The sequence below is a fragment of the Chryseobacterium electrogenes genome, assembly GCF_053553015.1.
The window spans coordinates 230,686-346,028 of record NZ_JBNPPB010000002.1 but is presented as its reverse complement, the minus strand read 5'-3'; the positions used below and the strand labels follow the sequence as shown (position 1 = coordinate 346,028).

Sequence of the window (115,343 nt, the reverse complement as noted above, 5' to 3'; positions counted from 1 at the left end):
AATGAAGTACAAACCACCAAAGACGGTGTTGTATATGCTGTAGACACTATGAATAGTAAAGTAGAATGGAAAGGTTACAAAGTTGTAAAAACAGAAAACACAAGCCATTTTGGAGGTATCAAATTTGAAAGTGGTGAAGTTACCGTTAAAGATAACAAATTAGAAAGCGGAAAATTTGTTGTTAACATGACAACACTTGCTAACGAAGATATTAAAAACGATGCAGAAAATGCAGCAAAATTAGATGGACACCTTAAGAGTGCTGATTTTTTTGACACAGAAAAATTCCCAACAGCATCTTTTGAAATCACAAAAGTATCAGAAGCTCCTGCAGGAAGTGATTACAATACACTTCTTGATGGAAATTTAACACTAAAAGGTATTACAAAACCAGCTACTTTTAAAGCAAATGTTAAAATTGAAAATGGAGAATTACAAATTGCATCTGAGCCAACTGATATTGACAGAACACTTTACGGTGTAGAATTTCAGGTTCCTGCTGCTAATGGACTTATTAAAAATGAAATCACTCTTCAGATTAAAGTGAAGGCTATTGAGAAAAAATAATTACATCTCAATAAATTATTACCAACTGCCTTTATCTAAAGGCAGTTTTTTTATGCCTTTTCGGGATAAAATTGTATTTTTGCAACTTACAATATTTTAAAAATGATAGAAAGAATTGATGAATTGCTGGTAGAAGTGGGACAATTCAATTCCTCAGTAAAAGACGAAATCGAGCAATTCCGTATAAAGTATAGCGGAAAAAAAGGTGTATTGAATGATTTCTTTGAAAAATTTAAAGAAGTTCCTAACGATCAAAAGAAAGATTTTGGTCAGAAAATCAATACCCTAAAGCAAGCGGTTGCGGCAAAACTAGATGAGTTAAAAAATGCCACAGAAAGCCAAAGTAGCATCATCAAAGATGATCTAACAAAACCTGCTTTTCCATTAGACTTAGGAACAAGACATCCTATTAATCTTGTGAAAAACAGAATTATAGAAATCTTTAAATCTATTGGATTTGCCATTGCTGATGGACCAGAGATAGAAGACGATTGGCATAACTTTACGGCACTTAACCTTCCAGAATATCATCCAGCGAGAGACATGCAGGATACTTTCTTTATAGAAACTAATCCTGATGTATTATTACGTACGCATACCTCATCTGTACAGGTAAGATACATGGAAGAAAATCAGCCTCCAATCCGTATTTTATCACCAGGAAGAGTGTTCAGAAACGAAGCAATATCTTCTCGTTCTCACTGTATTTTCCATCAGATTGAAGGATTATATATTGATGAAAATGTAAGTTTTGCTGACCTTAAGCAGACAATTCAGTTTTTTACAACTGAACTTTTTGGAAAATCTAAAATCAGAATGCGTCCTTCTTACTTCCCTTTTACAGAGCCAAGTGCAGAAGTAGACGTCTATTGGGGACTTAACTCTGAGACCGATTACAGAATCACAAAAGGAACTGGCTGGTTAGAGATTATGGGTTGTGGTATGGTAGATCCTGCGGTTCTTAAAAACGTAAACATTGATGCTGACAAATACAGTGGTTATGCTTTCGGGATGGGAATTGAAAGAATCGTCATGTTACTTTATCAAATGAGCGACATCCGTATGTTCTTCGAAAATGATGTAAGAATGCTTAATCAGTTTAAATCTTTATAAACTGAATTAAATAAAATATTAAAAGCTTCCGTTTTATGATAAAACGGAAGCTTTTTTGTTTGAAACTAATAGTGCTTTAGCGCAAAGTCAGCCAAAATTAAAAATAATCTATTATATAAGTAGCATCAACAAATCATCATATCAACACATCAACATTCGCAATAGGGATGGAAGCGACATCCTTTTTCTTTTGGAGTGAGGCGGTGGAGCGTAGCGGAACCGTCCGAGCTACAAAAGAAAAAGATACAGCGGACAGCCCGACCCCGAGCCCAGGAATTGCGGCTGCGAGGGAATTGCCCTAATTGAAAGAAAATTATTTTATAAAATTAACTGGATATTTGGTTCCAGAAATCTTGTCTATACTTGCCTTAAGAGAGCCAACTGCCAACTCTGCCTTTATCGCAATAGGTACGCGATTGGCATCATTAGAAACCCATAATGTAACACCTTCTTTTTCTTTGAAAACACGACCACTCATCACTGACGGAATAATTTTAAGACAATTAATTTTTCCAAATTTTGTAGAAACATTCTCTGTACCCGCCACTTTTAATTGAAAAGGAAATAACTCGTCGTCTATCCAGATATTCATTTTTATAATGCTTCCGACTTTGAGCTGATTGGCATCCAAATTTCTTAAATAGTAGAAACTGGATAACATATCTTGCACATCTTTTACGGTATTAATGGTCTTAGGTGCTCTATCGGTATTTTTTTTATCAACTAAATAAACCGTATGATTAACATGATTAAATGTACTTTCTAAGTGCTGTCTGTAGCTACCTTCGGCGACATTTCTAACATAGAAGTACGGTTGGCCATAGAGATTAATATAGCTTTCATAAACATCATCTACCTTAAAGAAAGCCCTAACTGCACCACTTGTACGCCCAACACCTTTGACATAGAAATAAGGTTTGCCATTAAATTCTACATTGGATGTAGTAAGCGTTGCAGAGCCAGCCGTTAATAAGCCATAATGAATGCGGTACGTTAAAGATTCTCCAGCATTAATATTACTGTATTGCGAAAAAGATAAAGTCGCAATCAATATAGTACATACTAATAATAATTTCTTCATTTCTATAATTTGAAAATAACATTGGCAAATATATTGCCAAAATCTTAAAATAATGCCTTTAAATATAATATCTAAAGGCTTTTTATTAAGAAATATTAGTTCCGTCTTTTATAATTGCATTTTTCTTGATGACGACAATGCCATCTTTTACCGAATGATTCTCATAATCACCATCCGGAAGATGCCTTCCTCCAATAATCCGAACATTATTACCTATCTGACAGTTTTTGTCTAAAATTGCTTTGTCTATGTAACAATATTTACCTACACCAATATTAGGGATATCTCGCTTTTCGTTGTCCAGAATAGCATCCGTACTTTGGTAATAATCAGCGCCCATAATATAAGAATTAACGATTGTACTCCCTGTATCTATGCGTGTTCTATTACCAATAATAGAGTTCTCTACCTTATCTGCCAAGATAATGCAGCCATCTCCAAAAACTGCTTTGCTTACATAAGATCCATTAATCTTAGATGGCGGTAACATCCTAGCTCTTGTATAAATAGGTGACTTACTGAACAAATTGAACTGTGGTAAATCTTTTGCCAAATCTAAATTAGCTTCATAAAAAGACTCAATAGTACCAATATCCGTCCAATATCCATTGTATTGAAAGCTTAATGTTTTATAACTTTCTATAGCACTAGGGATAAGATCTTTACCAAAATCATCTCCATTGTTTTCCTCAAATAATTTTCTCAATACATTTTTAGAAAACACATAGATCCCCATTGACGCTAGATATTCTTTGCCTTCATTTTTATTGTTATCGCAGACTTCTGATTTCCAATCTTGAAGAACGTCTAATGATGGTTTCTCCGTGAAAGCAGTAATATTATCACCTTCATCTGATTTTAAAATACCAAAACCTGTAGCATCCTTCGCATTAACTGGTATGGTAGCAATCGTAATATCGCCTTTATTTTTTTGGTGAAATTCTATCATCTCCCGAAAATCCATCTGATATAGTTGATCTCCAGACAAAATCAAAATATAATCATAATCATACTTTGCAAGATGTTTCATAGATTGTCTCACCGCATCTGCCGTACCTTGATACCATTGATCATTTTCGACATTTTGTTCTGCTGCAAGAATATCCACAAAACCTCTACTAAAGATATCAAAGTGATAAGAATTCTTGATATGAGAGTTAAGAGATGCCGAATTAAACTGTGTTAAAACTAAAATCCTATTATAGCCTGAGTTAAGACAATTAGAAATAGGAATATCTACCAATCGGTATTTTCCTGCAATAGGCACAGCAGGTTTTGATCTAGAATCCGTTAGCGGAAACAATCTTGACCCTCGCCCACCGCCTAGAACTATGGAGATTACATTTGCTTTCATATAATATGTGTATTGTGTGGTGTTATTTTATAAATGTACTAAGGCATATATTTTTTTAGTATTTATATAAATTTAGGTAATTTTCTGCAGATTGCTCCCAAGAAAAATTAAATTTCATGTTATTATTTATCAATGCCTTCAAAGTATCTTTCTGATGAAAAATAGACAAAGCTCTTCTGATAGCATTAACAGCATCATCCGCCGTTGCGTCAGCAAAATTAAGCCCACTACCTCCTGTTGATATATCGCTTACAGTATCTTTTAACCCGCCTGTATAACGCACTATAGGAATGGTCCCATAACGCATCGCATACATCTGATTAAGACCACAAGGCTCTACCCGAGAAGGCATCAATAAAAAATCTGATGATGCATAAATTTGATGTGAAAGATGCTCTTTATACCCTAAATCTAGCGCAAAATTTTGGTTAAAAATTTGTTGAAGACTTTTCAGTTTTTGTTCTAGATAAGTATTTCCTGATCCTAGCACTATTATATTAATAGCACCTTGCGTTTCTTCAATAGCTCTTTCTATAATTTCCGGTAATAGATCTGCTCCTTTTTCTCTGGCAAATCTCCCGATAAACCCGAATAATGGTAAATCTGGATTAAGACCATAATTGTTACAAATTTCTTCTTTGTTGTTCCTTTTTCCTAATTCTGCATTTTTTATCGAATAATTAAAATGCAGCATCATATCAGTTTCTGGATCCCAAACTTCTGTATCAATCCCATTAATAATTCCAAATGCTTTTTTGTATTCTTGAGCAACTAAGCTTTCTAAACCTTGTAGGCTATAAAACAGCTCTTCTAAATAACCATTAGAAACAGCATTAAAAGCATTGCAACATTTAATTAAAGAAGCCAAAGGATTAATACTTTCGTTCCAATCTAGGAGTCCAAACTTGCTCTCATCAAAATAAGGAAAGTACCTTGACATTTCCCATGACATACTACCTTGATATTCTCCATTGTGAATGGTACCAATTGTTTTAACACCTTTTAAAAATTTAAAATCTGGACAATTATCAATCATAAAAGGGATTAATCCCGCATGATAATCATGACAATGTAATACATCTGGTCTAATCTCCAATACGCTCAACCAATGTAAAACACCATGCTGAAATGCCAAAAACTGCTCCGACTCATCACGATAACCGTACACATTTTCTCTATCTAACAATCCTGGGATCTTTACCATATATAAAGGAAATCCTAAGGAATCTCCCAATTCTTTGTATACCAAAATCTGGTACATATCTGGCCCTTGATGAATTAATCCATCAAATACAACTTCAAAATCATGTTCATAAAAATAGACTTTGTCATACCAAGGCATAATTACGCTGGCATCTAACCCCATTTTATTCTGATATTTTGGCAAAGCGCCTACAACATCTGCCAATCCACCAACTTTGGCAACCGGATAACATTCCATTGCGAGATGAAAAATTTTCATATATCAATTTTTTGTATTTATAGTTTATAAGGCTTTTAACATAATTCCTGATAATGGCGGTAACTTTATAGTAATGTTGTTTTTCCGATTCATAAGTGGCTTTTTTTCGGAATTAGAGATTATTGCCTCTACACCACTTCCACCATATTGTAAGTCATCAGAATTAAAAATAACATTCCATTTCACATCATCTACCCCAACTTTATAATCTAACACCTGAGGCGTTAAGTTAAGAATAGTCATTATAATATCCTTTTTCCTTTTTCCTTTTCTTAAATAAATAAACACCGAATAATCTCTGTCATCACCATTAATCCACTCAAATCCTTCAGCAGAATAATTGATTTCATACAAAGCTTTTTCTGTTTTATATAAGTAATTAAGCTGTTTAACTGTTTCTTGTAATGATTGATGAATCGGATACTGCAATAGATGCCAATCTAAAGCTTTGCTAAAATCCCATTCTGAAGTCTGCGCAAACTCATCACCCATAAATAACAATTTGGCACCCGGATTACTAAACATATAGACATACAACGCTCTTAGGTTAGCAAATTTTTGCCATTCGTCACCGTGCATTTTATAAATTAAACTACTCTTCCCATGCACGACTTCGTCGTGTGACAAAGGCATCATATAGTTTTCGTTAAACATATAAACGCTCGTGAAGGTTATTTTGTCTTGATGAAATTTTCTATATAAAGGATCTTTTTTAAAATAATCCAAAGTATCATGCATCCAACCCATCATCCATTTCATGCTAAATCCAATACCACCATCTGCAACGGGATGTGTCAACTTAGGAAAATCAGAACTTTCTTCAGCAATGGTTAATACATCGGGATATTTTTCGTTGATAACAATATTTAATTCTTGCAAAAACTGTTTAGCTTCAAGGTTAACATTATCACCATGGATATTGGGTTCCCACTCGCCTTCATTTCTAGAATAATCGAGATGTAACATAGATGTCACCGCATCCACACGCAAAGCATCAGCATGATAGCGATCTAACCAAAAAACGGCATTACTAAGCAAAAAGGATTTGACCTCTGGTCTTCCATAATTGAAAATATAAGATTTCCAATCTGGATGAAATCCTTTTCTTGGATCTTCATGTTCATATAAAAAAGAACCATCAAAACGATGCAAGCCATTAGCATCACCCGGAAAATGAGATGGCACCCAATCCAAAATCACACCAATATTATTCTGGTGAAGTTGATCTATGAGAAACATAAGATCTTGAGGACTTCCAAATCGAGAAGTCGCCGCAAAAAACCCCGTTATCTGATAACCCCAGCTAGGATCATACGGATACTCCATCACGGGCATTAACTCAACATGGGTAAAATTCATTTCCTTAATATAAGGCACTAATTTTTCTGCAATATCTCTATAATTAAGGACCTTATCTCCGTCATTTTCATCCCGCATCCAAGATGCAAGATGCATCTCATAAACCGATATTGGAGCGGAAAGGCTGTTGTTGATTGTTCTATTTTTAATCCAATTTTGATCTTCCCAAGTATACCAAGTAGATGTAATTATCGACCCTGCCAAAATAGCTTGTTCGCACTTTAAAGCGAAAGGATCTCCTTTTTGTAAAACTATATTTTGTTGAGTTTTGATAGCATATTTATAAATCTCTCCAATTCCCAGATCAGCAATAAACCCTTCCCAGATACCAGATTGATCCCAGCGCCCTACCAATTGATGAAGAGAAGAATCCCAATCATTAAAATCCCCAATCACAGAAACTGCTAAAGCATTAGGAGCCCACACAGCAAAATAAGTCCCTGTCTGCCCATCAATAACTACTGGATGAGAACCAAATTTCTCGTAAAGTCGATAATGTTTCCCTGCTCTAAACAAGAAAATATCATAATCTGTAAATAACGAAAAGCTTTGGGATTTCTTCATAAATTAATCAAAAAAAATAGCCTTAACTCTATAATTATGATGATACTAATATAATCAAAAATTGTAGAAATAATAACAACTTCAATAGAGATCACAAAAATTAACAAGATTAACAATTTTACAATAAATAAAAACACAACACTAATTATCAACAAAATTTAAGTTAATTAATATTTAATTTAAAAACAAAAACAAAACAAATGAATATTTTTCATAAATTAGATTGAAATTAATTTTTCGAAACAAAACATTCAGATGAAATTCAGCTTAAAAACAAATGACGAAGACGAAAGACCGGTATACATAACTGGCAATTTCAATGCTTGGAACCCTCGGGATCCACACTATAAACTTAGCTCAAAAAATGATGAACATTATATTATAATAGATGACGAAGATTTACCTCAAAATATAGAATACAAATACACCAAAGGCGGATGGGAAAACGTAGAACTTGACCAGAAAAACAATATTACAGCCAATAGAAAAGTAAATAAAAATCAAAAAAATGCCAACGATTTTGCGGAAAAATGGAGGAAAAACTGGGGACCTTTCAAAGATGAATATTTCCCAATTGTAGAATTAATTGATGATGACTTTTATATCCCACAACTAGATAAGACAAGAAGAATCTGGGCATTATTACCTTATAATTACGCTAATTCTACAGAGAGTTATCCGGTTTTGTATCTCCAAGATGCACAAAATCTTTTTAATGAAGAATCAACTTTTGGAAACTGGGAAATTGATAAAAAGCTGGCATTATTGGCAGAATATGGCCGTGGAAATCTCATCGTAATCGCCGTAGAACATGGAGATGGCGATCGTATTAAAGAATACATTTTCGATAACGAACTTGTTACGGAAGATGCAGAAGGCAAGAAATATTTAAGATTTATCTCCGATACTCTAAAACCTTTTGTCGATAAAAAATACAGGACTAAAAAAGACCGAGATAATACAGGAATTGGCGGTAGTTCTTTAGGTGGATTAATCAGTATTTACGCTGGATTTCTCTATCCTGAAGTTTATTCTAAATTAATGATTTTTTCGCCTTCGTTGTGGGTAGAACCTAATAATAATTTCCCGTTAATGCGTTTTGGCAAAGCTTTTTACACTAAAGTTTATCTATATGGCGGTGAGAAAGAAGGCTCAGAAATGATTGACAGAATCCAGAAATTCGAGAGTGCTTTACAACATTGGGAGATGCAGGATTATTTTGATTTTGAAGTTAAAACAAGCATCAATATAGAAGGGACACATCAAGAATTCTATTGGTCACAAGAATTCCCAAGAGCTATAGAATGGCTGTATTATGACAGCTTAGAAGATCCATTAAAAATTAAACAATTACAAGAAGAACAGATTAATCATGATTAAAATTTCTAACCAAAATAAACATACAACTCAGAATTTCTGCCTTTTTACAGAAGCCGATTGGGAATTAGAAAAATCGAATTATTCTAATAAAATATCGTTGTTTTTCTCTGCTAAAAAAAGTCAATTCTTTGTTGATATTCAAGATCATGAGATTAACTATCTAATTGGTTTTGGAGCTCAACCTCAAGATTTTGAAGTGAGAGAAATTGCTCAAAAATTGGCATTTAATTATAAAGAAGAACTACAAAATATTGCGACTTCGGTTAAATCTAATTTTTCACCGACACAACTTTCAGCATTTGTAGAAGGTTTATTTTTAGGAACTTATCAATATCCATTTCAAGCATCACATACAATTTGGCAAGAAGGCTTCAACTTGATTATTCCTCAATTTGACGAAAATCAAATGAATCAAACAAGCTTAAAAGCAAAAGCACTTTGCGAAGGTCAATTTGCCGCAATGGATTGGATTAATAAACCTGCTAACCAAAAGAAAGTGTCTCAAATATCCAATTTCTTAGAAAAAACTGCAGAAAAATATAATCTATCATACAAAGCCTTTAATAGAGAAGAATCTCGCCAAAAAGGCTTGGGCGCTTTTGTTGCTGTTAATCAAGGGAGTTCTCAAGATGCAGCCTTTACTATTTTAGAATATCAATCGTCTGTAAAAGATGTCAAAACTGTTGGATTGGTGGGCAAATGCGTACTGTTTGACACTGGCGGAATTTCTATAAAATCCTCAGCTAATCTTCATTATATGAAAAGCGATCTTGGAGGTGCAACGGCTGTTATTGGCGCTTTAATCACGGCAGCAGAGTTACAATTACCTGTTAATATTGTTGCGATATTGCCAATTACCGACAATGCTGTTTCTAACGAAGCTTATCTTCCGAGCGATGTTATCACGGCTTATAACGGAAAAACTATTGAAGTCTTAGATACGGATGCAGAGGGCAGAATGACGCTTGCAGACGGCTTATCTTATCTCACAAAAAATTATAAAACCGATGCTATCATAGACCTTGCAACTTTGACAGGAAGCGCTGTGAGGATGTTTGGGACAACTTGTGGCGCAATGTTTAGCAATAATTCAGGTTTAAAAAATCAAATTGAAAAATCTGCCGATACTACCAATCAACGACTTTGGAATCTTCCTCTTTGGGATATCTGGAAAGATGATTTTTCCTCAGATGTTGCTGATTACAAAAATATTTCGCTTAAGCCTTATGGCGATTGTATTGTTGCAGCAAAATTTCTAGAACAATTTATTAATGAACATCCCAGTTGGGCACATCTTGATATCGCAGGTATGGTATTCGGGAATGTCAATTACGCTAAAGAAAAAGCTGCAACAGGCTATGGTGTACAGCTTCTTATTAATTTTTTGGAGCAATTTAATTTAAAACAAAACGCAGTATGATGGAAAAAACTATTGTTTGTATCTCTTGTTATCATAAAGGTTATGATTTTATAGACGAATCTAAGAAACTTGGTAACAAAGTAATTTTGATAACCTCCGAGAATCTTAAAGATAAAGATTGGCCATGGCACGCCATTGACGAAGTTTATTACATGTCAGAAATTGCGCCTTCTACCTGGAATCTAGATCATCTTGTACAGGGATTTTCTTTTTTGATGAAAGACCATCAGATAGATGCTGTTGTAGCATTAGACGATTATGATGTAGAAAAAGCAGCAATGATCCGCGAAACTTACAGAATCCCAGGCATGGGACAGACAACACATCGTTATTTTCGGGATAAGCTAGCAATGCGACAACAAGCTTTAGATCATGGCATAAATGTCCCCGAATTTTCCGCCATTTTTAATGATGAAAAACTTTCTCAATTTATTGCAGAAAACCCTGGCCCTTGGGTTCTAAAACCTCGATCTGAAGCTTCTGCAAGTGGCATAAAAAAAATAATCTCCGAAGAGCAACTTTGGGAAGCAATAGATCAATTAAAAGGTGAACGGTATAAATTCTTGTTAGAATCCTTTAAACCAGGAAGCGTTTATCATGTTGATTGCTTAGTCTACAACCACAAAATTGTTTTTACAAGCTGTTCAAAATACCTATCCCCACCCATGAAAGTGTCTCATGACGGAGGTGTTTTCAGAACAAAAACCTTGAACGAAAAATCTTCTAAATACAAAAAATTAGAACAGATTAATCAAAAAGTTTTAGAGAAATTTAATATTAAATATGGTGCTACTCACAGCGAATATATCTTAGGTGATGATGGACAATATTACTTTTTAGAAACCTCATCGCGCGTTGGTGGCGCACATATTCCTGATATGATAGAGGCAGCAACTGGTGTTAATATTTGGCGAGAATGGGCAAAGTTAGAAAATGCACTTCTTCACAAAAAAAATTATACAGTAACAGCAAGTCAACATCTTTTTGCAGGATTGGTCATTGCACTCGCCAAAGAGAAAAATCCAGATACCAAACATTATGAAAACGCTGAAGTTCTAAAATTTATCGACAAAGATTATCACATAGGAATTGTCTATCAATCTAATAGCGCAGAAAAAATAAAACAAAGATTGGATGAAGCAGCTGATAAAATAACAGAAAACCTACTCGAAATTTTACCACCAACTGATAAACCTCAATCTTAAAACCAAACAAATACCGATGTTAATATGCCAAAAATAGAACATACAGATTACTACTCTCACATCTTAGGAAGAACCATAAAGATAGAAGTAACAGGAGAATTAGGCTATCCTATGATTATGTTTCCCACGTCACAAGGTTCTTATACACAGAATACAGATTTCCATCTTAATGGCAGCATCTCTCATATTACAGAAAGCGGAAAGCTGAAACTCTATAATGTAGAAACCTTAGATGCAGAAAATTTTTATGCTAATCATCTTTCTCCAAAAGACCGAATAGAAAACTACGAAAGATACGTGAGATTCTTAGCACAAGAATTAATTCCGTTTATACAAAAAATGCACCATACACATCGTATTGCAATTGCAGGCTGCAGTTTTGGAGGCTACCATGCAGCTAACTTTGCATTTAGATTTCCGGATTTAGTATCTCATTTATTTTGTTTGTCTGGCGCATTCTCTATCAGAAATTTCATGGAAAATTATCAAGACCATCTTATATATTATAACTGCCCAGAAGAATTTGTCATTAACGACGAAGCTTGGAAATACAATCATATGCACATCGTTCTCAGCACTTCAGATGAGGATATTTGTTTAGAAAAAACAAAAAAAATGGCGCATATATTATCCAAAAAAGAAATTAACCATTGGTACGATGAAGCCAAATGGATTAACCACGATTGGCCGTTATGGCGCATGGTTTTGCCAAAATTCATCAATCATTTTTTCAATTAATTAAATTCACAAATACACACTATTATTATGGCAAAAAAAGTTGGAATATTATTCGGGATGGAAGATACATTTCCTTGGGCTTTTATCGATAAAGTTAATGAATTAGGTAAAGGCGAAATTATCGCAGAACCCGTTACCATAGACAAGTTAGAGCAAGGCGCAGATTACGGTTACGCTGTAATTATTGATAGAATTTCGCAAGACGTTCCGTTTTACAGAGCTTATCTAAAAAATGCTGCAGTTAATGGGACTTATGTCATTAATAATCCTTTTTGGTGGAGCGCAGACGAAAAATTTTTGAACAATGCATTAATGTCAAAAATAGGAATTCCGTTACCCAAAACCGTGTTATTGCCTTCTCACGAAAGACCGACCAATACCAGTGAAACATCTTTTAGAAACTTGAAATTCCCTCACGACTGGGAATATATTTTCGATTATGTTGGATTTCCCGCCTATATGAAACCTCATGATGGCGGCGGTTGGCGTAATGTCTATCGTGTAGAAAGCCCAGAAGATCTATGGAATAAACTATCAGAAACTGAGCAATTGGTCATGATGGTACAAGAAGAAATAATCTTTGATGATTATTATCGTGTCTATTGTTTAGGTCAAAAATACGTCCATATCATGCCGTATGAGCCAAGGAATGAGCCACATCTTCGTTACGTAACAGAATCTAAATATTCTGGTAAAGAATTAAAAAAAATCCTAAAAACCATCCACGACTACACCATAAAAATGAATGAAGAATTAGGCTATGATTTCAACACGGTAGAATTTGCGGTGAAAGATGGCATTCCATACGCTATTGATTTCTGTAATCCTGCACCAGATGCTGACAGAAATTCTGTAGGCGAAGAAAACTTTGCTTGGATTGTAGAACATTCGGCCAAATTAGCTGTAGAAAAAGCTAAAGAATATGTACCCGGAAAACCTAATATCTCTTGGGGGAAATTCGTAAAAAAGACGGCTAAATAAATAGCTTATAATGATGACTAACAATTAAATACACCACACAAATGCACAAATTCACCATAGGAATTGAAGAAGAATATCAAATTATAGATGCAGAAACTAGAGATCTTGTTTCTCATGTTTCTAAAATCTTAGAAGGCGGTAAAACCCTTCTCAGCGAAAACCTAAAACACGAAATGCACGAATCTGTCGTAGAGATGGAAACAGGCATCTGTCAAAATATTCAACAAGCCAAAGAAGAACTCACCACATTAAGGCGTCATCTTGTAAAAGTTGCTCACGAGCAAGGACTTAGAGTTTCTGGCGGTGGCACACATCCTTTTTCTCATTGGAAGGATAATATCATCACCCGAGATGCCCGTTACGACAAGATTGTTAACGATATGGGCGACGTTGCCAGATCTAATTTAATTTTCGGGTTGCACGTCCATATAGGGATTCCGGATCGCGAAGAAGGCATCAGAATACAAAATGTAATGCGTTATTTTTTGCCTCACGTTTACGCATTATCTACCAATTCTCCATTTTGGGTAGGTAGATTAACAGGTTTCAAATCTTATCGTCAAGAAGTTTTTGCCAAATTCCCAAGAACTGGGATACCAAGCTACTTCAGTAGTGTAGCAGAGTTTGATGCTTACGTTAATCTTATGATAAAAACAGGCACCATAGATAATGCTAAAAAAATATGGTGGGACTTACGGGTTCATCCATTTTATCCAACGATAGAATTCAGGATTTGCGATATGCCTTTTACCATTGCAGAGACCACTTGCCTTGCAGCAATCATGCAATCTTTAGTTGCCAAAATTTACAAAATGCATCAACAAAACATAAGCTTCCGTTCTTACAGAAGATTATTATTAAATGAAAATAAATGGCGCGCATCCAAAGACGGAATTAATGCCAGTTTGATAGATTTCGGGAAAGAAACCAGCGTTCCTTACGCTGATCTTTTAGAAGAGTTATTACTCTTTATCGACGATGTTGTGGACGATCTTAATTGTAGAAAAGAAGTAGAATATGCACGTGAAATTATAAAAATGGGAACGGGAGCAGATCGTCAACTTCAGATTTTTAACGAAAGTGGTGGCGACATTAGAAAAGTAGTCGATTATATGATTTACGAAACAGAAAAAAGTGTATTATAAAATACAGGAATAAAAATAACATATAAGATTTGTTTAAATTTCAATTGTGTAATTTTAAATAAATTTTCTAATTATGAATCATGACATAAAAATCGCTCTTCTAGACATGAATAACAACTATCCTAACCAAGGAATGGGCAATATCATAGAGCTTGCAGAGGCTTTCAGGCATAGCAAAGGCGATCACGTCACAGTAGATATTTTTGATGTTCGGTATAAAAATGAAATTCCAAATGTTGAAGAATATGATATTTTCATTTCTTCTGGAGGTCCAGGAAATCCACATAAAGATGGCGCCGAATGGGAACCTATCTATGCTAATTTTTTAAATCAAATTTGGAATTTTAATCAAAAAAACGAACAAAAAAAATATCTATTTTTAATTTGCCATTCCTTTCAGTTGGCGATTATCCACTGGGAGTTAGCCAATGTAACGTTAAGAAAATCATATTCTTTTGGTGTGATGCCGATTCATAAAGCTAGAGAAGGTAAGCGTGATTTTTTATTAGAAAATCTCCCTGATCCTTTCTACGCCGTAGATTCTAGAGCTTACCAATGTATAGAACCCAATGTTGATCGTCTTAAAAATCTTAAGATGGCTGTTGTCGCGATAGAAAAAATGCGTCCACACATCCATCTAGAAAGAGCGATTATGGCAATTAGATTTTCTTCAGAAATTTTTGGAACTCAGTTTCATCCAGAAGCTAATCCCAAAAGTATGATGGAAAACCTGAAAGACGATCATAATAAAAATGCTATGATTGAGAATTTTGGGACAGAAAAATACCTCGAAACTATCGATAGAATAGATGATCCTGACAAAATAATATTAACCCAACAACAGATTTTACCAAGGTTTTTGCAACAAGCTTACGAGAATATTGCCAAAAATCTGGAGAAAAGCTTTTTACAATAAACACAATGATAACAAGCCACCGAAAACAATTTAACAGTCATTTTTCTGACGAAACTTATCATAAAGTTAAACAATTAATCAATGAAAAGTATGGCGATGGTCCAGGTTTCAGGATGTCAGAAAGTCCCGTATTTTTGACCAAAGATTTTCGAAAAAAGCTAATGGATGCTTCGGAGGCGATTGTTAATCAAATTAAAAAATTACCACAAAACGTTTTAGAAAAAGCAATTCCTGAGCAAAGTTATGTCCCAAATGATACAGAAAAACCGCACTTTCTCGCAATAGATTTTGGCATTTGTAAAAATGAAAAAGATGAGATTGTTCCGCAATTAATAGAGTTGCAAGCCTTCCCGAGTCTGTATGGTTTTCAGCAAGTTTATAAAGAAACTAACCTTGAAGTTTATCCATTTTTAAAAGATCTTGAAACTGATATTCCGAGAAAAGAATACATTGAAAGTTTCAAAAAAATTATTTTAAATGGAGAAAATCCGGAAAATGTCATCTTGTTAGAGCTCTATCCTGAGCAACAAAAAACACATATTGATTTTGTTGTTACCAAAGATTTTACCGGCATAGAAACGGTGTGTCTTAGTAAAATTAAAAAGCAAGGACGACAATTATTTTATGAGAAAAATGGCGAATTAATTTTGATTAAAAGAATCTATAATCGTGTAATTTTTGATGAATTAGAGCGTTTAGAAAATTTCAAATCCGAATTTGATTTCCGTGATGATGTCGATGTAGAATGGGTGACGCATCCTAACTGGTTTTTTAAAATTTCAAAGTATATCTTGCCAAAACTTCAGCATGACTATATCCCGAAAAGTTATTTTGCTAATGAATTTCCTGATGATGAACAACTTGAGAATTTTGTTTTAAAACCATTATTCTCGTTTGCAGGAAGTGGCGTAGATCTCTATCCAACGCAAGAAACATTACAAAGAATAGATCATCCAGAACATTTTATCCTGCAAAGAAAAGTGAGCTATGCACCTATTTTCGAAGATATAAATGGTGATTTTTCTAAAGCAGAAATTAGACTTCTCTTCCTTTGGAATCCAGAAGATGAAAATCCAACTTATGTTGCCAACATCGTGAGAATGACCAAAGCAGAAATGGTTAATGTAGATTTTAATAAAAAAGATGCTATCTGGATCGGAAGTTCTTATGCTATTTTCCCCGACAAATAAAAATATTTAATCTAAAAAAACCGCTCCAAATTATGATCTGAAGCGGTTTTGTTTATCATCCAATTTGATTAATTATCTTCTAACAATTCTTTATTTTGATAATCCTGGACAAGCTCTATCGCATTAGAAATAACATCACTCAACGCCGTGATAAAAGTCCCTTCTTCTGCCATATTAATCGCATGCTTCAAAGCATCAATCTCTTTCGGGATAATCTCGTAACTCACTGTACCACCAGCTTCTTGGATGCCATCAATGATTAATCCATTAATTTCTTCTTCGGTTCTTCCGCGGAGATGTTTTTCGTTTCTAATGATAATATGATCGAACATTCTTCCCGCAATTTTTCCACATTCTTTGATATCTTCGTCTCGTCTGTCCCCAACTCCAGATATAATTCCGATTTTCTTATTGGCTTCAACATTTTTCAGAAAGTCTTCAATCGCCTCATAACCAGCAGGATTATGTGCGAAGTCTATCATGACTTTATAATTTTTGAATTTGAAAATATTTAATCTTCCTGGCGTAAGATGTGCACTTGGGATAAAAGTGGTAAGCGCCAACGCAATATTAGGAATCTCAAAACCATAAAGATAGGCTGCCAAAGATGCTGCCAAAACATTAGAAATCATGAATCTCGCTTTGCCTTCCATCGTAATCGGAATGTTCTTTACACGCTCTATCCTGATTTTCCACTCTCCTTTTTTAATGGTGATAAATCCATCCTCATAGACACAAGTGACTTTGCCTTCTTTAGCATATTTTTTAATGTGTGGATTATTTTCGTCCAAACTAAATAAGGCTACTTTACAATGCAAATCGGTGGATAACCTCATAGAATAATCATCATCTGCATTGATAACCGCCCAACCATCTTTCTTTACAGCGTCCAGAACAACACGTTTTACTCGAGTAAGATCTTTAAGGTTATGAATATCATTCATCCCAAGATGATCTTCTTTAATATTAGTCAATACACCAATATCACACTTAGAAAATCCAAGCCCAGAGCGCAAAATGCCACCTCTCGCCGTTTCTAAAACCGCAAATTCTACTGTTGGATCTTTCAAAATAAATTCTGCAGACAAAGGTCCCGTTGTGTCACCTTTGGACAACATTGTATTCTGAATATAAATTCCGTCCGACGTCGTAAATCCTACGCGATGTCCATTATTTTTAACAATGTGAGAAATAATACGTGTTGTGGTGGTTTTACCGTTAGTTCCTGTCACCGCAATAATAGGAATTCTGTATTCTTTACCTTGAGGATACAACATATCAACGACTGGCGCAGCGACATTTCTCGGCAAACCTTCACTTGGCGCCAAATGCATCCTAAATCCTGGAGCAGCATTAACTTCTAAAATTGCACCACCACTTTCTTTAAGCGGTTGTGTAAGATTTTCTGCCATAATATCTATACCGCATACGTCTAGCCCAATAATCCTAGAAACTCGTTCTGCCATTGTAACATTTTCTGGATGAATCATATCAGTAACATCTATAGAAGTTCCTCCAGTAGATAGATTAGCCGTAGATTTAAGATAAACTATTTCTCCTTTTTGAGGAATTGTCTCGAGGGTATAATTTAGTTTCTGGAGTAGTTCATTGGTATCTTTATCGACAGTAATTTCTGTTAAAACATTTTCGTGACCGTAGCCTCTTCTTGGATCTTGATTTTCTTTATCTATCAACTCCTGAATCGTTAATTCTCCATCGCCAATAACATGAGCTGGTACACGTCTGGCAGCAGCTACCATCTTATGATTAATGACTAAAATTCTAAAATCAAACCCTGTGATAAATTTCTCTACAATAACTCTTCTAGAATACTTCTGAGCATGCTCTAGACCTACCAATGCAGTTTCAAAATCATTAACATTAATAGTACTTCCTTTACCATGATTTCCGTCCAAAGGTTTTAGTACCAAAGGATAGCCAATTCTTTTGACAACACGCTCAAGACCATCTTTGTCTACAACCAAATCCCCTGAAGGCACAGGAATAGCTGCGTCTCCTAACATTTTTTTAGTTAATTCTTTATTACAAGCAATATCTACTGCAATACTACTGGTATTACCTGTAATTGTTGCCTGAAAACGCTGTTGATTAATCCCATAACCCAGTTGCACCAATGAGTTTTTCCCCAATCTAATCCAAGGTATATCTCTAGAGACAGCCTCTTCTACAATACTTCCTGTGGAAGGCCCTAGTCGTTCTCTCTCTCTAATTTCTCTAAGAGTCTGCACACAGTTTTCTATGCTATATTCTGTGTTGATAATTAGAGCTTCTGCAATTTTCACAGCTTCTTCTGCCGCATAAATACCAGCTTGCTCTTCAACATAATTAAAAACAACGTTGTATATACCTGGCGTTTTAGTCTCTCTTGTCCTACCAAATCCAACTTCCATCCCTGCCATTGTCTGGATTTCTAAGGCAATATGTTCTATAACATGTCCCATCCACGTCCCCATCTCTACTCTTTTGAAAAAACCACCAGGTTCTCCCTCTGAGCATCTATGAAAGAACATACTCGGGAGCAATTGCTCTATTCTTTCTCTAAAGCCTTCTATTTTATTAGTCGGGTAATCCTCTAACTCTTCTAAGTTGAGGCGCATCTGTATTAGTTTTTTACGTCTTATACTCCAAATATTAGGACCGCGAAGCGCTTGTATTTTTTCAATTTTCATAGTTCTCTAAGGGATAAATATTAATCAAAAGGCTTTGATTTTATCAAAGATAATAGATTTGTTTAAAAATATTAAACTTTCGAAATAAATTATTAAATAATAAAACAAATTAATCACCAAATCAAACGATTATATAAATTTATTTAAAATAAAATCAGAAAATTACGTTAAAGCCATTAATTATATATTTTTTATCATTCTAGAAAAAAACCATAAGATTCTTAGCCAATTAAGGCGCTCCAATTGAGAAATTTCATATTTTTGTTCGCATGAAATCTGTTGGAAAATTAGTCATCATTGGCGGAGCAGTTAATGTCGGAAGTTTTTCCGAAGTTACATACGACCAAGATGTTGAAAAAAACCTCAATTTTTTTGAAAGAGGTATATTAAAAAAAATAATTTCAGAATCCAAACATCAGGAAGATTCTGTCATAGAAATTATCACTACCGCATCTCAAATACCAGATGTTGTCGGTCCAGAATACATCAAAGCGTTTACGCATCTTGGTGCAAAACATTGTAATATTTTAAATATATTTAATCGTGAGCAAGCCAACAGTGACGCCATTGTTGCAAGGATTAATGCTGCAGACGTCGTTATGTTTACAGGTGGCGACCAGTTGCGATTAACATCAATATTGGGTGGGACGAGATTTCACGATGCTTTATTAACAAAATATATGCACGAAGATTTTATATATGCTGGTACTTCTGCTGGTGCTGCTGCGGCATCAGAAATCATGATCTACCAAGGTAGTAGTACAGAAGCGCTTTTAAAAGGAGAAATAAAAACCACACAAGGGCTAGGATTGATAGAAAACGTAACAATAGACACTCATTTTGTACAACGTGGCAGGATGGGAAGATTATTTCAAGCGGTGGTTAATAACCCTAGAACTTTAGGTATTGGTCTTGGCGAAGACACAGGTCTTTTTATAAAAGATGACGTGATGACTGCTATTGGATCTGGACTTGTTATAATTGTAGACGGCAGATATATCAAGGACACTAACCTTACCAATATAGAATTAGGGCAACCAATCTCTATAGAAAATCTGGTAGTTAATGTAATGTCAATGAATGATACCTTCAATCTTAACTCTAAAGAAATGACGATTGAAAACTCTCAATATAACCCAATAAAAACATCCAACATTTCCTCAAATTAATGCTATGAAAATAATCATCCACGGCGGTTTTTTCTCAGAAAGCGATCAAAGTCACGAGGTAAAAATAGCTAAACAAGAATCTCTAAAAGCTATTGCTAATCAATCTTTTGATTTTCTGAAAGACAATTCTGCTTATGATACCGTAGCTTTTGCTGTATCTTTATTAGAGAACGATCCTTTGTACAACGCCGGAATTGGATCTCAAATCCAAAGCGATGGCATCATCAGGATGAGCGCAGCTATTATGGATGGTTCTTCACAAAAATTGAGCGGTGTTATTAATATCGAAAATGTTAAAAATCCGATTTTTGTCGCTAAAGAATTAATGCAAGAAGACGATCGTGTCTTGGGCGGAAACGGTGCTAAAAATTATGCTACAGAACATGGTTTTTTAGATTTTTCCACAGAATTACCACAACGCAGACAAGAATATGAAGCCAAGTTAAAATCGGGCGGAAAAGGAACTGTTGGCGCTGTTGCCATAGACAAAGACGGACAGCTTGCCGTAGCCACCTCTACTGGGGGAAAAGGCTTTGAAATCCCCGGGAGAATATCAGACTCGGCAACCGTTGCAGGCAATTATGCCAACTCTATTTGTGCAGTAAGTTGCACAGGTGTCGGCGAAGATATTGTCAGCAATGCCACTTCGGCGAAGATTGTAACGCGCGTTACAGACGGCATGACTTTGCAGGAAGCCTTTAACAAAACCTTTACAGAACTTAAAGAAATTGATGGTTTTGCTGGTGCAATTGCCATCGATCATAACGGCAATATCTATCATCAAGACTCTTATCCAACTATGGTTTTTGCAAGCTATGATGGCGATAATTTTGAAGTTTTTAAATAAAATATTCCTTAAAAATCCTTATTTAAAATATCTAAATAAGGATTTTTTTATAGTTTTCATTAAAGAGCGATTAATGGCAGTTTTTGTTTAAATTAAAAAATCTCTACACAATTAATAAGCCAAAATCTCGTAATTTTTCGCCCTGTTTAGAAAACATAAAAGGCTCAAGATCTTGCTGAGTTTCATCTTCAAAACTGGTCTTAACTTGCTGATAAGTCAACATTCTTTTTTCTTCAGATTGAATATTTTTCACAAAATTATGTAGCCAATCTCCAATCGGTTGATCTAATTCTAACTCCAAAAAATCATTTTTAGAATGGAATGTCAATTGTGCTTTTTCGAAAACTCTGCCTTTTTTTGATTTGGTAAAATATTCGATTCTTGGCAAACTTCCTAACCACACAACTTTCTGAGTTGGTTTATAAGTTGGGAAAGATTCGTTTTCTAAAACAGAAATGATATAATCCGGATCTATTGTCGTCCTCGGAATTTTAAAATCGAACCATTCTTGCAATTCAAAATCAAGGCACAATCCATGCATAAAATTGAACAAAGATTTCTTTAACCCAAACGAAAACTGATCGTGTGTAAGCCCTGATTTTTCTTCGTGAACCATGTCGTTATTGGCAAAACTGCCTAAAGTCACAGAATGATTAATCACATCAAAAGCTTCTGGATCTAAGCCAATTGGGCTATGCGCCGTCATTGCAAACTGATGCCAAAAACCTGATTGCAAAACACCAACTTCGAACATCTGACGCACCATCTCCAGAGAATCCACAGTTTCTTGCGCGGTCTGCGTTGGGAATCCATACATGAGATAGGCATGAACCATGATACCTGCTTCGGTAAAGTTACGGTTAACACGTGCCACTTGCTCCACGGTAACGCCTTTATCAATGAGCTTTAATAATCGGTCAGATGCAACTTCTAATCCGCCAGAAACAGCAATGCAACCAGAGGCTTTCAATAATCTGCAAAGATCTAAAGTAAAACTTTTTTCAAACCGAATATTAGTCCACCAAGACACAGATAATTTCCTACGAATAATTTCTAAAGCCACCTCACGCATTAACGCTGGTGGTGCCGCTTCATCCACAAAATGAAAACCTGTTGTCCCAGTAGCTTCTATCAAAACCTCCATTCGGTTGACAATTTCTTTAGCTGCAATCGGTTCATAGATTTTGATATAATCTAAAGAAATATCACAAAAAGTACACTTGCCCCAATAACAGCCATGTGCCATGGTAAGCTTGTTCCAGCGTCCGTCACTCCACAGACGATGCATAGGATTAACAACTTCTATGACAGAAATATATTGATCCAGATTAATATCTGTGTAATCGGGACAACCCACTTGGTTCTGTTTATAATCTTTAATTGCTGGATTATTGATGTAAACCACCGCTCCATCTTGCAACAAAAAAGTTCTCTTAAGCTCAGAAAACGGAATTTCTTGGTTGACATATTTTATCATCTGCTCAGTTGGCGCTTCGCCGTCGTCGAGATTGATGAAATCAAAAAACTCAAAAACTCTAACATCCGACACAGATCGTAATTCGGTATTAGGGAAACCACCGCCCATCACCGTTTTGATGTTGGGATAATTGGTTTTAATATATTTAGCACAACGAAAAGCACTGTACAAATTACCCGGAAAAGGTACAGAAAATCCAATAATTTTAGGATTAGTTTTCTTAATCGTTTCTTCTAACAAACGCAAAGTGATACCATCAATATAAGTAGGCTCGTTATCCAAAGATGCGTACAACTCATCAAAAGAATTGGCAGATCTACCAAGACGTTCTGCGTAACGGCTAAATCCAAAATTGCTATCTACAGCATCAATAATCAGATCCGATAAATCTTCTAAATATAAAGTGGCAAAATGTTTGGCTTTATCCTGAAAACCCATTGATCCAAATGCCCAATCCAACTCTTCTAATTGAGAAAATCGGCTAGCTTCTGGCAAATAATTATCTTGAACAATAGAATTAGCTAATGTTGGATTTTTCCCTTGTAGAAAAGCAATCACCGCATCTATTGTATGGATATAATCCTCTTTGAGCGCGACAATACGTGCCGAATTATCACCCAACTCTTGCTCAGAATGTTCTACATACTGGAATAAATCTATCAATCCTTGTTTTGAAAACAATTGCAAAATAACTTCTATCCCAAGATCTGATTGATAGGAAGAAATATTGATGGTGTTCAAAAAACCCTTTAAATAAACGGTTCCAGGGTAAGGCGTGTTAAGTTGTGTAAAAGGTGGTGTGATAAATAAAATCTGTGTCTCCAAAAAGCTAATTTGGTGCAAAAATACAAGTTATAATTGGATTTCGTTTTGTGATATATGTTTTGCATTAAAGAGAAAAAATGCAACTACTTGAAAACCAGTTATTTTATCTTGAAACAAAATAGCCAACTATCGTTTATAATGTAACCCTAAATGCATAGTAAGTTTGTGATATGTGTCTTTATCTTTTATATGGGAGAAATATAGTTTTCTTAACGATTAATTTATAAGCAGGGAACGCGTGAGGGCGAAGGGCATTGTTGGAGCTCGTTATTTTTCTGCGGATTACTGCTAGGCAAAAATAACAGCGACTGCCCGTAGACCGACGCCAACAAAAAAGACCGTGTTGAAAAACCGGTCTTTTTTGTTGGAGGCACGCCCCAATTATGATTAATGGATTATAACCAACCCATCTCTTTCATCCACTCGTCGTTGTAAATTTTGCCAACATAACGGCTACCGTGATCGTGTAACAACACGACAATAACATCGTCTTTGGTGAACTGATCCTTCATCTGTACCAAGGCAGACATGGCACTTCCCGCAGAATATCCACAGAAAATACCTTCTTCTTTGGCTAGTCTTCTCGCATAAATTGCGCCATCTTTATCCGTCACTTTCTCAAAATGATCGATTACTGACATATCGAAATTATCAGGAATTATATCTTCGCCAATACCTTCCGTTATATAAGTGTAAGCATGGTCATAATGCAACTCTCCAGTCTCATGAAACTCCTTAAGAATTGAGCCATAAGTGTCTACGCCAATCACTTTGATATTTTTATTTTTCTTTTTGAAGAACATTCCGCAACCTGTAACCGTACCGCCAGTACCAGCTCCTGCCACAAAGTGTGTTAACTTACCGTCTGTCTGATCCCAGATTTCTGGTGCTGTCTGCTCATAATGCGCTGTTCTGTTAGATAAATTGTCGTATTGATTAACGTACCAACCATTTTCAGTTTCTTTTGCTAATCTTTTAGAAACCGAATAATAAGAACGAGGATCTGTAGGCTTAACATCTGTAGGACAAACGATTACTTCTGCGCCAACCGCTCTTAATATGTCGCACTTTTCTTTGGATTGTTTAGCATTAGTCACAAAAATACATTTGTATCCCTTGATAATTGCTGCCAATGCCAATCCCATACCTGTATTACCAGAAGTTCCTTCTATAATAGTACCTCCTGGCTTTAGTCGACCGTCTTTTTCTGCATCTTCGATCATCTTAAGCGCCATCCTATCTTTAACAGAGTTACCTGGATTAGTCGTTTCTACTTTTGCTAAAACTAAAGCTGGGAAATCTTCTCCCAAAACTTTGTTAAGCTTTACCAATGGTGTATTACCAATGGTCTCTAAAATGTTATTATAATATTTCATAATATAATTATTCTGAATAAATTAATCGTACTTGATAGATTTAACAGGAGAAATCTTGCTAATTATATAACTCGGAATAATCATTGCTACACCCGAAATAATTAATATCCCCAAAGATATTGCCGCAATATAAAGCGGGTTAAGATCTACCGGAACCGTACTGATGAAGTAGTTTTGAGGATCTAACTTTATGACTCCAAAATATTTCTGAATCAATAATAATCCTAATCCTATAATATTACCAAGTAACAAACCAGGTACCATAATCATCAATGTATAATTAATGAAAATAGCTCTAATCTGCCCATTGGTAGTTCCTAAAGTTTTTAATAATCCTATAGAGTTGGTTCTTTCTATAATCAAAATCAATAAAACTGTAATGATATTAATAACCACAACTAACAGCATTATAGTTATAATCAAAGCGATATTTTGATTGAAAATATTAATCCAATCTAATATCTGAGGATACTTATCTATCACGCGTTCTGCATAATTTTTGTAGCCTACAAACTGTTCTATATTAGTAAAATCTTCCTCGCTGTGGCTAGAGTTATTTAGAAAAATATCTAATCCTCCAATATCATCCGCTGACATATTTTGGATTTTCCTAACGTGATTGATATCCCCAATCATAAACAAATCATCCACCAACTTGATATCTGTCTTATAAAGACCACTAACGACAAATTTTCTATAAATAGGTTTTTGATCTTCCTTAGAAAATATAGCAACAATACTGTCTTTAGGCTTAAGAGAAAGATCTTTTGCTATTTTTTCTGATAAAATCACTTCATTACTATAGCCATCTTCTTTATAATCCGGCACTCTTCCTTCGACAATAAAATCTTGAAATCTATTTTTATCAAAATCTTTTCCTACGCCCTTTAAGATTACTCCAGAGAAATTCTTGTCCGTCCTAAGAATTCCGCTTACCGTCGCATAAGATTGCGTCCCAGCAACAAAAGGCAAAGCTTTAATTTTCGCTAAATCAAGACCTTTTTTATCCAGAACAGAAGAATTATAAGAAGAATTAGATCTAGTAGATTTAACAGAAATATCACCACTAAAGTTAGAAATCCTATTTTCTATTGCTTTCTTAGAGCCTAACCCTGTGGATACAGTAATTAATGACACAATAATCCCTAAAGCCACAGATAAGCGCCCAATATAGACAATAATCTTAGAAAGGTTATTTTTGTTATCTTTGGAAAACGCTATTTTTTTAGAGAAATATAAAGGAAAATTCAAATCAATGATTTTAGACCCCAAAATTAAAAAATTACTTTTGATATGCCTAATTTATTTTGGTTTTAGCCAAATAATAACCGCACAAAACCAAGATAGTAAGGATTATAAAGCTGCTGCTGATAGACCAGAGCTTTATCTCAATCAATTAAAAGACAAAAAAGTCATTGTTGTCGCCAATCAGACTTCACTTTTGCAAAACAAAACGCATCTCGTAGATTTTTTAGTTGAAAATAAAATCGATATTAAAAGCATCTTTGCTCCAGAACATGGTTTTCGCGGTGATGCAGACGCAGGCGAACATGTCAAAAATGGTATAGATTCTAAAACAGGATTGCCCATCATTTCGCTGTACGGCAGCAATAAAAAACCGAAGCCTGAACAACTGAGAGGTGCAGATTTAATATTATTTGACATTCAGGATGTTGGCGTAAGATTTTATACTTACATCTCAACTCTAACTTATGTCATGGAAGCTGCCGCAGAAAGTAATATTCCCGTAATGGTATTGGATAGACCTAATCCGCATGACGGTTATATTGATGGACCAATGCTTAAAAATCAATGGAAAAGCTTTGTAGGTTTACATCAAGTTCCTGTTGTCTATGGTTTAACAATTGGCGAATATGGTAAAATGGTAAACGGCGAAAAATGGATGAATAAAGGTATCCAAGCACAATATCAAGTGATTCCTATGCAAGATTACCATAAACAAAAACGCTATACAATCTCTGAAAGACCTTCTCCCAACTTGCCCAACGACCAATCGATTAATCTGTATCCAAGTCTATGTTTTTTTGAAGGCACTCAGATTTCTCTAGGACGAGGTACGGATCTTCCATTTCAGATTTATGGATCTCCGTGGACAGAAAATATGCCGTATCAGTTTACACCAAAACCTAATTATGGCAGTAAAGATCCTTTCCTTAATGGTAAACTTTGCTTTGGCGAAAATCTAAGCGATTACCAAAAAAACTTGAAAGAGATTAATCTAGAATGGTTGCTAAAAGCTTACACTAACTATAAAAATCCTAGTCAAAACTTTTTCTTAAGCAATCTATTTTTTGATAAGCTAGCGGGTTCTGATGAGTTAAGAAAACAAATTATCGCCGGAAAGTCAGAAAAAGAAATAAAAGCCTCTTGGAAAAAAGACTTAGAAAATTTCCAAAAGATAAGATCTAAATATATCATCTATCCAGATTAACACAAGAAAGCCTACTCATTATGAATAGGCTTTTATTTTTATAAAATTAACGCTTATGTTTAATCAAAATTCTGTGGTCTGTCATCGTCTTTATTACGGTACATAAACCACATCCCTATGGTAAGTCCTATAACTCCAGCAACCGCAGTTAACAAAGCTCTTTCTAATTTGTCCTCATAATCACTACCTATATAATTCATTAAAAACAAAATAATAAAGGTAATCGCAGCAACCACTGCATATCTAAAACTATTTACTTTCATACTTACAGTTTATAAGAAATCATAACACCACCTCTGTAAGGTAGCCATTCTCCACTTTTATCCCAAACTTTTCCTGGTCTATCAACCTCGGTATCATAACGATCACCACTTAATTTATCATATCCTTTATAGTAACTTTGCATTGTTCCTATGCCAAGATAAAGATCAATATTCCAACGGTCTTTAATGTTAAACTGATATCCTCCAACAGCACCAAAGATAAAGGTAAACCCTTTCTGATAAAGATTAGATTGTAGATAAGGTGTTACTTCGCCATCTTTATGGACATAAAAATTATCATTCCAATAATTCCATTTTTGGATATTATAAACACCTCCAGTTATATTAGCTCCAACATAAAATTTCTCAAAAGCTTTGCTAAAGTAATATCTCCCATCAAAACCTACAAGGTAGGCCTGCGCATGTTTTCCGGCAAAAGATTTCCAAGGTGATACAAAAATATCTCCTTGCACTGTAAAATGCTCACTAAGCTGTCTCTCAACACCAACATTAACAATCCCAACTGGTAAAAACAATGCATTAGCTTTAATATAAGTTTCTTTCTCTTGAGCTTGTAAGAAATTAGAAATTATCAAGCTTAATATGATTATTTTTTTCATTAATTAAATTTACTTTTTATTCAAAATATCCTTAGCCTTGCTTGCATCCTGACCTTCTGATTCTGCAAATTGAACCGCAGATTTCGCCATCATTTTTGCTTCGTCTTTCCTACCTAATTTATCGTAAAGTTGTGCCAATATATTACTGGTAACAAAGTTATCTTGCTGTAACATCGCCTTTTCTGCCCACATTGCGGCTTTCTTTAGAGACGCAACATTTTTAACATGTTCATTAAAAACATAAGCAGCCTTTAATAATTCGTTAGCAGATTTGCCATCAGCAACTTCGTAAGCAGCAAGCGCAACTTTTTCGTACTCGTCATACATCCCAACAGATGGATAATAATTAAGTTTTATGAGCTCCAAAGAAATTTTAACATCTTCTTGTGGCATAAATTGAGATGTTTCTGTAATAAAATACTGATCGTTAATCATCTTTGTTTTCTCATCAATAGAATGCTTGAAAACATCCATCAACTTTAGATGATTGTTGAATTGATTATAATTCTGCTCACTAAAAAGTTTAATAATCTCTGGTTTTAGTTTAACAAAATATTGATAATTAGGATCTTGTAAAGACTGTGTAAAATTAAGTAGAAGATTAACTTCTTCTGGAGAAACAGTATTGTCCTTTTTATTTTTGAAATACTCCTCAGATGCTTTCTTAGCTAGCTCGGGCTCGGTATTGGCATAAAGATTAACAAAATTAATTAAGAATTTCGGGTCTCTTTCGCCTTTTGCAAATTGTTCTTTGAGGTTAGAATTAATATTGTTAGGCTTATTAGAATCTTTTGCAAAGCTTAAAAACTGATCACTATCTAAGTAACCTAATTCTTTAGAAACAACCTCACCTTCTCCATTAAGAAATATTAAAGTTGGGTAACTTCTGATACCATATTTCTGTGCAATGCTACGACCTTCGCCTTTTTCCATATCAATTCTGGCGTTAATAAAGCTAGAATTGTAATATTTTGCAACGGCCTGATTAGTAAAAACATTGCGCTCCATCATCTTACAAGGCCCGCACCAAGAGGCATAAGCATCCAAGAAAACTAATTTTTTCTCTTGCTTTGCTTTGTTGAGAATTTCCTGAAAACTTGTTGTTTCAAAATTAATTCCTCCTTGAGAAAATAAGCTAATAGAAGCAATTAAGGATAAAAATAAGAAACTCTTCTTCATTGTTGTATTTTATATTCCGATTTGTTTATCGGATTTTGCTTTGCGAATATAAAGATAAATTTGCAAAACTGCAGTATGGATTACGGCTTAAAGAATTGTCTAATTGTTTTTTATAAGAGCAACATTATTATAAAGACTAAAATAATATTAAGCTCATTTTTGTTTCGTCATTGATATCAATTTACGACTTTGACCTCTTAGCAATCAACAGATAAGTTTTAATTTCATAAATTTGCACTTTACTATAAATAAGAATGCAAAAATTATCTCTTCTTTTTACCAAGGATGGCTTACAATGGCAAATTTCGAAATCTAAGAAAATTTTGGAAGATCAATTGTATTTTCTAACCGAAGAAACCTCAGCCAACTTAATAGAAGAAGAATTGGATAGCATCCTCGCAAGAACCGATTATCAGGAGATTAATGTAATATCCGCGCTTAATCATTTTACCTTAATGCCAGAAGGTTTTGACCAGCATAAGTTAGGATTTGACTTGATTGCTTACAATTCTCCGGTGGATAAAAATAGCGAAGAACTTATGTTATCCATCAACAAAAAGTTCGGGATACAATTTTATTATAGCTTTCCGAAAGATTTTTATAATAAGATTAAAAAGAAAAATATCCCAACTGGATTTAATTTTTCTGGTGAGAAATTCCTTAATAATCTTACTAACAAACAGAAAAAAGAAATCCACATTAATCTGTACCATAATCAGGTAGAATTTTTTGCCATAGAGAACAAAAAAATAATTTTATATAATAATCTTGATGCTTCGTCTGAGGTAGATTTCTTATATTTCATCATGTTTTCTCTTAGCAAAATTGGTTTCGGGATTAATGATACTTACTTTTATCTTTATGGTGAAACTTCAGAAAACGAGACTTTTATTTCAGAACTTCAAAAATTTGTCAAACATTTAAAAATAGTGTTCGACAATCTTCATAAAAAAGCATTCATCTTGAGTGTATAATTTAAAATTAGAGTAAACCCAACATATCAATGTACAGAATTATCTCCGGAAGATGGAAAGGCAAAAGAATTGCTGCTCCCAAAAATTTCGATGTAAGACCAACCACAGACTTTGCCAAAGAGGCGTTGTTTAGCATTATAGAACATCGTTTTGATTTAGAATACATTCCTGTTTTAGATCTATTTGGAGGCATTGGATCTATCACTTTAGAGCTTGCTTCTAGAGATTGTAAAGATATTACAACGGTAGAGATGAATCCTAAACATGCAGGTTTTATCAATACTACGGCGCAAGAATTGGGATTTGGGTTACAAGTTAATATACAACGTTCTGATGTTTTTGAATGGTTAAAACGTAAAAGAAATCAAGGAAAAACCTATCCTTTAATCTTTGCAGATCCACCTTTTGAGCTTGAAGAAAGCAAATATAATGAGCTGATTAATCTTGTTTTCCAAGATGACATTATGCAAGAAGGCGGCACTTTTATCCTAGAACATCAAAGCCGAATGAAAATGGATCATCCTTATTTTGTAGAGTCTAAAAAATACGGAAACATCAAGTTTTCTTTCTTCCAAAAAAAAGCTGAAAGTTTATAAAACTTTCAGCTCTAATGCTATTCTATTCCCGAAGAACTTTCGGGATATTTTTTCAAAATTCTTAGTAATATCAGATAGATAAAATCGGTAAGATGGCTCTGGATTTTTATCATTAAGAAGTTGATATTTATCCAAAATACTCATCACCTGGCTCGCCACAATATTGGGAGAATCTATGACTCTAACGCGGTTACCGTAATATTGTTTGATTTCATTTTGTAACAAAGGATAATGCGTACAACCTAATATTAGAGTTTCTATATTTTTCAGTTTATTATTAGAAAGGTAATTGTAGATAATCGCGTGCGTTATCGGATGATTGGCAAAACCTTCTTCTATCGCAGGCACCAACATGGGCGTTGCCAGCTCATCAACTTTAATAAATTTATTAAGTTTCTTGATACTTTTTTTATAAAGTCCCGAAGCAACAGTTGCTTTGGTGGCAATAACACCAACATTGGTATGGATCTCGAAAGCCACTTTTTCTGCCACAGGATTAATAACATCAAAAACGGGCACTTGATTATTAACCAATGCCAAAACTTCTTTCAATGCATTAGCAGTCGCGGTATTACACGCAATAACAATCGCTTTACAATTCATCTCCAACAAAAATTGCACAATCTTAAGACAATAGCCTACAATCGCTTCTTTGGACTTATCACCGTACGGCAAATGCTTGGTATCACCAAAATAGATTAAATCTTCGTGAGGCATTAACCTTTTAATTTCTTTAGCAACAGTTAATCCGCCAACACCAGAATCAAAAATCCCGATGGGTTGTTTTGGCGAAAGTGTGGTATAGTTAGGTTTCAAAGATTTTTTTCGCAAAATTAAATATTAAATTAGGATTGACAGAACAGAAAACAATATTCTTTCTAATATAAATGTAGTGATTATTATGTTAATCGGTGATAAATAAATCCGACGCGATGCCATCTGCTAAAAACCAATGTTTTTCTGGGATTATTAACTTTTGATTTTCAATTTTCAAGATGCCTTTTTCAATTTTTGGCTGAATTAATTTCCTGAACGTCGATAACATTTCTTCCGAGAATTTAGAATTTAAAATATCCAAATCAACACCCCAAATTGTCCTCAATCCAATCATTAACATTTCATTATATTGATCTTTATCTGATAAAATTTCGGTTTCTAACGCCAATTGATTCTCAGAAAGTCGTTGGATATATTTGGGATTATTGGCGATATTCCAACTTCTCGCGTTGCCGCCGTTATAAGAATGTGCAGACGGCCCTAAGCCTAAATAAGGTTGATATTGCCAATATGCCGAATTATGTTTGGAATGAAAACCCGCTTTCCCAAAATTAGAAATTTCGTAATGCTGAAATCCATTTTGTTTCAAGAAGTCCGTCATATAATAGAATTCGTCATTTTGTTCTGCTTCATCAGGCGCTTTAATTTTCTGTGTCAAAATCCATTGATGCAACGCCGTTTTGGGCTCTACCGTCAAGGCATAAGACGACACATGCGGAACGTCGAGATCTATTATTTTCTGTAGATTCTGTTTCCAAATATTAAAATCAGAAGTCGGCGAACCATAAATTAAATCAATACTAAGATTTTCGAAACCTAAATCTTGTGCACGTTTTATAGAGCTTTCTGCCTCAGAAGCATTGTGCGCGCGATTCATCAATTTAAGATCTTCTTCAAAGAAAGATTGCGTGCCGATACTTAATCGGTTAATTTCTGTTGTGGATAAAGCTTTTAAGAATTTTTGATCCAGATCATCAGGATTAGCTTCTAGAGTAATTTCTATGTTATTATCAAACTGAAAATATTTTTGAATATCATCCAATAAGGCTTTAATATCATCTATTTCTAAAATCGAAGGCGTCCCACCACCAAAATAAAGCGAGGTTAAGGTTTTATCTTGAAGCTCATGATGACGCAGAGCCAACTCTTTTCTAATCGCCGACAACATATCATCTTTCAACTTAAGAGACGTCGAAAAATGAAAATTACAATAACTGCATTTCTGCTTACAAAAAGGAATATGAAGGTATATCATTTCAACAAAAAAAGCCAAAATACTTTGGCTTTCTATTTTATATTATTTATTTAAAAAAATTATCTGTATCTAAAACCTTGTCCGTTGATAAAATTCTCTATCTTAAATCCAAGGCTTAACATAAAACTATTCCCTGTATACTGCTGAATATCGGATACTCCAAAGTTGTAAATGGCTCCAAAAGTGATCTTCCCGATCTGACCTTTTATAACCGGTGCAACTCCCAAGTTCTGGCTACCAGATTTATTTTTTGCACTACGGAAACTCACACCAGCAGAAAAATTACTTTCATCTCCATAAATTGTACCCATCAAATTATAATCCATAACTCTGGTAGAATTGGTATTGAGGTTCATTAAAAATGATGGTGTAATATAAAACCCATCTGTAAAATGCCAGTCATAGCCTAGATTAGAAATAATCTTTATCGGTGAAGGCTCTATACCATTAACAATAGGAACATCATTACTCAAAGCAATATCTAAAACGGAAACTCCAGCAAAAAACTTTTTATACTTTACAGCCATACCAAGATTAGCATACGCCATAAAAATACTATTAGCACCATCCATTAATACCCCATCATTAGGATTCTGTGGCGTAAGCATACCTAGATCAACATTCATATTATAAAAGTTAACTCCTGTACCAAACGAAAATTGATCCTGACGCTCATCATCATCACTTAGCGGGATAAAATATGATGCACCTAGCGTAATACCATTAGCAGAAATAGGCCCGTTTTGGTCTCTGAAAAATGACACACCTGCTCCTACTCTATCAAAAATATTAGCATGCATCCCTACTGATTGAACATTGGGAGATTCGCTAAAATTAGAAAATTGTTTTTGATAGTTCAGGTTGAGCACGACATCGTCTGTAGCACCATATAATGCTGGGTTAAACAAGAACTCCCCATCCAATAAATATTGTTGGTATATGGGTAAAGTTTCCTGCGCTTTCATCGTATTAGACAACAAAGAGAATATAGCTATAGAACTCGTACTAATAAATAAATAGATCTTTTTCACTTAACAAATATAATAAAATTAGTGTCTCTTAATTATTATCCAAATAATTTCTCCAACGATCTACAGCGTTTTTCATATCATCTGGCATTGGACTTTCAAAATACATTTCTTTTTTTGTCGTAGGATGTATAAAACCTAGTGTATGAGCATGCAGAGCATGTCTTGGCAATACATCAAAGACATTTTGTATAAATTGTTTATATTTAGGCAAATTAATTCCTCTTAAAGCCTGATGACCTTCATAACGTTCGTCATTAAACAATGTATGACCAACATGACGAAAATGCGCTCTAATCTGGTGTGTACGACCTGTTTCTAGTTTACACTCCACCCAAGTCATATATCTAAAACGTTCTAACACTTTATAATGCGTTACAGCATGTTTACCATGGCTACCATCTTCATAGACAGACATTTGCATTCTATTTTTTGGATGGCGACCAATGTGACCTCTTATCGTTCCTTCGTCATCAGATAGATTACCCCAGACAAAAGCCCAATACAAACGCTTGGTAGTACGATCAAAAAATTGTTTTGCTAAAAAACTTAACGCATATTCATTTTTTGCGATAACTAATAGTCCCGAAGTGTCTTTATCTATCCTATGTACTAATCCTACTCTATCCAGATCTGATCTATAATTAGGATCTTTTTGAAAATGAAAAGCCAATGCATTAACCAAAGTCCCATCCCAATTTCCGAATCCAGGATGGACAACCATACCAGGTTCTTTGTCTACAATAACCAAATCATCATCTTCATATATGATATTAATAGGTATATCTTGCGGAATAATAACATTTTCTCTTGGTGGATGAGCCAGCAGAACACTTATCTCATCACCTGGTTTTACTCTATAATTCTGTTTTACAGGTAATCCATTAACTACAACATTTCCGGCGCGACAAGTTTGCGAAATCTTATTTCGGGATGAATTTTGTCTAAAAATTAATAAATACTTATCAATACGCAAAGGCTCTTGCTTTTTGTCCACTATTAGATTAAGGTGTTCAAAAAGGCCACTATTTTCTTCACTTAAGGATAAGTCATCTAAAGATTCATCAATAAAATCTTCATTATCTTCTATCATATATCTGTCTCTATAATTAAAAAAAAGCTTCAACTAAATTACGTTGAAGCCTTTTGTTTTACTCTACAATAATTTTTTTAGGCTTAGGCTTCTCTTGTTGATTAGCCGTTTTAGTATTATTTATTGTCGTAGGTTTTGATGTATTATTCTGTTGTGTTACGACTGGCTTTGGCTCTTCTTTTTTAGGCATTGGTTTGGGAGCCGGTATATTGTCGTCTATTGTTTCGTATCTAATTGGTGACGGTGCTACCGTATCAACTCTAGGGCGATACATATTATCTAATTGGTATATTTTACTTTGCATCTCTGCAGGCGTTTTACTACTCGCCCAAAGATCAATCTGCATACCTTGGTCACGCAGAGCCCCGAAAGGTGGATCTTGATAATAAATAATATCAGCATCATTGGCCTTGCCAGATTCGAAGTCTATAATACCTACTTCAAAGAGATTCTGAGCAATGATTTTTTTCGCTTCTTGTACTGTTCTTCCCACAAGATTAGGAACGGTAACATTTCTTTTTGGTCCAGAACCAATAACCAAATCTACAGAAGAAAACTTTGGTAAAAGTTCTCCTGGATTGATAGTTTTACCTTTAAACAAAATACGAAGTATGGCATCTCTCTGGATACTTGGCTCATACAAGGTATCACCTACCTTAAGCCCTACCAAATTAAGTTGATTAAATGCCAGTCCTTTATAACGATCTATAATATCTGGTACTGCAACTGGTGCCCATGATCGTGGGTTAACCTGAAGCATTATATTTCTTCCGTTTTTAACTCTAGACCCAGCCGAAGGGAAAATAGCCAATACTTGTAAAGGCTTATATTTCGGGTCATATTTTAAACTATCTACTTCATATTCTAACCCAGAATCATCCAAAACTTTCACAGCCTGTTGCACAGACATATTGACTACGTTAGGAACCGGGATTTCTTCGCCGTGACTCGTATGAAACTCTAGCCAACGAAACGTTAGCCATACCAAGCCCGCAAAAAGAGCCATTGCTACTATTATATTAAGCAAAACTTTCCAGTTGAAAAGTGATTTGAACATATTAATTCTTTTTATTACAGAAATATCAACGCAAATATAGATAATAAATTTTGGATAACTTTTGATTTCTTCACGAATTTAATAACATTCTCATCTCTATTATTAATTGAAAAAGCCAAATAAAAATCTTAATAATTACCATGGAGTTAACAAAAATTTCTACATTTGTCGTTATTCAATAAGTCTTATGGAAAAGAAAAACATAGCCGTTGTTATGGGCGGTTATTCTGACGAGTATGTCGTTTCTCTCAAAAGTGGTCAATTAATCTATGATTCTTTGGATCGCGAAAAGTATCAAGTGTATAAAATTATTATTCTTAAAGACGAATGGTATTTTTTAGATGAAAATAATGATAAACATCCTATTAATAAAGCAGATTTTTCTGTAACATTAAAGAACGGAGATCTATTAACATTTGATGTTTGTTTCAATATCATCCATGGCTCACCTGGAGAAAACGGAATTCTTCAAGCTTATTGGGATGCCATTGGACAAAGGTATACTGGTTGTGGGTTTTATCAAAGCGCATTAACTTTCAATAAAAAAGATACGCTCGCTGTATTATCAAAATACAATATCCCTTCTGCAAAAAGCATATATTTAAGAAAAGGAGACTCAATTAATGAAGAAGCTATTGTAAAAGAATTAGGCTTACCATTATTTGTAAAACCTAATCAATCTGGCAGTAGCCTTGGTATTTCTAAGGTTAAAGAACAATCAGAATTATCAGCAGCTATAGAATTTGCCTACAAAGAAGATAATGAAATATTGATAGAAAGTTTCTTAGACGGTACAGAAGTTTCCGTTGGTGTATTGGATTATCATGGCAAAACTACCGTATTGGGCATTACAGAAATTGTTCCTGATAACGAGTTTTTCGATTATGAAGCTAAATACGAAGGTGCTTCTCAAGAGATTACTCCTGCAAGAATAGATGACGAAACAAGAAAAAAAGTAGAAGCAATCTCTATCAAAGCTTATGAGTCGCTAGGCATGAGTGGATTTTCTCGCAGCGAATATATTATTATGGACGGAGAACCTTATATGCTGGAGATGAATACTAATCCTGGATTTTCTCCAGCTAGTATCCTTCCGCAACAAGCCAAAATCTACGGAATATCCATCCAGGATCTTTGTGGCAACGAAGTAGAGAAAGCACTTCATAAAACGATTTAATTAGAATAACTATGAGAATAGCTGTATTTCCTGGTTCTTTTGATCCCATAACATTAGGGCATTATGACATTGTAGAGAGAGCCGCGCCTTTATTTGACAAAATCATCATTGCAATTGGCAAAAACTCTCAGAAAAAATACATGTTCAGTCTAGAGCAACGCAAAGAGTTTATCTTAAAAACTTTCGAAAATTTCCCTAATGTAGAAGTTGATGACTTCGAAGGATTAACCGTCGATTATTGCTTAAGCAAAGGGGCTGACTTCATATTAAGAGGATTGAGAAATCCCGCAGATTTTGAATTCGAAAAAGCCATTGCGCATACCAACAGAACCTTATCTCATAAGAAACTAGAAACAGTTTTCTTGTTGACCTCATCAGGAAAATCCTTTATCAGTAGCAGTATTGTGAGAGAGATTATTTCTTTTGGTGGAGACTATCACCTTCTGGTTCCGGATGCTGTAAAAGTATAATAATTACAGACTATTTTGGGTTAAAAAAATACAATATAGATCCAAAAATTATTTAAAAAATAAATTAAAATGCCAAGGCAATAACAAGATTTTGCCTTGGCGTTTTTGTAATATATTACAGATTATATAATCCCGAGATCTTTACAAATAACGATCATTTCTATATTATTCTTAGCATTGAGACTACCACGGAGCTCATTGAGCCTTTTTTCTATAGCGCTCTTGCTATCACGTCCGAAATTATTTTCTTTAAGAAAAACGCCTATATCTGCTTGTTTCCAACCTTTTGATAGAAGCTCTAATATATGTACATCATACTCACTAAACTCCAAAGAATTATTCCTAATAGAATTAAGGATTTCCTGAGGCACTACAATCTCGCCAGCATATACTTTCTTAATGGTTGTTCTTAATTCTTTACCATCATTTCTACCTTTGCTTACAAAAGCATTGACATTATATTTTTTGAAAAGATCATCAATAATCTGAGGTTTTTTTTCTATCGAAAAAGCAATTGCTGCTATATCCGGCTGAAGCTTTCTGGCTTCTTCTATTAATTGTTGACCTGACGTAATCTTTTGGTCCATATAATCTTTATCAAAATTGAGATCTGTGATTAATAAATCATATGGTACATTATTATTAATTGCAGTTTTTATTTTATGCAATGCTTCATCACAATAAGTTACAAATTCATATTCTTTAATTTGTAATTCGTTAAGCGTATTAATAACGCCTAAGTTTCTTATCTCGTGGTCTTCTGCTACAATAACTTTATTAAACATTTTTCTATTGAATTGGAATGGTAATATGAATAATTAATCCTCGACTTGTATTTTCCCCAAAATTAAGCGCTCCAAACATAGCTACAATACGGTTTTCCATATTTTTAATTCCGGAAGTTTTAATTTTAGACCAATCCTTAATGCCAATACCATTATCCGAGTACTGAATGTTTAGAAATTTTTCATTTTTATTTATTTTAACCGAAACCAATTTTGCATGACTATGCTTCTTCATATTAATCATTAATTCTCGCAAGACAAAGAAAACTTCATCCCTAATATGTGGTGATACTTTTTGCCATTTCAACTTATCATTTCCAATAATAATTACCCTTTGGAGGTCTGATGAGTAAGAGCTTAACATGTCTACAAGTACACCAGAAAAGTCTTTTTCTTGTATATTATCTAGGTCATCTCTTGCGATATCTCTAGACTCTTCATACATTTTCTCAACACTATTAAGAATACTTTCTTTATCAAATTTTGGATCATTTTCTATCTTAACCATAACGTGATACAGACCATTAGCAACTACATCATGTATTTTTTTAGAATATTTTAGTTGGGTATTTCTAACTTCTATTTCTTTTTCTTTAACTAATGTATTTTTTCTTTTTTGATACCAGATTATTCCAGAAATAATTAATAATAAAAGAACAGATAAGGCAAAATATTGCTTTAGAATTTGGTTTTGTTTAGCGGCAGTTTCTGCTTTTTGTTTTTCGGTTTCGTAGCGTATTAGCGCAAATTGATTTTTAGCACTCGCTTTAGACACTTGGATACTATCGTTTAATTTCTGATAATTAAGAAAATACGATTTGGATCCTACTGGAGTTTCTAACAAAAGAATTTTTTGATATGCAACTAATTTATCATCTGCACTATTAAGCTTACTTGATGTTTCTAACATTTTTTTTGCATAGAAAAGAGCTTCTGTCGGATTTTTATCAAAAAAATAATCTGTAAGATGCGCATAACTTGCATTCTGTCCCCATAGATCATTTTTTTCTTGTTTTAATTGCAATGCATTGACGAGTTCTTTTTCTGCATGGTAATGAGGATCTTTCAGAAACTTAGCATACGCTAGATTATCCTGTACTCTTGCTTTTATGATCGCGCTATCATACTTGATTGCATGCAATCTGCTTAATATATTAATTGCATCATCATATTTTTTTGCTTCAAAATAAGAAACAGCAATATTATTTTGTAATACAATAGAATCGTAAGGATTGGAGATTTTTTCTCCTGCTAGCTGATACCAATTAATGGAAGCGGCATAATCTTTTTGGTATTCTTTATTAATAGCAATCTGATTATAAATGGAAACCAGAAGGTCTTTATTGGTTTTATCTTGATCATCCAGCTTTTTCAAAGCATCAGTTGCAGACTCTTCACTACCAAAATAGTCGCCTTTTATAGTCTGTATAATAGACTGAAATATCAAAGCTTTGGCACTTTCTCTATTGTTCTCTAATGCAGAAAACTCTTGATAAGCTTTGTTAAAATTGACAAAAGCGCTATCATAATTTTGTTTAAGATAAAAGTCTTCACCTTTATGATAATATGTATCGCCCGTCGCTTTTGCATCAATGATATCTGTATTAGAACAAGACATTAAAACAATAAATAAAAAAGAGGAATAAAACCATTTCATTCCTCTAAATTAGTTAATATTTCATAAAAAACTATTTTTTTGGCGGAATTGGTTGAGATTGTCCTCCTGTATCACCACCAGGCTCTACACCGGCACCTTCTCCAAAATTATTGGATTGAATAGTTTCTATATTACTATCATTATTATGAGTATTGGTTACATTGCTGTTACCATTATTATATACAAGTCCTAGAAGCATTAATAAAAGATTTAACATGATTTTAAAATTTAAGATTTAGTTGTGATCATGCATATTCAAAACACAGGTTAAGAATAGTTGGCATGGTAAAAAAGAAGCGCTTCTTAAATTTTTGGGAGGTATTGATACGCAAAACAGAAGAGGAAAACCGCTTCCCAAAACCAGTTAATTTCTACTGTCTTTTGTATCTTTTTTCGAAATCAGTTTTTTGTTTTTTTGTCCCCGATTTCTATTACAAAATAAAGACAGAAAGCCCTATTAAATATGGACAAAGGATGGACATAAAATAGACACGCATTTCTCTCTATTTTACGGAAAACCATATTTTACAAGACAAAATTTTGTCTAAATTGGACACCGTATTTAACCTAAAATCAACACTATGCGTGATAAGAAGAAAGCATTGATCAAATTAGCATTTGAAAAAGCGAAGAAAGAACTTCCGCAAAGCAGCACAAATTCTGTTGCCAGTTATCTGAGCTTGCTATTAGAGGAAAAATATGGTCAGTCTAAAAATGAAAGAAGCTTTGTTAGATATTACAAAGCTCTGATAGAAAACAACGAAGATTACAATATAGATCCTATAACCTTAGATCAACTAAGTGCTTATGTAGGATATAATAATTTTTTAGATTTTTCTCAAAAGTTAAAAAAAACCATCTCTCAGCAAAATTATGGTGCTGTAAAAATTGCAATTAGCGATAATTACACTGATATTGATCCTTCTTCTAAAATTATTGTAAACATTACCAACTCTCCTGTATTTTCTATCCCAGAATTTATCACTCAGCATAAGAATGGTCTTGGGATTGTTGGAATTTTAATTTTAGGAAGCCTATGGCTTAATCAGTCTTCTGATATTTTTAAGATTAATAATCCTAATACGATAATACAACCAATTATTAGTACACAACCAAATACCCTGATAAAAACTAATCCTGACCCAATAATTACTAATAAAAAATCATTGACTAGCACCTCACCAGACAGTAATCCATCTTACACATACAGCCAAGCTGAAGATATTGTATTGGAAAGAAAAAAGGAATGTATGTTCTGGAATGAAGATCACTTCGAGGCATCATATTGTGCAGATATAAAAAATAATACAGACGCAAAACCTCTGGATGAAGAAAGACTTAGAGTCTTAAAAAAAATAAACATAATAGATACATTAACTATCCAAAATGCAATTGGTAAGGTCTGGTATGATAAATCGGACAAACAGGTAGAATTCTTTACTTATCATGGTTTACATCCTACCAATGGCAAAACATTAAAACCAATCACCGCACATATCATCAATAAATACGTCAATAACAATTAATTATTAATCTATATTTTGTTTAGAATCTACATCATTGCTTTGTAAAATCTCCTTCTCTTTTATCTTTTTATAAGAGCTATAACTGCTAAAGCCTACCAAATATATAAGCTCAATTTCGTCTACATTAGCATACAATGGCTGCTTTTTTAAAACATGTAACTCTTCATACCTGCAATTATTAATATAAGAGGTAAAATTAATACCGTAAGTCATATTAATATAACGAGATAGATAACTGCGATTAGTTCCAAACTCTCTTGCTAGATCCGAAATTTTTAACTCAGGATTAAGATAAGGTTTTTTATTTTTTATAAATAATTCGAAGTCATATTGATTTAATTTCAACACACTTGGATTATTCAAAAACACAAATAATCCATCATCACTCTGCTTGTCATCACGAAAGAGAAAAGAAAAAGCACATATTAGTGATGATAAAGTTATAGAAAGCACAAAACTAAAACTAATCATATAATTATTTACATCATACAAATAGTAAAACAAAGGAAGAAAAACAAATAGTAACAAATAAATGATTACTATCACAATTCTATAATTCTTTTGATATCTATCTCTCTTCATCTTGAATAGCTTCTTAAGAGACATCCCTGTCAAAACTAGATTAAGAACGATATAAATACCAAATATTAAAGACTTAATGTTAATTACAAATTGCAAGAGTGGATTATGATCTATAATGATAAAAACAGATCCTAATACAAACATCAGTAATAATATGTTAATTTGATTTTTAAAATACCGTCTAATACTTAATATATTATAGATAAATACTGGCGAAAAAAAGATCAAATACAAAAGTAAGTTCTGTAATTTATTTCCACTTTTATTAAAAAAACAAATCAATAAAACTGAACTATTAGCAGCGCATAAGAGAAAGACAAACAGTTTATTAAAAATATTTTTTCTAGTGATATCAAAAGTAGACTTTTCATAATTTAAACAAATTAGAATAGAATAAAATATAATAGAAAACATATTTATCAAAAAAAAGTAAACAACAACATCTTGTTCTTTAGTGAATTCCATAATAAGCGTTTATAAATTATTATTACTTTTCTTTATTCTCCAATAGCTACTCACACTACCAAATCCTGCCATCTTAGAAAGCTCTTCTGTGTTTTTTTCTGGATGCTGTTCTTTAAGAATTTCAAACTCTTTCATTCGCCATGAGTTAATATAATTTCTCAAGTTAGTGTTATAGACCTTATTAACAAATTTTGAAAGATAAGAACGATTGGTTTTAAAATGACTTACAAGATCCTCAGAACCGAAGTTAGGATCTAGAAAAGGTCTATTATTATTAAAATAAGCTTCAAAATCAACTCTATTCAACACACTTTTTTCTACTATTGAGAGATCATTATTAGGATAGATTTTAGCTGTTTTTATGACTTCACCACCTTGTACAAGAATATCCATCTTATGAGCTACGTGTATAAAACTATATCTTTTTTGCAATAAGAAATAGACTACCATAATATCCGAAAAAATATTGATAGCTATTGATGGCGACATCAGATTAGTATTTAAGCTATATATGATAACAAATATTACAGATAAGGCTCTTAAGTAGATGACAATTTTTAGCCATTTTAATGTATTTTCTCCTGTCTGCTTTTCATAATACTTTATACACTTTAGAGCTAAGTATAAATAAATAAAAGACGAAATAATAAGTATCGCAAAAAAATAAGTGATAGATATCTCCTTAAAATAGTCGTCGTCAATATTTTTTTCTGTAAAAACAGTAAAGTAAAAAAACAAATGCATCAACAGTAATAGTATCGGCTTATACAGATGATATAAAATCCCACCAAAAGATTGATAACTGGTGATCTTAACAACAAAAATATAAAAAGACATTTGCGACAAAACAGCAAAAAACGGAATGAGAAAAAATATAATTGGTGAGGTTAAGCTAAAAGACTGAGTATTAGCAAATGCCAATAAAATAATATATAATAATCTGAAAAATAAATTCAGAATAAAATAAAATCTTATTGCTTTCTCTTTTGCAGAAATCGCAAATGCAGTTAAAGATAAAATTATAACAGAATTAAGAGATACAGCGAATAAAAAAACCCCCTGAAATCCATTATAATTCTTCAACAAATAATCTAATATCATTATTTACACAGTATTAAAACATAAACAATCTAAATAAACACATTTACAAAACAGTGATTTACAGTGATTTAACCACTAATACCTTTTGTTTCACATTTTGAGAGTTTAATTTTTACGATAACTATATCCTCTCTTACAAATCAAACATACTTTTACACAAATAAAAAATTACACTTTTATATAAAAACACAATAATACTATATTTTTAACAAAACATCTTAAAAAAAAATCTTATTCAATTAAAAACACATCAATCATATACCTTTCCATTAAAACACACAATGAAAAAATTATTTTTACTAACTGGCTTGATAAATTCCATATCAGCTTTTTCTCAAGTAGGGATTGATACTAATCCTCCACATTTTTCTGCAGCGTTAGATATGTCTGCTGCCAAAAAAGGGGTTATAGCCCCTAGAATTTCTCTTACTGGTGAGTTTGACAGAACTACAATAAACTCACCAGAAGTAGGATTAATTATATATCAAACAGGAACTATAGTACCAGTAGGCTACTACTACTACAATGGTGTAAAGTGGAAAATATTAAAAGAAGGAGAAACGACAGTAAATTATACTTCTGACGAAATTAACACTAATATACTAGGCTATTATCCATCAGGTTCTGGCGCCACTGCACCAGACCAACTAATCCTAGAAGGAGTAACAGCTAGTAAAATTAAATGTAATACTTTCTCAGGTAGCACCAACTCTAATAGTCATAGCTATTGTGGTTATAACTTATCAAAATCTGTAAACTGGGACACTGCCTACAAAATAGCTAAAGCCATTAACGGTTATCTTGCCGTCATAACTTTCTCCGAAGAGTGGAACCACATAAAGACTAGCTTCCTTGATAATCCTTCTGGTAACAGTAATAACAGAATATGGATAGGATTCAATAAAGTAGACTATAAAGGGAAAATGGTCGTAGACGAAAATAATAATCAAATTGGAGAATACCTTTGGATATCAGGAAGAGAGCCTCTAGTAAGCTGGTCTAATAACTCTAGAGCACAACCTACTCAAGCCTGGGCAGATAGCGAGCCTAGCCAATCTTACCGTAGTGGCTATATAAAGAGTAAAGATGAAGATGCTAGCAGATTATGGGCTACATATGATGGTGCATTAGGAGAATCTCAAACGGAAAACAAAGCTTACAATTACTTAATTATTGAATTTTTAAGATAAAAAACGATGAAAAAATATATTTTAATAACAAGCTTAGTTGGCATCAATATATTTGGGCAGGTTGGTATCAACACTAGTACACCAGACCCTTCTTCTGCATTAGATATCAACTCTACTAATAAAGGATTTCTACCATCAAAGGTTGCATTGATAAGCACTACAAATCCTAATCCTGTAGGGACGAATAGCAATAAGCCCATTGACGGATTACTTGTATACAATACAGAAACAAAAAACGATGTTACCCCTAACTATTATGTTTGGCAGACTAACAAGTGGCAACTAATTGGTGGAGAGACGATTAACAATATTCTATATGATGATTACATTAATGTAGATTGGTTAGGTTATCAACCTCTGGGAAGTGGAGATACTAGCGATGGTAGCATATCTACAAATGGTGTAACAGCAACCAAGCTAGGATGTAAAAAATGGACAAAGGGAAATAACCATAGCTATTGTGCTTATAAATTAAACAATGGTGTAGACTGGAAATCAGCATTCGAAATAGCAAAACAACTAAAAGGATATCTTACGACCATTACAACCTATGAAGAGTGGAATTGGGTAAAAACCAACATCATAGACAAAGGGACAGGGTATGATTTATACAATAGCATTTGGATGGGATTCAACAAAGTTAAAAATCCAGGAAACCCATATAGAATAGAATGGATTACTGGCGAAGTATCAAAAGTTAACCAAGGTAATGTTGCTGTTATACAAAATAATTTTGCACCTAACCAACCTGATAATGGTGGTGGTACTGAAGGTTGTGGACATGTTTTCTCTACGCTCTATAGCGATAGCAATAATAATACAGGAGACAATCCAACCAAGCGTTATTGGAATGATTACGTCTGTTCTGAAAGATCAAATACAGCAGGTGGTAATAGCAATGCTGGACCAGCTAATGGAACCTTTGACCAAATCATTGTAGAATTTCAAAATTAATCTTTTATCGAAAACACTATGAAAAAAATAAGCATACTCTTTTTCACAACCTTATATACATTAAGCTTTTGTCAAATTGGTATTGGTGTACAAACTCCAAATCAATCAGCAGTTGTTGATATTTCTGTAGCAAACAAAGGTGTAGTTGCTGCAAAAATAAATCTAAATTCCCTAAAAGATACTACCACTATTACATCTCCAGCTGTAGGTCTGCTAGTCTACAATACAACTATCAACGATTCTCAAAACCTGAAAGAAGCTTATTATTACTGGGATGGTAATAACTGGAACTTAGTAGGAAATGATATTAAGAATTATATAACCAAAAATTCTTTCACTTTTTATAAAATGGACAAATATCTAGGCTATCCTTTAAAATCTGGAGTTAACGCCCCCACCCCAAGTGGCTACACAAAAAATGGATGTAGATCAAATCCTAATAACGGACATATTTATTGTGCATACAGTTCTAACAATGGACAAACTTGGCAAACAGCATTTGATATGGCAAAAAGCTTAGGAGGCTATCTTGTTACTATCACCAATAATAGCGAGTGGGAATGGGTTAAAACATATATTATTGACAATGGTACTGGCTATAACCTACAAAATCACATTTGGTTAGGTTTCAACAAAATACAATTTCCTGGCAATGGTATACAACTAAGATGGATAACCGGAGAGATTTCAAGAAGAAATTGGAGTAATAATACCCAAGTAGAAACTCAATGGAATAATCAAAATACCTCTAATGAGCCTAATAATTATATGAATCAGGAAGGCTGTGGTCATATCTACGGACAAAAGTTATGGACTTCTAGATTATGGAATGACTATCAGTGTAATAGTACTACATTTAATAATGTTCTATTCAATAATTTTATAGTAGAATTCAATAATTAAGATTTTACACATAAAGAATCTACTGTAAGCAAACCCATCAATTAAAATAATCTATCACCATCTACTACTCATAAAATTATGAGTAGTAGATAGATAGTGACAAGTATTATTTATAAAATATTGTCTGTTAATAGCATAGTTTTTAACCTAGAGTCTCATTAATCTAAGTTACTTATATACTAAGTTATATAATTTATGACTCTTAAAATTAATCTATTTCTAAAAATGAATTATAAAAACATACATATAGGAAATCTCATCCATCAGAAAGTTAAAGAAACTAAAATTGATATTGATAGAATTTGTAATTTTTTCAAATATGAAGAAGAGAAAATCACATCAATGTACACCGCAGAAAACTTAAGCACAGATGACCTACTGCGATGGAGTAAACTACTAGAATATGATTTTTTTAGAATATATACTCAGCATCTTATCATATATGCTCCCTCGACTACTCCAAACTTAGGGAAAAATTCAAAACAAGAAAAATCAAAACTTCCCTCCTTTCGTAAGAATATCTATACCAAAGAGTTAATTGATTTCATCCTAGAATTGATAAAAACTGGGCAAAAAACAAAATTAGAAATCATAGAAGAATACAGAATACCAAAAACAACTTTATATAAATGGATAAGCAAATACAACGATTAGGACCAGATTATTGCAAAATATACAGCGATATCATAGATCTAAAACACCCTCATAAAAAAGAAAGTTGTGAGAGTATATTACAAAAGAAACAATTATCAGCCTTGGACATTATTATGATCAACCGTATAATATTCAATAATACCGATAAAAATACTTTTGAGTTTAACCAAAAAAGTAAATCTTACACTAATGATGATATCATATATATTTTAAATTATCAAAAAGAAAACAGCCTTAATAATACCCAAACGGCACTTCATTTTAAATTAAGCCGCAACTCCATTACCAAGTGGAAAAAGATATTCAGATAAAATAAGCAAAAGGCTAAAGACCAAAACAACACGATAAAGATATTCACAAAATAACTATAAAATAATTTTAAACTATGAAAAAACAATTACTCTTCTTATCCCTAGTGATAAGTACATTAACTTTTGCACAAGTAGGTGTCAATACAGCAGCGCCATCCGTTACATTAGAAGTCATAGGAAAACCAAGTGATGTGACTGCAGTAGATGGTTTCAAAGCGCCTACAATTACTATCAAACAGCTAGAAGCAAAGCATAGCAAGTATACTACTGCTCATACAGGAACATTTATCTATGTCACCGATGTAGTCGATAAAATCGTACCTACAATAAATTCTACACAACTCGTTGTAGGACCTGGATATTATTATTTTGATGGCATACTATGGCAACCTATTCCTAGAGCGGGTTCAGCAATTCTGACAGCTAAAACAGGTGTAGGAAACGGGGCTGTAAATGCAGTTACAGTTGCTCAAAATGGATTTAATGTCGTGAAATTAGAAACGGTTACTAAAAATCTAGGAGGTGGCGCTTGGAATAGCAGCACCTCAATATATACAGTACCTGTATCAGGTACGTATTTTATAAAATCTAGCGTTAGATTAGTTGACGGTAGCGATTCTAGAAACTTATTTCAAGCTGTTGATACAGAGCAGAGAGATATCCCGCAAGGTCTATGGGTTAGAAATCCTCAAGGTGGCGGTAGATTTACAATGCTTTATAACAGGCTCGCTTACTTTAACAAAAATGATCAATTAAGATTATTTATATACTCAGATGGTGCTCCTGCTAATATATCAGATGCCTCTCTAGATATAGTACTTATGAGTCAGAATTAAAAAAATATCTTATAAGTTTAAAACAAAAAAATACCCAAAACTATATAGTTTTGGGTATTTTAGTGAGCGCGACAGGATTCGAACCTGTGACCGTCTGCTTAGAAGGCAGATGCTCTATCCAGCTGAGCTACGCACCCATTTTTGGGTTATTAATAGAATACAAGTTGTATCTAAAAAAAATAATTTTTAATTTTCATTAAAAATTATTTTGTCGGGATGGCAGGATTCGAACCTGCGACCTCCTCGTCCCAAACGAGGCGCGATGACCGGACTACGCTACATCCCGAATCGCTTAAAAAACAACTCACAACCGTGAGATATTAGTGAGCGCGACAGGATTCGAACCTGTGACCGTCTGCTTAGAAGGCAGATGCTCTATCCAGCTGAGCTACGCACCCATTTGTAATTTTCCTAAATTACTAAAACAGTCGGGGCGGCAGGATTCGAACCTGCGACCTCCTCGTCCCAAACGAGGCGCGATGACCGGACTACGCTACGCCCCGAGAATTATGCGGAGAGTAAGGGATTCGAACCCTTGGTACCGTTTCCAGTACGCATGTTTAGCAAACATGTCCTTTCGGCCTCTCAGGCAACTCTCCTATCAATAGCTATTTAAAGAATTCTTTACTTCGTTATTGCGAGTGCAAATATAGAACTCTTTTACATATTTACCAAATTATTTTCTCTATTTTTTTTCATACTTTTGACACTTCAAACACAAGAAAAACCTCTAAAATGCGTAATTCGTTATATTTCATAGGATTAGGATTAACCTTAATTTCCTGCGGTTCTCAAAATAATGCAAAAAAAGTTGTTGCAACTCCTAAACCAAGCATTACTCCTCCTCAAGTTGCAGCTCCAAAACCTCCTATTAAACATGAAGAAGGAGATTATTATACTGTAAACATTTCGGATCCTAAAAAAAATGACAACACAATAAGTTATGGATCTATTGTCTCGGCTAAGCCCAATCGCTATAAAGTTGTAAAAACTTATTTCCCTGCGGTTGCCCAAAACTTCCGCCAACGATATGTTATATTACATTACACCGCGCTTAATGATGAAAAATCTATTTCTGTATTAACACAACAAGCGGTGAGTTCTCATTATCTCGTTAATTCTTATGACGACAATGAGATCTACCAATTAGTAGATGAAAATAAAAGAGCCTACCACGCAGGCATAAGCTATTGGAGAAAAGACCAAAACCTTAACGACACCTCTATAGGCATAGAAATCGTTAACGGCGGTTATACGGCAGATTCTGCAGGCACTAAGACCTTCCCTGGTTTTCCAGAAGAACAAGTAAAAAAAGTTGCTGCTTTAGTAAAAGACCTTGCTACACGTTACAACATTCCGGCAACCAATATCTTGGCACATTCTGATATTGCGCCGACTAGAAAACAAGATCCAGGTCCTATGTTTCCTTGGAAAAAATTATACGACGATTACCAAATCGGAATGTGGTATGATGATGCAACCAAGCTTAACTTTATTAGTCAGACACCTCCGCAAGATTTTGATGCCCAATACAACACAACTCTTTTTATCATGAAAGTCCAAATTGCCCTTAACAAATTTGGCTACCAATTGGATCAATCAGGTACTTGGGACAAGGCTACAAAACAGACCATAGAGGCTTTCCAATATCACTTCCGACCAGAAATATCCAATGGCATGCTTGACATCGAAACTTGGGCTATTCTGCAGGCATTAATACAGAAATATCCTACCAAATAATATTAGGGCGTGCCCTCATAAAAAAAAGCTGAAACCTTTCTTAGGTTTCAGCTTTTTTTTATGACGTCGGTCTACAGGCAGTCGCTTTTTCTGAGATACCCTCAGCTAGGCTCAACGATCTCAGAAAAGAGCTCCAACAATGCCTTTCGCCCTCACGCAGATTGGCGTATATCTCGATATTACTTTTTCAAAAGTAGGCTCACCCACTCCTCTCTTTGCATTTTCTTTTCTAATATCAAGTTGTTTGCTGTGCATACTTCTAAGATATCATCTACATCAAAGAAACAAAGTCCAGATAACAACAATTGCCCGCCATCTTCTAAAACCGAAACATAAGTCGGGATATCAGAAATCAAGATATTACGGTTGATATTAGCAAGAATAATATCAAATTTTTCTTTACCAAGATTATCAGCAGTTCCTAACTCGATATCTAATACAACATTGTTACGTTCTGCATTTTCTTTAGAATTTTCTACTGACCACTCATCAATATCAATTGCCAAAGTATCTGCTGCGCCTCTTTGTTTTGCAAAAATTGCTAACACAGAAGTCCCACAACCCATATCCAAAACTTTTTTATCTTGGAAATCCATATCATACATCTGCTGGATCATAAGATGCGTCGTGGCATGATGTCCCGTCCCGAAAGACATCTTAGGCTGAATAACAATCTCATAAGGCGTACCTTGACTCTCATGAAATTCTGCTCTAATCAAGACTTTTTCATCAATATTAATAGGTGAGAAATTCTTTTCCCATTCTTCGTTCCAATTGATGTTAGGCATCGCTTTGTACTCGTATGTAATCTCTACGTCTGAAGAATTAAGAAGGTCTACACTTTTTAAATTATCTTCTATAAAAAGGTCTTCTTGGATGTATGCCAAAATACCATCATGCTCTTCGGTAAAACTATCGAAACCTATTTCGATAAGTTCTGCCATAAGAATATCGTTCCATGGTTGTAAAGGCTTTATTTTAAATGTAAATTCTAAATATGATGTCATGTTCTGATTTTATGTTTGCAAAAATAACGATTTTTAAAATTAGATTCTAAATGTCAGACATTAGATAGAACATTCATGTAATTATTAATGTAAACTTTCTAAATGCTAACGTTTCTTGCGCGAGGGCGAAGCGCATTGTCGGAGCTCATTTTTTGGAAAATGGAATGGAATGGAAAAAAATAGCGACTGCGCGCAGACCGACCCGCATGATTTCGGATAAAAAAGCGCGGTGACCTCAGGTCACCGCGCTTTTTTATCCGAAACAAAGGGACGCGCCCAAAGTAAAATATTATGAGTTAAAACCTTCGATAATCTTAGAGAAATCTTCAATCTTAAGTGCTGCACCGCCGATTAATCCACCGTCGATATCTGGCTGAGAAAAAATTTCTTTGGCATTATCAGGCTTTACTGATCCACCATACAAGATCGAAATTTCGTCTGCTACGTCTTGACCATATTTGGCCGCAATTAAGCTTCTGATATATGCGTGAATCTCTTGTGCTTGCTCTGGCGAAGCAGTTTCTCCCGTACCAATTGCCCAAACTGGCTCATAGGCAATCACCACTTTCTTGATTTCTTCTGCTGACAAAGTAAACAAAGCGACTTCCGTCTGATTTTTAACGACGTCAAAATGTTGTCCAGACTTGCGTTGCTCCAAAGTTTCTCCGTTGCAATAGATTGGCGTAAGACCTGCATCTAACAAAGCTTTTACTTTTCTGTTGGCATGGCTATCTGTCTCACCGTGGTACTGACGACGCTCTGAGTGAGATACCAAACTTCCGTTAACCCCTATAGAATCTATCATCTCTACAGAAATTTCGCCGGTGTAAGCACCACTTTGATATTCTGAAACATCTTGTGCCAAAACGCCAATTTCGCCATTTGCAAAAACATTTTTTGCAGTCGTAAGATATAATGATGGCGGTGCAATGTAAACATCACAATTGGTATTATTATTTTTTTTGTACTCCAACAATTGGAACATTAATGCTTCTGCCTCAGCAAAATTTTTATTCATTTTCCAGTTTCCTGCAACAATGTTTTTTCTCATAGTTAAGCTATTTATATATGATTTCAATTTTAGTATTAATCTAACTTCCAGATATTTTTCATCAATGTATAATATTGATGCTCTGCAGCTGTTACGTTGTGGTCAGCTTTGATTATTTTTTTTGCAAACACCCGAAATTCTTCTCGCTCTACTGGCGTAGAATCTTCATAAAAACAACGCGCATGAAACTCGAAATGATCCTTCCAGTCACTTGGTTGTAATCCTGCAATGATAGACATCTCGTTATCCAAATTCATACGAAAAGGAAATTCTTCTGCCAGATATTCTTGGATTACTTTTTCTTCTTCTACATGAAACTTATAATCTACCGCTGATAACAGCATCAGTAAGTGATAACCCGCAATGGATTTATTTGATTTTTGCATTTTAATTAATTTGAATGTTCTTTATAATAATCTTTAGCGCTCATTTTCTCTACAATCTTTCCGTTTTCTAAAACTAAAACAAAAGGATTGCTTCTTGCAATTGTTTTTATTGCCACCTCATCCATTAACAGGTTAGGAATTTTGTTAAATACACCTTGCTGCGTAGAAACTCCGTACGATTTTGCAGATCTATCGTGTATTAAAAGCGCTTGTATCTCTGCCATAACCTGAGAAGAAGCTTCTTTTGGTTTATAAACAAAAACAATAATTGCCTTCGGCTGATTGAGGATTTCTGAAGTTTTATCTTCTCCTTCTGTAGTTTCTATTTTAAACTTTTTAATCTCAGATTCATAGCCTTTCTTAGTTATCTCAGACACGGACTTGCCTTCTTCTATTTGCCAAGAAGTATCCTTCCAATATTCTTTATTAATATATTCGTCTTGATCCATTTTTTTTACTTCTCCAGTTTTTAAGTTTTTAAGAGTGTAAAATGTTTTGTAAACAGAAGGATTTTTCTCTATATTTTCTCGTTCTTTATTGATATCAGTTCCTATTTTGTATGCACGGAAATCAATTAAAGGCTCGTGCGCCAGACCGCGATACATAACAAATACCATCACCAACATAAAAACACCTAAGACAGGCAACTTAACACAACCAATATCTGCTTTTTCGGTTTTCTTTCGGTACAAAAACATTAACATTATCAACCCTAATAATAAGGCTATATCCTTCCAAAAGGATTGCCAAGGCGTCATCTTAAGAGCATCTCCGAAACATCCGCAATCTGTCACAACATTGTAATAAGCAGAATAAAACGTTAAAAATCCAAAGAAAACACACAATGCTATTAATGCTGACAATGTTGCCTTCATCTTAATTTTCATCAATAACATGAAGCCTAATCCTAGCTCTAATACCACAACAATGATGGCAAAATGCAAGGCATATTTTTCAAAAACAGGCAAATTAAAAACGCTTGGCGAGAAATATTCTTCTAACTTGAAAGAAAAACCTTTGAGATCTACCGCTTTCACAAATCCGGAAGCGATAAATATTAATGCAACGATATAGCGTAAAATTCTTTTCAACATAATATATGATTTGGTGTTAATATATTAATATTTAATCAAACAAAAAACAGCGTAATTGAGCATATCAAAGTAATTAGCATCCAATCCTTCTGAGACTAATGTCTTACCTTTGTTATCTTCAATCTGCTTAGTTCTCAATACTTTTTGATAAATCAAATCCGTAATAGAACTAATTCTCATCTCTCGCCAAGCTTCTCCATAATCGTGATTTTTACGCATCATTAATTCTTTAGCTTCATGAGCATAATGATCGTAAAGCGCCATAATTTCCGTAGGATCTGCATCTAACTCATCAGAAAAACCTTTCTCCAACTGGATCAATCCAATAATCGAATAGTTGACAATCGCGACAAATTCGTCCTTTTCGTCTTCGTCTACCATTTTGACATCCGTCATCTGTAACGTTCTAATTCTGTTGACTTTAATATAAATCTGATCCGTGATAGAACTTGGTCTGAGCACGCGCCAAGCTGATCCATAATCTGATAATTTCTTTTGAAATAAATCTCTGCAATCTGTGATTACCGCATCAAACTGAGCTGATGTATTCTGCATAAAAAAAACTGTTAATGTCCAAAGATACAAAAATTAGCTATTGACGATTCAATCATAAATCTGATTTTCTACAAAGTCTTTTTAAAGTGGAAATTCGTTGGTCGTGCTAATTAGGTTTTATAAATTTGTAATATGAAATCTAATGTTTCTCCCAAACAAGTACCCAAATCTTTCAGTATCAATTGCAACGGTCGGTTAATTGATCTTACCAAGCCCAAAATCATGGGAATCCTTAACGTTACACCTGATTCTTTTTCGGATGGAGGACGATTTAATTCTGAAAAAAATGCGCTTCAACAAGTTGAAAACTTATTAAAAAATGGCGCAGAAATCATTGATATTGGCGCTCAATCTACTCGACCTACTGCCGATTACCTTTCCGCAGAAGAAGAGATTGAAAGATTAGGAACTATTATTTCTTCGATCAAGAAAGAGTTTCCTGATACCTTAGTTTCGCTGGATACATTTTTTGGGAAAGTTGTTGAATTTGGTTATAACGAAGGGATTGACATCTTTAACGACATTTCTGCAGGACAATTTGATGATAAGATGCTAGAAAGTGTTGCAAGAACAGGTCTGCCTTATATTTTGATGCATATTAATCCCAGCTACAACGAGATGCATAACAAGATTAACCATCCTGATATTATTATAGAACTCAATCGCTTTTTTTTAGAAAAAATTATTGAGCTAAAAGCATTAGGCATCAAGGATATTATCTTGGATCCAGGTTTCGGGTTTTCTAAAAGTCAAGATAATCAACTGCAAATTATAAACGAACTAGAATATATTGGCTTTGGAGAGTATCCGATATTAATTGGGATTTCTAGAAAATCCTTTATCTATCAACCTTTAGGGAAATCTCCTTTAGAAATTAATACAGAAGTTAATATACTTCACCAGAAACTATATGAAAAAGGCGCAAAAATCTTCCGTGTTCATCAACCAGAATTAATATCTTTCCTCTGATGAAAAAATTATTACAAAGCATAAGACAAAGCCTAAAAAAATCCTTCGACAATATCCGAAATGAAAGGCTAAAACTAAATCTATTGCAAGCAATTCCATTTTGGATAGGCTCGATTATCACCGGTTTTTTCGCCGTTATGTATGCTAAAATTTTTGCCTGGGGAGAGCAATTACTAGCATTACTACTCAACTGGCACAGCTGGATCATTTTTATTATTGCACCTATTGCTTTTGTATTATCATGGTGGCTAGTTAAAGAATTTGCACCTTACGCCAAAGGTAGTGGCATACCGCAAGTCATGGCTTCTGTAGAACTTGCCAACCCTAAAGAACATCGCAAAATAAAAAGCCTATTAAGCCTTAAAATAATATTTTTCAAGATTATGTCTTCTGTTATTTTAGTTATTGGTGGTGGTGCTGTTGGACGAGAAGGCCCAACAATCCAGATTGCAGGGTCTATTTTCAGAAAAGTAAATGAATATCTTCCCGATTGGTGGCCCAAGATTTCTAAAAAAAATATGATTATGACAGGAGCTGCGGCTGGTCTCGCAGCAGCTTTCAATACACCATTAGGCGGTATCGTTTTTGCTGTAGAAGAACTAGCTAAGACGCATATCAATTATTTTAAAACTGCATTATTCACCGCTGTAATTATTGCTGGACTTACGGCACAAACTTTAGCCGGTTCTTATCTCTATCTTGGTTACCCTAAAACTAATGATGTAAGCTTAACTATTGTATTTCCTGTGATATTAGTAGCTTGTATGTCTGGGATACTAGCCAGCCAATTGTCCGTCATTATGTTAAAGATTAGTGCGTGGAAAAAAAGCAAATTAAAAACGACTCAATCTAATATTATATTCTTAGTCATATCAGCATTGATTATCGCTTGTATCGCTTATTTTATCAATCGAGAAATATTAGGCTCTGGGAAAGAAATCATGGAAAGAGTTCTTTTCACCAATGATAAATACGAGGAGTGGTATATCCCAATACTCAGGATGATTGGTCCCGCACTTGCCTTTACATCTGGTGGCGCAGGAGGTATATTTGCACCAGCATTATCCGCGGGAGCAAGTATAGGCTCTGTAATTTCTGGCATAATCCATCTAACACCTAACGAAACCAACATTGTTATCCTATGTGGCATGGTAGCCTTTCTTACAGGGATTACCAGAGCGCCTTTTACCTCTGCAATTATTGTTTTGGAGATGACAGATCGACACTCTTTAATTTTTTACCTTATGTTAGCAGGTATGATGTCTTCTATAGCATCAATTCTCGTTAGTAGACACTCTTTGTACGAAGAATTAAAAACTAGTTTCTTAAAAGAACTACGAAAAAACGAATAGAAATTTCATCAAATGGAGAACGGTTTTAAATATTAAATCATACATCCAAATTTGACGTCATATTAATGGAAACTTAAAAACAAAGCTATTATATTTACAAAATAATAAATATAATCATGACATTGCTTTTCTTTTTTAGTGCTTTAGGGGCTTTCAATGGGTTTTTACTGTCGTTGTATTTTGCCATCAATGCTAAAAAGAAAAATTTCACCAATTATTTTTTATCGCTTTTACTTTTGGTTTTAAGCATCAGAATAATAAAATCTGTTTTCTTCTATTTTACGCCTCATATTTCCAATATTTTTATTCAGATTGGTCTTTCAGCTTGTGTTATGATTGGCCCACTACTCTACTTATATTTAAATTCTTACTCTGAGAAAAAAGCCAATTGGAAAATTCATGTGATTCCTTATTTGGTTTTGATGACAGCTTTGGGAATATTTTATCCGTATGTAGAACACCAGGCAATCTGGAGCAGATGGATTGTCTGTGGAATTTATTTTCAGTGGTTTATGTACATTATTCTGTCTTTCAAATACATGTCTCCGATTATTCAGAAATTTAAAAAGAAAGAAAGTTTAAAGAATTTAGACGTTTGGTTTGTGAGCATTTATCTCGGTGTTTTATTTATTTGGTTGGCCTATACAATTGCTGCTTACACTTCTTATATTGTGGGAGCATTGTCATTTACATTTGTTTTATATCTAATTGTTCTCTTATTGATTTTTAGAAATAACAATGAATCTTCTACTTTTTTTGAGGAAAAAGAAAAATATAAGAACAAAGAAATCGATAAAGAAACACGTCAACAGATTGAACAAAAATTGTCGTTAATTCTCGATAAAGAATTATTTCTTAATCCTAATTTCACCCTCGAAGATGCCGCCAAAGAACTGAAGATCACCAAACATATTTTGTCACAATACGTTAATGAAATTTTAGGTAAATCTTTCTCAAGTCTTATCAAAGAGTACCGAGTTGAAAAGGCAAAACAATTACTGGAAACCGAAACCAATTACACGATAGAAAGTTTAGGTTATGATAGTGGTTTCAATTCAAAATCGACCTTTTTCACAGCCTTCAAAAAAATCACGGGATTAACGCCAGCTGAATATCAAAAGTCACAATCAAAATGAGTTCGAATTTATCAATTCAAACTTCATTTTTATGAATGAAAACCTTTAAGACACACGCATCAAAGATATTTGCACTCATAAATAACAATTCAAATTGTCAACATGAGACCAATATCTTTATTAATTATTTTTTTCTTCAGCAATGTCATTTCAGCACAAATTAAAATTTCCGGAACGGTTGTCACATCACAAAACCGACCTTTAGAATTCGCAGAAATTACGCTTTTTTCAGAAGATGCTACACCGCTTTTAAATCAATTAACCAATGAAAAAGGTGAGTTTATTTTAGATTCTAAAAAAGGAAATTACATCTTACAAATTCATCAATCTGATGAAATTCTACATACTCAAAACATTGTACTGAATTCCGATTTTGATGCTGGAATAATTACTGTAAATCCATCCAAAACAATAGAAGGCGTAGTTCTTACCAAAAAGAATAAACTCGTAGAAAGAAAAATTGACCGATTGGTTTTCAACATAGAAAATAAAATCAACGCAACAGGTGGCGACGCATTAGATGCACTCAAAATGACGCCCGGCGTATTGGTAAGAAATGAAAACATCAGCATCATCGGCAAGCAAGCAATCAGAGTTTTGGTTGACGATAAAATGTTGGAACTTGGGGAAGCTGACTTGGCAAATTTTCTCAGGTCGATACCGTCTGATAATATCAAAAGTATTGAGGTCATCACTACGCCACCCGCAAAATATGATGCTGCTGGCGGAAGCGGATTAATCAACATTCAACTTAAAAAAACAAAAAAAGATTCATGGAGCCTCTCTTTGGGAAGCAGCTATCTGCGTCGTGAAGAACACGGTGAAGGTGCTGTTACAAGTAATCTCCTATACAATAAAAACAATTTAAGTCTTTCTGCTTCATTAAATTACAGAGATGGTGGCGAATATCACGATTATCAGGATTACAATAGTTTTCCTAATAATTTTTGGAATACCAAACAGGCTTTCAAAAGACAGTATAAAAGACTGAATAGTGTTCTCGGAATGCAGTATTCTGCGACCCAAAATTGGACTTTTGGGTTTCAATATATTGCGAATATCAACAATGCGAAAGCCTATAGAAAAACCCAATCATCTGTTTTTAATCACAATAGTGACACCGTTTTTAATGAAATTTTATCCGAAATCAATGCCGCTCAGAAGCCAAAATTCAACTCTCTAAATCTATTTAATGAAATAAAACTCGATTCTTTAGGCAAGAAAATCATTCTTAATCTGGATTATTTTAATTATTCAAACTTTGATACAAGACCCTATCAAGGAACTTCGGTGATGAATAATCCGTACAACATTCAGTATTTTAAAGGCATTAATAACAATAAGCAAAGAACAAATAATTTCTCAGGAAAAGTAGATATAGAACTTCCTACTACTTGGGCGAATTGGAGCACAGGCGGGAAGATTTCAGTTTCCAAAACAGAAAACGATATCTCGGCTTTCAACAGTGGATTAGTCCAAAATCAGAATCCTGAAATGCCACAAATCAATAATCAATATAATTACGACGAGAATGTTCAGGCATTGTATTTCTCTGGAAATAAAAAGTTTAGTGACAAGTTTGAGGCACAAATAGGATTGCGAATGGAAGCCACCCAAACAAAATCACACAGCGGAAACTACAACCAAGCGATTGATAATAATTACACAAAACTGTTTCCATCAATTAATTTATCGTATTCTGCCAATGAAAACTCCACCTACAGATTGAGTTACAGCAAAAGAATTGCCCGCCCCAACTTTGCAGAACTTAATCCCAATGTTACTTATGTCACGCCATTTTTAAGCGTAGAAGGCAATCAGGTTTTGAGACCTTATTTTGTAGATAATTTCGAGTTTTTCTTAACCTACAAGAAATTTGAAACCAAATTATACCATAGCTTGGAAAATGATGTTTTTAACCAAATTGGATTGCCCGACCTTGATACCAACAACATTCGTCTGATTTATAAAAATAGCTTTAACATCCGAAGATATGGCATTTCCGAAACCTTCACTTTTGATAAACTAAGCTGGTGGAGCAGCATCAATACGATTAACATTAACTATTCCACTGCCAAAACCATAGATGTATCAGCAACGCCAGCCAATGGGCTAACTTCATTTTTCACTACTAATAATGATTTTAATTTAAATAAAAATAAAACCTTATTATTCAATGTAAGTTTCGAGTATTATATGTTTGGGAACTACGGTATTGATAAAATCAAGCCATTTACGTCAACCTCTTTCGCACTTCAATATCTTTTATTGGATAAAGATTTAAAAATCACACTGAAAGCCAATGACGTTTTTAAAACAGACCGATTCAGATTTTCTTCCACCGTAAATGGTGTCCATCGCAATTCTGACTACTATTTTGATACGAGATTATTCCAATTGGCTATTAATTATAAGTTTGGAAGCAAAAAAATAAACATTAAAAAAAGACAAACCAGTAACGAGGACGAAAGAGCTAGAACTGGCAATTAAGCTTTTTGATTGTGAAGAATATGGTTATATTATTTATCGCTAGCATAGCTTATTTCATCAATCTTAAAGCCTTAAGATCTGTAAAATAAATCATGGAAAGGCTCCTTTTTACACCTAATAAACATAAAGAATAGCACGTGCCTACTTTAAGAGTGACAAATCCAGCATTAGTATTTACATATGCTAGTGCTGGTGATATTTTCCCAGTTGCCTTACCTGTAACCTCCAGCTTCATCAATAGCACCTAACGAAACTAATATCCTCATCCTCTATGGCATGGTCGTTTTTTTCACAAGAATCACCAGAGCGCCTTTTAAATAAACAATTATTTTGGAAATGATAAATAGACACTCTTTATTTGTTTGATCTAATGCCTTTTTTTTAGCTTCAATTCTATTTAGCAAATATTCTTCATGCAAAGAATTTAAAACTATTTTTTTTAAAAAATAAATGAGAAAAATATAATACTACAAATAATTAAATATAATTAAATAAAACCAATAAATTAATAAGAACAAACGCCAAAACACTGGTTTTAATTTTGTTTTTCAGATTATATTAACTATATTTGTGATACAACCAAATTAAAAATAAATTATTATGACGAAAATTTTACTAGCTATTGGAGCTATAACACTCCCTTTTATAAGCAATGCTCAAATTTTCCAAGAAGACTTTGATGGCAACGGGCCTGGTATTGGAGCTTGGACTGTTATCGATGTCGATGGAAAAACACCGAATTCTAAAGTGGCATTTATCACTAATGGTTGGAATGCCATTGACAGAAAAGGAGAAAACGGAAACTTCGGAGGCCCAGAAGGCAACTACGCTGCTATGAGTACTTCTTGGTATGACCCAGCAGGAACATCCAATGACTGGCTCATCTCTCCGGCAGTTATCATATCAGGTACAGAACCACATTTACAATGGGAAGCCAAAGCACAAGATAAAGAATATCCAGACGGTTATAAAGTAATGCTTGCGCCTAACGGAGGTAATACAGTGGCTGATTTTACGGTAGAATTATTTAACGTGAGTTCGATGTAAGAAGTGATAAATTATAATAGAAAAAAGCGAAAAAATTAGTATATTTAAGCTATTGAAAGTCAAATATTTAACTAAAATTTCCGCTATGATTTCTGATGATAAAATTACAACTATTTATTACATTGTTGATGAGTTTTTTAAAGAATTTAACCATATTCTGAAAGATTACGCTCTGAAAGACCCCAAAATCAAGACCAGAAACAGAAAATCTGCGATGTCTCAAAGCGAAGTGATGACTATTATGATCCTGTTTCATTACGGTGCTTTCAAAAATCTCAAGCACTTTTATCAGGGCTACGTTCAAAGACATATGAAGAAAGAATTTCCTGTAACGGTTTCCTACAACAGGTTTGTAGAGCTCCAAAAGAAAGTGAATGTACCCATGGCAGTTTTCGTAAAAATGATGTGTCTGGGAAAGTGTACCGGCATATCTTTCATCGATTCAACACCCATCAGGGCTTGTCACATCAAAAGGGAAAAGCAGCACAAAACCTTCAAAAATATCGCTCAGAAAGGACAATGTTCTCTGGGTTGGTTTTATGGTTTTAAACTCCATTTGATTATCAATGACAGGGGTGAGATTCTGGATTTTATCCTGACAACAGGCAATGTAGACGACAGAGAACCCCTGAAAAGTATGGATCTGCACAAATGGATTTTCGGAAAACTTTTCGGCGATAAAGGCTATATTGGGAAAGATCTGTTTGAGCAACTTTTTATAGATGGAGTTCATTTAATCACAAAAATAAAGAAGAATATGAAGAATTGTTTAATGCTTCTCCAGGATAAAATTATGCTTAGAAAAAGGGCATTAATAGAATCTGTAAACGATGAGCTTAAGAATATTTGTCAGATAGAACATACCCGTCACAGAAGTTTTGACAACTTTGTTCTCAATATTTTGTCTGCTTTGGCAGCCTACTCTTTCTTTGATAAAAAACCATCAATCAATACAAATTGTGACATTATTGATCAAGATAGATTAATCGCAGCTTAACTCGAACTCACGTTATTTAGTACCAACGGAGAATCTGGTGATTGGAAAAAAAGAAATATAAACCTATCCTCATATATGGGGCAAAACATTAGATTTGCGTTTGTTAATAACTCTACTGATAAATTCATGCTAATGGTAGATAATATTAAGGTTGGAGAATTTACTCCGGTGGAAAAACCTAATTGTGCAACATTGGTTAGCCCTGCTAATAACGCAGTGAACATCTCTTATTTGCCTAATGCAGCCTTTAGCTGGACTGCTTCAACAACAGGTGGCGCCGCTACAGGTTATGATTTCTATTTAAGCACAGAACCTACAGCTAGTGAAAAATTAGGCACTGCTACAGGTACAAGTGTTACCGTAAGCGGCCTACTCGCTTTAACAAAATATTATTGGAAAGTAGTTCCTGTTAATGATGGAGGTGAAGCGGCTTCTTGCCAAATTTATTCTTTCACCACAGAAGCCAGCGCCTTCTCTCCATACTGTGGTCCATTAGGCTTTTCTTCAGAATTCTTTGGCATGGTGTTCGATGGGACAGAAGCCATATCTTATGTTGATTTTGCTGGTATACAAAACCGTACTGATGAGGATGCAGAAGAAACTCCACACGAGATATTCCTTGATAAAGTAGCTAGCGTAGCTAAAGGTTCTACACACGAGATTAAGGTAGAGGGCAATACTGGTGGAAATTACGACACTAAAGTCGTGGTATTTGTTGACTGGAACCAAAACGGTGTACTAAACGATCCAGGAGAAGTTTATGAAATCGCAGATGTATTATCTAACTCTACAGGGGCAGATGGTGTACAAGTAAAAACCAACATTACAGTACCTGATGATGCATTAACAGGTCCTACCAGAATGAGAGTTAAAAAAATAGGTTTCTCTTCATCTGATAATCCTGCTGCTTTCTTAGACCCTTGTGCTGGTGCATCTTATGGACAAGCAGAAGATTATACCGTTAACGTAGGTAACCTTGCAGTTAACGATATCAATAAAGCTAAAGTACAAGCATACCCTAACCCAGTAACAGATCTATTAAAAATTACAACGGGTACCAATGCTAAAAACATCACGGTATTTGATATCACTGGTAAAAAGGTATTAACTCAGACCGCTACATCTTCTAACAACGAAGTAAATATGTCAAAAGTAGCTCCTGGCGCTTATGTCGTAATTGTAGAAACTGAAAACGGTGCAGAAACAATTAAAGTTATCAAGAAATAACCTTTAAGAAAAATCAAAGCATAAAATCCCGCAATTAATTGTGGGATTTTTTTTATTCACATTATTGTAGATTAAAAAAATATTACTAATTTTGCAACTCGAAATAATTAACCAATTAATTAACAATTATGAACAATTACGAAACTGTTTTCATTTTAACTCCCGTTCTATCTGAAGCTCAGGTGGAGGAAGCAGTGCAAAAATTTGTAGATCTTTTAACAGAAAAGAACTGCGAGATCGTTGCCAAAGAAAAATGGGGTCTAAAAAAATTAGCGTATCCAATCCAATTGAAAAAGAATGGATTCTATACTTTGATCGAATTTAAAGGTGAAGGAAACGTTGTTGCTGATTTAGAATTAGCTTTCAAACGTGACGAGAGAGTTATCCGTTACCTAACTACTAAATTAGACAAGCACGGTGTAGAGTACGCTGTAACAAGAAGAGCTAAAGTTAAAGCAGCTAAAGCTTAATTTATTTAATCCCTAAAAAACAAGAAGACATGGCAATAGATGATATGGCTAAACAAGCCTCAGCAGGAGGAGAATCTGAAGTAAAATTCTTAACTCCACTTGATATCAATACAAAATCTGAAAAGAAATATTGTAGATTCAAAAAATTCGGAATTAAGCATGTAGATTACAAAGACGCTGCTTTCTTATTACAATTTGTTAACGAGCAAGGTAAAATTTTACCAAGACGTTATACAGGTACTTCTCTTAAATATCAAAGAAAAGTTTCTGCAGCAATCAAAAGAGCTAGACACTTAGCTTTGATGCCGTATGTAGCGGATCTTTTAAAATAAGACTTATAAAATAAAAGAAGCAAAGTGAAAACTTTTGCTTCTTTTGTTGCTGAATCAATTATTAATTCTAACTGTTTTAGATATTAGACATTAAATTTAAGATCTTAATTTTTCTTACTTCTAACCTCTAACTTCTAAAATCTAAACAAGACAACAACAATGCAAATTATCCTTAAACAAGACGTAGAAAACTTAGGACTTGAGTTCGATACAGTAAATGTTAAGCCAGGTTACGCACGTAACTTTTTATTACCTCAAGGTTTCGCTCTTTTAGCAACTCCTAAGAACAAAGCAGCTTTAGAAGCTACTTTAGAAGCTAGAAAAGAAGAAGAAGCTAAGTTAATCGCAGCTGCTAACGCTATCGTAGAACAATTGAAGAAAACTTCTATTACTATCGCAACTAAAGTTGGTGCTGGTGATAAACTTTTCGGTTCTATCAACAATGCTAACCTTTCTGAGGAATTAGCTAAAGCTGGTGTTAACGTTGATAAAAAATATATCAAGATTCCTGGTAACACAATCAAAAGAACTGGTAAAGTAACTGCAGTAGTAAGACTTCACAGAAATGTTGAGTATAACTATGAGTTCGATATCGTTTCTGATGCTCCAGTAGAAGCTCCTAAACCAGCTCCTGCTAAAAAAGTAGAAACTACTCCTACAGAAGAAGCATAAGAATTACTCTTATCAAAATATAAAGCCTCCGAAAATTCGGAGGCTTTTTTATGTTAGACTAAATTCTAAAATAACCATTAACTATGTCGGTATACTACGCTTTTGGTTTCCAAGTATTGAAAAAAGACTTCGTCTTATCGAGGCTATAACCTTTCCCTTCCTCTAAAACCGAACTATCTTGCACATGAATCATTTTTCCGTTTTTATCCAAAACGATAAAAACTGGATATCCATACTTAGCACCTGGATTATCATATTGTGCAAAAACCTTCTCATTTTTATTCTCTGGAGACCAATTAAGGTGATAATATAAGTAATTTTCGCTTACTATATTTTTAAGCGCTGGCGTCGTCTCTACATAATTATTAAATCTCAAACACCAGATACACCAATTACCTCCAGCCTGCAATATAATATTCTTATTTTCTTTCTTAGCTTTCGCGATCAAATCTTGTATATCTTTTTGCGCATCCGCTTCTGGATGATACGGTTTACCCAGTTTAGCTCTTTCTTCTTCTGCCGCTTTTTTCTTAGCGGCCATTTCTACTTCTTTAGCAGATGTAGAAGTCTGCGCATTGACTACAGCCGTACCTCCTATGTAAAATCCCATAACAAAAAGGATTAACTTCACATTCTTATTCATTTTAACCTATTTTTAATGTTAAGCTTAGACAAATCTAAGGAATTATTAAGTTCCTTTTCCTTACATTTGCAAATATCTTTATCAAATTTTGAACCACTTTTTATTCGGCATATTATTACTACTTTCTCGCTTACCACTTAGAATCTTGTACGCTTTCTCAGATGTCATGTCATTTCTGAATTATCATTTTCTAGGCTATCGAAAAAAAGTAGTTTTTGACAATCTTAAAAATTCTTTTCCTGACAGATCAGACGAAGAAATTATACGCATCCAAAAGAATTTTTTTATTAATTTTTGCGATTATATCGTAGAGATGCTCAAGGCATTTACAATCTCCAAAACAGAGCTTAGAGTTAGAGTACAGCATCTTAATCAAGATCTTTTTGCACAAACCAAAGCTGAAGGCAAAAATGTCATTCTGCTTTCTGGTCACGTTTTCAACTGGGAATGGTTTAATGCTTTGGCAACCATTGTACCACAAGAAAACTGCCATCCCGTTTACAGAAAAATGAGTAATAAATTTTGGGAAGAAAAAATAAAATTTGTTCGTAACAGATTCAATAACAAATCATTAGAAGCTAACGAAGTAGTAAAACAGATTTTAAGAAACCCTAATGATGGTAATTCTGTCTATATGTTTGTGGCAGATCAGACGCCTCATTTTTCTCATATCACTTATGGATTAAAGTTTCTTAATCAACCTACGCCTGCTTTTATTGGTTATGACAAGTTATCCCAACGTCTAGATTTAGCCTTCATATATTGTGATATGAAAAAGGTAAAACGAGGATTTTATCAAGTAAATTATTATAGGATTTACCCTGATGGAGAAAAGTTCAAACAATATGAAGTCGTTAGAAAATTTCATAAATTGTTAGAAAATACGATTAATAAACGTCCCGATAATTGGCTCTGGTCGCACCGTCGTTGGAAGTACCAAGGATCGATTAAAAATTACGAAGAAAATCCATGAAAATCGCCATCGCCATCCTTAACTGGAACGGAACATCTTGGTTACAACAATTTTTGCCAACTTTAATTAGAAATTCTGCCAATGCAGAAATCTACGTAATAGACAATAATTCTACGGATGATTCTGTATTTTTTTTAGAATCAAATTTCCCTCAAATTAAAATTGTTAAAAATTTACAAAACTTCGGTTTTGCTGGCGGTTATAATGAAGGACTGAAATCTATTGAGGCAGATATCTATTGTCTTCTCAACTCTGATGTTGAAGTCACAGAAAACTGGCTGGATCCCGTTATTTCTTTGTTTAAAAACAATCTTGATATTGCAGCCATTCAGCCAAAGGTTTTAGATTTTAATCAAAAAAATAGATTCGAATTTGCTGGTGCTGGTGGCGGATTAATTGACAATCTTGGTTATCCGTATTGCAGAGGTCGCGTTTTCGAAAATATTGAAGAAGACCATGGTCAATATGATGACGAATGTGAAATCTTCTGGGCTTCTGGCTGTTGTTTATTTATTAGATCCGAAGATTTTCATAAGCAAAATGGTTTTGATGAGCGTTTTTTTGCGCACCAAGAAGAAATTGATCTTTGCTGGAGACTGAAAAATGAAGGTAGAAAAATCTACTATACAGGAAAATCAACAATATATCATGTTGGTGGCGGAACTCTTAACAAGCAGAATCCTCAGAAAACTTATCTTAACTTCCGGAATAACCTTAGCATGATGCTAAAGAATCTACCGTCTAATCAATTATATTTAATTTTATTTCGATTGACTTTAGATGGCATTGCTGGAATTTATCTTATGTTTACGCAAGGTTTTTCTCATACTTGGGCAATTGTAAGAGCGCATTTTGGTTTTTATGGACAGTTTTTTGGAACTTTAAAAAAACGCCAAAAACATCAAATTAAAAACTATTACCAAACGAAGTGGTTGATTTTCAAACATTATTTAAAATAATATTAACTCATATAATTAAGAAATGGATTTTGTTGCAATAGACTTTGAGACCGCTACACACGAGAGAAACTCGGCTTGTGAAATGGGCATTTGTGTTGTAGAAAATGGATCTATTGTAACGACAAAAACATGGTTAATAAAACCACCTAGTTATCCTTATTTTAATCCTAGAAATATTGATGTTCACGGTATCAGACCAGAAGATGTTGCTAATGCGCCAACCTTTGAGGATGTCTGGCACGAAGCGCAAGAACTGATGTACGGCAATCTTATGATTGCACACAATGCTTCTTTTGATGCTAGTGTATTACGTTCTTCTTTGGATTATTATGGTTTTTTCAAACCAAAAATGAATTATTTGTGTAGTATTTCTTTAGCAAAAAAATCATGGAAAGATCTTAAAACTTATGGGCTAAGAAGTCTTGCCGATCATCATAATATCAACTTTACACACCATCGTGCTGGAGCAGATGCAGAAGTATGTGCTAAGATTTCATTGCTAGGATTTGAGAGATTAATTCTCACCAGAAATGAAGAAGTTAATGAGTATTTCAAAAAGAATATTAAGATTCTCTAATTACTGAGCACCTCAGCAATAAGACTGAATTTCGGGATTTCTACATTAAGATAAAGACCATTAAGCTTACCAATAAAGAGATAATTCCCGGACATATTCCCTACGCCTGATCTCAATACAACATTAGAAAAGTACTTGAAAACCTCTCCTGGTTGCAAGACAGGCGTGAGACCAATAACACCATCTCCTTCTACTTCTGTAATACCAAAACCAGTATCAAAAATGCTCCATTTTCTTTTAAGAAGCATGACAACATCATCACTTTGGTTTTCTATAATGATATTATATCGAAACATAAAGCGACCTTCTGATGGAAAGCTATTTTTAAAATCATACTCTGGATAAACAGAGACTTTAATATTAGATGTAATTTTAGAAATCATGGCTAGTCATTTGAGCTAATTGTTAATACAAAAATCCCGCCGAAAATAATAACGACGGGATTTTATTTATATTTAATAAAAAAATGAAATTATAGCTCTAATGCTTTTCTTTCATCGCCTCCCATCAAGATTTCTACTGGATTATCAATCGCTTCTTTTACAGCAACTAAGAATCCTACAGACTCTTTACCATCAATAATACGGTGATCGTAAGACATGGCAACATACATCATTGGACGGATTACAACTTGGCCATCAACAGCAACTGGTCTTTGGATAATGTTGTGCATACCCAAAATTGCAGATTGTGGTGGGTTGATAATCGGTGTAGATAACATAGATCCAAAAGTACCTCCATTAGTAATTGTAAACGTACCTCCTGTCATCTCATCTACAGTAATTTTACCATCTCTTACTTTTACAGCAAGATCCTTGATGTTACTTTCTACACCACGGAAAGTCATGTTTTCTGCATTTCTAAGAACAGGCACCATTAATCCTTTAGGACCTGATACCGCGATAGAAATATCACAGAAATCGTAATTGATCTTATAATCGCCATCAATAGATGCGTTAACATCTGGATACATCGCCAAAGCTCTTGTAACTGCCTTTGTAAAGAAAGACATAAAGCCTAGACCAATACCATGTTTTGCTGCGAATTCTTCTTTGTATTGTTTTCTAATTCTGAAGATCTCAGACATATCAACTTCGTTAAAAGTTGTCAACATTGCTGTTTCATTTTTAACAGAAACTAATCTTGCTGCAATCTTTCTTCTAAGAACAGATAATTTAGTCGTTGTCTGTGCTCTATTACCACTAGTCGAAGCAACAGATCCCATAGCAGGAACAGCTTTTACAGCATCATCCTTAGTAATTCTACCATCTCTACCAGAACCTTGTACTTGAGTAGCTTCTATACCTTTTTCATCAAGAATTTTCTTAGCAGCTGGAGAAGGCGTTTGTGATGCGTAAGTTGCAGCAACTGGTACTTCTTTCTTAGGCTCTTCTTTCTTCTCTTCAGCTTTAGGAGCTTCTGTCTTAGGCGCTTCAGTTGATGCAGCACCTTCTGGTTTTGCACCACTTCTATCAATAAGGCATACTACTTGTCCTACTTGTACCACATCTCCTTCTTCAGCTTTAAGCGTAATGATTCCGCTTTCTTCAGCAGGAAGTTCTAGAGTTGCTTTGTCAGAATCTACTTCTGCAATTGGTTGATCTTTTTCTACATAATCACCATCTTTTACAAGCCAAGTTGCGATTTCAACTTCTGTGATAGATTCCCCTGGTGAAGGAACTTTCATTTCTAATATAGACATAGGGATAATTTTTTAATTTTAGTACAGAAAAATCTGTAGTATTATTTTAGTTTTAATTAAGCAGTTACTGGTCTTTGAGTTGGTTCGTCATTACAGTTGAAGACTTTATTGATAATAGCAGTCTGATTTCTTTCGAACATCTTATGGCTACCTGGCGCTGGCGTACCACTCGCTACTGGAGAAATCACCTGAATGCCTGTGTCTCTAAAGTTTCTCAAAATAAAGCTCCAAGCTCCCATGTTTTCTGGTTCTTCTTGAGCCCAAATCAAATCTTTTCTGTTGCTATATTTATCAAAAATAGACTGGATAATTTCCAAATTAAGTGGATATAATTGCTCTAATCTAACTAAAGCTACTGTATCATTCTTAGTTTCTTCTTTTTTCGCAAGAAGCTCGTAATATAACTTACCTGTACAAAGTACCAATCTTTCGATTTTTGCAGGATCAGCCGTAGGATCGTCCAATACTGGTTGGAAACTTCCTTGTGCCAAATCTTCTAGAGGAGAAACTACTTTTGGATGTCTCAACAAAGATTTTGGCGTCATTACTACCAATGGTTTTCTGAAATTAAATTTCATCTGTCTTCTCAACAAATGAAAATAGTTAGCTGGCGTCGTAACGTCTGCAACAATAATATTATCATTAGCACATAGAGTTAAAAATCTCTCTAATCTTGCTGAAGAGTGCTCTGCACCTTGACCTTCTGATCCGTGAGGCAATAACATTATTAATCCATTCTGAAGCTTCCATTTTTCTTCTGAAGCCACAAGATATTGATCGATAATAATCTGAGCACCGTTCATGAAATCACCAAACTGCGCCTCCCAAATCGTCAATGTCTTAGGTGAAGCCATCGCATATCCATAATCAAATCCTAATACCGCATACTCTGACAAATGCGAATTATAGATATCAAACTGAGCGTCTGATACATGCTTTAATGGTACATATTCTTCCTCGGTATCTTCTGTTTTTACAACTGCATGACGGTGAGAGAATGTTCCTCTTTCTACATCTTCACCAGAAATTCTTACGCCGTATTCTTCTGTTAAAAGAGTTGCATAAGCTAGTAACTCTCCCATTGCCCAATCCAAAGAATTATTTTCAACCATTTTGATTCGGTTTTCGAATAATCTTGTGATTTTATTCAAGAATTTTTTATCTCCTGGAAGTGATGATATTTTAATTGCTAACTCTTTAAGTTTAGCCAAATCATACGTTGTATCGTAATTCTTGATAATTGATCCTTTAGGTGCCATCGGGAAATCTACCCAATCGCTCTCCATGAAAGGCGTCATTGTATTGCGCTGAATTACTTTAGAAGCATCAAAATTTTCATCCAATAACTTCTTGAAATCTTGTTCCATCGTTTTCAAAACGTCATCAGAAACAATACCTTCCTGAATTAATTTTGTTTTATAGATCTCTCTAGGATTCTGATGTTTAGAAATTGCTTTATATAAATTAGGTTGTGTAAATCTAGGCTCATCTCCTTCGTTATGACCATATTTTCTGTAACCTAATAAGTCGATATAGACATCTTTACCAAACTTAGCACGGAAATCAGCAGCAAATCTTATGGCGTGTACCACTGCTTCGACATCATCAGCATTAACATGCATCACTGGAGACTGCGTTACTTTTGCAATATCTGTACTGTATACAGATGATCTTGCGTCCAAATAATTAGTTGTAAAAGAAACTTGATTATTAACAACGATATGCACTGTACCTCCAGTCTTGTAACCGTCCAAAGTCATCATCTGTGCAATCTCGTACACAATACCTTGTCCAGCTATTGCGCCATCACCATGAATGATGATAGGCAAAATTTTCTTATAATCTTTATATTTATGGTCTACTTTTGCACGACAGATCCCTTCTACCAAAGCTGCTACCGTCTCTAAGTGTGACGGGTTAGGCGTTAAGTTAATAATAACTTCTTCGCCGTTAGCTGTTGTGATTGTCTTAGATGATCCTAAGTGATATTTAACATCGCCAGAAAAAACATCTTCTTCGAATTCTTTACCTTCGAATTCTGAGAAAATCTGTTTATATGATTTTTGGAAAATATTAGTTAATACGTTAAGACGACCTCTATGTGCCATTCCTAATACAACCTCATCTACACCTAACTGAGAAGATCTCGTAATTAGTTGATCCAATGCAGGAATTAATGATTCTCCACCTTCTAATGAAAAACGCTTTTGTCCAACAAATTTGGTATGCAAATAATTCTCAAAAGCTACTGCTTGGTTAAGTTTAAAAAGAATTTCGGTCTTTTCGTCGGCAGAAAGTTTAGGATGATTTTCGTTAACGCTAACCCAATCTCTGATAAATTGTTTTTCTTCAACATCACTAATATGCATATATTCTATACCGATAGAATCGCAATATATTTCTTGAAGATGCTTAATAATCTCTGCCAAAGTTGCTGGAGACGTCATCCCAGTAGTGGTTGCAGAGTTAAATTTTACATTAAGATCAGATTGTGACAATCCAAAATTCTCCAGATCTAAAGTCGGAACAAAATGACGTCTTTCTCTTACCGGGTTGGTTTTAGTAAAAAGATGACCACGCGTTCTGTATGCTTCTATAAGGTTAAGAACCTTAAATTCTTTTGTAATAGATTCTGAAGTTTCTCCATTAGTAACGCTTTGTGCCGCATATTGTACAACGGGAGACGCACCTTGTACATCATCGTTATCGCCGTAATACTCTCTGGCGAAATCAAAACCTTGGAAAAAAGCTTTCCAAGAGGGCTCTAAGGAATCTGGGTATTTTAAGTATTGCTCATACATGTCATCAATTAGCTGAGCATGTACTGCATTAAGGAACGAAAATTTATCCATTATTACAGATTATCTGTTTATAAAATTTTTCAAAAATATTGTCAACAAAATTACTAAATATTTATGGATTAGTAAAGTTTGACAATTGTCTTCTTATGTTAATATTATGCTAAAAATTGCTTCTCTAAAATTACAAATATTATCGATATACGGGCAAAGTTAATTTTAATTTCACTTCTCTATTTTCTTCTGGCTCTTCTAAAAACTCTTCATGAAGATCACCACTATGCATAGTATCTTTTTTTGCCTTCTGTAAAAGTTGCTGTATACCCTTTATCCTACCATCATAATTACCTTTATAATAATACACGTAGGCTTTAGAAGCATTAATTGTTTTAAAAGAAAAATTATTATCACTAACCGAAATCCTTTTTGATAAAGGAACACCATAGAAATACGAAATTTCTTTATCTTTAAAATTAGACGGATTAGTAATTAAAACCGGCACACCATATTCGTCATCTTTTTTAGCAAGATCCAACTTAACATAATTTACAACTTTGTTATGATGAAGAATAACGTTTTTCAATAACGCGCCTTTTTTATTAGATGTACCAACGTTAACTCCAAGCAACAGTGCGCCTTCTTGCTGATCAATCATTATACTATCATATTTAATAGAAGCAATTAGGTTATCTTTAACAACCTTATTTCCTAACATATTAAATAAATTTTTAGAACTTTTATCTATATTTTCTACAAAGAAATCCTCAGACAAAAGATTAAGAGAACGCTTTAATAAATCTTGTTTTGGGGTATGTATCGTCCAAATAATTTTGGTTTTACTACCGTTAGAAACAAACTTAACATCAATCTGATATGGATAATTTTGATTAGCATCAAAAAGTTGATATCTAATACCTTTATTAGGCACGCTGTATTTTATAAACATCTCGCCAAACTCAGATGAAGTCTTTCGGTTTTGAAATCTAATTGCACTGCCTACACCTTCATAAGGCGTGTAAAAACTAATGCTCAAATTAGGATCACCAGAGAAAAAGTCATTCCAGTGAGAGAAATTTTGAAGATTATTAAACTGTGGGAAAACTTTATCCACAGGATAATCTACTTCAGATTGATACACAAAATCTTTGCGTTCATCAACAAATAACATTGACACAGCGTATGCCCCGAAAAGCACAATTAATATAATAACCCCAAATTTTATCCAGCGCATAAGTAGTTTTTGCGTTGACAAAGATAGGAATTGCAAAGGGATTACAATTCCTATTTTTGATATAGATTTTTGCTATTATTTAAAATAATCAACGCCGTTTTTGAAGATATTATGGTAATTAGCAGTTGGGATATTTTTCATCAAACCTTCAGCAAAACGTTCAGGATGTCCCATTCTACCAAAGATTTTTCCGTCTGGACTTGTTACTCCTTCAATTCCGAATAATGAATTATTAGGGTTAAATGGCATTCCGTGAGCAATATTTCCTTCTAAATCCAAATACTGAGTCGCAATCTGTCCGTTCTCGTACAACTTCTGGATTTCCGCTTTCGAAGCCATAAAACGACCTTCGCCATGAGAAATCGGAATGGTGAAAACTTGGTCTTTCATTCCTTTAAGCCAAGGAGATTCGTCGTTCACAACTTTCACATTTACCATCTGAGAAATATGTCTTCTGATCGCATTATGAGCCAAGGTTGGAGAGTTTTCATCCAAATCTTTGATTCTACCGTAAGGCAACAATCCAGATTTCACCAATGCCTGAAAACCGTTACAAATCCCGATAATCATTCCGTCTCGGTCAAGTAATTCATGAACGGCATTTCTCATCTTTTCATTCTTCAAAACGTTTACAATGAATTTTGCAGAACCGTCCGGCTCATCACCTGCAGAAAAACCTCCTGAGAACGCTAAAATCTGAGAAGTTTTGATTTCCTTAACCCACGCATCAATACTTTCATCCAGTAATTGGTGATTAATGTTGATCAACGGCAAACTGCTTACAACTGCACCTTCTTTTTGGAAAGCGTTCAACGTATCATACTCGCAGTTTGTCCCTGGGAAAACCGGCGCAAATACTTTTGGCTGAATAATTCCGTGTTTTTTGATGATGATATTTCTAGGGTTGATTGAGTTAAATTTCTCATCAATTTCAACCGTAATCTTTTCTTTTTCAATAGTTGGGAAAAGGTTTTCAAACGTATCAGTATTTGCCGCTAAAAGCTTGTTGATGGTTATCGGTTGTTGGTTGATGGTTAAAACCTCATTCGTAACAACTTCTCCGATTAATTGAAGATTTGTAGCACTTAATTCTTCTTTAGATTCAATGATTAAACTTCCAATATTTTTAGCTAATAAAGCCTTTTCATCAACAGTAATTTCAGCACCTAATCTGTTTCCGAAGCTCATTTTTGCTAAAGCAACCGCAACTCCACCTTCTTTCACCGTTTTTACAGAAACGATTTTTCTAGCTTTGATATTTTCAAAAATAAATTCAAAAACAGTTTTTAAAGCATCATAATTTGGAAGTCCGTTTTCCTGAGCAATATGATTGAAGCAATATAGTTTATTTCCTGCTTGTTTAAACTCCGGAGAGATAATGTTCTTCTTTTCTCCGTTCGCACAAGCGAAAGAAATCAACGTTGGCGGAACATTCAGATCCTGATACGTTCCACTCATCGAATCTTTCCCTCCAATAGCTGCTAAACCAAAATTGATCTGCGCATCGTAAGCTCCCAACAGTGAAGCCAAAGGTTTACCCCATTTCTCAGGGCTTTGACCCAATTTTTCAAAATATTCCTGGAAACTGAATCTGATATTTTTATAATCGCCGCCCATCGCAACGATTTTCGCAACACTTTCTACAACTGCGTAAGAAGCTCCCAACAAAGAATTCTGCTTAGAAATCTCTGCATCAAATCCCCAACTTGCCAAAGAAACTGTTTCGATATTTTTTGCTCCGATGATTGGCAACGTCTGAACACTTCCTTCCATCAAAGTCTGCTGATATTTTCCACCTAAAGGCATTGCAACCGTAGTCGCACCGATCGATGAATCAAACATTTCCAACAAACCTTTTTGAGAAGCAACGTTTTTATCGCTTAATATTTTTAAGAAATTCTCTTCGTTAAAAGCAGGCGTTTCTTCTTTTACTTCGTTAAGATGCGTAATCTTAACTTCTTGGCTTTTAGAACAACCGTTTGTATCTAAAAATTCTCTAGAAAGATCAACAATTTTATCACCTTTCCAGAACATCTGCATTCTTCCTGAATCAGTCACTTTTGCAACTTCAACAGCCACAATATTTTCTGCTTCACAGAATTTGATGAATTTTTCTTTATCATTTGGTTCAACCACAACAGCCATTCTTTCCTGAGATTCGGAAATTGCCAGCTCAGTTCCGTTTAACCCTTCGTATTTTAAAGGTAAAACATCCAAATTAACTTCCAAAGAATCAGCAATTTCACCAATAGCAACAGAAACTCCTCCCGCTCCGAAGTCATTGGATTTTTTAATCAATCTCGTTACTTCAGGATTTCTGAATAATCTTTGGATTTTACGCTCTTCAACGGCATTTCCTTTCTGAACTTCAGAACTCATCGTATGGATTGAAGTTTCGTCCTGTTCTTTTGAACTTCCGCTTGCGCCGCCAACACCGTCACGACCCGTTGCACCACCTAGAATGATGATAGAATCACCAGCTTCAGGCTTTTCACGTCTTACCCAGTCCACAGGAACAGCTCCGGCAACGAAGCCAACTTCCATTCTTTTTGCTTTGTAGCCTTCATCGTAGATTTCGGAAACCATTGTAGTCGCCAAACCAATTTGGTTACCATAAGAAGAATATCCGTTTGCGGCCTGTTTTGTGATTGTTTTTTGAGGTAATTTACCTGGTAAAGTTTTATCAACCGGTTCCAAAACATCAGCTGCACCTGTCAATCTCATCGCCTGAAAAACGAAAGAACGTCCAGACAAAGGGTCTCTGATTGCACCACCTAAACACGTTGAAGCTCCACCAAAAGGCTCGATTTCTGTCGGGTGATTGTGTGTTTCGTTTTTGAATAATAAATACCAAGGTTCTTTTTTACCATCGTATTCAGCATCAATTTGGATCGTACAAGCGTTGATCTCGTCAGAAACCACCAAGTTCTCCAAATTGCCTGTTTTATGGAAATATCTTCCGCAAACGGTCGCCAGATCCATTAAAGAGATGGGTTTCAATTCACGCCCTAAGAATTTTCTTTTTTCGATATAGTCATTGAAAATCGTTTCCAATGTATGTTTAAACTGTCCTTCGAATTCAATATTTGACAATTCTGTTTCGAATGTTGTGTGACGGCAGTGGTCGCTCCAATAAGTGTCAAGAACTTTAAGTTCAGTTTCCGTAGGATTTCTTTGTTCCGATTTAAAATATTCCTGAATGAATTTCAAATCATCCAAACCTAAAGCAAAACCGTGATTATTGAAGAATTCTTCCAACTTAGCATCATCAAAATTGATAAAACCTTCATGAACAATCACTTTTGACGGTGTTTCTTCCGCAGGAATATTTAAAATTGATAAATCTTTTTCCTGAGATTCTACTTTATTGATCAAGAGGTCTTTGATTTTAGGCAAATCAGATTCAGAAACGCCTTCGAACTCGATGAGTTTACCGCTTCTTACTTTAGATTTCTCATTTCCAGTCAATAAAGCAATACATTGCTGCGCTGAATCAGCACGCTGGTCGTACTGTCCGGGTAAAAATTCTAATGCGAGGTAAATTCCCTGTGCAGGGTTTTCTTCGATTAAAATATCAGTAACTGGGTCAACGAAAGTACTGTTCACCACTTTTTCGAATTCACCATCGTTTAATCCAAAAATATCGTAAACGTTATACACTTTTACGCTTTGGATAGACGGAACAACCGCTTTTACCTCATCAAAAATCTTTGGACTTTCTACATCGAAAATACCTCTTTTTTCTACGAAAATTCTTTTGTTATTAGACATTAGATGTCAGATATTTATTAGATTTATTTTATATTTTTAACTGAAATTTATTTTGGCAACCCCACTTTGCAGCCCGACTTGAGCGGAGCTCTTTTGCCGAAACGAAGTGAAGGCAAAAAGCGGGAGCGGGAGGCGGATAAAGCTGCCATAAAAAATTCAGCATTTCTCAAAACTTTGTCAATCACAGACTGAACAAAGCAAAATATGCAGCCCAAAAAGACTGCATATCTATTTATACTTTAAGATCAGCTTCTAGTCCTATCAGATCTTTGTTTGCGTCAATTATCGGCTGAACTTCATTGGCAATGAATTCTTCCGTCTGAATTGGTGCAAAACCGATGAAGTTTTTAGGATCAAGAACTTCTTTTAATTTTGATTTGTCTAGCTTTAATGAATCGTCATTTAAGATCCTTTCGATAAGGTCGTTTTCTTTACCTTCTTCTTTCACTTTCTTAGACGCTTCCATAGAATGAACTCTTATCACTTCGTGGATTTCCTGACGGTCGCCACCAGCTTTCACTTCTTCCATGATGATGTATTCTGTCGCCATGAAAGGAAGTTCTTCCATAATATGTTTGTTGATCCTGTTTGGATAAACTACGATTCCGTTCATAATGTTATTCCAAATCAATAGAATTGCATCAACTGCTAAAAATGCCTGAGGAATTGTTAATCTCTTGTTTGCAGAATCATCCAACGTTCTTTCAAACCATTGTGTAGAAGCCACCATTGCAGAACTTGTTGTCAGAGACATTACATATTTTGCCAATGCTCCAATTCTTTCGCTCCTCATTGGATTACGCTTGTAAGCCATTGCGGACGAACCGATTTGGTTTTTCTCGAATGGTTCTTCAATTTCTTTTAAATTCTGAAGAAGACGTAAATCGTTTGTAAATTTATGTGCAGATTGTGCAATATTTCCTAATAAAGCTACCACTTTTGCATCAATTTTTCTGTCGTAAGTCTGTCCGGAAACTCCGAAAACTTTTTCGAAACCGAATCTTTTTGACAATTCTTTATCTAAATGTTTTACTTTAGAATAATCACCATTGAAAAGTTCTAGGAAACTTGCTGCAGTTCCTGTTGTTCCTTTTACTCCTCTGAAACGTAAAGTTTCCAAAAAGAAATCCAACTCTTCTATATCCAAAACCAAACTCTGTAACCAAAGTGTCGCTCTTTTCCCAACCGTTGTTAACTGAGCTGGTTGGAAGTGTGTAAATCCTAAAGTTGGTAAATCTTTGTATTGAATAGCAAAATCAGAAAGATTTTTCATCACGTTGACCAACTTTTTCTTTAAAATTAAAAGTCCGTCACGGATTTGAATTAAATCTGTATTGTCTCCTACAAAAGCTGAAGTTGCTCCCAAGTGGATAATTCCTTTTGCAGAAGGTGCTACATCACCATAAGCGTGAACGTGAGCCATCACATCGTGACGGAATTTCTTCTCATATTCTGCTGCTTTTTCGTAATCAATATTCTCTGCATTGGCTTTCAGCTCAGCGATTTGCTCGTCTGTGATGTCAAGACCTAGGTCTTTTTCAATCTCGGCAAGAGCGATCCAAAGTTTTCTCCAATTTTGAAACTTGTTGTTGTGGGAGAAATTAAATAGCATTTCTTCACTGGAATAGCGCTCTTCCAATGGGTTTTTGTAGGAATTCATTTTCTTTCTTTTTACTTTTTATTAGATATACAAAATTAAACAAAAAAACCTGAAGTCGGAGCTTCAGGTTTCAATATTAAAACGATTATTTTCTTCTTACATTAGATAAAATATCTGGGAAATAAGTGTCCGCTAGATGCTCAAACTCATCACCTCTCATAAACATTGTCGCATCAACTTGATCATAAGATGTCCTTCCTGCTGCTGCCATTAACTCATTACAAGTATGAAGTGTATTTTTATGAAAATGATAGACACGTTCTGCTTTATCAGTAACATCTAATCCTTTAATTAACATTTTATCTTGCGTTGCAACCCCTGTAGGACAACCATTAGTATTACATCTTAGCGCTTGGATACAGCCTAAAGCAAACATAAATCCTCTTGCATTGTTACATGCATCTGCACCCATTGCTACAGCTCTCAAAATATCTAAAGCCGTTAAAACTTTACCTGAAGCTATAATTTTAACCTTATCTCTAACATTAAAAGTATTAAGCGTTGTATTGACAAAAATTAATGCAGGCTCTAATGGCATCCCAACACCATCCGAAAACTCTGGTGGCGCTGCTCCTGTACCTCCTTCTGCCCCATCTACTGTAACAAAATCTGGATAAATCCTAAGAACATTCATCTGAGCACAGATATCTTCGAATTCTTTAGTGTCTCCAACACAAAGCTTAAAGCCGACAGGCTTACCACCTGATAAATCCCTTAGTTGTTTTACAAACCTTAAAAGACCAGCAGCATCGTTAAAAGAATTGTGTCCCGGAGGTGACAATACTGTAATCCCTGGTTTTACGTGTCTAATCGCTGCAATCTCTGGTGTATTTTTAACACCCGGCAGCACGCCGCCATGTCCTGGCTTAGCGCCTTGAGACAACTTGATTTCGATCATTTTCACATTATCCATCGTCGCATATTTTTGAAACAACTCAGGATTAAAATTCCCTTCGTCATCACGACACCCGAAATAACCTGTACCAATCTGCCAGCATAGATCACCACCTTGTAAATGATAAGGAGAGATGCCTCCTTCTCCTGTATTATGGTAAAAGCTACCTTTCTTGGCTCCTTTATTTAAAGATATATGAGCTCTATCACTTAATGCCCCAAAAGACATCGCAGAGATATTGAATAATGATGCGTTATATGGTTGTAAACAATCTGGACCACCAATTGTTGTTCTTGGCAATTCATGCGAAGGTGTTTTAGCATAAATAGAATGTTTTATCCCTTCATATTTTCTATGATTAACTTCTAATTGAGTCCCAAAAGCAACAGTATCACTAATGTTTTTTGCACGGCGATATACTGCAGATCTTTGGTTCCTAGGAAAAGGCTTACCATCTGTTTCTCTTTCGATAAAATACTGTTGCATTTCTGGAGAAATTTCTTCAAAAATATAACGGAAATAACCTAGTACAGGAAAATTTCTAAGTATAGCATGTTTGGTTTGGAAAGCATTATAAAGACCTATAATGTAAATTACTCCCAAGGTAATAGGAATCCAATAATGAGCCTTTATTAAGACTGAAATAACGGTTGTAAAAACAATAAGTATTAACCCCCAGGTTAAGAATTTATCTCTCATGTTATTAGAAAATTAAATTCCAGCAAATATAATATTAATATTCAATAAACAACAAAATATATTGCCTAGAAAAATTAATCTCTAAGGTATACTATTGAATTAAATGCATTAATAAAATAAGTCTTATAACAAAAACATAATAGATGATTAGCTTTCCAAAAAAAGCGATTACAAAGTCTAAAAAAAACAATAAAAAAAAGATTTAGAAATTATCTAAATCTTTTATATAACATTAAACTTTTAAAATCTCTGCTTCTTTGATTTTATAAAGATCATCTGTCTTTTTCACGTAAGAATCGGTCAAATCTTGGATGTCTTTTTCTACACCTTTTACTAGATCTTCTGATACTCCGTCTAATCTTTTAAGTTCTTTCATACCTTCTTGGCGGGCATTACGAACTACAATTTTACTTTGGTCTGTTTCTCCTTTTGCTTGCTTAGCAAGATCTCTACGACGCTCCTCTGTTAATGGCGGTACATTAAGAATAATTGTATCTCCATTATTAGATGGTGCAAAACCAAGGTTAGAATTAATAATCGCTTTCTCTATTGCTCCAATAGCCGTACGATCCCAAGGTTGGATAGACAAAGTCATGGCATCTGGTACAGAAACGTTAGCTACTTGACTAAGAGGTGTTGGTGCACCATAATATTCTACCATAACATCCTGAACCATAGTTGTAGAAGCACGTCCTGCTCTAATTTTAACAAAAGTATGTTCTAAATGCTTTATTGCAGCATCCATCTCTTGTTGTACTGATGCTACAATGAGTTCTAATTCTTCCATTGTATATTTAAAATTTGATAATTGACACATTTTTTAATAAGTGATGAGATTATGATAAACAATTTAGCTTTTATCAGTTCTCGATTACACGTTAACGAGTGTACCGATATTTTCTCCAGCAATAAGTCTTTCTAGATTACCATCTTTATTCATATCAAAAACGATAATTGGCAATTTGTTCTCGTGGCTTAATGTGAAAGCTGTCATATCCATTACTTTAAGATTTTTTTCAAAAACCTCTTCGAAAGATAAGCTATTAAATTTAACTGCATCAGCATTTTTCTCTGGGTCACTATCGTAGATACCATCTACTCTAGTCCCTTTAAGAATAACATCAGCATCAATCTCTATGGCGCGCAATGTTGCTGCAGTATCTGTTGTGAAATATGGATTACCTGTCCCAGCACCAAAAATCACAACACGTCCTTTCTCAAGATGTCTTACTGCTTTTCTTTTGATGAACGGTTCTGCAACTTTATCCATCTCAATAGCAGATTGCAATCTTGTCATAACGCCAGCATCTTCTAAGGCACCTTGCAATGCCATACCATTAATAACCGTTGCTAACATCCCCATATAATCGCCTTGTACACGATCCATCCCTTTTGCAGCACCTGCTAATCCTCTGAAAATATTTCCTCCTCCAATAACAATCGCAACTTGACAACCAAGGTCAACCACTTTTTTTATTTCTTCTGCATATTCCTTAAGACGATCGTTATCGATACCATATTGACGGTTTCCCATCAATGCTTCACCGCTTAATTTAAGAAGGATTCTATTATATTTCATTTTTTATTATTTTTATTTTAAATTTCGATTGTGCAAATATAAGGAAAGCATGAGAATTACGTTATGAAGAAATAAGTTTAACATCTAAATATTTTGTTAAATTTTAAAAAAAACTATTTTTGCATCATATAGATTATGACCTTGAAGAAAATTTATGCTTTTTCTTTTATACTTAGCAGTTTGATTTCGTTTGCGCAAGACGGGACCAACGTATATCCATTTCTCAATATCCCGGTTTCCCCGAGGCAAGCTGTATTAGGCGATGCTGTCTCTGTAAGAGATTATGATGTCAGTTTTACAGCTACCAATCCTGCATTGATGAACTTAGAGATGGATGATATGCTTTCTGTAAATTACGCCTCTTATCTTGCGGGATCCAATATTGGAACGATTAATTACGTTCGAGATCTAGAATTCGGCCACCTTATATCCATTAATGCAAAATATATGGATTATGGGAAAATACCCAGGACAGATGAGGCAGGTATTACCTCTGGAGATTTTAATGCAATAGATGCTTCTATTGGAGCAGGTTACGCTTATCAATTTGAGGATAATTGGACCATTGGCGGTAATCTTAACTTTGTAAGTTCTAAAATTGACAGCTATACATCGTCTGCTATATCAGCCTCTGCGGGTGTCACCTATTATAACGAAAAATCTAAAGAGACACTTTCTTTAGTTGCTAGGAATTTTGGTTATCAGATAAAATCTTTTAATGGTTTAAGAGAAAATTTACCTTTTCGGTTAGATCTTGGTTACACCAAAATAATGGACAGCTTTCCCGTAGCATTAACCATAACGGCTCATGATTTACAGAAATTCAATATTTCACAAAATGAAGATATCAATGGGCAAGAAGTAGGCTTTGGGAGAAAGGCACTAGACCACTTATCCTTAGGCGTAGAGTTATTTCCGGAGCAATCCTTTAATCTAAGATTTGGGTACAATGTCAAAAGAGGTAACGAAATGGCTATTTTAGACCAAAGGAGTTTCTCTGGACTATCTGCAGGATTTGGGCTAAAAATATCTTATTTCAGGTTTGATTATTCTCACATCAGATACCATAGCGCTTCTAATGTTAATATGCTAGGCATCACAATGGATCTTATAGAACTTGGTGGCGGACGACGATAAGCAAAGCTTTGTATAATTCTTATTAAAAAAACTTTTTCTATCCAATAGCGAAAAACTTTTTATTATGCTTAATTTTGTAATAACAATTAAGATCATGACAAAAAGGCTGATTATTGCAATGGATGGATTTTCCTCAACAGGTAAAAGTTCCATATCAAAAGTTATCGCAAAAAAACTAGGTATTATCCATATGGATACTGGCGCACTTTATCGTGGCATTACTTACTATGCTTTACAAAATTGCCTTGACTCTAAAGGTAAAATAGATATTTCTAAAGTCATTAATGATATACCAAAAATAGATCTGGTTTTCGAAAGTATTGATGATGAACTCACGTTAGTCCTCAATGGTAAAAATATTAATAAAGAAATAAGATTCCCTCAAGTTTCTGAGAACGTTAGTCTAATTGCGAAACAAGCAGAAGTAAGACAATTCTTATTAGCTACCCAAAGAAATATTGCCCAAAAAGGGAGTGTTATTATGGATGGCAGAGATATTGGGACGGCGGTTTTTCCTGATGCAGATTATAAATTTTTCCTAACAGCTAGTCCAGAAGAGCGCGCAAAAAGAAGACATCTAGAACTATTAGGATCCGGAGAAAACATTGATATAAATACTGTAAAAGCCAATCTTTTAGAGCGCGACAAGATAGACTCAGAAAGGCAAATATCTCCCCTAAAACAAGCAGATGATGCCATATTAATAGATAACACCAATCTTACAAAGGAAGAAACAATTGATCTTATTTTGTCTTATATCAAATGATTTAACAAACTTTAAGAAAAGTAAAATTCTTTTGGTATGCTTGTTGCAAACTATTTTAACCATATCAAATTAAACTAATCAATAAAAAAATTTACATCATGTCTAAAAAAAACAACACAGCAGGTATATTAGCAGGTCTATTAGCAGGAGCAGCAGTAGGAGTAGTCTTAGGAGTATTATATGCACCAGAAGAAGGGAAAAATACACGTAAAAAAATTAAATCTAAAGCTAATGATCTAGCAGACCAAGCTAACGATCAATATCACAAAACTTCTGAAAAAGTTAAAGAACAATATCAAAACGTATCAGAACAAGTGAAGGATAAATATCAAAATATTTCTGCACAAGTAAAAGATACAGCTAACACTGTTGCATCTTCTGTAAAAGAAGGTTATGACAAATATAAAGATCAAATTGTATCTAAAGCAACAGATGTTGTAAAAGACGTTGAGACAGAACTAGACGGTATGAAATAAGCTTTCATAGTCTACAAAAAAAGGAACTTAAATAATAAGTTCCTTTTTTTATAAATTTTTGTATCTTTATCAAAATCCATACTATGGTAGAACTATTAAAAGAATATGCTAATAAAAGAATATCCCTTATTAGACTAGAACTCACTGAGAAATCGTCTTTATCTGCTGGTATCATTACTTTTATTGCAACATTGGTGACTATTTTCACCTTTTTCATAATCCTTTTCAACTTTGGTATCGCTTATCTTATTGGTGAAGCCTTACAAAATACATCCTATGGTTTTCTTACCGTTTCTGGATTCTACCTATTATTATTTTTAATCGCTATCATATTCAGAAAAAAAATCATAAGATCCGTCGCAGATAACGTTATTAATTTCTTAAAGCAGTAAATTATGTCATACAACAATTTAGATGAACTAAGAGCAAAGAAAAAAATGCTTCATTCTGAGATTGAAGAAATAGAAGATCTGCTGACTTTTAAAGACAAAAAAGAAAGCCTAAGCATCTTAACAGGTGGCATAACGGACAAATTTTTAAAAGAGACGGAAGACGAAGAAGGCGAAAAACACTTGAGTATTAACACCCAAGGCATAATGCGTCAAGTTTCCGAAGGTATACGAGAAAAAACATCTCCTAAAAGCATTTTGGGATTAGCTAATGACACCGTAGACTCTGGATTACTAGAGACTGCTGTACGTCTAGGTGCCGTAACAATGGTTGGGAATTATGCTCAAAAAAACCTTAACAATGCCAGTTGGAAAAAGAAAATCATCGGTCTTGCTTTAATTTATATTGCACCAATAGCATTAAAATATGTTAGAGAAAAATTAGAAGATTACCAACATGACAAGACGACTTCTAGCCTAAAAAAATTGATATAAATTTATTTTTCAGAGAAAATCTGACCAAGAATGATACCCGTAGCCATAGAAACATTAAGACTTTCTGTGGCTTTATTTTGCCCAAATCTCGGAATAGAAACTACCTCCGTCAGACATCGTTCTACCTCTTCTCTCATCCCATTTCCTTCATTGCCCAAAACCAAAGAAAACTGACTCGGAAAATCTTTTTTATAAATATTTTCGCCTTGCATATCAGTCCCCAAAATAGGATGTGGATAACTCTCAAGATAAGGCACCAATGATGTGTACACCACATTAACTCTCAGAAAAGAGCCCATAGAAGCTTGGATTACTTTAGGGTTAAAAACATCAACAGTATCTTCACTACACACAATTTGTTGTATCCCAAACCAATCTGCCAACCTAATAATAGTCCCCAGATTGCCAGGATCTTGTATACCATCTAAAATTAACTGTATACCATCCATATTAGCAACAACACTATCCTGCAATTGGCACAAAGCCACAGAATCTTTAGGATGCTGTAGAAAGCTAATTTTTTTTAGATCTTGATCAGAAATTTCAGTTATAGCAACATCATTAAAAGATAAAAGTGAAGGGTCTTTACTATAAATATCTAAAACTTTAACGTTAGCATTAGACAGTTCTTGTATAATTTTATTGCTTTCTACTAAAAACAAATTGTATTTTTGTCTAAACTTCTTTTTATCTAAAGATTGTATTATTTTAATTTTATGAGCCGTAAGCATTTTCAGAAATATCGTCAAAAGTATTACATTATTTGGTCATCTGCAATATTTGCAACGATCTTGTACGCTTGCAGTACTACAAAAAAGGTCCCGGATGGAGAATTTCTCCTAACCAAAAACAACTTCAACTATAAAGACGGAAAAATCTTAACTGATAAAATCCCTACTTATGCGAGCCAGAAACCTAATAAAAAATCCTTCTTGCTTATTCCATTTGGATTATTAGCCTACAATGCTGCTAATCCTAAATATGATAGTATCCTAACAGAATACATGACTTTTCCTAACGAAATGCGTAACCAAAAATTACGAGATTCTCTTTTTGTAAAGTATGGACACCCAGAATATGAAGGTCGAAATCTTTTTTGGAATCGCTTCTTCTATAACATCGGAGAAAAGCCATCCATCTTTAGTGATGCCAAAACGCAGTCTAGTGCAAAAAATATTAAAAATGCTCTTATATATAGAGGCTATTGGGATGCCGAAGTAGATTACAATGCAAAAAAAGATTCGGCTGCAAAAAAAGCAAGCGTAACCTACAATATTCTCCATAAAGACCCATCTAAAATTGATAATTACTATTACAACATCCCTGATCCCAATATTAGAAGAATCTACGAGAGAGATATTAACAAAAGTCTTGTTAAGAAAAATCAAACTCTAGATCAATCTATTCTAGAACAGGAGGTTAAAAGAATTACAGATTTAATGCGCAAAGAAGGCTATTTCAAGTTTAATAATTCTAACGAAGAAATATTTTTTACAGCAGATACTTTAACCAATAGAAAAAATGTGCCTTTATCAATGGATATCCACAAGGATTCTTTGGACTCTCCTTATGTAGTGCCTAAAATTGGAAAAATCCAAATTGCTGTAGTAGACAAAATTGAAGATTTCGAACAAGGAAATGTAGTAAATGATAGCATTAGAGGCATTAATATCTATAAGAAAAAAGGCAAGTACGACTCTATTTATAAATCTCAAGCCTTATGGCTGCCAATCATCTATGGACCAGGCAATAGATACGATCAAAGAGACTTTGATGTAACAAGGCGTAATATTCTTGCCATGAATAACTTCAGCTTATTAATTGCTAAAGAAGACTTTCGGGATGCAGGAACTAAAAAACAAAACGATAGTATTATCGATGCGTTATATGTCTTGAAACCACTTTCAAAATACGATTTCAAAGTAGCTACTGATATTCATTATTCAGAAATATTAAATTTCGGTTTCTCTCCATCTTTAGAATTAACAACAAGAAATATCTTTAAAAAAGCAGAAAACTTTAACATCAGTTTTTCTGGTGTAATTGGTACCACTAAAGATCCAATCAAGGAAAATGCAATTTTTAATGCCTACGAATTATCTGCGCAAAGTGCCCTACAAATTCCACGACTTTGGGTTCCTTTTGGAAAATACTGGAAAGTTGTCCCTAAGCGCTACTCTCCCACTTCTAGTATCAACCTTGGTGTTTCTGTACAGAATAATATTGGATTAGGTAGGATTAACTTTAACACTGGATTAACCTATTATGCTAACGTTAACGATATTGTATCTCATAAATTAACTTTGTTTAATACGCAGTTCAGTTTTACTCAAAATAAAGATAAATACTACGAATTATTTCCTGGTGACGATCAGATTAGAAGAGAAATTTTCGATCATTATTTTATGGATCACCCCGATATCCAGCAACAATTTGCCAATAATAATTTAAAAATTGACGATGTATCTAGAATAATTATCGGTGACCAAACTTTCCAAAATAGTCTTACAACCTCCGAGGCAGATAACTTCAATAGTTTCCGACAATCGTTGACCAATAAAGACAGACAGACGCAAGATGTATTAATTAATTCATTAATTTATAATTTCACTTACAACGAAATAGGGCATAAAGACCGTGTTAATCCTTTTTTCTTTAATGGAAAATTTGAGCTGGCAGGTAATTTATTAAGTCTTTTTGCCAACAGACAAATGCAAGATGGCGTTGTCTCTGGTGATACCAAAACTATTTTCAAAATACCATATTCTCAATTTGTAAAACTTGACTTTGATTTTAGAAAATACTTTACCTTCTTTAAGGATCGTGTTAATCCTCAGACATTAGCAATAAGACAATTTATTGGGATTGGTATTCCTTATGGTAACTCTGACAATATGCCATTTATCAGATCTTACTTTAATGGAGGATCCAATGATATCAGAGCTTGGTTGGCTTTCGGTGGATTAGGACCGTCAGACTCTCAACTAGACGAAAGAGTAAGATCTTACGCAATGGATAATATCAAATTGACAACCAGTGTAGAATACCGTTTTCCATTCAATGATATGTTCGAAGGAGCTTTATTTACCGATGCGGGTAACACTTGGGGACTTAAGGATAATGGCTTTGGTGACCAATTCAAATTTGACAAATTTATAAGCCAGATGGGCGTTGGTAGTGGATTTGGTATCAGGATGAATGTTGCATATATCAAGCTAAGACTAGATCTAGCCTACAAAATGTACAACCCTAACAGACCAAAAGGAGAACGTTGGGTCGTTGATAAAATCCAACCTCTTAAGCCAACTTTTAACTTCGCATTCAACTATCCTTTCTAGAAATATTAAGATAAAAATAATAAAGCCTTATTAAGAATTCTCATCTTGATAAGGCTTTTTAAGTTGATGCCATGACGAGCAATATACCGAAAATCATCTGAGAGATTTATAATTAAATTGAGCATAGAAAAGTACCATTATATCAAATAAAATTAACCATTAATATAATTTTCAACCTTACTAATCAGTAGAAATGAAATAAATTTTAACTTTTTATAAGCAGTACAATTACCAATAATATTAAAAAACAATATTTAAAATTAAAAATCATCACTAAAGTCCAACAAGATATTTCACAAACCTTAAATAAATATTAAAATTACTTGTCATTGCAAAGTATTTTTTGTTATTTTTGCTACTAGTTAGAATATAACAACTCGAAATGCTTACACAATTAGAGAATAATTTTTCCCAGCTTGAAAAGAGAATTCAGAAGATGCATAAAGCACATCAAGATTTGTTGGAAAAGTATGAAGATCTTTCTAAAGAATTAGAGCAAATGAAAGAAGATTACAATGATGAGCGCAAAAAAAATCGAGTATTAGCAGAAGAACAAAAAGAATTAAAACTTTATTCAGCAATATCTGGCAATGCAGATCATAATAGATTGATGAAAAATCATATCAATAGATTAGTAAAAGAAATAGATTTTTGCATTGCTGAATTACAAAATAGCGGTTTATAATTATTATGGATACCAGAAGGATTACAATTAATATTGCAGGAAGAACCTATCCACTTAATGTACCCGCTGCAGAAGAAGAAACCTTACGTAAAGTAGGGAAACAGATTGATAACATGATTAAAGATTTTGAAGCCAATTTTGACGTCAGAGATAAGCAAGATGCTATCGCGATGTGTGCTTTAAAATTAGGAACCAATGCCGAAGTAGCCTTATCAAACAACGAAAAAAATATTAAAAACGCTAACGACCGACTAGAAAATATCAATCGGTTATTAGAAAAGATGGAAGATTAATAACTTCCTATAACGTCTGCCTACAATAGTTCTAACACAAAGAAGTAAACTCAACAATTTAAAAATTACCGGACGAAAGTTCATTTGATGGCGTGCTGCCTTGCGCAGATTACAGAGGATGAAAAACAGTTCAAATCGTGTTTTTATGGAGTTTACTCTATAACTGGACTGTTGTAGGTTTTTTTTATGTAAAATTTTAAAAACAAACTCTATATATATGACAACTTTAATTATTGTCGGCCTAGCTTGCCTTATTATTGGTGCGATAGTAGGAATACTCTATTCTAAAAGCTCACTTAATTCTAAAGGAACTTTTATCCTAGAAGATGCTAAAAAAAGTGCCGAATCCATCATAGAAAAAGCAACTACACAAGCTGAAACTATTAAAAAAGAAAAGCAACTACAAGCTAAAGAACGATTTTTAGAATTGAAATCAGAACATGATGCCAATATCCAAAATCGTGAAAAGAAAATGCAAGATGCTGAGAAAAGAACGAAAGATAAAGAAAACAAACTTAACGACGAACTTTCTAAAGCCGGAAAACTAGAAAAAGATCTAGAAAAGCAAGTCGCAGATTACAATAAGAAAAACGAAATTGTAACTAGAAAACAACAAGAATTAGACACTGCAACAGCACAAAAAATAGAGATGTTAGAGAAAATATCTAACTACTCTGCAGAAGAAGCTAAAAACGAATTGGTAGAGTCTATGCGTGCAGAAGCTAAAACCAAAGCGCAAGCTCACGTGCAAACCATTATGGAAGAAGCACAGCTTAATGCCAAAAGCGAAGCGCGTAAGATTGTTATCCAGACTATCCAACGTATTGGTACAGAACAGGCGATAGAAAATTCAGTTTCTGTATTTAATATCGAATCTGATGAGATCAAAGGGCGTATCATTGGGCGTGAAGGTCGTAACATCCGTGCTCTAGAAGCTGCAACAGGTGTAGAAATCATTGTAGATGACACGCCAGAAGCTATCCTATTATCTTGTTTCGATCCTGTACGTAGAGAGATTGCAAGATTATCCCTACACAGATTGGTAACAGATGGCAGAATTCACCCTGCAAGAATTGAAGAAGTTGTTCTTAAAACTCAAAAACAAATCGAAGAAGAAATTATCGAAGTTGGTAAGAGAACAATTATCGACCTAGGCATCCACGGACTGCACCCAGAATTGGTTAAAATTGTTGGACGTATGAAATTCCGTTCTTCTTATGGTCAAAACTTACTACAACACTCTAGAGAGGTTGCTAATATTGCGGCAACTATGGCAGCAGAATTAGGATTAAATGTAAAACTTGCAAAACGTGCTGGTCTATTACACGATATCGGTAAAGTTCCTGAGCAAGAATCAGAATTGCCTCACGCACTTCTTGGGATGCAATGGGCTGAGAAATATGGCGAAAATCCAGAGGTTATCAATGCCATTGGTGCTCACCACGACGAGATAGAGATGACTTCTCTCCTATCACCTATTATCCAAGTTGCAGATGCTATTTCTGGAGCTAGACCAGGTGCAAGACGTCAGGTTTTAGAATCTTATATCCAACGTCTAAAGGATCTAGAAGCAGCTGCATTAAGCTTTGATGGTGTATCTAGCGCTTACGCAATCCAAGCTGGTAGAGAACTACGTGTGATGGTAGAAAGTGGTAAAGTTAATGATGAAGTAGCTCACCAATTATCTTATGATATTTCTGAGAAAATTCAAAATGAATTAACCTATCCAGGACAAGTAAGAATTACTGTGATTAGAGAAACAAGAGCGGTAAACATCGCAAGATAATCTTCAATCAAATATTATAAAATAGCTTCCTATAATTAGGAAGCTATTTTTTTTGTCATGTATTTCCTACTTTGAAAAAGTCATTGGGTTACAAACAGAGCTGATTATCTCTTCCGGAGAACTTCTTTAGATTCAAAACTTATCTTGAGATTTGAAACTTTTTTTTGGTTTAAAATTATATCAACCATTACTTTGAAATTACATTTAATCTCCTTAGATATTGCATTATGATTCAGAGTTGTCATCTTAATCATACTGTGAAGTACATCTAAAATATTAAAATTTCAGACAAAAAAATACTCAGACCAAAAGCCTGAGTTTTTTTTATTTTAAAGGTCATATACAAACTTTATTTATACGGATAAAGTTTGTAATAAAGTGTTTGTCTTTGACTTCGTCGAACCTCTTCGCTAGGTTTCCGTAGAAACTTAATTCAGCTTTGTAGAGATGATTTCAGCAAGACAAAATAATATTTTCTTAAGTAACTATTCTACACCAACAGAATCGTCGCCTCTTCCGTCTGCCACCGCATGAATATTTTTATTATCATCTATAAGGATTACTTCGGTTCTTCCAATTTGTTTTCTGCGTTCAATTTTATAGCCCATATTTTCTAGAGCTTTAACGGTTATTTCTGGGAAATTAGTTTCTACAGCCACTGTTTCTGGCAACCATTGATGGTGAAACTTCGGCGCATTAACTGAGAAATTAGCATTTAATCCAAAATCAACAACATCTACAATGGCCTGGAAAACCGATGTCGGAATTGTAGTACCACCAGGTGTACCAACTACCATTTTCACTTTGTTATTCTTTAACAAAATCGTTGGTGTCATAGAAGACAACATTCTTTTATTAGCTTTTATCGCATTAGCCTCGCCACCAACAGCGCCATACATATTAGGCACACCAGGTTTTACAGAAAAATCATCCATCTCATTATTTAAGAAAAAGCCAGCACCAGAAACTACAGTTTTACTACCGTACAATCCGTTAAGCGTTGTCGTTACCGCAACCGCATTTCCTTCTTTATCTAAAATTGAAATATGCGTAGTTTCTGTACTTTCTTTAGGTTGATTAATAATCTTACCAACATCTTTACTTGGCGTTGCTTGAGAGGGATTATAAGATGCCCAACGGTTTTTAAGATAGTTATCACTGATTAACATTTCTGTTTGATCTTTGATAAAATCAGGATCTCCCATATATTCTGCACGATCGGCATATGCTCTACGCTCGGCTTCTACCATTGGTTGTACCGTCTCGATAGAATTTTGTTGAGGATTCTTAACGTTAGCATAACTGTACATTTTGAGCATCTGAGCTAGCAAAACTCCTCCACTAGACGGCAAAGGCATAGAAATAACTTCGTGTCCTTTGTAATCAAAAATAAGAGGTTTTCTGACTTTAGTTTTATAATCTTTAAGATCTTGAGCCGTGATGATACCGTTGCCAAGCTTCATTTCGTTGACGATTAATCGAGCGGTTTCGCCTTGGTAAAATTCTTTTTCACCATTCTTATGAAGACGTTTTAAAGTCTCTGCCAACTCTTTTTGAACCAAAATATCGCCTGCTTTCCAATCTGTAGATTTAACAAAAACTGTTTGATTTTTATTATGTTTAACAAAATCAGCTTTATGATCGTTAAGTAGTTTCGCTTCTTGTTCTGTAATCGCAAAACCTTTATCAGCAAGATCTATAGCAGGCTCTATCAATTGAGAAAAGCTAAGTTTGGCGTAAGGTAGCGTCGCAAACATCCCAGATATACTTCCTGGCGTACCTACAGCCAATCTTCCGCCCTGAGAAAGATCGGTATTAGCGTTACCTTTCTTATCCCAATACATATTGTAAGTTGCTTTGTTAGGAGCAGTTTCTCGGTAATCTAAAGCTATTTTCTTCCCTTCAGACGTTGTCGCCACCAAGAAACCACCACCACCAATATTACCAGCTTGCGGATAGACTACAGCAAGTGCTAATTGCGTCGCAATAATAGCATCAAAAGCATTACCGCCTTGTTTCAAAATCTTAGCACCAGCATCACTAGCTAGTGGATGTGCCGATACTACAACACCTTTATTTTTAACTTTAACTTCTTTTACAATGTTAATATCTGTGTATTGTGCAGACACGCTCACAGAGAAAACAACGGCTATATAAAGTATTTTTCTCATATCTTTTTTATTTGTTCAAAAATACTAAGCTTTGTCTGATTATTAAAACTATTCTATGATAATATTAAGATTATTGACAAGACCAGCAAGATTATCTTTAGAAAATTTCGCTTTTTTTAGTTGGTTATGATTAGTATTAATAGAGAAATTAATTGCACTTCTAAAATCTGAATGATCCAAAATTGTCCTTTCAAATATAGAATTAGACATATTAGAGTCTGTAAAAACAGAATATGAAAGATTAGCCTCGGTAAAATCTACTTCCTTGAGACTACAATTACTGAATATTGTTTTTCTAATATCCAATTGATAAAATGATGAGTGATCCAACCAACAATCATAAAAACTAAAAGATATATTGAAAGAATGAGCTTCTTCGAAATTAATACCAATCATTTTACACATCTTGAAAGTAACTTCCCGAAATGCAGTATCTCTAATGCTTGTCATGCTAAAATTACAGTCGTAAAAGTCACAGTTAGAAAACTTAAATCCCGATAAATTAAAATTACTAAAATCGCAATTCCTAAAAATACAATTTTCATAATCTCCAGCTAACAGCTGAGAAACAATAATTTTATCAAAAGATTGATCTAGAAAATATTCCATATTAATCCACAAAATAAGTATTAGGAGACTCTAACGGTAATTGGCTAATATTTGCCTGTTCAAAAACAGAAAACTCAATGGTCTTACAAATCGAATTAAGCGCCAAATCATTTTCTTCTTCACCAAAAGGTTCGCCAATTTCTTTAATCAAAGCATCCAAAGCGATAAAAGTATAACTAATTAACAAGACAATAATAGGCATCATCCCATCTACAACATCAACCAAACCAAATGGTAGCAAAAAGCAGTAAAAATAAACCGTTCTATGCAATAATACATAATAAGAAAATGGTAACGGCGTATTGAGAATCCTCTCGCAACCACCTACAATACTAGACAATTGATTCAACTGGTTATCCAGAGAGCTCCAGACAATACTATCAATATTTCCTGATTCTTTTTGTTGATTAATCCAAGCTGCCATCAGATCCAAAATTGCAATTGGTTTAAATTTTTTATCCTTTACAAATTCAAAATTTTCTTTAGAAAGCAATCGCTCTAATTGCGACAAATCCTGATTACCACGCAACTGATAATTAAGCGCCCAACAAAAAGCGGCAATCATTTTCACAAAATCGTCTTTATGCTCTTTCGTGATATTTTGTCCATTAACAACACTTAAAATCTGCCTCGTTAACGATCTAGAATCTATCACCAAAGCGCCCCAAAGCTTACGTCCTTCCCAAAAACGATCATAACTTGCCGAGTTACAAAATCCCATAAAAATAGCTAGAGCTAAGCCTATTAACGTAAATATAGCCGGATTAAGATGAACTTTATAATCGTAAATTGTCCCTTTAAAATACAATACAACCAAAGAAAATAAGGTAATTACCGAGAGTTGAACAATTACTTTTCGCAAGACAGATCCACGCCAAATAAACAGCATTTTAAACCAATGCATCGGTTCTCTAACAATCATAATCAGGAATTTTAAAAAATTTAATTGGGGATTTTATTAAAAACAGGTAAATTTACAGAATCGATTTCACGAAGCCTAAATCCTTGAATGAAAATCTCTAAGAAAGTTTTAATTGTTACCTATTATTGGCCGCCAGCAGGTGGACCAGGCGTACAGCGTTGGCTGAAATTTGCTAAATATCTTCCCGATTTTGGATGGAAACCAATTATCTACACGCCAGAAAATCCTAATTACCCAATTGTAGATAACACTCTACTAGAAGAAGTTCCCGAGAATATCGAGATGGTAAAGACGCCAATCTGGGAACCTTATCAATTGGCAGAAAAACTGAGTAAGAAGAATAAAAAATTTAAAGCAGGACAATTTGATGTAGGGAAAAACCAATCCTTCATGGCGAAGCTTTCGATTTTTGTGAGAGGTAATTTCTTTATTCCGGATGCCAGAAAATTTTGGGTAAATCCTTCCACTACTTATTTAAAAGATTATCTCACACAACACAACATCAATGTTCTTGTGACCACAGGCCCGCCACACAGCATGCATCTCATCGGTCTTAATCTTAAAAAAGAATTACCTCACCTAAAGTGGATTGCTGACTTCCGTGATCCTTGGACAGAAATATCGTATTATAAGCATCTAAAATTAACTAAATATGCTGACAAAAAGCATAGAAATCTAGAGCGACAAGTCTTCGAAAATGCTGATATTACATTGGCTACAAGTTATCAAGATGCTGAAAATTTCAGAAAACTAGGCGCTAATGCTGTTTGTATTACCAATGGTTTTGACAACGTGAATCATCAATCTGTTGCTAAGTCACAAAAATTCTCTTTAAGTTATATTGGTGTGTTAGAACAGCTCAGAAATCCTGAGAATCTTTGGCAAACTTTAAATGAAATTTTAGCAGAAAACACTGATTTCTCTAATGATTTTGAATTGAAATTTGTAGGCAGAGTTGACGAGAAAATCCTTGAAAACATTGAAAAAACACCGCTAAAAAATTATATCAATAACAAAGGTTATCTAGCGCATCAACAATCTTTCATGGAGATGTTGTCTTCTGATCTTTTGTTAATCACCAACTTCCCTAACAGCGAATCTCAAGGCATTATCCCCGGAAAGTTATTTGAATATTTGGCAACTGGCAAACCAATTTTGTCCTTTGGTCCCAATAAGGCTGATGTTAATAAAATTCTTGATAAAACTAAAGCCGGAAAGCATTTTGATTACAATAATACAATCGATCTTAAAGCTTACATTTTAGAAATCTATACAATCTGGAAGTCCGGAGCAAGCATTAACCAAAATGCTAATATTGAAGAATTCAGCCGTAAAAAACTAACTGAAAAGCTGGCAGAAATTCTCAATTCTTTATAAAATCTATAACTAAACGCTCATCTGCGTGAGGGCGAAGCGCATTGTTGGAGCTCGTTTTTTAGGCTTTCCAGCGTAATATTGTCGCCTAAAAACAGCGACTGCGCATAGACCGACGCTGAGAGGCGGCGAGTGAGGCGCGAGCGAAGCGAGCGACCGAACGAGCCGCGAAACAGCGACACGCCCAAAAATTTAACAAAGTTTATGACAACTCTATGACTTTTGGCACGTTATTTCCTTATTAATCAGTATATTTCTTTACTAAATCAAAAAATTATAATTATGGGAAACAAAACAAATGGCTTATTGGCGTTATTAGGATTAGGTGCATTGGCGTATTGGAAGTATAAAAAATCTTCTCCTGAGGATCAACAAAAAGTGAAAGACACGATTAATACTGCAAAAGATAATCTGACAAAATTCGGGAATGATCTTAAAGATAAAGTTAACGAAACAGTAGATCAGGTAAAAACAAAAGCTGACGAAGTGAAAACTGAAGTTGAAAACGCAGCGAAATAATACTTATATAAAGTAAAAAAGACGACTATTGGTCGTCTTTTTTTGTAGCAGAAATAGCATAAACAAGCGGAACCTTATCCCCAAATTTCTCTATGATATATTTTCCTTTTTCGGTTTCTACCATGCCATTAAGACATTGATACGGCGAATAATTAAATTCTTGAAAACTGTCTAACTGTAGGTTTTGTTTTAAAATATTCTGGATAACCTCATCCAAACTGTGATTCCAGGTGATATCCGTCTGCGTAATTTCAGCGCTTTTGTCAGCGTAAGTGCCTTCATAATTTTCGACAATCGCCTGATCTTTAAAATAAGAATAGATTATTTTATCAAAATCATTATCCCAAATCCAAACCATCGGATGGAATTCTACAAAAACTAATCTTCCTCCAGGGTTAAGAAATCCAGAAATGACTTTCGACCACTTTTCTAAATCTGGCAACCAACCAATTGTGCCGTAACTTGTGTAAACGATATCAAATTTCTCATCCAAAACTTGTGGCAAATTATACACATCGGAAGCAATAAACTGAGTATCCGTGTTGCATTTAACAGCCAATTTTTGAGCTTCTTCAATCGCTTTATCCGACAAATCTACGCCTGTAACTTTGGCGCCCAATCGTGATAAAGAAATACTATCTTGCCCGAAATGACATTGAAGATGTAGTATTTTTTTTCCGTCTATGTTGCCTAACAATCCCAATTCTACAGGATTAAGAGAGCTTCTTCCTTGGATAAATTCTTCTAAGAAATAAAAATCCGATTTCATGTGGACATCTACTTTCTTGTTCCAAGTTGCTTTATTAGTTTCTAAATAATTTTCCATGTTATAAATTAATTTTTAATGATTAGTTTTATTTAATTGACTTACTTTACTCAAAATAAAAAGCAGAAAATCATTGAATACTAACCGAATACAAATATCACAAAACACTTCTACTTATCAAAGAAATCAAATTATTTTCCTGTAAATACCTAACTAACTGAAATAAAAGCACAAAAAAGCCTTTATAAATTTCTCTATAAAGGCGCTTTATTGTTAATAATAATTTACAAATCTATTTTCAAAAAATCTTCTTGTCTAACTGTTTTTTGCTCGCCAGACACGATATTTTTTATAGTTATTGTATTATTTTTAATTTCTTCTTCACCTAAAAATATCAGATTTTTTATGCCTTTTTTCTCAGCGTAGGTAAATTGTTTTTTTAGTTTTGCAGCTTCGGGATAAATTTCGGTAGCAATATTTTTCGCTCTTAGTTTTGAGATCAACTTTAAAGCTTCCAAAGTTTCTGCTTCACCATAATTAGCAAAAAGATATTGCGTATTATTGACTGCATCTTCTGGGAAAACACCTAGTTCTTCCATTACCAAATAGGTACGATCCAACCCAAACGAAATCCCAATTCCGGGAATATTTTTCACTCCAAAAACTTCGGTAAGGTTATCATAACGTCCGCCACCGCCGATTGACCCCATCTCTACACCATCCGCCTTAACTTCGAAAATAGCACCTGTATAATAATCCAGACCTCTTGCTAAAGTAATATTAAATACCAAAGAACTCGCATCTACACCAAGATCACGGGCTTTAAGAATTACAAATTCTAACTCGTCCACGCCTTGAAGTCCAATTTCTACCGCTGCAAATTTTTCTTTAAGTTGAAGTAAATTTTCTAAAGCATCTTCATTTTGGTTAAATAAGAAATCAATTTTATCAATCGCTTCTTGAGAAATGTTTTTCTCTAACATTTCTTTGATAACGCCATCTTTTCCGATTTTGTCTAATTTATCTAGAGCCACAGTAAAATCGATCAATTGCTCAGAAATCCCCGCATATTCTGCCAATCCAGAAAGAATCTTACGGTTGTTCATATGAATTGAAACTGGTACATTAAGCTGCTTGAAAGAGTTAAAATATAACTGAACCAACTCTACTTCTTGCCAAAGACTCGTACTTCCTACAACATCTGCATCACATTGATAAAATTCTCTGTAACGCCCTTTCTGTGGACGATCTGCGCGCCAAACTGGTTGTATCTGATATCTCTTGAAAGGGAAATTTATTTGACCTTGATTCATTGCGACATAACGTGCAAATGGCACTGTTAGATCATAACGTAAAGCTTTTTCGGAAATCTGCGCCGTTAACTTTTGAGAATTTTTAGATGTCCAATCTTCATCTTTCGTTTTAGAAGCGTAATCTCCAGAATTAAGAATTTTGAAAATCAAGCGATCACCTTCTTCACCATATTTACCTGTTAAAGTTGATAAATTCTCAAAACTTGGCGTCTCCAAAGGTTGAAACCCAAATAATTCGAAATTCTTCTGTAATATGTTAATGATATATTTTCTTCTATAAACTTCTTGTGCTGTAAAATCGCGCGTGCCTTTTGCTAAACTCGGTTTCATTATATTAGGAGGATTGATCTGTATTATTTGATACAAAATTAAGAATATTCTTAGACAATCGGCTTTAAGTCTTAGAAAAGCTCGGTATTTATGTTTTTATCAACTCTTTTTATAGAAAAACTGAATACTATATAGTCTATTATCATTATTCAAAAGCTTAAATTTGTACTATCAAAAATCAATTATGGAAATGAAATACCACACCAGAAAATGGGTAAAACCAGAAGATCTTAATCCTAATCACACACTTTTCGGTGGTAGACTATTGGAATGGATTGATGAAGAAGCTGCATTATATGCTATTATTCAGTTAGATAATAAAAAAACGGTTACCAAATATATGTCCGAAATTAATTTTGTAGATTCTGCAAAACAAGGTGATATCATCGAGATTGGGCTGCAACCAACTGCATTTGGACATACCTCTTTAACTCTAAAATGTGAAGTTAGAAACAAAATGACCCATCAGACAATTGTAACCATAGAAAAGATAGTGATGGTTGCATTAGGTGAAGACGGCTTGCCGAAGGCTCACGGAAAAAACCAGATAGAATATATTGCAGATCGTCTAAAAAAATAAAAAGGAAGCTCTAACAAAAAGAGCTTCCCTTTTTTCATCATTTGTTACTTAACAGTAATAACTCTTCTACCCTTATCTCTGTAATATAACGTTTTGCTCCATCTTTATCATCATATTGTCGGTATTGGAGCTTTCCTTCTATTGCGATTTCTTTTCCTTTAGGAACATATTTTTCTGCAATATCAACAAGCTTCCCAAAAATAACTAAAGTATGCCATTGCGTATCTTCTACTTTTTCTCCAGCCTGATTGGTATAATAATCAGAAGTTGCAAGGGTAACAGTTGCTCGTTTTGTTCCGTTTTCGAAAGTATGAATTTCTACTTCTTTTCCTGTGCGACCGATTAATGTCACGCGATTTCTTAAAGACATAATTGTATAATTTTAATTTAACTTTCGGAAATGAGTCGTTATATGTTTTCTCAAATCTCTTCGGTAAAATTGCATCAATATTATCTTCTTAATCGGTAGAGAAGTATTTATTATCGTTTGTAGTCGATTACAAACGGATATATTGAAAATAAAATATGGCATGAATAATCACACCATATTAGCAAACTAAAGATAGTATTGATATCTATTAATCTTTAATCATTTTAATAGTTTTAGCGCTATTTTTGCTAGCAACTCGCACCATATAAGTCCCTTTAGCTAATGAAGAAACATTTATTGACACTTTTTTTGAATTAAAGTTTTGAGTTAACACTTTCTTTCCTGAAAGATCATAGATGTTAACATTTTCTATGTCAATAGTATTATCAATATTCAAGACATCTTTAGTTGGATTAGGATAAAACGACAGTTTTGCAGTACTACTCTCTTTTGTGGCTAAGCCTGCTCTGGAAACCTTAATATTATCTAAACTCAAATAAAATTGATCTGCATCAGAAAAAGCTCTAAAAGCTATATAATAGACGCCGTCTGCTGGTACTGTAAAATCTACAGAAGCAGTATTGTATGGATAATTATAAATGTCTTCGTTAATCCATAATTGTTTTGTTTGTGCGGCAACGTTTGGAGCAGTCCCAATGAGAACTTCCATTTTTTCGCTAAACACAATATCAGTACCCATATAATCAAATTTAAGATTAATATCTTCCCCTGCTTTTAGATTAATTCCTTTAGAAAACAAGTAGCTATTGGCTGGGTTTTCATGGAAATAATAAAGCATGTATTTTTCTCCTTCTGATGGATCTGGAGTTTGGCTAGATGCTGTTGCTACTTCCCAATCATTTCCTTTACCTGCATTTACAATAGTCCAACCATCAAGATCGGAGGTTTCAAAACCGTAAGAATATGGTAAATCAACCGTAGCTTTTGATTGATTTTTCCCGTTAAATAGCGACATTACAAATAATGAAGCTGAAAATAATAAAACTTTATTCATTCTTTTAAATTTATAATAACTCACAATATACATAAATTTAATAATAAATTCGCAATACAAATACTATCAAAGTAAATTAAAATTTAACGAGATACATTAATTTTTAATCTAAATTTTAAAAATTATAAAAACCTTTACTACCTGCGATAGTTTCCGTAAATTAGCTATCTAATTTTTTATACTACTATGGAATATTCTCAAATAGAACCTAAAAATATTTGGAAAAACTTCGCATTGCTTAATTCTGTGCCGAGACCTTCTAAAAAAGAAGAACGTGTAATTGCTTTTATCAAAAAATTCGGGGAAGATCTTGGTCTTAAAACCATCGTGGACGAAGTAGGTAACGTCATCATCTCAAAGCCAGCAACAGCCGGCATGGAAAACCGACAGCCTATTGTAATGCAATCTCACCTAGACATGGTTTGTCAGAAAAATAGCGATGTTGATTTCGATTTTGAAACACAAGGCATCCAGATGTATGTAGATGGCGATTGGGTAAAAGCAAAAGGAACAACATTAGGTGCAGATAACGGCTTAGGTGTAGCATCTATTATGACTATATTAGAAAGCACAGATATCCCGCATCCAGCTCTAGAAGCACTTTTTACGATAGATGAAGAAACTGGTATGACCGGTGCTCTTGGTCTTAAAGGCGGATTATTACACGGCGATATTTTGTTAAACTTAGATACGGAAGAAGATGACGAAATTGATATTGGTTGTGCCGGTGGCGTAGACATTACAGCAACTGGGAATTTCTCAACAGAAGCTCCGTCATCTGATTTATTTAAAATTGAAATTAAAGGATTACAAGGTGGTCACTCTGGCATGGATATCCACAAAGGTTTCGGGAATGCTAATAAAATCTTAGCGCGCTTTTTGTTCGCTGGATTAGACAACAACATACAGATTGTTAGCGTAGATGGCGGTGGATTAAGAAATGCTATCCCAAGAGAAGCTAATGCAACTGTTTCTATTAATAACACTGAAGGTTTCGTTAATTCTACAAACGAGTTAAAAGCTTTAATAATAGAAGAATTTGCCAATATAGAAAAAGACCTTACAATCAATATAGAAAAAACAACGTCTACGGAAGACGCACTTTCTGTAGAAGATTCTAAGAAAGTAATTTATGCCATAACAGCTGCTCATAACGGAGTTTTCCGTATGAGTCCTGATGTAGAAGGCTTAGTAGAAGCATCTAATAATGTTGCAAGAATTGAGGTTAAAAATGGTTCTGTTAAAGTTTTAAATTTAACAAGATCATCTGTAGATTCTTCTAAAATACAAGTTGCACAACAACTACAATCTTCTTTTGAAAGTAATGGTCTAAAAACTGAATTTTCGGGAAGCTACCCAGGCTGGAAACCAAAACCTGATGCAGAAATCATCAAAATAATGACTGATATCTACGAGAAAGATTTTGGAGAAAAGCCAATGGTTGTAGCTTGTCATGCTGGGTTAGAATGCGGTATTATAGGTACCAATTACCCAGATATGGAAATGGTTTCTTTCGGGCCAACAATAAAGGGCGCGCACTCTCCAGACGAAAGAGCGAGCATTTCTTCATTACAAAAATTCTGGAAATACTTGCAAGAAGTTCTTGCCAACATTCCTGAGAAGAAATAATACAAAACACAAAATAGCCTTTCACTTATGTGAAAGGCTATTTTATTATCTTAATTTTTTAGTTGAATCAAATTTTAAAGCTGAGTTAAACTAAATGTTTGGGTTTTATCTTCTATTGTATAATCCAAAGCTTTTGCAAGAACAAAAATTTCGTTCAGATTTTGCAACAGTTGTTTTTTACTTTCTTGCTTTAATTGATCTTGATTAACACTTTTGATCATATTTTTTTTAGCAGATTCCATAATGTCATTAATATCCGATTGGCTGAAACGGTTAACGGCATAATCATCCATAAAATGAATTTTCACATCAGGAAAAATCTTAATCTCTGCTTGTGGCAACTCATTAATAATTAATTTTTTATTAATGGTATCTACATCGATTTTCATTTTCTTAAGATCGTAAGAAACCTGTGCCTTTGCTGTCGTGTACAAAACCATCTCTTTAGGCAAAACATCATAACCAGCAATAGAAAAAACTTTGCTCTTATGCGTCTGAAAACTTGAAAAATCTTGTTCTAAAACGACCATTTTGTTCATTTTAGAAATCTGATTGGTAATCAAATAATAGTCTTTGTTAATGACTGCGCCTTCTTCTTTGTGGCATCCACGCCATGCTAACAAAGAAAAAATTGTTAGTAAAACGCCTATCACAAAAGGCAAAATGGATCTAATATTATTCATGCGGTTTTTCTGCTTTGTTATCATCTTTTTTTAAGATGTTAAGCAAATCTCTTTCCAAATAGCCAGTTTCTGGAGTTTCTATAATTCTGCCCACTTCTTTTCCATACTTTTTTAGGATAATTGTAGGGACACGTTGTATGTTATATATCCCTTCTTCGCCGCTTGGAGATTCTTTTTTTCTATTAACAGCAATAATTTCAATTTTCGATGGATTATAGTTAACAGCTTCTAATATTTTTATCAATCGAGGGAATTCTCTATGACTATCACCGCACCAAGTTCCTACAAAAATGGTCATATTATAACCAGATAGCTTTTCTTTTTTGAGTTCAGAAATGCTTTTTTTATCTAAACGATAATTATTATATTCTTCATCAAACCAGTCTTTATAAGGCTCTTTTTTGAATTGATCTAAGGTCTGATGTCCCAAAAGCATTTTCCCATCATTTTGGGTTTCTACTTCTCTATTAACAACTACTTTTTGTGCATGACAAGACTGTAGGCTTAATGTTAATAATCCAGCAATCCAAAGTGTGTAACATTTCTTTTTCATGATACTTTTAATTTAAGATAAAAGAGATTTTAGGTCAGCTGGAGAGTAATTAATACTTTTAAGAACTTTATTATCTTCTTTTCGGTAAACATTATATTTTTCACCAGATTTTTCATAGAAAACCTCAACACCTTTTTCTTCGTAATTTTTAACTGTTGCGATAGCTTCTTCTTCGGTGGCACAAGCTTTAGACATATTAGAACGCTGCACTTCGTTGAAAAGGGTTGCAAATTTTTCTCCTAAACCAAATTCTAAAACAGCACCGCTTAATACATATTGCAAATCACAAAGTGCATCCGCAATCTCTACCAAATCGTTATCTGCAATAGCTTGTTTCAGCTCATTAAGTTCTTCTTGTAGTAGACTAACTCTTAGGTCACAACGATCTTTGGACGGGATCTGTGGCGTTTCTAAAATTGGAGCTTTGAAGGTTGTATGAAATTCTGCGACTTGATTAAGACTATCTAACTTTTCCACTTTAATTATAATTTTAAACAAATATAAAAAAAGCATCCCAATTTTAGGATGCTTTAATATCGAATTTAGAAATCTATTACTTTGTGATATCTCTACCGATTACTAATCTTTGGATTTCTGAAGTACCTTCTCCAATCGTACAAAGCTTAGAATCTCTATAGAATTTTTCTACTGGGAAATCTTTAGTATAACCATAACCGCCAAAAATCTGCACTGCATTATTGGATATTCTTACGCAAGCTTCTGAGGCATAAAGTTTTGCCATTGCACCTTCTTTGGTCATTGGTTTTTTTGCCATTTTAAGCGTAGAAGCTCTTTGTATTAACAATTCTGAAGCATCAATTTCTGTCGCCATATCAGCTAACATAAAATTAATCGCTTGGAAGCTAGCAATTGACTTCCCGAATTGATGTCTTTCTTTAGCATATTTAAGAGCAGCTTTATAAGCACCTCTTGCAGTACCTAAGCTTAATGCAGCGATAGAAATCCTACCACCATCAAGGATTTTCATAGCCTGCTTAAAACCCTCTCCTACTTCTCCTAATCTGTGAGAATCCGGAACACGAACGTTATCAAAAATAAGTTCGGCAGTTTCGGAAGCACGCATCCCTAGTTTATTTTCTTTCTTACCTGATGAAAAACCAGGCATACCTTTTTCTAATACAAAAGCTGTTGAATTATTTTTAGCTCCTTTTTCTCCTGTTCTTGTCATTACAACGGCTACATCTCCAGAGATAGCATGTGTTATAAAATTTTTAGCTCCATTAATCACCCAATGATCACCGTCCTTAACAGCAGTTGTAGACATACCTCCAGAGTCAGATCCTGTGTTATGTTCTGTTAATCCCCAGGCACCGATGACTTTCCCAGAAGCTAGATCTGGCAACCATTTCATTCTTTGCTCTTCGTTCCCGAATTCGTAAATATGATTAGTACAAAGCGAATTATGCGCTGCTACAGAAAGCCCAATAGATGGATCTACTTGAGATATTTCGTCCAAAATAGCAACATATTCGTGATAGCCAAGACCAGAACCTCCGTACTGCTCAGGGATTACAATTCCCATAAAACCCATTTCTCCTAATTGATGAAAAAGGTCTTTAGGAAAAGTCTGGCTTTCGTCCCAGTCCATTATATTAGGTCTTATATTTTTTTCTGCAAACTCTCTTGCGGTTTCTGCAACCATCTTTAAGCTATCAATGTTGTTTTCCATATTTATTTTTAGATTTTCAAATATATATTAATTATGCCTTTGGTCAAAATCTTATTTTTAATTAAAAATAATTATAATTTCTATTTTAAAATAACATTTAAATATTTGATTATAAGATACATAAATTTAATTAATTTACATGAAATATATTTACTTTTCTTTTTTGAGGAAATATTTCATAACAATAAAACTTACCTTAATCGTTGATAATTAACTACAATGTATTGCTTGCATTATCATATAACAAAGCGATACACATCCCTGAGATCTATCTAAAATATTACAAGTTATCATATCCTCAGAATATTATAAAATAAGCATTAAAACAAGTTTATATTATGAATTATTAATGCTGTATTAATAATTACACTATTCTTTTTAATGAATAATTATTTATATTTACCATCTTTTTAACTTTTTATGAAGAAATTATACTTTGCAATTTTGCTGGCTCCTTTTTTATCATTTTCACAAGCTGGAGATTACTATCAAGGAACCGACAATTTGTCAGGCTACGCACTGAAAACCAAACTACAAGAAATTTTATCTAATAAAACTATTAGTTGGCATTATGATAATCTAGGTAGCTTTTATGCAACAACAGATGTAGATCGTTATTATGAAAATAATGGGTCGTTAATGGATATTTATTCTGAAATACCAACAGGACCAGATGCGTACGAGTATGACTTTACACAGATGATTGGTACAGCGGGGAGCGAAGGATTGGGTTGGAACCGCGAACATGTGATGCCTCAAAGTTCTTTTAACAGCAATTACCCAATGTATTCGGATTTGCTTTTTGTCATCCCAACAGATGCAAGAATTAATCAGTTGAGAAATAATTATCCTTATGGTATTGCTGGGGCTAAAAATCACTACACCTTCACTAATTCTTCTAAGATTAATGATTCTGCTATTCCTAATGCAACATATACAGGTAGAGTTTATGAACCTATTAACGAGTTTAAAGGAGATATTGCAAGAATGCTATTATATTTTGTAGTAAGGTACCAAGGGAAATTAGGGAGTTTTAATTTTGACACGGATGCTGATCCTAAAAAAGACAGAAACCCACTTAATGGTACAGAGGAGCAAGCTTTCGAAAAATGGTACATTGACATGTTGGTAAGCTGGCATAATGCAGATCCAGTATCTCAAAGAGAAAAGGATCGAAATAATTATGTCTACGCCATCCAGAAAAACAGAAATCCTTTTATCGATCATCCAGAATGGGTTAATACAATTTGGAATCAGACTTTAAGTACCGTTGCACCACAAGCACCATCTAATTTGGCTGCTACAAAAGTATCGGCATATTTTACCAACTTGCAATGGCAACCGACTTCTGATCCTACAGTATTAGGCTATGAAGTATACCAAGATGGCATTTTGTTAAAGAGAACCTCTGAAGCTAAAATGGTTGTTGATCGATTAACGCCTAATACAACTTACAATTTCAATATTGTTACATATAATAATTCTTATCAGAAAAGCGCCATTAGCAATGTTGTTTCTGTGACGACCTTGGAGTCGGATGTTTATTCAAAAGATTTGATAATAATAAAATATCTCGAAGGTTCTGATAATAACAAAGCATTAGAAATTAAAAATACAACCGGACACGATGTAGATCTAAATAATTACAGATTAAGCATGCAGACTAAAGTTGGAAATAATTTCTTTTTCGAAAAACCGTTAGAGCTAGAAGGCAAGTTAGCACATGGAGAATCCATTGTAGCAATTAACCCGAATGCTAAGTTTTCTTGTTATAACACGGCAGATGCTAAGTTTGTTTCGGCGGCACCAGCTTTGGCGTTTGTTGGTTCTAATTACGTAGAGCTTAACTATAAAAACTTCCCCGTAGATGCTATCGGCACGAAAGGCATTAATAACTCTAATGCTGATAAATCGCTTTATAGATTACCGTCTGTGACTAATCCCACAAAGGTTTTTGCAGACGAAGAATGGCAATCTTTCCCAATGGATTATTGCGCGGGATTAGGCAATCTTTCTTCTTCAGAAATCAATATTAATGAGATTAATAGATTGTATCCTAACCCAGTTTCTGATATTTTATATGTTGATTCTAAAACTAAAATCTCTTCTTATGAAATCATTGATGCTTCTGGTCGCGTAGTAAAGTCATCCAAGCAAGCAGATCTTCAATCTGGAATTAACGTATCTAGCTTAGCAAGCGGTGTTTACTTTATTAAATTTAATTCTAAATCTCAACAGTTTATCAAAAAATAAGCTTTTTTGCTGATATTAACCATTTATAAGCTTTTTTGCTAATATTTTATTTTATAAGCGCTTTGTATTATATTTTAAAATATTAGCGAAAAGTATTATATTTGCATAATGAAAGCAGTAATCACTGGTGATATAATTAACTCTCAAAAATTCGGGACAGAAGTCTGGCACAAGGCTTTGCAAGAAATTTTTGCAGGGAAATCTTCTGCAGAATGGGAGAATTATCGTGGTGACGAATTTCAATATTTAATTCAAAATGCCGAAAATAGCTTTTTAGAGTTTCTTAAAATAAAAGCTGGAATCAAAAAAATCCAAGACCTTGATGTTAGGATTTCTATTGGACTCGGCGAGCAGAATTTTGTGGCTGATAAAGTATCACAAAGCAACGGCAGCGCTTTTGTCAATTCTGGACGCAATCTAGAACGAATTAAAACCGAAAAAATTAATCTTTTTATCAATTCTGATTCTAAAATTCTAGACGAAGAGCTTAATCTAATTTTTAAATGGGTGAGTCTTACCGTTGATAATTGGAGCGTAATGTCTGCCGAGATTGCAGAACTCTTTTTGCTAAATCCTACCATCAATCAGGAAGAAGCCGCAAAACGCTTACAAATTAGCCAATCTTCTATAAGCCAACGCCTTAAAAGAGCTAACTTTGACTTATTATTAGAAACCGAAGCCTATTTCCGTCAACTAATACAATCTCAAGAATGATCTTCTTACCACTCATATTGGCTCATTTAATTGGAGATTTCGTACTTCAGCCAGATGCGTGGGTTAAGGATAAAGAGCAGAAAAAACTCAAAAGTCCTTTTTTATATGGACATTGTTTTTTGCACCTTGCATTAAGCTTTTTGTTTCTCTGGAATCTTAATTATTGGTGGATTGCACTTATTGTTGGTATTTCTCATTTTATAATTGATGCTTCAAAACTCATTTTTCAAAAACCTAATAACAAAAGACAATGGTTTTTTATAGACCAAGCTTTACATATAGCGGTGATTATAGGATTGTCATTATCAATCTCAACTAATATTAACTGGGAGTTGATATTCAATGAAAAAACATTAAAATACATTGTGGCAGCAGTATTTTTGACATCACCAGCCTCTATAATCATCAAAATATTAATCGGTATCTGGACACCTAATCCACGAGAAATAGATGCTGTACAGACGGATTCTTTAGCTAATGCTGGCAAATATATTGGGATTTTAGAGCGCTTACTCGTATTTGTATTTATCCTTGTTAATCATTGGGAAGGCGTGGGATTTATGATTGCAGCTAAGTCTGTTTTCAGGTTTAGCGATTTGGCGCAAGCTAAGCAAAGGAAGTTGACAGAATATGTTTTGATCGGGACATTATTGAGTTTTGGTATCGCAATCATAGTTGGGATTTTGGTTAGTTTTTAAATCAACTAATTCCGTAAATTTGCATAGAAATAAAAAGTAAATAAAGTAAAAAGTAAAAATGGAAAAGAAAGAAATGCTTTATGAAGGTAAGGCTAAACAGGTTTTCGCAACCGAAAACCCAGACGAAGTCGTTGTTAGATACAAAGATGATGCTACAGCTTTTAATGCACAAAAGCGCGGTTCTTTCGCTAGAAAAGGCGAATTAAACAATGCTATCTCTACCTTAATTTTCGAGTATCTAATGAGACAAGGCGTACCGACTCATTTCATACAAAAGCTTAATGATATAGAACAACACGTAAAAAAAGTGGACATTATCCCTTTAGAAATGGTGGTTCGTAATTACGTTGCAGGAAGCATGGCACAGCGTCTAGGCGTAGAAGAAGGGCTTAAGTCTCCTGTAACGATTTTTGATTTATGTTATAAAAAAGATGAGTTAGGTGATCCGCTAATCAACGATCATCACGCCGTTTTCTTAGGTGCAGCAACTTACGATGAATTAGAAATGATGTACGCTCTAACGGATAAGATTAATCAATTATTGATTAAGTTGTTCGATAAAATGAATATTATTTTGGTTGATTTTAAAATCGAATTAGGAAAAACAAGCGATGGCAAAATTGTATTAGCAGACGAAATTTCGCCAGACACTTGCAGATTATGGGATAAAGACACCATGAAAAAACTAGACAAAGATCGCTTCCGTAGAGATCTTGGCGAGATCACAGAAGCTTATGAAGAAATATACGATAGACTACAAAAAGCCGTTAACAAATAATTCCTTTAAAGGAAATTAAAATGGATTTAGAATTTCAAAATTTCAGTTCGTTACCCAAATATGCGTTTCAAAATCGTTATAATGAGTTTGAAGAATTGAAGCACAATGAAGGAGAGCAAAATGCTTATCCTTTTGATAAAATGGAAGAAGAATGTGGTATTTTCGGACTACATTCTGAGGAAAATTTGGATACATTTTCTTTATCACAATTCGGATTATTTGCCTTACAACATCGCGGTCAAGAGGCGTGTGGCATTACCGTTGGTAATAAAGGAAAGTTATATTCTGTAAAAGACGAAGGTCTGGTTTTAGATGTTTTTAAAACCATAGAAGACCCAGAAACTTTTATGGGAAATTCTGTCATTGGACATACGAGATATACCACTGCTGGGGATAAAAAGAAATATAATTTCCAACCGTTTTTTGCGAAAAACGAGTACGATCAGATCATTCTTTCTATTGCCCATAACGGAAACCTAACCAATGCGAAACAACTCAAAAAAGAATTAGAAGAAGAAGGTGTTGTTTTTAGAGCAACTTCAGATTCTGAGGTAATTTTGAGATTGATACAAAAAAACCTAGATCTTGGATTACGTGGCGCCATAAAAGCCACTATGGAAAAGATTGAAGGCGCTTATTCCGTTGTTGGTGTTACGCGTAATAAATTTTTTGCGTTCCGTGATTTCAATGGGATCAGACCATTGGTATTGGGAGCAATTGACGAAAAAACTTTTGTTGTAGCATCAGAAAGCTGTGCATTAGATGGTGTTGGCGCACAATACGTTAGAGATATATTACCTGGCGAGATTGTTTATACCAGTGATAACGAGGTTGGCTTACAATCTTATTTGGTAAAAGATGATTGCGTTAATAAAATTTGCTCTTTTGAGTATATTTATTTTGCACGACCAGATTCTACTTTAGAAGGTATTAATGTCCATGAAATCCGAGAGCGATCAGGAGAAAAAATATGGGAACAAGCTCCCGTAGAAGCCGACATTGTGATTGGTGTACCAGATTCTGGCGTACCAGCTGCAATTGGTTTTTCTAAAGCTTCGGGTATTCCGTTTCGTCCAGTATTGATTAAGAATCGATATATCGGAAGATCGTTTATCATTCCGTCTCAAGAAATGAGAGAACATTATGTTAATCTAAAACTCAATCCTATTGTTTCTGAAATGAAGGACAAAAGAGTTGTGATTATCGATGATTCTATCGTAAGAGGTACAACGTCTAAACGCCTGGTTAAAATCTTGAAAAAAGCTGGTGTTAAAGAAATCCATTTCAGAAGTGTGTCGCCACCGATTATTGCGCCATGTTTCTTGGGGATTGATACACCAACTAAAGATGATCTAATCTCTGCAAATATGACGAAAGACGAACTTCAAAAATATTTAGACGTCGATAGCTTAGAGTTTTTATCAGTTGACAATTTAATTAGTATTTTAGGCTCTCCTAATCATTGTTTTGGATGTTTTACAGAAAAATACCCTGTAAAAAGAGAAGAAGAAATAGAATTATTTCAATAAAAATCTTATATCCTGAGTTTGTCTAAGGATTTATAAAAAATAGAAAGTCTGATGATTAGATCGTCAGACTTTCTATTTTACACATTTGCACATAAAAAAAAACCTTGAGAAAAATCTCAAGGTTTTATGTTCATTCAGAAGCTTCGGATTATTTACCGTTGTAAGACTTATCTCTGATTCTTGCTTTTTTACCTCTAAGCTCACGGAAGTAGTAGATTCTAGCTCTTCTAACTTTACCTTGTCTGTTAACTTCGATTTTTTGTAAAGCTGGCATGTTGATAGGGAAAACTCTCTCTACACCTACATCTCCAGACATTTTTCTAATCGTAAAAGTCTTAGTAGCACCAGTTCCTCTTAGTTGGATAACCACCCCTTTGAAAAACTGAGTTCTTGTTTTAGCCCCTTCCTTAATTTCGTAATAAACAGTGATTGTATCACCTGCTTTAAAAGTTGGGAACTCTTTTTTGTTGATGTACTTGTCTTGTACGTACTTAATTAAATCCATTTTTTATATAAAAAAACTTGGTTAAAGTCAAACAACTTACACGGACTTCGTCAGAGGTTGGCTAACAGGATGCAAAATTATAAAAAAATATTAAATCTCCAAAAAGTATTTATAATTTTTTTGGGCGTGACCCTTCGCTCGGTAATTTACGGCGCTCGCTGCGCTCGCGCCTCCAATTCCTCACTTGGGTCGCTACGTCCGCTGCAATCTTTTTCTATCCAAAGCTTCTCTTATTTGATGTATAATTACCAACATCTTTAGAAAAAGGATATCCGCTACCATCGCTCACGCAGGCCAATTAAAGCGGAAAATAAGGTAAATATCACAATAAACAGAAATATTGGTAAATTTTTATAATTTATATTTTTTACCATATAAAATCTAATCACTATTTTTGCCAGATGTTAAAAAATCTTTTAGGTCTTTTATTACTAACTATTGTGGTGTCTTGCGGTAAAGACATTAAGCCAAAACCTAGCGGAGAATTGCGTTTAGAATACCCTAGACCCAACTATCAGACGTTTCAAACAGAATGTCCATTTCAGTTTGATTATTCTGATATTGCTGTCATGCGCGATGCCAAAAAACAATGTTGGTATAATATGACTTATCCAAAGATGAAAGCTAACGTATTTATTACCTACTTCCCTATTAATAATGATTTTGGACTTCATATAAAAGAAGCAGAAAGAATGGTGTATGAGCATACTATAAAAGCAAGCAGTATTGATACCAAAAGTTTTGCTTATCCAGAAAAGAAGGTTTTCGGGAATTTTTATGAGCTTAAGGGGCAGTCAGCATCTAATATACAGTTTTATATAACAGATAGCACTCGACACTTTGTCACAGGAAATCTTTATTTTAATTCTAGACCTAAGCCAGACTCATTAGCTCCAGCAGTAGATTATATAAAAAAGGATATGCTCCACTTGATCGATACATTTGAGTGGAAAAAATAACAATTACTATAAATTAAATAAATAATATAACAATATAATGAAATTATTAGCAGTAGGAACTGTCGCTTTCGACGCCATAGAAACACCTTTCGGAAAAACAGATAAAATCTTAGGAGGCGCTGCAACATATATAGGATTAGCAGCATCAGCTTTAGAAACAGAAGTAGGATTAGTCTCTGTAATTGGCGGTGATTTCCCACAAGAATATCTTGATATGATGACGTCTAAAAACATCAATATCGATGGTGTAGAAATGATAAAAGAGGGCAAGACTTTCTTCTGGAGTGGTAAGTATCACAATGATCTTAACTCAAGAGATACATTAGTAACAGAACTTAATGTTTTAGAAAACTTCGACCCAAAAATCCCTGCATCTTATGCAGATGCTGATGTATTAATGTTAGGTAATCTACATCCAGCTGTACAATTAGCAGTTCTAGACAGAATGAACCAACGTCCAAAATTAGTTATCTTAGATACTATGAATTTTTGGATGGATCTTACTTGGGATCTATTGATGGATGTCATTGCAAAAACTGATGTTATCACAATTAACGACGAAGAAGCAAGACAACTTTCTGGCGAGTATTCTTTGGTAAAAGCAGCTCATAAAATCCATACATTAGGACCAAAATTTGTGATTATCAAAAAAGGAGAACACGGCGCATTATTATTCCATGAAGGAAAGATTTTTGCAATTCCTGCGTTACCATTAGAAGAGGTTTTTGATCCAACTGGAGCTGGAGACACCTTTGCAGGAGGATTTGCTTCTCATATTACTAAGACAGGAGATTTCAGTTTCAATAATATGAAAAATGCCTTGATCGTAGGAAGTGCAATGGCATCTTTTACAGTAGAGAAATTCGGGACAGAACGCATTGAGCAAGTAACAGAAGAAGAATTAACAGCAAGAATTAATCAATTCCGTGAGTTAACCTCTTTTGAGATTGGAGCATAATTTTAACCATTGCTTTAATATCACCAAATAACCCAAATCAACAACAAGATATTATATAACCACCAATAATGAAGAAGATCATATATTTGGCATCTGCACTTTGTGTCACACCAATGGTTCTGGCACAAAGTTTAGTTGTAGGAAATGAGCAGATTTCCGTTCAGGATTTCAAAAAGCAGTATAAATACGGATTAGAAAATAGCGGCATAGACAAAACTATTAATTCTACAGTAGAATTTTTATTGCTCCAACAGCTTGCAGAGGAGAAAAAAGCAGATACGATG

The 115,343-nt window shown here is 34.2% G+C and carries 108 protein-coding genes and 5 tRNA genes (2 of these 113 only partly in view); 59 read left to right on the top strand and 54 right to left on the bottom strand.

Going from position 1 to position 115,343, the window contains the following annotated elements; translation table 11 throughout:
• Both ACQQ6V_RS01615 and pheS read left to right on the top strand, forming a co-directional pair.
• Nucleotides 1-567, top strand: partial view of a YceI family protein gene (locus tag ACQQ6V_RS01615; RefSeq protein WP_448843847.1) — the 3' portion only. It extends 96 nt beyond the left edge of the window; 567 of the gene's 663 nt are visible here — the last part of the coding sequence; its start codon lies off the left edge, out of view; the stop codon is at nt 565-567.
• Between the two features lie 102 nt (nt 568-669).
• Nucleotides 670-1,680 carry a phenylalanine--tRNA ligase subunit alpha gene (gene pheS / locus ACQQ6V_RS01610; RefSeq protein WP_448843846.1) on the top strand — a complete coding sequence of 337 codons (1,011 nt, stop codon included), beginning with the start codon at nt 670-672 and terminating at the stop codon, nt 1,678-1,680.
• A 313-nt stretch (nt 1,681-1,993) separates the two neighbouring features.
• On the opposite strand, the gene ACQQ6V_RS01605 is transcribed toward pheS, so the two are convergent.
• The 4 genes from ACQQ6V_RS01605 to glgB form a co-directional block, all read right to left on the bottom strand.
• Nucleotides 1,994-2,761, bottom strand: a complete 768-nt coding sequence (locus ACQQ6V_RS01605; protein ID WP_448843845.1) for a DUF3108 domain-containing protein — start codon at nt 2,759-2,761, stop codon at nt 1,994-1,996.
• An 85-nt stretch (nt 2,762-2,846) separates the two neighbouring features.
• Nucleotides 2,847-4,115 (bottom strand): glucose-1-phosphate adenylyltransferase, encoded by a 1,269-nt coding sequence (locus tag ACQQ6V_RS01600; RefSeq protein ID WP_448843844.1) that lies wholly within the window; start codon nt 4,113-4,115, stop codon nt 2,847-2,849.
• Nucleotides 4,116-4,170: 55 nt separating this feature from the next.
• Nucleotides 4,171-5,577, bottom strand: a complete 1,407-nt coding sequence (locus ACQQ6V_RS01595; RefSeq protein ID WP_448843843.1) for a glycogen synthase — start codon at nt 5,575-5,577, stop codon at nt 4,171-4,173.
• A gap of 24 nt (nt 5,578-5,601) precedes the next feature.
• Nucleotides 5,602-7,500, bottom strand: a complete 1,899-nt coding sequence (gene glgB, locus ACQQ6V_RS01590; protein ID WP_448843842.1) for a 1,4-alpha-glucan branching protein GlgB — start codon at nt 7,498-7,500, stop codon at nt 5,602-5,604.
• Between the two features lie 255 nt (nt 7,501-7,755).
• On the opposite strand from glgB, the gene ACQQ6V_RS01585 reads away from it, so the two are divergent.
• From ACQQ6V_RS01585 to ACQQ6V_RS01550, 8 genes are all read left to right on the top strand, one after another.
• Nucleotides 7,756-8,880, top strand: a complete 1,125-nt coding sequence (locus tag ACQQ6V_RS01585) for an alpha/beta hydrolase (RefSeq protein ID WP_448843841.1) — start codon at nt 7,756-7,758, stop codon at nt 8,878-8,880.
• Nucleotides 8,873-10,300, top strand: a complete 1,428-nt coding sequence (locus ACQQ6V_RS01580; protein WP_448843840.1) for a M17 family metallopeptidase — start codon at nt 8,873-8,875, stop codon at nt 10,298-10,300. The genes ACQQ6V_RS01585 and ACQQ6V_RS01580 overlap by 8 nt, the downstream gene beginning before the upstream one ends.
• Entirely contained in the window at nt 10,297-11,505 is a 1,209-nt protein-coding gene (locus tag ACQQ6V_RS01575) for an ATP-grasp domain-containing protein (protein ID WP_448843839.1), read from the top strand. The genes ACQQ6V_RS01580 and ACQQ6V_RS01575 overlap by 4 nt, the downstream gene beginning before the upstream one ends.
• A 24-nt stretch (nt 11,506-11,529) precedes the next feature.
• Complete coding sequence (locus tag ACQQ6V_RS01570; protein ID WP_448843838.1) at nt 11,530-12,243, top strand: alpha/beta hydrolase-fold protein; 714 nt, start codon at nt 11,530-11,532, stop codon at nt 12,241-12,243.
• A 27-nt stretch (nt 12,244-12,270) separates the two neighbouring features.
• Entirely contained in the window at nt 12,271-13,224 is a 954-nt protein-coding gene (locus ACQQ6V_RS01565) for an ATP-grasp domain-containing protein (RefSeq protein ID WP_448843837.1), read from the top strand.
• A 41-nt stretch (nt 13,225-13,265) separates the two neighbouring features.
• Nucleotides 13,266-14,369, top strand: coding sequence for a carboxylate-amine ligase (locus tag ACQQ6V_RS01560; RefSeq protein WP_448843836.1), 1,104 nt, complete (start codon nt 13,266-13,268; stop codon nt 14,367-14,369).
• A 73-nt stretch (nt 14,370-14,442) separates the two neighbouring features.
• A complete protein-coding gene (locus ACQQ6V_RS01555; protein WP_448843835.1) occupies nt 14,443-15,285 on the top strand; it encodes a type 1 glutamine amidotransferase in 843 nt (280 codons plus the stop codon).
• 5 nt (nt 15,286-15,290) lie between these two features.
• A complete protein-coding gene (locus ACQQ6V_RS01550) occupies nt 15,291-16,475 on the top strand; it encodes a hypothetical protein (RefSeq protein ID WP_448843834.1) in 1,185 nt (394 codons plus the stop codon).
• A gap of 68 nt (nt 16,476-16,543) precedes the next feature.
• Here the strand turns inward: ACQQ6V_RS01550 and cphA are convergent, their stop codons facing one another.
• Nucleotides 16,544-19,165 (bottom strand): cyanophycin synthetase, encoded by a 2,622-nt coding sequence (gene cphA / locus ACQQ6V_RS01545; protein WP_448843833.1) that lies wholly within the window; start codon nt 19,163-19,165, stop codon nt 16,544-16,546.
• Between the two features lie 269 nt (nt 19,166-19,434).
• Between cphA and ACQQ6V_RS01540 the strand changes: the two genes are divergently transcribed.
• Both ACQQ6V_RS01540 and ACQQ6V_RS01535 read left to right on the top strand, forming a co-directional pair.
• The gene (locus tag ACQQ6V_RS01540; protein WP_448843832.1) at nt 19,435-20,334 is read left to right on the top strand and encodes a cyanophycinase; all 900 of its coding nucleotides are present in this window, start codon (nt 19,435-19,437) and stop codon (nt 20,332-20,334) included.
• A gap of 4 nt (nt 20,335-20,338) precedes the next feature.
• Nucleotides 20,339-21,181 (top strand): isoaspartyl peptidase/L-asparaginase, encoded by an 843-nt coding sequence (locus ACQQ6V_RS01535; protein ID WP_448843831.1) that lies wholly within the window; start codon nt 20,339-20,341, stop codon nt 21,179-21,181.
• Nucleotides 21,182-21,284: 103 nt separating this feature from the next.
• Here the strand turns inward: ACQQ6V_RS01535 and ACQQ6V_RS01530 are convergent, their stop codons facing one another.
• From ACQQ6V_RS01530 to ACQQ6V_RS01520, 3 genes are all read right to left on the bottom strand, one after another.
• Nucleotides 21,285-23,483: a B12-binding domain-containing radical SAM protein gene (locus ACQQ6V_RS01530; RefSeq protein ID WP_448843830.1), complete on the bottom strand. Its 2,199-nt coding sequence runs from the start codon at nt 23,481-23,483 to the stop codon at nt 21,285-21,287.
• A gap of 395 nt (nt 23,484-23,878) precedes the next feature.
• The gene (locus ACQQ6V_RS01525; protein WP_448843829.1) at nt 23,879-24,859 is read right to left on the bottom strand and encodes a PLP-dependent cysteine synthase family protein; all 981 of its coding nucleotides are present in this window, start codon (nt 24,857-24,859) and stop codon (nt 23,879-23,881) included.
• A gap of 21 nt (nt 24,860-24,880) precedes the next feature.
• The gene (locus tag ACQQ6V_RS01520) at nt 24,881-26,110 is read right to left on the bottom strand and encodes an ABC transporter permease (protein ID WP_448843828.1); all 1,230 of its coding nucleotides are present in this window, start codon (nt 26,108-26,110) and stop codon (nt 24,881-24,883) included.
• 4 nt (nt 26,111-26,114) lie between these two features.
• Between ACQQ6V_RS01520 and ACQQ6V_RS01515 the strand changes: the two genes are divergently transcribed.
• Nucleotides 26,115-27,311: an exo-beta-N-acetylmuramidase NamZ family protein gene (locus ACQQ6V_RS01515; protein WP_448843827.1), complete on the top strand. Its 1,197-nt coding sequence runs from the start codon at nt 26,115-26,117 to the stop codon at nt 27,309-27,311.
• Between the two features lie 59 nt (nt 27,312-27,370).
• On the opposite strand, the gene ACQQ6V_RS01510 is transcribed toward ACQQ6V_RS01515, so the two are convergent.
• The 3 genes from ACQQ6V_RS01510 to ACQQ6V_RS01500 are packed head-to-tail and all read right to left on the bottom strand — an operon-like array spanning nt 27,371 to nt 29,373.
• Nucleotides 27,371-27,574 (bottom strand): hypothetical protein, encoded by a 204-nt coding sequence (locus tag ACQQ6V_RS01510; protein WP_448843826.1) that lies wholly within the window; start codon nt 27,572-27,574, stop codon nt 27,371-27,373.
• Nucleotides 27,575-27,576: 2 nt separating this feature from the next.
• On the bottom strand, nt 27,577-28,194 hold the full coding sequence (locus tag ACQQ6V_RS01505) for a DUF3575 domain-containing protein (RefSeq protein WP_448843825.1): 618 nt from the start codon (nt 28,192-28,194) through the stop codon (nt 27,577-27,579).
• 9 nt (nt 28,195-28,203) lie between these two features.
• On the bottom strand, nt 28,204-29,373 hold the full coding sequence (locus tag ACQQ6V_RS01500) for a thioredoxin family protein (protein ID WP_448843824.1): 1,170 nt from the start codon (nt 29,371-29,373) through the stop codon (nt 28,204-28,206).
• A 254-nt stretch (nt 29,374-29,627) separates the two neighbouring features.
• Between ACQQ6V_RS01500 and ACQQ6V_RS01495 the strand changes: the two genes are divergently transcribed.
• Both ACQQ6V_RS01495 and ACQQ6V_RS01490 read left to right on the top strand, forming a co-directional pair.
• Complete coding sequence (locus tag ACQQ6V_RS01495; RefSeq protein WP_448843823.1) at nt 29,628-30,347, top strand: DUF3822 family protein; 720 nt, start codon at nt 29,628-29,630, stop codon at nt 30,345-30,347.
• 29 nt (nt 30,348-30,376) lie between these two features.
• Nucleotides 30,377-30,943 (top strand): RsmD family RNA methyltransferase, encoded by a 567-nt coding sequence (locus ACQQ6V_RS01490; protein ID WP_448843822.1) that lies wholly within the window; start codon nt 30,377-30,379, stop codon nt 30,941-30,943.
• On the opposite strand, the gene murI is transcribed toward ACQQ6V_RS01490, so the two are convergent.
• The 5 genes from murI to ACQQ6V_RS01465 form a co-directional block, all read right to left on the bottom strand.
• Nucleotides 30,938-31,759 carry a glutamate racemase gene (gene murI, locus ACQQ6V_RS01485; protein WP_448843821.1) on the bottom strand — a complete coding sequence of 274 codons (822 nt, stop codon included), beginning with the start codon at nt 31,757-31,759 and terminating at the stop codon, nt 30,938-30,940. The two genes, ACQQ6V_RS01490 and murI, sit on opposite strands and share 6 nt — an antisense overlap.
• A gap of 88 nt (nt 31,760-31,847) precedes the next feature.
• The gene (gene hemW / locus ACQQ6V_RS01480; protein ID WP_448843820.1) at nt 31,848-32,975 is read right to left on the bottom strand and encodes a radical SAM family heme chaperone HemW; all 1,128 of its coding nucleotides are present in this window, start codon (nt 32,973-32,975) and stop codon (nt 31,848-31,850) included.
• Nucleotides 32,976-33,034: 59 nt separating this feature from the next.
• A complete protein-coding gene (locus ACQQ6V_RS01475) occupies nt 33,035-34,006 on the bottom strand; it encodes a PorP/SprF family type IX secretion system membrane protein (RefSeq protein WP_448843819.1) in 972 nt (323 codons plus the stop codon).
• A gap of 28 nt (nt 34,007-34,034) precedes the next feature.
• Nucleotides 34,035-35,096: an RluA family pseudouridine synthase gene (locus ACQQ6V_RS01470; protein ID WP_448843818.1), complete on the bottom strand. Its 1,062-nt coding sequence runs from the start codon at nt 35,094-35,096 to the stop codon at nt 34,035-34,037.
• 58 nt (nt 35,097-35,154) lie between these two features.
• Nucleotides 35,155-36,153 (bottom strand): PASTA domain-containing protein, encoded by a 999-nt coding sequence (locus tag ACQQ6V_RS01465; protein ID WP_448843817.1) that lies wholly within the window; start codon nt 36,151-36,153, stop codon nt 35,155-35,157.
• Nucleotides 36,154-36,340: 187 nt separating this feature from the next.
• On the opposite strand from ACQQ6V_RS01465, the gene ACQQ6V_RS01460 reads away from it, so the two are divergent.
• Nucleotides 36,341-37,330 carry a D-alanine--D-alanine ligase gene (locus tag ACQQ6V_RS01460; RefSeq protein ID WP_448843816.1) on the top strand — a complete coding sequence of 330 codons (990 nt, stop codon included), beginning with the start codon at nt 36,341-36,343 and terminating at the stop codon, nt 37,328-37,330.
• Nucleotides 37,331-37,341: 11 nt separating this feature from the next.
• Entirely contained in the window at nt 37,342-37,800 is a 459-nt protein-coding gene (coaD, locus tag ACQQ6V_RS01455) for a pantetheine-phosphate adenylyltransferase (RefSeq protein ID WP_448843815.1), read from the top strand.
• A gap of 122 nt (nt 37,801-37,922) precedes the next feature.
• Here the strand turns inward: coaD and ACQQ6V_RS01450 are convergent, their stop codons facing one another.
• The 3 genes from ACQQ6V_RS01450 to ACQQ6V_RS01440 are packed head-to-tail and all read right to left on the bottom strand — an operon-like array spanning nt 37,923 to nt 40,459.
• Entirely contained in the window at nt 37,923-38,585 is a 663-nt protein-coding gene (locus ACQQ6V_RS01450; RefSeq protein WP_448843814.1) for a DNA-binding response regulator, read from the bottom strand.
• Nucleotides 38,586-38,589: 4 nt separating this feature from the next.
• The gene (locus tag ACQQ6V_RS01445; RefSeq protein WP_448843813.1) at nt 38,590-40,242 is read right to left on the bottom strand and encodes a tetratricopeptide repeat-containing sensor histidine kinase; all 1,653 of its coding nucleotides are present in this window, start codon (nt 40,240-40,242) and stop codon (nt 38,590-38,592) included.
• 31 nt (nt 40,243-40,273) lie between these two features.
• Nucleotides 40,274-40,459 carry a hypothetical protein gene (locus tag ACQQ6V_RS01440; protein WP_448843812.1) on the bottom strand — a complete coding sequence of 62 codons (186 nt, stop codon included), beginning with the start codon at nt 40,457-40,459 and terminating at the stop codon, nt 40,274-40,276.
• 364 nt (nt 40,460-40,823) lie between these two features.
• Between ACQQ6V_RS01440 and ACQQ6V_RS01435 the strand changes: the two genes are divergently transcribed.
• The gene (locus tag ACQQ6V_RS01435) at nt 40,824-41,768 is read left to right on the top strand and encodes a hypothetical protein (RefSeq protein WP_448843811.1); all 945 of its coding nucleotides are present in this window, start codon (nt 40,824-40,826) and stop codon (nt 41,766-41,768) included.
• A 3-nt stretch (nt 41,769-41,771) separates the two neighbouring features.
• Here ACQQ6V_RS01435 and ACQQ6V_RS01430 read toward each other — a convergent pair whose 3' ends face one another.
• A complete protein-coding gene (locus tag ACQQ6V_RS01430) occupies nt 41,772-42,494 on the bottom strand; it encodes a helix-turn-helix domain-containing protein (protein WP_448843810.1) in 723 nt (240 codons plus the stop codon).
• 330 nt (nt 42,495-42,824) lie between these two features.
• The gene (locus ACQQ6V_RS01425; RefSeq protein ID WP_448843809.1) at nt 42,825-43,916 is read right to left on the bottom strand and encodes a helix-turn-helix transcriptional regulator; all 1,092 of its coding nucleotides are present in this window, start codon (nt 43,914-43,916) and stop codon (nt 42,825-42,827) included.
• A 281-nt stretch (nt 43,917-44,197) separates the two neighbouring features.
• Between ACQQ6V_RS01425 and ACQQ6V_RS01420 the strand changes: the two genes are divergently transcribed.
• The 6 genes from ACQQ6V_RS01420 to ACQQ6V_RS01395 all read left to right on the top strand — a co-directional run bounded on the left by ACQQ6V_RS01420 (nt 44,198) and on the right by ACQQ6V_RS01395 (nt 48,764).
• Nucleotides 44,198-45,106: a C-type lectin domain-containing protein gene (locus tag ACQQ6V_RS01420; RefSeq protein ID WP_448843808.1), complete on the top strand. Its 909-nt coding sequence runs from the start codon at nt 44,198-44,200 to the stop codon at nt 45,104-45,106.
• A gap of 6 nt (nt 45,107-45,112) precedes the next feature.
• Nucleotides 45,113-46,060, top strand: coding sequence for a C-type lectin domain-containing protein (locus ACQQ6V_RS01415; protein ID WP_448843807.1), 948 nt, complete (start codon nt 45,113-45,115; stop codon nt 46,058-46,060).
• An 18-nt stretch (nt 46,061-46,078) separates the two neighbouring features.
• Nucleotides 46,079-46,963 carry a C-type lectin domain-containing protein gene (locus ACQQ6V_RS01410; RefSeq protein WP_448843806.1) on the top strand — a complete coding sequence of 295 codons (885 nt, stop codon included), beginning with the start codon at nt 46,079-46,081 and terminating at the stop codon, nt 46,961-46,963.
• A 225-nt stretch (nt 46,964-47,188) separates the two neighbouring features.
• Nucleotides 47,189-47,617 carry a transposase gene (locus tag ACQQ6V_RS01405; RefSeq protein WP_448843805.1) on the top strand — a complete coding sequence of 143 codons (429 nt, stop codon included), beginning with the start codon at nt 47,189-47,191 and terminating at the stop codon, nt 47,615-47,617.
• Nucleotides 47,593-47,928, top strand: a complete 336-nt coding sequence (locus tag ACQQ6V_RS01400) for a helix-turn-helix domain-containing protein (protein ID WP_448843804.1) — start codon at nt 47,593-47,595, stop codon at nt 47,926-47,928. The genes ACQQ6V_RS01405 and ACQQ6V_RS01400 overlap by 25 nt, the downstream gene beginning before the upstream one ends.
• A gap of 74 nt (nt 47,929-48,002) precedes the next feature.
• On the top strand, nt 48,003-48,764 hold the full coding sequence (locus ACQQ6V_RS01395) for a phage tail-like protein (RefSeq protein ID WP_448843803.1): 762 nt from the start codon (nt 48,003-48,005) through the stop codon (nt 48,762-48,764).
• A 63-nt stretch (nt 48,765-48,827) separates the two neighbouring features.
• Here the strand turns inward: ACQQ6V_RS01395 and ACQQ6V_RS01390 are convergent.
• From ACQQ6V_RS01390 to ACQQ6V_RS01370, 5 genes are all read right to left on the bottom strand, one after another.
• Nucleotides 48,828-48,901 (bottom strand) — tRNA-Arg (locus tag ACQQ6V_RS01390).
• A 74-nt stretch (nt 48,902-48,975) separates the two neighbouring features.
• Nucleotides 48,976-49,050 (bottom strand) — tRNA-Pro (locus ACQQ6V_RS01385).
• Nucleotides 49,051-49,088: 38 nt separating this feature from the next.
• Nucleotides 49,089-49,162: transfer RNA gene (locus tag ACQQ6V_RS01380), tRNA-Arg, on the bottom strand.
• Between the two features lie 30 nt (nt 49,163-49,192).
• Nucleotides 49,193-49,267: transfer RNA gene (locus ACQQ6V_RS01375), tRNA-Pro, on the bottom strand.
• A gap of 9 nt (nt 49,268-49,276) precedes the next feature.
• Nucleotides 49,277-49,363: transfer RNA gene (locus tag ACQQ6V_RS01370), tRNA-Ser, on the bottom strand.
• Between the two features lie 136 nt (nt 49,364-49,499).
• On the opposite strand from ACQQ6V_RS01370, the gene ACQQ6V_RS01365 reads away from it, so the two are divergent.
• Nucleotides 49,500-50,504: an N-acetylmuramoyl-L-alanine amidase gene (locus ACQQ6V_RS01365; protein WP_448843802.1), complete on the top strand. Its 1,005-nt coding sequence runs from the start codon at nt 49,500-49,502 to the stop codon at nt 50,502-50,504.
• A gap of 179 nt (nt 50,505-50,683) precedes the next feature.
• On the opposite strand, the gene prmA is transcribed toward ACQQ6V_RS01365, so the two are convergent.
• The 5 genes from prmA to ACQQ6V_RS01340 form a co-directional block, all read right to left on the bottom strand.
• Complete coding sequence (gene prmA, locus ACQQ6V_RS01360; RefSeq protein WP_448843801.1) at nt 50,684-51,511, bottom strand: 50S ribosomal protein L11 methyltransferase; 828 nt, start codon at nt 51,509-51,511, stop codon at nt 50,684-50,686.
• 289 nt (nt 51,512-51,800) lie between these two features.
• A complete protein-coding gene (gene tpiA, locus ACQQ6V_RS01355) occupies nt 51,801-52,562 on the bottom strand; it encodes a triose-phosphate isomerase (RefSeq protein ID WP_448843800.1) in 762 nt (253 codons plus the stop codon).
• 35 nt (nt 52,563-52,597) lie between these two features.
• Nucleotides 52,598-52,948 (bottom strand): TerB family tellurite resistance protein, encoded by a 351-nt coding sequence (locus ACQQ6V_RS01350; RefSeq protein ID WP_448843799.1) that lies wholly within the window; start codon nt 52,946-52,948, stop codon nt 52,598-52,600.
• Nucleotides 52,949-52,953: 5 nt separating this feature from the next.
• Nucleotides 52,954-54,042: a BT_3928 family protein gene (locus ACQQ6V_RS01345; RefSeq protein ID WP_448843798.1), complete on the bottom strand. Its 1,089-nt coding sequence runs from the start codon at nt 54,040-54,042 to the stop codon at nt 52,954-52,956.
• 24 nt (nt 54,043-54,066) lie between these two features.
• Nucleotides 54,067-54,597, bottom strand: coding sequence for a DUF1599 domain-containing protein (locus ACQQ6V_RS01340; protein ID WP_448843797.1), 531 nt, complete (start codon nt 54,595-54,597; stop codon nt 54,067-54,069).
• Between the two features lie 132 nt (nt 54,598-54,729).
• Here ACQQ6V_RS01340 and folP point away from each other — a divergent pair, with 132 nt between their 5' ends.
• From folP to rplI, 10 genes are all read left to right on the top strand, one after another.
• Nucleotides 54,730-55,566, top strand: a complete 837-nt coding sequence (folP, locus tag ACQQ6V_RS01335) for a dihydropteroate synthase (RefSeq protein ID WP_448843796.1) — start codon at nt 54,730-54,732, stop codon at nt 55,564-55,566.
• Entirely contained in the window at nt 55,566-56,918 is a 1,353-nt protein-coding gene (locus ACQQ6V_RS01330) for a chloride channel protein (RefSeq protein ID WP_448843795.1), read from the top strand. The genes folP and ACQQ6V_RS01330 overlap by 1 nt, the downstream gene beginning before the upstream one ends.
• Nucleotides 56,919-57,034: 116 nt before the next feature.
• Nucleotides 57,035-58,054 carry a helix-turn-helix domain-containing protein gene (locus ACQQ6V_RS01325; protein WP_448843794.1) on the top strand — a complete coding sequence of 340 codons (1,020 nt, stop codon included), beginning with the start codon at nt 57,035-57,037 and terminating at the stop codon, nt 58,052-58,054.
• Between the two features lie 102 nt (nt 58,055-58,156).
• Nucleotides 58,157-60,544: a TonB-dependent receptor domain-containing protein gene (locus ACQQ6V_RS01320; protein ID WP_448843793.1), complete on the top strand. Its 2,388-nt coding sequence runs from the start codon at nt 58,157-58,159 to the stop codon at nt 60,542-60,544.
• 600 nt (nt 60,545-61,144) lie between these two features.
• Nucleotides 61,145-61,591, top strand: a complete 447-nt coding sequence (locus ACQQ6V_RS01315; RefSeq protein WP_448843792.1) for a choice-of-anchor J domain-containing protein — start codon at nt 61,145-61,147, stop codon at nt 61,589-61,591.
• Nucleotides 61,592-61,676: 85 nt separating this feature from the next.
• Nucleotides 61,677-62,588, top strand: a complete 912-nt coding sequence (locus ACQQ6V_RS01310; protein ID WP_448843791.1) for an IS982 family transposase — start codon at nt 61,677-61,679, stop codon at nt 62,586-62,588.
• A gap of 75 nt (nt 62,589-62,663) precedes the next feature.
• The gene (locus tag ACQQ6V_RS01305; protein WP_448843790.1) at nt 62,664-63,815 is read left to right on the top strand and encodes a GEVED domain-containing protein; all 1,152 of its coding nucleotides are present in this window, start codon (nt 62,664-62,666) and stop codon (nt 63,813-63,815) included.
• A 128-nt stretch (nt 63,816-63,943) separates the two neighbouring features.
• Nucleotides 63,944-64,285, top strand: a complete 342-nt coding sequence (gene rpsF / locus ACQQ6V_RS01300) for a 30S ribosomal protein S6 (protein WP_448843789.1) — start codon at nt 63,944-63,946, stop codon at nt 64,283-64,285.
• Between the two features lie 29 nt (nt 64,286-64,314).
• Nucleotides 64,315-64,617 (top strand): 30S ribosomal protein S18, encoded by a 303-nt coding sequence (rpsR, locus tag ACQQ6V_RS01295; protein ID WP_448843788.1) that lies wholly within the window; start codon nt 64,315-64,317, stop codon nt 64,615-64,617.
• 159 nt (nt 64,618-64,776) lie between these two features.
• Nucleotides 64,777-65,289, top strand: coding sequence for a 50S ribosomal protein L9 (gene rplI / locus ACQQ6V_RS01290; protein WP_448843787.1), 513 nt, complete (start codon nt 64,777-64,779; stop codon nt 65,287-65,289).
• Between the two features lie 94 nt (nt 65,290-65,383).
• Here the strand turns inward: rplI and ACQQ6V_RS01285 are convergent, their stop codons facing one another.
• The gene (locus ACQQ6V_RS01285; RefSeq protein WP_448846166.1) at nt 65,384-65,899 is read right to left on the bottom strand and encodes a thioredoxin family protein; all 516 of its coding nucleotides are present in this window, start codon (nt 65,897-65,899) and stop codon (nt 65,384-65,386) included.
• Nucleotides 65,900-66,017: 118 nt separating this feature from the next.
• On the opposite strand from ACQQ6V_RS01285, the gene ACQQ6V_RS01280 reads away from it, so the two are divergent.
• Genes ACQQ6V_RS01280 through ACQQ6V_RS01270 form a run of 3 tightly spaced genes read left to right on the top strand, consistent with a single transcriptional unit; the run spans nt 66,018 to nt 68,441 of the window.
• Nucleotides 66,018-66,905 (top strand): lysophospholipid acyltransferase family protein, encoded by an 888-nt coding sequence (locus ACQQ6V_RS01280; protein WP_448846165.1) that lies wholly within the window; start codon nt 66,018-66,020, stop codon nt 66,903-66,905.
• A complete protein-coding gene (locus ACQQ6V_RS01275; RefSeq protein WP_448843786.1) occupies nt 66,902-67,864 on the top strand; it encodes a glycosyltransferase family 2 protein in 963 nt (320 codons plus the stop codon). The genes ACQQ6V_RS01280 and ACQQ6V_RS01275 overlap by 4 nt, the downstream gene beginning before the upstream one ends.
• A 22-nt stretch (nt 67,865-67,886) precedes the next feature.
• Nucleotides 67,887-68,441, top strand: coding sequence for a 3'-5' exonuclease (locus tag ACQQ6V_RS01270; protein ID WP_448843785.1), 555 nt, complete (start codon nt 67,887-67,889; stop codon nt 68,439-68,441).
• On the opposite strand, the gene apaG is transcribed toward ACQQ6V_RS01270, so the two are convergent.
• The 9 genes from apaG to pyrH all read right to left on the bottom strand — a co-directional run bounded on the left by apaG (nt 68,438) and on the right by pyrH (nt 82,776).
• Nucleotides 68,438-68,824 (bottom strand): Co2+/Mg2+ efflux facilitator ApaG/CorD, encoded by a 387-nt coding sequence (gene apaG, locus ACQQ6V_RS01265; RefSeq protein ID WP_448843784.1) that lies wholly within the window; start codon nt 68,822-68,824, stop codon nt 68,438-68,440. The genes ACQQ6V_RS01270 and apaG overlap by 4 nt on opposite strands.
• Before the next feature lie 89 nt (nt 68,825-68,913).
• The gene (odhB, locus tag ACQQ6V_RS01260) at nt 68,914-70,143 is read right to left on the bottom strand and encodes a 2-oxoglutarate dehydrogenase complex dihydrolipoyllysine-residue succinyltransferase (RefSeq protein ID WP_448843783.1); all 1,230 of its coding nucleotides are present in this window, start codon (nt 70,141-70,143) and stop codon (nt 68,914-68,916) included.
• Nucleotides 70,144-70,199: 56 nt separating this feature from the next.
• A complete protein-coding gene (locus ACQQ6V_RS01255; RefSeq protein ID WP_448843782.1) occupies nt 70,200-72,995 on the bottom strand; it encodes a 2-oxoglutarate dehydrogenase E1 component in 2,796 nt (931 codons plus the stop codon).
• A gap of 139 nt (nt 72,996-73,134) precedes the next feature.
• Nucleotides 73,135-74,172 carry an SRPBCC family protein gene (locus ACQQ6V_RS01250; protein ID WP_448843781.1) on the bottom strand — a complete coding sequence of 346 codons (1,038 nt, stop codon included), beginning with the start codon at nt 74,170-74,172 and terminating at the stop codon, nt 73,135-73,137.
• A 75-nt stretch (nt 74,173-74,247) separates the two neighbouring features.
• A complete protein-coding gene (locus tag ACQQ6V_RS01245) occupies nt 74,248-77,943 on the bottom strand; it encodes a phosphoribosylformylglycinamidine synthase (protein ID WP_448843780.1) in 3,696 nt (1,231 codons plus the stop codon).
• A gap of 232 nt (nt 77,944-78,175) precedes the next feature.
• Nucleotides 78,176-79,603 carry an adenylosuccinate lyase gene (gene purB, locus ACQQ6V_RS01240; protein WP_267402554.1) on the bottom strand — a complete coding sequence of 476 codons (1,428 nt, stop codon included), beginning with the start codon at nt 79,601-79,603 and terminating at the stop codon, nt 78,176-78,178.
• 85 nt (nt 79,604-79,688) lie between these two features.
• Entirely contained in the window at nt 79,689-81,197 is a 1,509-nt protein-coding gene (locus ACQQ6V_RS01235; RefSeq protein ID WP_448843779.1) for an FMN-binding glutamate synthase family protein, read from the bottom strand.
• A gap of 232 nt (nt 81,198-81,429) precedes the next feature.
• Nucleotides 81,430-81,984: a ribosome recycling factor gene (frr, locus tag ACQQ6V_RS01230; protein ID WP_448843778.1), complete on the bottom strand. Its 555-nt coding sequence runs from the start codon at nt 81,982-81,984 to the stop codon at nt 81,430-81,432.
• Nucleotides 81,985-82,068: 84 nt separating this feature from the next.
• Nucleotides 82,069-82,776 (bottom strand): UMP kinase, encoded by a 708-nt coding sequence (gene pyrH, locus ACQQ6V_RS01225; RefSeq protein ID WP_448843777.1) that lies wholly within the window; start codon nt 82,774-82,776, stop codon nt 82,069-82,071.
• 135 nt (nt 82,777-82,911) lie between these two features.
• On the opposite strand from pyrH, the gene porQ reads away from it, so the two are divergent.
• The 5 genes from porQ to ACQQ6V_RS01200 all read left to right on the top strand — a co-directional run bounded on the left by porQ (nt 82,912) and on the right by ACQQ6V_RS01200 (nt 86,039).
• Nucleotides 82,912-83,913 (top strand): type IX secretion system protein PorQ, encoded by a 1,002-nt coding sequence (gene porQ, locus ACQQ6V_RS01220; RefSeq protein ID WP_448843776.1) that lies wholly within the window; start codon nt 82,912-82,914, stop codon nt 83,911-83,913.
• A gap of 94 nt (nt 83,914-84,007) precedes the next feature.
• Complete coding sequence (gene cmk, locus ACQQ6V_RS01215) at nt 84,008-84,679, top strand: (d)CMP kinase (protein WP_448843775.1); 672 nt, start codon at nt 84,008-84,010, stop codon at nt 84,677-84,679.
• Nucleotides 84,680-84,777: 98 nt separating this feature from the next.
• Nucleotides 84,778-85,155: a YtxH domain-containing protein gene (locus tag ACQQ6V_RS01210; RefSeq protein ID WP_448843774.1), complete on the top strand. Its 378-nt coding sequence runs from the start codon at nt 84,778-84,780 to the stop codon at nt 85,153-85,155.
• A gap of 83 nt (nt 85,156-85,238) precedes the next feature.
• Nucleotides 85,239-85,547 (top strand): phage holin family protein, encoded by a 309-nt coding sequence (locus ACQQ6V_RS01205; protein ID WP_448843773.1) that lies wholly within the window; start codon nt 85,239-85,241, stop codon nt 85,545-85,547.
• A gap of 3 nt (nt 85,548-85,550) precedes the next feature.
• A complete protein-coding gene (locus ACQQ6V_RS01200; RefSeq protein WP_448843772.1) occupies nt 85,551-86,039 on the top strand; it encodes a phosphoribosyl-ATP pyrophosphatase in 489 nt (162 codons plus the stop codon).
• A 2-nt stretch (nt 86,040-86,041) separates the two neighbouring features.
• On the opposite strand, the gene ACQQ6V_RS01195 is transcribed toward ACQQ6V_RS01200, so the two are convergent.
• A complete protein-coding gene (locus ACQQ6V_RS01195) occupies nt 86,042-86,770 on the bottom strand; it encodes an RNA methyltransferase (RefSeq protein WP_448843771.1) in 729 nt (242 codons plus the stop codon).
• Here ACQQ6V_RS01195 and tamL point away from each other — a divergent pair.
• The 4 genes from tamL to rny all read left to right on the top strand — a co-directional run bounded on the left by tamL (nt 86,756) and on the right by rny (nt 92,141).
• On the top strand, nt 86,756-89,377 hold the full coding sequence (tamL, locus tag ACQQ6V_RS01190; RefSeq protein WP_448843770.1) for a translocation and assembly module lipoprotein TamL: 2,622 nt from the start codon (nt 86,756-86,758) through the stop codon (nt 89,375-89,377). The genes ACQQ6V_RS01195 and tamL overlap by 15 nt on opposite strands.
• A gap of 382 nt (nt 89,378-89,759) precedes the next feature.
• A complete protein-coding gene (locus tag ACQQ6V_RS01185) occupies nt 89,760-90,062 on the top strand; it encodes a hypothetical protein (RefSeq protein WP_448843769.1) in 303 nt (100 codons plus the stop codon).
• Between the two features lie 5 nt (nt 90,063-90,067).
• A complete protein-coding gene (locus tag ACQQ6V_RS01180) occupies nt 90,068-90,355 on the top strand; it encodes a cell division protein ZapA (protein ID WP_448843768.1) in 288 nt (95 codons plus the stop codon).
• 217 nt (nt 90,356-90,572) lie between these two features.
• Nucleotides 90,573-92,141: a ribonuclease Y gene (gene rny / locus ACQQ6V_RS01175; RefSeq protein WP_448843767.1), complete on the top strand. Its 1,569-nt coding sequence runs from the start codon at nt 90,573-90,575 to the stop codon at nt 92,139-92,141.
• A 485-nt stretch (nt 92,142-92,626) separates the two neighbouring features.
• Here rny and ggt read toward each other — a convergent pair whose 3' ends face one another.
• Genes ggt through ACQQ6V_RS01160 form a run of 3 tightly spaced genes read right to left on the bottom strand, consistent with a single transcriptional unit; the run spans nt 92,627 to nt 95,843 of the window.
• Entirely contained in the window at nt 92,627-94,312 is a 1,686-nt protein-coding gene (gene ggt, locus ACQQ6V_RS01170) for a gamma-glutamyltransferase (protein ID WP_448843766.1), read from the bottom strand.
• Between the two features lie 48 nt (nt 94,313-94,360).
• The gene (locus tag ACQQ6V_RS01165; protein WP_448843765.1) at nt 94,361-94,921 is read right to left on the bottom strand and encodes a pentapeptide repeat-containing protein; all 561 of its coding nucleotides are present in this window, start codon (nt 94,919-94,921) and stop codon (nt 94,361-94,363) included.
• A 1-nt stretch (nt 94,922) separates the two neighbouring features.
• Entirely contained in the window at nt 94,923-95,843 is a 921-nt protein-coding gene (locus ACQQ6V_RS01160) for a bestrophin family protein (protein WP_448843764.1), read from the bottom strand.
• Nucleotides 95,844-95,930: 87 nt separating this feature from the next.
• On the opposite strand from ACQQ6V_RS01160, the gene ACQQ6V_RS01155 reads away from it, so the two are divergent.
• Both ACQQ6V_RS01155 and ACQQ6V_RS01150 read left to right on the top strand, forming a co-directional pair.
• Nucleotides 95,931-97,220: a glycosyltransferase family protein gene (locus tag ACQQ6V_RS01155; protein ID WP_448843763.1), complete on the top strand. Its 1,290-nt coding sequence runs from the start codon at nt 95,931-95,933 to the stop codon at nt 97,218-97,220.
• A gap of 279 nt (nt 97,221-97,499) precedes the next feature.
• Nucleotides 97,500-97,736 carry a YtxH domain-containing protein gene (locus ACQQ6V_RS01150; protein ID WP_448843762.1) on the top strand — a complete coding sequence of 79 codons (237 nt, stop codon included), beginning with the start codon at nt 97,500-97,502 and terminating at the stop codon, nt 97,734-97,736.
• Nucleotides 97,737-97,761: 25 nt separating this feature from the next.
• Here ACQQ6V_RS01150 and ACQQ6V_RS01145 read toward each other — a convergent pair whose 3' ends face one another.
• Nucleotides 97,762-98,562 carry a class I SAM-dependent methyltransferase gene (locus ACQQ6V_RS01145; RefSeq protein ID WP_448843761.1) on the bottom strand — a complete coding sequence of 267 codons (801 nt, stop codon included), beginning with the start codon at nt 98,560-98,562 and terminating at the stop codon, nt 97,762-97,764.
• A 224-nt stretch (nt 98,563-98,786) separates the two neighbouring features.
• Nucleotides 98,787-100,145, bottom strand: a complete 1,359-nt coding sequence (gene hisS / locus ACQQ6V_RS01140; protein ID WP_448843760.1) for a histidine--tRNA ligase — start codon at nt 100,143-100,145, stop codon at nt 98,787-98,789.
• A 190-nt stretch (nt 100,146-100,335) separates the two neighbouring features.
• Between hisS and ACQQ6V_RS01135 the strand changes: the two genes are divergently transcribed.
• Nucleotides 100,336-100,725, top strand: a complete 390-nt coding sequence (locus ACQQ6V_RS01135) for an acyl-CoA thioesterase (protein ID WP_448843759.1) — start codon at nt 100,336-100,338, stop codon at nt 100,723-100,725.
• A gap of 37 nt (nt 100,726-100,762) precedes the next feature.
• Here the strand turns inward: ACQQ6V_RS01135 and ACQQ6V_RS01130 are convergent, their stop codons facing one another.
• Together ACQQ6V_RS01130 and ACQQ6V_RS01125 are read right to left on the bottom strand one after the other, a co-directional pair.
• Nucleotides 100,763-101,095 (bottom strand): single-stranded DNA-binding protein, encoded by a 333-nt coding sequence (locus tag ACQQ6V_RS01130; protein ID WP_448843758.1) that lies wholly within the window; start codon nt 101,093-101,095, stop codon nt 100,763-100,765.
• Nucleotides 101,096-101,303: 208 nt separating this feature from the next.
• The gene (locus ACQQ6V_RS01125; RefSeq protein WP_448843757.1) at nt 101,304-102,110 is read right to left on the bottom strand and encodes a T9SS type A sorting domain-containing protein; all 807 of its coding nucleotides are present in this window, start codon (nt 102,108-102,110) and stop codon (nt 101,304-101,306) included.
• Nucleotides 102,111-102,296: 186 nt separating this feature from the next.
• Here ACQQ6V_RS01125 and ACQQ6V_RS01120 point away from each other — a divergent pair, with 186 nt between their 5' ends.
• The gene (locus ACQQ6V_RS01120) at nt 102,297-103,739 is read left to right on the top strand and encodes an aminoacyl-histidine dipeptidase (RefSeq protein WP_448843756.1); all 1,443 of its coding nucleotides are present in this window, start codon (nt 102,297-102,299) and stop codon (nt 103,737-103,739) included.
• A 74-nt stretch (nt 103,740-103,813) separates the two neighbouring features.
• Here the strand turns inward: ACQQ6V_RS01120 and ACQQ6V_RS01115 are convergent, their stop codons facing one another.
• The 4 genes from ACQQ6V_RS01115 to ACQQ6V_RS01100 all read right to left on the bottom strand — a co-directional run bounded on the left by ACQQ6V_RS01115 (nt 103,814) and on the right by ACQQ6V_RS01100 (nt 106,665).
• The gene (locus tag ACQQ6V_RS01115; protein ID WP_448843755.1) at nt 103,814-104,422 is read right to left on the bottom strand and encodes a DUF4230 domain-containing protein; all 609 of its coding nucleotides are present in this window, start codon (nt 104,420-104,422) and stop codon (nt 103,814-103,816) included.
• Entirely contained in the window at nt 104,415-104,975 is a 561-nt protein-coding gene (locus ACQQ6V_RS01110) for a TlpA family protein disulfide reductase (RefSeq protein WP_448843754.1), read from the bottom strand. Before ACQQ6V_RS01110 ends, ACQQ6V_RS01115 begins: the two co-directional genes overlap by 8 nt.
• Nucleotides 104,976-104,987: 12 nt before the next feature.
• Nucleotides 104,988-105,452, bottom strand: a complete 465-nt coding sequence (locus ACQQ6V_RS01105; RefSeq protein ID WP_448843753.1) for a pyrophosphohydrolase domain-containing protein — start codon at nt 105,450-105,452, stop codon at nt 104,988-104,990.
• A 76-nt stretch (nt 105,453-105,528) separates the two neighbouring features.
• Entirely contained in the window at nt 105,529-106,665 is a 1,137-nt protein-coding gene (locus ACQQ6V_RS01100; protein ID WP_448843752.1) for an acyl-CoA dehydrogenase family protein, read from the bottom strand.
• Between the two features lie 420 nt (nt 106,666-107,085).
• Here ACQQ6V_RS01100 and ACQQ6V_RS01095 point away from each other — a divergent pair, with 420 nt between their 5' ends.
• The 5 genes from ACQQ6V_RS01095 to purF all read left to right on the top strand — a co-directional run bounded on the left by ACQQ6V_RS01095 (nt 107,086) and on the right by purF (nt 112,637).
• Nucleotides 107,086-108,918, top strand: a complete 1,833-nt coding sequence (locus tag ACQQ6V_RS01095) for an endonuclease (RefSeq protein ID WP_448843751.1) — start codon at nt 107,086-107,088, stop codon at nt 108,916-108,918.
• A 108-nt stretch (nt 108,919-109,026) separates the two neighbouring features.
• Nucleotides 109,027-109,632, top strand: coding sequence for a SatD family protein (locus tag ACQQ6V_RS01090; RefSeq protein WP_448843750.1), 606 nt, complete (start codon nt 109,027-109,029; stop codon nt 109,630-109,632).
• Nucleotides 109,629-110,330, top strand: coding sequence for a DUF3307 domain-containing protein (locus ACQQ6V_RS01085; protein WP_448843749.1), 702 nt, complete (start codon nt 109,629-109,631; stop codon nt 110,328-110,330). Before ACQQ6V_RS01090 ends, ACQQ6V_RS01085 begins: the two co-directional genes overlap by 4 nt.
• Before the next feature lie 58 nt (nt 110,331-110,388).
• Nucleotides 110,389-111,108: a phosphoribosylaminoimidazolesuccinocarboxamide synthase gene (gene purC / locus ACQQ6V_RS01080; RefSeq protein WP_448843748.1), complete on the top strand. Its 720-nt coding sequence runs from the start codon at nt 110,389-110,391 to the stop codon at nt 111,106-111,108.
• A 20-nt stretch (nt 111,109-111,128) separates the two neighbouring features.
• Complete coding sequence (gene purF / locus ACQQ6V_RS01075) at nt 111,129-112,637, top strand: amidophosphoribosyltransferase (protein ID WP_448843747.1); 1,509 nt, start codon at nt 111,129-111,131, stop codon at nt 112,635-112,637.
• A gap of 148 nt (nt 112,638-112,785) precedes the next feature.
• Here purF and rplS read toward each other — a convergent pair whose 3' ends face one another.
• The gene (gene rplS, locus ACQQ6V_RS01070; protein WP_448843746.1) at nt 112,786-113,142 is read right to left on the bottom strand and encodes a 50S ribosomal protein L19; all 357 of its coding nucleotides are present in this window, start codon (nt 113,140-113,142) and stop codon (nt 112,786-112,788) included.
• A gap of 401 nt (nt 113,143-113,543) precedes the next feature.
• On the opposite strand from rplS, the gene gldD reads away from it, so the two are divergent.
• The 3 genes from gldD to ACQQ6V_RS01055 form a co-directional block, all read left to right on the top strand.
• Nucleotides 113,544-114,101: a gliding motility lipoprotein GldD gene (gene gldD / locus ACQQ6V_RS01065; RefSeq protein ID WP_448843745.1), complete on the top strand. Its 558-nt coding sequence runs from the start codon at nt 113,544-113,546 to the stop codon at nt 114,099-114,101.
• Between the two features lie 37 nt (nt 114,102-114,138).
• Nucleotides 114,139-115,059, top strand: a complete 921-nt coding sequence (locus ACQQ6V_RS01060; RefSeq protein ID WP_448843744.1) for a PfkB family carbohydrate kinase — start codon at nt 114,139-114,141, stop codon at nt 115,057-115,059.
• Nucleotides 115,060-115,127: 68 nt separating this feature from the next.
• Nucleotides 115,128-115,343, top strand: the 5' portion of a protein-coding gene (locus tag ACQQ6V_RS01055) for a peptidylprolyl isomerase (protein ID WP_448843743.1). It continues 1,617 nt past the right edge of the window; only the first 216 of its 1,833 coding nucleotides appear in the window; the start codon lies at nt 115,128-115,130; the stop codon falls past the right edge of the window.

Bases quoted from the DNA above. Each gene is read 5' to 3' on its own strand.
- ACQQ6V_RS01550 (WP_448843834.1), top strand. From the start codon at position 15,291: ATGATAACAAGCCACCGAAAACAATTTAACAGTCATTTTTCTGACGAA.
- ACQQ6V_RS01465 (WP_448843817.1), bottom strand. From the start codon at position 36,153: ATGTTCAAATCACTTTTCAACTGGAAAGTTTTGCTTAATATAATAGTA.
- ACQQ6V_RS01450 (WP_448843814.1), bottom strand. From the start codon at position 38,585: ATGTTTAATAAAGTTATTGTAGCAGAAGACCACGAGATAAGAAACTTA.
- ACQQ6V_RS01435 (WP_448843811.1), top strand. From the start codon at position 40,824: ATGCGTGATAAGAAGAAAGCATTGATCAAATTAGCATTTGAAAAAGCG.
- ACQQ6V_RS01305 (WP_448843790.1), top strand. From the start codon at position 62,664: ATGGGGCAAAACATTAGATTTGCGTTTGTTAATAACTCTACTGATAAA.
- ACQQ6V_RS01210 (WP_448843774.1), top strand. From the start codon at position 84,778: ATGTCTAAAAAAAACAACACAGCAGGTATATTAGCAGGTCTATTAGCA.
- ACQQ6V_RS01535 (WP_448843831.1), top strand. From the start codon at position 20,339: ATGAAAATAATCATCCACGGCGGTTTTTTCTCAGAAAGCGATCAAAGT.
- ACQQ6V_RS01595 (WP_448843843.1), bottom strand. From the start codon at position 5,577: ATGAAAATTTTTCATCTCGCAATGGAATGTTATCCGGTTGCCAAAGTT.
- pyrH (WP_448843777.1), bottom strand. From the start codon at position 82,776: ATGAAATATAATAGAATCCTTCTTAAATTAAGCGGTGAAGCATTGATG.
- frr (WP_448843778.1), bottom strand. From the start codon at position 81,984: ATGGAAGAATTAGAACTCATTGTAGCATCAGTACAACAAGAGATGGAT.
- ACQQ6V_RS01235 (WP_448843779.1), bottom strand. From the start codon at position 81,197: ATGAGAGATAAATTCTTAACCTGGGGGTTAATACTTATTGTTTTTACA.
- ACQQ6V_RS01585 (WP_448843841.1), top strand. From the start codon at position 7,756: ATGAAATTCAGCTTAAAAACAAATGACGAAGACGAAAGACCGGTATAC.
- ACQQ6V_RS01605 (WP_448843845.1), bottom strand. From the start codon at position 2,761: ATGAAGAAATTATTATTAGTATGTACTATATTGATTGCGACTTTATCT.
- ACQQ6V_RS01495 (WP_448843823.1), top strand. From the start codon at position 29,628: ATGCAAAAATTATCTCTTCTTTTTACCAAGGATGGCTTACAATGGCAA.
- ACQQ6V_RS01430 (WP_448843810.1), bottom strand. From the start codon at position 42,494: ATGTTTGTATTAGGATCTGTTTTTATCATTATAGATCATAATCCACTC.
- ACQQ6V_RS01570 (WP_448843838.1), top strand. From the start codon at position 11,530: ATGCCAAAAATAGAACATACAGATTACTACTCTCACATCTTAGGAAGA.
- ACQQ6V_RS01525 (WP_448843829.1), bottom strand. From the start codon at position 24,859: ATGAAATATTATAATAACATTTTAGAGACCATTGGTAATACACCATTG.
- ACQQ6V_RS01445 (WP_448843813.1), bottom strand. From the start codon at position 40,242: ATGAAATGGTTTTATTCCTCTTTTTTATTTATTGTTTTAATGTCTTGT.
- ACQQ6V_RS01580 (WP_448843840.1), top strand. From the start codon at position 8,873: ATGATTAAAATTTCTAACCAAAATAAACATACAACTCAGAATTTCTGC.
- purC (WP_448843748.1), top strand. From the start codon at position 110,389: ATGGAAAAGAAAGAAATGCTTTATGAAGGTAAGGCTAAACAGGTTTTC.
- ACQQ6V_RS01540 (WP_448843832.1), top strand. From the start codon at position 19,435: ATGAAATCTGTTGGAAAATTAGTCATCATTGGCGGAGCAGTTAATGTC.
- ACQQ6V_RS01285 (WP_448846166.1), bottom strand. From the start codon at position 65,899: ATGGGATTTTACATAGGAGGTACGGCTGTAGTCAATGCGCAGACTTCT.
- ACQQ6V_RS01515 (WP_448843827.1), top strand. From the start codon at position 26,115: ATGATTTTAGACCCCAAAATTAAAAAATTACTTTTGATATGCCTAATT.
- ACQQ6V_RS01555 (WP_448843835.1), top strand. From the start codon at position 14,443: ATGAATCATGACATAAAAATCGCTCTTCTAGACATGAATAACAACTAT.
- ACQQ6V_RS01420 (WP_448843808.1), top strand. From the start codon at position 44,198: ATGAAAAAATTATTTTTACTAACTGGCTTGATAAATTCCATATCAGCT.
- ACQQ6V_RS01310 (WP_448843791.1), top strand. From the start codon at position 61,677: ATGATTTCTGATGATAAAATTACAACTATTTATTACATTGTTGATGAG.
- ACQQ6V_RS01205 (WP_448843773.1), top strand. From the start codon at position 85,239: ATGGTAGAACTATTAAAAGAATATGCTAATAAAAGAATATCCCTTATT.
- ACQQ6V_RS01090 (WP_448843750.1), top strand. From the start codon at position 109,027: ATGAAAGCAGTAATCACTGGTGATATAATTAACTCTCAAAAATTCGGG.
- prmA (WP_448843801.1), bottom strand. From the start codon at position 51,511: ATGACATCATATTTAGAATTTACATTTAAAATAAAGCCTTTACAACCA.
- apaG (WP_448843784.1), bottom strand. From the start codon at position 68,824: ATGATTTCTAAAATTACATCTAATATTAAAGTCTCTGTTTATCCAGAG.
- ACQQ6V_RS01325 (WP_448843794.1), top strand. From the start codon at position 57,035: ATGACATTGCTTTTCTTTTTTAGTGCTTTAGGGGCTTTCAATGGGTTT.
- ACQQ6V_RS01405 (WP_448843805.1), top strand. From the start codon at position 47,189: ATGAATTATAAAAACATACATATAGGAAATCTCATCCATCAGAAAGTT.
- ACQQ6V_RS01410 (WP_448843806.1), top strand. From the start codon at position 46,079: ATGAAAAAAATAAGCATACTCTTTTTCACAACCTTATATACATTAAGC.
- ACQQ6V_RS01085 (WP_448843749.1), top strand. From the start codon at position 109,629: ATGATCTTCTTACCACTCATATTGGCTCATTTAATTGGAGATTTCGTA.
- ACQQ6V_RS01425 (WP_448843809.1), bottom strand. From the start codon at position 43,916: ATGATATTAGATTATTTGTTGAAGAATTATAATGGATTTCAGGGGGTT.
- ACQQ6V_RS01250 (WP_448843781.1), bottom strand. From the start codon at position 74,172: ATGCGCTGGATAAAATTTGGGGTTATTATATTAATTGTGCTTTTCGGG.
- pheS (WP_448843846.1), top strand. From the start codon at position 670: ATGATAGAAAGAATTGATGAATTGCTGGTAGAAGTGGGACAATTCAAT.
- ACQQ6V_RS01120 (WP_448843756.1), top strand. From the start codon at position 102,297: ATGGAATATTCTCAAATAGAACCTAAAAATATTTGGAAAAACTTCGCA.
- ACQQ6V_RS01110 (WP_448843754.1), bottom strand. From the start codon at position 104,975: ATGAAAAAGAAATGTTACACACTTTGGATTGCTGGATTATTAACATTA.
- ACQQ6V_RS01315 (WP_448843792.1), top strand. From the start codon at position 61,145: ATGACGAAAATTTTACTAGCTATTGGAGCTATAACACTCCCTTTTATA.
- gldD (WP_448843745.1), top strand. From the start codon at position 113,544: ATGTTAAAAAATCTTTTAGGTCTTTTATTACTAACTATTGTGGTGTCT.
- rplS (WP_448843746.1), bottom strand. From the start codon at position 113,142: ATGGATTTAATTAAGTACGTACAAGACAAGTACATCAACAAAAAAGAG.
- ACQQ6V_RS01490 (WP_448843822.1), top strand. From the start codon at position 30,377: ATGTACAGAATTATCTCCGGAAGATGGAAAGGCAAAAGAATTGCTGCT.
- ACQQ6V_RS01415 (WP_448843807.1), top strand. From the start codon at position 45,113: ATGAAAAAATATATTTTAATAACAAGCTTAGTTGGCATCAATATATTT.
- ACQQ6V_RS01180 (WP_448843768.1), top strand. From the start codon at position 90,068: ATGGATACCAGAAGGATTACAATTAATATTGCAGGAAGAACCTATCCA.
- ggt (WP_448843766.1), bottom strand. From the start codon at position 94,312: ATGAGAAAAATACTTTATATAGCCGTTGTTTTCTCTGTGAGCGTGTCT.
- glgB (WP_448843842.1), bottom strand. From the start codon at position 7,500: ATGAAGAAATCCCAAAGCTTTTCGTTATTTACAGATTATGATATTTTC.
- ACQQ6V_RS01575 (WP_448843839.1), top strand. From the start codon at position 10,297: ATGATGGAAAAAACTATTGTTTGTATCTCTTGTTATCATAAAGGTTAT.
- ACQQ6V_RS01440 (WP_448843812.1), bottom strand. From the start codon at position 40,459: ATGTTAAATCTTTTATTAATGCTTCTAGGACTTGTATATAATAATGGT.
- purF (WP_448843747.1), top strand. From the start codon at position 111,129: ATGGATTTAGAATTTCAAAATTTCAGTTCGTTACCCAAATATGCGTTT.
- ACQQ6V_RS01510 (WP_448843826.1), bottom strand. From the start codon at position 27,574: ATGAAAGTAAATAGTTTTAGATATGCAGTGGTTGCTGCGATTACCTTT.
- tamL (WP_448843770.1), top strand. From the start codon at position 86,756: ATGAGCCGTAAGCATTTTCAGAAATATCGTCAAAAGTATTACATTATT.
- hisS (WP_448843760.1), bottom strand. From the start codon at position 100,145: ATGAAACCGAGTTTAGCAAAAGGCACGCGCGATTTTACAGCACAAGAA.
- ACQQ6V_RS01165 (WP_448843765.1), bottom strand. From the start codon at position 94,921: ATGGAATATTTTCTAGATCAATCTTTTGATAAAATTATTGTTTCTCAG.
- ACQQ6V_RS01150 (WP_448843762.1), top strand. From the start codon at position 97,500: ATGGGAAACAAAACAAATGGCTTATTGGCGTTATTAGGATTAGGTGCA.
- ACQQ6V_RS01125 (WP_448843757.1), bottom strand. From the start codon at position 102,110: ATGAATAAAGTTTTATTATTTTCAGCTTCATTATTTGTAATGTCGCTA.
- ACQQ6V_RS01500 (WP_448843824.1), bottom strand. From the start codon at position 29,373: ATGAAGAAGAGTTTCTTATTTTTATCCTTAATTGCTTCTATTAGCTTA.
- ACQQ6V_RS01155 (WP_448843763.1), top strand. From the start codon at position 95,931: ATGAAAATCTCTAAGAAAGTTTTAATTGTTACCTATTATTGGCCGCCA.
- ACQQ6V_RS01060 (WP_448843744.1), top strand. From the start codon at position 114,139: ATGAAATTATTAGCAGTAGGAACTGTCGCTTTCGACGCCATAGAAACA.
- ACQQ6V_RS01200 (WP_448843772.1), top strand. From the start codon at position 85,551: ATGTCATACAACAATTTAGATGAACTAAGAGCAAAGAAAAAAATGCTT.
- ACQQ6V_RS01340 (WP_448843797.1), bottom strand. From the start codon at position 54,597: ATGCAGAATACATCAGCTCAGTTTGATGCGGTAATCACAGATTGCAGA.
- ACQQ6V_RS01145 (WP_448843761.1), bottom strand. From the start codon at position 98,562: ATGGAAAATTATTTAGAAACTAATAAAGCAACTTGGAACAAGAAAGTA.
- ACQQ6V_RS01505 (WP_448843825.1), bottom strand. From the start codon at position 28,194: ATGAAAAAAATAATCATATTAAGCTTGATAATTTCTAATTTCTTACAA.
- ACQQ6V_RS01600 (WP_448843844.1), bottom strand. From the start codon at position 4,115: ATGAAAGCAAATGTAATCTCCATAGTTCTAGGCGGTGGGCGAGGGTCA.
- ACQQ6V_RS01350 (WP_448843799.1), bottom strand. From the start codon at position 52,948: ATGCAAAAATCAAATAAATCCATTGCGGGTTATCACTTACTGATGCTG.
- rny (WP_448843767.1), top strand. From the start codon at position 90,573: ATGACAACTTTAATTATTGTCGGCCTAGCTTGCCTTATTATTGGTGCG.
- ACQQ6V_RS01185 (WP_448843769.1), top strand. From the start codon at position 89,760: ATGCTTACACAATTAGAGAATAATTTTTCCCAGCTTGAAAAGAGAATT.
- ACQQ6V_RS01135 (WP_448843759.1), top strand. From the start codon at position 100,336: ATGAAATACCACACCAGAAAATGGGTAAAACCAGAAGATCTTAATCCT.
- odhB (WP_448843783.1), bottom strand. From the start codon at position 70,143: ATGTCTATATTAGAAATGAAAGTTCCTTCACCAGGGGAATCTATCACA.
- rpsR (WP_448843788.1), top strand. From the start codon at position 64,315: ATGGCAATAGATGATATGGCTAAACAAGCCTCAGCAGGAGGAGAATCT.
- cphA (WP_448843833.1), bottom strand. From the start codon at position 19,165: ATGAAAATTGAAAAAATACAAGCGCTTCGCGGTCCTAATATTTGGAGT.
- coaD (WP_448843815.1), top strand. From the start codon at position 37,342: ATGAGAATAGCTGTATTTCCTGGTTCTTTTGATCCCATAACATTAGGG.
- ACQQ6V_RS01095 (WP_448843751.1), top strand. From the start codon at position 107,086: ATGAAGAAATTATACTTTGCAATTTTGCTGGCTCCTTTTTTATCATTT.
- folP (WP_448843796.1), top strand. From the start codon at position 54,730: ATGAAATCTAATGTTTCTCCCAAACAAGTACCCAAATCTTTCAGTATC.
- ACQQ6V_RS01330 (WP_448843795.1), top strand. From the start codon at position 55,566: ATGAAAAAATTATTACAAAGCATAAGACAAAGCCTAAAAAAATCCTTC.
- ACQQ6V_RS01395 (WP_448843803.1), top strand. From the start codon at position 48,003: ATGAAAAAACAATTACTCTTCTTATCCCTAGTGATAAGTACATTAACT.
- ACQQ6V_RS01565 (WP_448843837.1), top strand. From the start codon at position 12,271: ATGGCAAAAAAAGTTGGAATATTATTCGGGATGGAAGATACATTTCCT.
- ACQQ6V_RS01245 (WP_448843780.1), bottom strand. From the start codon at position 77,943: ATGTCTAATAACAAAAGAATTTTCGTAGAAAAAAGAGGTATTTTCGAT.
- cmk (WP_448843775.1), top strand. From the start codon at position 84,008: ATGACAAAAAGGCTGATTATTGCAATGGATGGATTTTCCTCAACAGGT.
- ACQQ6V_RS01100 (WP_448843752.1), bottom strand. From the start codon at position 106,665: ATGGAAAACAACATTGATAGCTTAAAGATGGTTGCAGAAACCGCAAGA.
- ACQQ6V_RS01365 (WP_448843802.1), top strand. From the start codon at position 49,500: ATGCGTAATTCGTTATATTTCATAGGATTAGGATTAACCTTAATTTCC.
- ACQQ6V_RS01195 (WP_448843771.1), bottom strand. From the start codon at position 86,770: ATGCTTACGGCTCATAAAATTAAAATAATACAATCTTTAGATAAAAAG.
- ACQQ6V_RS01115 (WP_448843755.1), bottom strand. From the start codon at position 104,422: ATGAATAATATTAGATCCATTTTGCCTTTTGTGATAGGCGTTTTACTA.
- ACQQ6V_RS01560 (WP_448843836.1), top strand. From the start codon at position 13,266: ATGCACAAATTCACCATAGGAATTGAAGAAGAATATCAAATTATAGAT.
- porQ (WP_448843776.1), top strand. From the start codon at position 82,912: ATGACCTTGAAGAAAATTTATGCTTTTTCTTTTATACTTAGCAGTTTG.
- ACQQ6V_RS01275 (WP_448843786.1), top strand. From the start codon at position 66,902: ATGAAAATCGCCATCGCCATCCTTAACTGGAACGGAACATCTTGGTTA.
- ACQQ6V_RS01470 (WP_448843818.1), bottom strand. From the start codon at position 35,096: ATGATAGAAGATAATGAAGATTTTATTGATGAATCTTTAGATGACTTA.
- rplI (WP_448843787.1), top strand. From the start codon at position 64,777: ATGCAAATTATCCTTAAACAAGACGTAGAAAACTTAGGACTTGAGTTC.
- ACQQ6V_RS01345 (WP_448843798.1), bottom strand. From the start codon at position 54,042: ATGTTGAAAAGAATTTTACGCTATATCGTTGCATTAATATTTATCGCT.
- tpiA (WP_448843800.1), bottom strand. From the start codon at position 52,562: ATGAGAAAAAACATTGTTGCAGGAAACTGGAAAATGAATAAAAATTTT.
- ACQQ6V_RS01270 (WP_448843785.1), top strand. From the start codon at position 67,887: ATGGATTTTGTTGCAATAGACTTTGAGACCGCTACACACGAGAGAAAC.
- ACQQ6V_RS01160 (WP_448843764.1), bottom strand. From the start codon at position 95,843: ATGATTGTTAGAGAACCGATGCATTGGTTTAAAATGCTGTTTATTTGG.
- ACQQ6V_RS01320 (WP_448843793.1), top strand. From the start codon at position 58,157: ATGAGACCAATATCTTTATTAATTATTTTTTTCTTCAGCAATGTCATT.
- hemW (WP_448843820.1), bottom strand. From the start codon at position 32,975: ATGATATACCTTCATATTCCTTTTTGTAAGCAGAAATGCAGTTATTGT.
- ACQQ6V_RS01130 (WP_448843758.1), bottom strand. From the start codon at position 101,095: ATGTCTTTAAGAAATCGCGTGACATTAATCGGTCGCACAGGAAAAGAA.
- ACQQ6V_RS01400 (WP_448843804.1), top strand. From the start codon at position 47,593: ATGGATAAGCAAATACAACGATTAGGACCAGATTATTGCAAAATATAC.
- rpsF (WP_448843789.1), top strand. From the start codon at position 63,944: ATGAACAATTACGAAACTGTTTTCATTTTAACTCCCGTTCTATCTGAA.
- purB (WP_267402554.1), bottom strand. From the start codon at position 79,603: ATGAATTCCTACAAAAACCCATTGGAAGAGCGCTATTCCAGTGAAGAA.
- ACQQ6V_RS01255 (WP_448843782.1), bottom strand. From the start codon at position 72,995: ATGGATAAATTTTCGTTCCTTAATGCAGTACATGCTCAGCTAATTGAT.
- ACQQ6V_RS01460 (WP_448843816.1), top strand. From the start codon at position 36,341: ATGGAAAAGAAAAACATAGCCGTTGTTATGGGCGGTTATTCTGACGAG.